The organism is Allosphingosinicella sp. (assembly GCF_059502505.1).
In genome coordinates this window covers 1-112,947 of the sequence record NZ_JCACEU010000015.1, presented here as the reverse complement: position 1 = coordinate 112,947, position 112,947 = coordinate 1, and the positions used below count along the sequence as shown (strand labels likewise).

Genomic DNA, 112,947 nt, shown 5'->3' with positions numbered 1-112,947 from the left:
GACCAGCAGGAAGCGGGCGTCCTGGTAGCAGGCGTAGTTGAGCGCATCGAGGCCGCGGGCGATGAACGGGTCGTAGACGGTGCCGATGGGAAACAGCCGCTCGCCGAACAGATCGCCGGCAAGGCCCAGCGCCGCGAGCATCAGGAACAGGTTGTTCTCGGCGATGCCGAGCTCGACATGCTGGCCCGCTTCGGTGGCGCCCCATTTCTGCGCCGACGGGATTTTCGCCGCGGCGAAGACGTCGGCCAGCTCCCGCCGGCGGAAGAGGCCGCGCTGGTTCACCCAGGCGCCGAGATTGGTGGAGACGGTGACGTCCGGAGAGGTTGTCACGATGCGGTCGGCCAAGCCGCCCCCGGCGCGGCTCAGGTCGAGCAGGATACGGCCAAAGGCGGCTTGGGTGGACTGCTCCTCCCCTGCGGGAGTGGCGATCGCCGGCACGTCCGCGACATTCCAGGGGCGATCCCGCTTCGCTCTCGCAATCCGGCTGTTCTCGACCATGGAGCGCAGCGCCTCCGCCGCATTGCCGCCGAGCCCCGCATAGGCCTCCCATTCCTCGCCCTCGCGAATCCCCATGCGCTCCCGCAAAGCGGCGAGCTGACCGGGATTCATGAGGCCAGCATGATTGTCCTTGTGACCGGCGAAGGGCAGTCCGAACCCCTTCACCGTATAGGCGATGAACAGGGTCGGCACGTCGTCCTGCGCTGCATCGAACGCCTCGACGAGCGAGGCCATGTCATGGCCCGCCAGATTGGTCATCAGCGCGGCCAGTGCTTCGTCGTCGCGCGCCTCCAGGATCGGCTTCACCGCCGGCGCATCCTTCAAGAGCCGCTCGCGCCAGGCGCCGCCGCCGAGATAGGTGAGCGCCGCATAATCGGCGTTGCCGACCTCGTCGATCCAAGCCTTGAGTTCCGGCCCGCCCGGCTCCGCAAAGGCGGCCTCCATCTGCTTGCCGTATTTCAGCGTGACGACGCGCCAGCCGCAGGCGGCGAAGATGTCGTCGAAGCGGCGGAACATCCGCTCGGCCGTCGTCGCGTCGAGCGACTGGCGATTATAGTCGACGATCCACCAGCAATTGCGGATGTCGTGCTTGTAGGCCTCGATCAGGCATTCGTAGATATTGCCCTCGTCGAGCTCGGCATCGCCCATCAGCGCAACCATCCGCCCCGCCTCTTCCGGCGGCATCAGGCCGTGGGCGAGGAGGTAGTCCTGCACCAGGCTGGCAAAGGCGGTGATCGCGACGCCGAGCCCGACCGAGCCCGTCGAGAAATCGACCGGGATCCTGTCCTTGGTGCGGCTGGGATAGGATTGCATTCCGCCGAAGCCGCGGAAATTCTCGAGTTGCTCACGGCTCTGCGTCCCCAGCAGATAGTGGATGGCGTGAAGCACCGGCCCGGCATGCGGCTTCACCGCCACCTTGTCGTTCGGCCCCAGCGCATGGAAATAGAGCGCGGCCATGATCGCCGTCATCGACGCGCAGCTCGCCTGATGGCCGCCCACCTTCAGCCCGTCGCTGCTTTCACGGAGATGGTTGGCGTGGTGGATCGTCCAGGCGCTCAGCCAGCGGAGGCGATCGTCGAGGAGCCGCAGCGCGTCGAGATCCGGCGAGGTCTTCTTGAGCATGACGCGCTCCTTAGCGGGAAACGAATGCAACCGACAGGGAGCCGGCAAGCCCCGCGAGAAGGATTGCCGTTTCGGCTCGGCCGTGAGACACTCCGGCTTCGTTCCAGCGTCGCACACGAACGGGCGAGACATGCCTCTTGTCGTCGACGAAGATGCGGCCCGCGGGGCCAGCCGGCTGACAGCCATCACCATGGCGCTGTTCACGATGCGCTGCATGGAAAACTGGAAGCAGGACGTCAGTGATTATGACGGCGCCATGATCCTGATCGCGGTGGTCGCGATCACGTCCGAGCGGCTGTTGCGCACCGAGCTCAAGCCCGAGGAGCGGGAGCTGGCGCGGGCGATCACGCCGGAGCGGCTGGCGCGGTGCAATGTCAGCTCCATCTCCAGCGCCACCGGCATCAACCGGGAAACAACCCGCCGCAAGGTCAAGGCCCTGATCGAGCAGGGGCTGCTGACAAGAGAGGAGGACGGCACCATCAATTTCGCGCCGGGCTTCGCTCAGCGCGATGTTTCGCTGACACTCGTGCGAAGGCAGTTAGACGGCGTCGTGCGGCTCGCCAACGAGCTGACGCGGATGGGCGTGCTGAAGTGGATGTGAGCGCGAGGCGCACATATTGTGCGCCGAGCCCCTTTTCGCGGATTCCCCTACGGCCCTAGCAGGGCAGCACGGCCGTCGCCTCCCTGTCGGCTCAGGGTCGGAGGCGCGACACCCCAATCAGCCTCCGGCCCGCCTCCGACAGATAGGCCGCAGCCACGATCATGGGTTTCTTCCGCTACGTCACTCCGGTCCTGAAAGGTCCCTGGCGGCGCAGCCGCGAGGAAGCGCTGGCCGACGCCCTCGCCGCGGGCCAAGCCTATTTGCGGTACGGCGACGTGTGCCCGTTCGAGTTCACCGAGGTGGAAGAGCGCAGCCCGTCCGCCTCGTCGAACCTGAGGGATCAGTCCGTGGCCTGAAGCAGGCTTTTCACGCTGTCGCGAGTCTGGTTGGCCTGCGCCACCATCGCCTGCGAAGCTTCCTTCAGTATCTCCGCCTTCGAGCGCGCCACCGTCTCATCGCTCACAGTCTCTTTTGGCGCCACCACTGGAAGATTGAGCCAGTCTGCGGAAGGAGCGGGCGATCGCGCGTCGATCACGGCCTGGCGAACCGCATCGCGCATGACAGTGATCTGCACTGCCGGCGGCGGCTCGCTCGGCACTGGCGGCGATGACGAGGCGGCCGGCGTTGCCGGCGCAGGCGTGCTTCCGATCGGCGTAGAGGGCGCGCTGGGCGAGGCCGGAGCGGGCGCCGGGGTAGGCGGCGTCGGAGCGGGCGTAGGTGTCGGTGTCGGAGCGGGCGTAGGCGTCGGAGTAGGCGACGGCGTCGGCGTCGGCGCGGGAGCCGGCGTGGGTGTCGGTGTCGGCGCGGGACTGGGCGTCGGGGTCGGACGCGGAGTTGGAGTCGGGGTCGGGCGCGGCCCGAATATGCTCGTGATAAGAGACATCCACTTACTCCGCTGATCCTGCCGAAGTCGGTGGAAAATCCTTCAGTAATCTTAAGGTGCGCTTGCCCGGCATGGTTGCCGCAAAGTTAAGGGCGAATTGCGGGTCTTCCCCGGGCGCAGGCTCAGAACCCTTCGAGAACTGCCAGCCAGAAGGCGATCGACAGCATGCAGATGCTCGAAGCCAGCGCCAGCATCACTATCCATTTGGCCGCGGTGGCGACGAGCTTGCGCAAGGCGCGCGCCGGGCGCTCCTGTGGCGCCACATGACCGAGCGCCGCCTGCTGGTAGACGCCGACAGGATGGAGCGAACCGTCTGGATAGAGGACGAGGTCCGGTCCGCTGCGATCATGATGCAGCAGAATGCCCTCGCCGATCGTGCGGCGCATGCCTTCGCTCCGATAGCCGGAGCGCAGCAGCGCCTCGAGCGTCTCGGTCGTCAGGTCCGCCCGCTCCATCAGCATACCGAACCGCTCGTCGGCACGGCCTTCAATGATCTCCGTGCTCATCCGGCCCCTCCCCGCAGTCATTTCAACAGCTGTGACTTACCCGAATAATACAGCTGCCGCCGCTTCTGGCAAGGGCGCTCGCATCATCCCATCGAGAGCAGCTTCAGCGGGCTCTCAATCACCTTCTTGAGATCCTGGAGGAAGTTGGCGGCGTCCCAGCCGTCGACGACGCGGTGATCGCAGGAGAGGGAGAGGTTCATCCGCTTCCTGATTTCGATCTTGCCGGCGACCACGACCGGCTTCTCCTCGACCTTGTTGACGGCGATGATAGCGACCTCGGGGCGGTTGATCACTGGCGTCGAGGTGATGCCGCCCATCGGGCCGAGGCTCGACAGGGTGATGGTCGAGCCTGAAAGCTCCTCGCGCGCGGCCTTGCCGGTGCGGGCGCCCTCGGCGAGGCGGAGGATTTCCGAGGCGATGTCCCAGACGCTGCGGCTCTCCGCGTCGCGGATCACCGGCACCATCAAACCGTTCGGCGTCTGCGTCGCCATGCCCATGTGGACCGCGCCCGAGCGAGTGATGACCTGCGCATCGTCATCGTAGCGCGCGTTGATCTGCGGATAATCCGGCAGCACACGGCACATGGCGGTGATCAGGAAGGGCAGCATGGTGAGCTTGGGATTGCCGCCGCGATCGGCGTTCATCATCGATCGGGTCTGTTCGAGCGCGGTGACGTCGAATTCCTCCACCAGCGTGAAATGCGGGATGCGGCGCTTCGCCTCCTGCATGTTCTCGGCGATCTTGCGTCGCAGGCCGACGACCTTGATCGTCTCGTCCTCCCGCCGGGCAGCGCCGGAACGAGGCACCGAGCCGCCGCTGTAGAGGAGGTACGCGTCGAGGTCCGAATGGCGGACACGATCGCCGGTCGTCTTCACGCCGGCGAGATCGATGCCGAGGTCACGCGCGCGCTGCCGAACGGCAGGCGACGCGAGAATTTGGCGATGCGCTTTGGCAGGTTCGGCACCAGCGTCTTCGTCGCGCCTCTCGCCGCCGCGGCGGCTCTCGCCGCGGCGATCGCCCTCGTCCCGTTCTTCCGAGCGGCGTTCGTCCACCACCCGCCGTTCGTCATCGCGCCTGTCGCCGCCGCGCGGGGCGTCGCCCTCAATCGGCGGACGGTCGCGGCGTTCACCCTGGCGGCGGTCGGGCTCATCGCGCTCCTCGGAGCGGCGGTCGAGCTGGCGGCGGTCCCCGTCGCGGCGCTCGCCCATGCTCGGCTCCGCTTCGCTGAGCTCGGGCCGCTCCTCGACAAGGCCGTCGGTGAAGGCGACGCTGTCGTGCCGCTCCGGCGCCGCCTCCCCAGCCGATGCATCGGCATCCGTGTCGATCACCACGAGCACCGATCCGATCGCGATCTGGTCGCCGACCTCGCCTGCCACTTCGAGCACGCGACCCGCTACCGGGCTCTCCATCTCGACAGTCGCCTTGTCCGTCATCATGTCGGCGAGTTGCTGGTCCTCCTTGACGGTGTCGCCGACCTTGACGTGCCAGGCGACGATCTCGGCCTCGGCAATGCCTTCGCCGATATCGGGCAGCTTGAATTCGTAGCGGGCCACCTAGTCCTCCAATGCTTTCTTGAGCGCCAGGCCGAGCCGGACGGGGCCGGGGAAATAAGCCCATTCGAGCGAGTGCGGATAAGGCGTGTCCCAGCCGGTGACGCGCTGCACGGGCGCTTCGAGATGATAGAAGCAACGTTCCTGGACGAGCGCCGACAGCTCGGCGCCATAGCCGGAGGTGCGGGTCGCCTCATGGAGGATGACGCAGCGGCCGGTCTTCTTCACCGACTCCTCGATCGTGTCGATGTCGACGGGCACGATGGTGCGCAGGTCGATCACTTCGGCGTCGATGCCCTCGGCCTCGGCAGTCGCAATCGCGACATGGACCATCGTGCCGTAGGCGAGGATGGTCACCGCCTCCCCTGCCCGTGCCACCGCCGCCTTGCCGATCGGCACGGTATAGTGACCATCCGGGACATCGGCCGCCGGATGCTTGGCCCAGGGCGTGACGGGGCGTTCGTAGAAGCCGTCGAAGGGCCCGTTGTAGATGCGCTTGGGCTCAAAGAAGACGACCGGATCGTCGTCCTCGATTGCCGAGATAAGCAGGCCCTTGGCGTCATAGGGGTTGGACGGGATCACCACCTTAAGACCGGCGACGTGCGCGAACAGCGCTTCCGGGCTCTGGCTGTGCGTCTGGCCGCCGAAGATGCCGCCGCCATAGGGCGAGCGGATGACGAGCGGCATCGGCCATTCGCCGACGGTGCGGTAGCGCATCCGCGCCACTTCGGAGACGATCTGGTCGTAGCCGGGATAGATGTAGTCGGCGAACTGGATCTCGGCGATCGGCCTCAGGCCATAAGCGGCCATGCCGACCGCCGTCGCGACGATGCCACTTTCGGCGATCGGAGCGTCGAAGACGCGGCTGCTGCCGAATTTCTTCTGGAGATGCTCGGTGACGCGGAAGACGCCGCCGAAATAAGCGACGTCCTCGCCGAACACGACGGTGTTCGGATCCTTCTCCATCATCACATGGTGCGCCGAGTTCAGCGCCTGGATCATGTTCATCGCAGTCATGCGCGCTTCGCCTCCGCCTCGGCCAGAGCCTGGGCCTGCTGCTCGCGAAGATGCCAAGGAAGTTCGGCGAAAACGTCCTCGAACATGCTCGAAATCTCGGAATAGGGGTCGGACTGGAGCGTGCCGTGCCGCTCCGCCTCCTTCTGCGCAGCCCGGACTTCGGCGTCCAACTGCTCGCTAAGCTGGCGGTCGCGCTCCTCGTCCCACTCGCCGAGGCCGACCAGATGCTGGCGAAGGCGCGCAACGGGATCGCCGAGCGGCCATTTCTCGCCGGCGCCCTTGGGACGGTAGGCGGTGGGGTCGTCGGAGGTCGAGTGGCCTTCGACGCGATAGGTGAAATGCTCGATCAGGGTCGGCCCCAAGTTGGAGCGCGCGCGGTCGGCGGCCCAGTGGGTGGCCGCGTAGACCGCGAGCGCATCATTGCCGTCGACCCGAAGACCGGGGATGCCGTAGCCGAGCGCGCGCGCCGCGAAGGTGGTGAGCTGGCCGCCGGCGATCCCGGAGAAGGTCGAGATCGCCCACTGATTGTTGACGACGTTGAGGATGACTGGCGCGCGGTAGACGCCGGCGAAGGTGACCGCATTGTGGAAGTCTCCCTCGGCCGTCGCGCCGTCGCCGATCCAGGCGGCGGAGATGCGGCTGTCGCCCTTGATCGCCGATCCCATCGCCCAGCCGACCGCCTGCGGATATTGGGTGGCGAGGTTGCCGGAGATTGAGAAGAAGCCGTATTCCTTGGTGGAATACATGATCGGCAGCTGGCGTCCTTTGAGCGGATCGCCCTTGTTCGAGTAGATCTGACACATCATGTCCGTCAGCGGATAATCGCGCGCGACGAGCAGGCCCTGCTGGCGATAGGTCGGGAAGCACATATCCTCCCGGTCAAGCGCATGGGCGGCGGCGACCGCGACCGCCTCCTCGCCGGTCGACTTCATGTAGAAGCTGGTCTTCCCCTGCCGCTGCGCCCGATACATGCGGTCGTCGAAAGCGCGCACCATCATCATGTCGCGCAGCATCCGCCTCAGCGTATCGGCGTCGAGCCGCGGATCCCAGGGGCCGGTCGCCCTCCCCTCCTCGTCGAGCACGCGGATGAGGGTGTAGGGAAGATCGCGGATCTCGGCGGGAGCGACGCTGATGTCGGGTCGGGCGACGCTGCCTGCGGGCGGGATCTGGATGTGACTGAAATCGACCTCGTCGCCGGGCCGCGCTTCGGGCTCCGGGACATGAAGTGCGAGCGCCGGTCGGTTGCGGCGCTCCGTATCGCTGGTCATCCTCTACCCTGTCCTTCTCGGTCACGCCCCGCCCCAGGCGCGCGCCGGTCTTGTCGTCGATGACGGCGCTCCTAATGGATTCTTTTGGCCATTGCACCCCTTGTGACATGCGGGTTGCAGACCTGTCCCGGATCGGCGAACAGCAGGAACCAAGTCACGCCGTCGGAGCCCTGAAATGCCGCTTTTCCGCCTGATCCTGCCGCTGATGCTGCTGCTCGTCGGGGCATGCATGCTGCCGCCCGTGCCGCAGCCGGGACCCGATTTCTACGTGATGCGGCACCTGCACACGCCCGAGGGGGCGGCAGACCCGGACCTGACGCCGGAGGGACAGCGGCATGCGCAATTGCTCGCCGACTGGTTCACCGGCGAGCCCCCGGCCGTGATCTTCGTCAGCGATACCAAGCGCGCCCGCCAGACCGCGGCGCCGCTCGCCGCCAAGCTCGGGCTCACGCCCGTCGTCTACGATCCGCGCAATACGCCCGGCCTGATCGCGGAGATCGTGAAATCGCCCAATCCCGCTCTCATCGTCGGCCACAGCAACACCGTGCCCGATATCGTGGCAGCGCTGGGTGGAGCACGGCCCGCGCCGCTCACGCATGGGGATTTCGGCGACATCTGGCATGTGTCCGGCCCGCGGCGGACGGTGACGAAAGGCAGGATCGCAGGCTGACCTACCTCAGTGAATGAAGGAGGTGCACCCCGGATCACCTCCGGGGTGATAAACCTCACAGATCGACGCAGGCGGCGATCGTTTCCAGTTTGCGGATACGCTCCTTCAGGTCCGCGATCTCGATCCGCTCCATCGCGGGGGAGCGCGACTGATGGGCCTGGGCGCCGCTGAGCTCGAGCCGCTTCAGGTCCAGCCAGCCCTGCCAGCCCTTAAGCCCGGCGAAGAGGGCGATGGTGAGGCCGATCAGGCCGAAGCTCGCCACTGTGATCATGGTCATGGGTTCGCTCATCTCTCGTCTCCTGGCGTTCGGGAGCCCGCGCTCAGCGCAGCTCCTCGATCTCACGGGCGAGCCGGCTATTCTGGCTCGTCACATAGGTCTCGACCTCAGCCATGCGGCGGTCGATGTCGCGCATCTGGCTGCGCACCTCGTGGGTGGAGAGGCGCGGCGCCGATGCCGGCACATGATAATCCTCGTCGAAGCGCTCGCTCTTCGGCTTGGCCAGCCAGGCCGCGGCGCCATAGGCGACCAAAGTCCACGGGAAGGCCCCGGCCAGCGTCACCACGACCACCGCGATGCGCACCAGCGTCACATCGATGCCGGTATGATTGGCGATGCCGGCGCAGACGCCCATCAGCTTGCCATTGCGCTTGTCGAGTTGGAAAACCTTCTTCATGTCCCTGCTCCCGTTCAAATTTTCCGCTTCACGCGTTCGCCAGATCCGAAAATTGCGAGGCGTGCGCATAGCCCACCACCGCGCAGTGGGTGGCCGCAGCCGCCGGCGCGACCGCCGCGCCCACACAAGCCGTCGCCAGAACCAGCGCGCCGAACATGGCCACCGCAATCCGCTGAAGCTCGATCTTGTCGAAACCGGTCATTGTCTTCGTCCCCTGAAATCTGAAACTTTTCCCAACTCACCGTCTCTGCGGGCGGTGTTGCCGGTAGATTTACAAGAGGCGTGCCAAGTCACGGGAGCGGCGGATTTTCGCGAAATATGAGGACAAAGACGGCACTGAAGAGGCTGCCGTGGCGCTCAGAATTGGCGAAATCCGCCAAGGTTGGGGAATTTGCCTAAGTGCCCTTGGCAGCGTTGCGCTGCTGCTCGATGAGCTGTGCTTCCACGAATTGCCGCATCAACGAGATCAGCCGATCGGCGGCCTTCGCTTCCTGGTTCGGGCTGCCTGCCTCGCCAAGCGCCAGGACGTGGCCGGCGACGAAGGTGGAGGGCCCGGCATAGGCCATCGCCCAGGTGGGAAAGCGCCGGGCGTGAAGCGGCTTCTCGAAGATGACCCGAACATCCGCGTGGCGTGGATCGCGGCGGATGCTGTCCATCAGCGTGTGGACCCCGTCGGCCGGACCCTCCAGATATTGCGCGAACTGCCTTTCGGTGAAGACCAATGCGCCGGTCACCCCCAAGGCCGGATTTCGCGAGAGGGAGGTGGCGACGATCGCGTCCACCGCGCCGGCTTCATCCGGAAGCCGGAGGTTGCTCCGGCTGAGATAGAGCAGTGAAACGTTCAACACTCACCCGTTCGGCCACCGCACCCCTTCGGGGGATTAGCCTGCAAACGTCGGCAGTTGAAGAGGGTCAGCCGGCCGAGGCTGGCGCGCGGCGGTCGCGGGCCGGATCGCGGCGCTCCTCGGACGCCTTGCGCGGCCGCTGGACGGAATCGAGGACCTTGCCGCCGGCCATGAACACCGCTGCACTGCAGGCGGCGAAGAACAGATAGCCCGCGAATCCCGGATAGACGTCCATATAATGAAAGCCGCGACCGACGGCGCCGACGGCCAGCGCGTAGATGACAGCGAACGCCTCCAGCCTGGTCTTGATCATGAACAATCGGGCGATTTTGCGGATCATGCGCGCCACGAGGCAAAAAGCGGGCCAACGACCGCAATTCGGGCGACACGAAGGTTAAGCTTTAAGACTTTGTAAACCACGCCGACAGGCCGCCTGTCACCGAGCCGGCGATGGCGTAAATGCTGGCTACACGGCGCCGCCATCCTTAAAGGAGCGCGGTCGTCATCAAACTGTCTCAATCCATGCAGCAGACTCTCGACCGGGAAAGCAAAGCAGGACGTGATGGCGGAGCATTGCTGCAATGGGGCGCGTCGCCGGTGAGGCGGGACCGCGAGATCGAACTCAAGCTGGTGCTCGACGACGGGGGCGCAGCGCTGCTCCGGACGCATCCTTCGCTGGACGCATTGCCGGTGAAGGTGGCCCGTCAGGTTTCCACTTATTTCGACACGCGCGACGGTGCCATCCGCGCCGCCGGCTTCTCGTTGCGAGTGCGGGAATCCAAGGGCCGTTTCATCCAGACCATCAAGCGGCAGGGTCACGAATCGGCCGGCATGTTCGACCGGCCGGAATGGGAGGAGGAAATTGAGGGGTCGGAGCCCGACCTCGATAAAGCCGCCGCGACGCCGCTCGGCGCCCGCCTCACCAAGAAGACGAGGAAGGGCCTGAAGCCGCTGATCCGCTCGGACATGGAACGCACCACCTGGCTGGCCACGGCGGACGGTGCCGACATCGAAGTGACGCTCGACGAGGGCGTGGTCACTGGAGGCAAGGCGAGCGAGCGGATCGCCGAACTGGAGCTCGAGCTGAAGGGCGGCACGCCCCATGCCCTGATCCGGTTTGCCCGGTCACTCGGTGAGAGCGCACCCATGCGCCTCGGCGTGCTCACCAAGGCAGAGCGGGGCTACAGGCTGCTCGACGGCATGGCGGGCAAAGTGGCCAAGGCCGAGCGGATCGAGCTTTCCCCCAAGATGGACGCGGCCGAGGGGTTTGCCGCAATCGCCGCTTCGTGCCTTAAGCAGTTCCGCTTGAACGAAGAGATCGTCATCGCGGCGCAGGACCCAGCCGCGTTGCACCAGGCACGCGTCGCGATGCGCCGGCTGAGGTCCGCCTTCACCTTCTTCCGTCCCGTGATCGCCGACCAGCATTTCAACGAGCTGCGCGAGGAGGTGCGTTGGTTCACCAACCAGCTCGGCGAGGCGCGCAATCTCGACGTCCTCCTGAAGCGGGTCCCGCACGGCAAGCATGCCGCTGCCGCCGACCGCGATCTGAGGCGCAGGCTGGAGGCGGCACGGCAACGGGCCTACACGACCTTGCTCGAGGCGCTCGCCTCGCTGCGCCTGCGCCGGCTCATGCTGGACCTGGTGGGTTGGATTGAGACCGGGGACTGGCGCAGCAGCGAACCGGCGCGCCAGTGGCTCGCCGCTTTCGGCCGCGCCCGGCTCGACAAGAGATGGAGCAAGGTGAAGAAGGGCGGCCGCCACCTCGCGACCCTGGATACCGAGCCGCTCCACAGCCTGCGCATCGAGGTGAAGAAGCTGCGCTATTCGGTCGAGTTCCTGGCATCACTGGAGACGCGGGAGGAGGCGACCACTCGGCGTAAGGCCTTCTCCGCCGCGCTCGAGGACGTGCAGGAGCATCTGGGCGAGCTTAACGACCTGGAGACAGCGCGCGATCTGCTCGGCTCGCTGCTCACCGGCCACCCCAACGGGAAGGCCTTGATGCGCAGTGCCGGCCGCTGGATCGACCGCAGCGGGGACGGCCAGGATCCGATCCCGGCATCGGAGGAAGCCTATCGCCGCCTCGTCGAAGCCGGCCCCTTCTGGCGTTAGCCGCGCCGGGCCGTGCGGTTCTTGAAAAAGATCGAGACCAGGATCAGCGAGAAGGCGGCGAGACGCAGGAGATAGAGCCAGCTCCGCTCCTCTACCGGGAAGTCCGACAGCGCGAGCAGCGCCTGGGTGAGGCCAAGCAACCAGAAGGCGAACGCGAAAGCGAGGAACAGACCGTCTCTGGTCCGCTTCCAGAAGCGGAGGAAGAACAGGCCCGCGACGATGAAGCCGGCCACGACCGTGCCCGACAGGAAGAGATAAAGGTCCGGCGATTCCGTCACTTATTCCTCCATGTCCCAGATGAAGCCGAACAGCAGCACGGCGACGGCGCCCAGCGACACCACGACCCGCGGCAATTGCAGCGTCACAACCTCCGTGAGCAGCACCAGATCGACGACGACGAGCAGGTTGTTGGCGGCGAGCAACAGGAAGCAGAGCGCGCTCCACATCAGCAGCCGCGCGCCGGTCCGCCGATAGTTGCGCCAGAGCAGGAACGCGCACGCGCTGCTCGTTGCAAAACAGAGCAGGTATACGACCGTCGGGAAGAATTCGTGCAGCATCAATCCTTCCTCAGCCTGAAGGCGTCGGCGAAGGCGGTGAGCCCTTCATTGGCCGACATGACGATCATCCGCCGCACGGCGTCGGGGCTCTTGGCATAGAAGGCCTCGGCTTCGGCCGCGCGCCGATCAAGATCCGGCGAGGCGGGGAGATATCGCGCCTTGCCTTCGTCCTCGGTCGCCACCAGCCCGGCCGCGACGAGCGAGTCCAGGCTTTGCGCCACGATCGAGTCACTCGCCCTCAGCCCCGCCACCATCTCATCGCGCGTCCACGAGCGATCGCCGTTGTTGCGAAGAAAAATCAGCAGCTCCAGCGACCAGACGGACCGGAAGGTGGAACGGATAAAACTTTGGACTTCCTGACTCAGGTCACCGCCTCGAACATTTCCTGCGGCGCGAAATGCGCCCCGATCTGCCCTTCCCCGCCGGGTCTTCTAGGCCGCTCACGCCAAAGGGCAACCCTCGCGGCCAAGGCCTTGGCAGAGTGAATTTTAAGCGAGCGGAAAGCATGGACTCTGCTATGGAGCGCTTTGGTCGGCGGGGGTCGGCAATTGGAAACGGGGCGGGGGGAAAGAGCCAGGAGCGGGAAGTGAACGTCGAAAATCCTCGGGAATTCCTTGACCGGCGGCAGCTGCTGAGCGCGCTTCGGAGGCTTCGTCGCGGCGATTTCTCGGTCAGGCTGGCCGAAGACCTGCCGGGCCTCGACAGCGAGATCGCGGCGGCGTTCAACGAGGTGGTCGGCCTCAACCAGCAGATGACGCAGGAGTTCGAGCGTCTCTCCATGGTGGTCGGCAAAGAGGGCAAGATCACCCAGCGCGGCCGCGTCAAGAACGCGACCGGCGGCTGGGAAACCGCGATCCGGTCCGTCAACGAGCTGATCGAGGACATGGTGCAGCCGACCGCAGAGGTCGCGCGCGTCATCGGCGCGGTGGCGAAGGGCGACCTCAGCCAGAGCATGACGGTTGAGATCGACGGGCGGCCGCTCCGGGGCGAGTTCCTGCGCATCGGCAAGGTCGTGAACACGATGGTGGAGCAGCTCGCCTCCTTCGCCTCGGAAGTGACGCGCGTCGCCCGCGAGGTCGGCACCGAAGGCAAGCTCGGCGGCCAGGCGACCGTGAAGGGCGTCGCCGGCACCTGGAAGGACCTCACCGACAACGTCAACGCGATGGCGACCAACCTCACGGGTCAGGTGCGCAACATCGCCGAGGTGACGACCGCGGTGGCCTCGGGCGACCTTTCCAAGAAGATCACCGTGGAGGTGAAGGGCGAGATCCTAGAGCTCAAGAACACTATCAACACCATGGTGGACCAGCTCAACTCCTTCGCCTCGGAAGTGACGCGCGTGGCCCGCGAGGTCGGCACCGAAGGCAAACTCGGCGGCCAGGCCAAGGTGGAAGGCGTCGCCGGCACCTGGAAGGACCTCACCGACAACGTCAACTCGATGGCCGAGAATCTGACCGGTCAGGTCCGCAACATCGCCGAGGTGACGACCGCGGTGGCCTCGGGCGATCTTTCCAAGAAGATCACCGTGGACGTGAAGGGCGAGATTCTCGAACTCAAGAACACCATCAACACGATGGTGGACCAGCTCAACTCGTTCGCATCGGAAGTGACGCGCGTCGCCCGCGAGGTCGGCACCGAAGGCAAGCTCGGCGGCCAGGCCAAGGTGGAAGGCGTCGGCGGCACCTGGAAAGATCTGACCGACAACGTCAACCTGATGGCCGACAACCTAACCGGCCAGGTCCGTAACATCGCCGAGGTGACGACGGCGGTGGCCTCGGGCGACCTTTCGAAGAAGATCACCGTCGACGTGAAGGGCGAGATCCTCGAGCTCAAGAACACCATCAACGTCATGGTCGACCAGCTCAACGGCTTCGCCTCGGAAGTGACCCGCGTCGCCCGCGAAGTCGGCACGGAAGGCAAGCTCGGCGGCCAGGCGCAGGTGCCGGGCGTCGCCGGAACCTGGGCCGACCTCACCGACAACGTGAACCTGATGGCCGCGAACCTGACCGGGCAGGTCCGCAACATCGCCGACGTGACGACGGCGGTGGCAAAGGGCGACCTTTCCAAGAAGATCACCGTGGACGTGAAGGGCGAGATTCTCGAGCTCAAGAACACCATCAACGTCATGGTGGACCAGCTCAACTCGTTCGCATCGGAAGTGACGCGCGTGGCCCGCGAGGTCGGCACCGAGGGCCGGCTGGGCGGCCAGGCGCAGGTGGAAGGCGTCGGCGGCACCTGGAAGGATCTGACCGACAACGTGAACGCCATGGCCGGCAACCTCACCGGTCAGGTCCGCAACATCGCCGAAGTGACGACCGCGGTGGCGAGAGGCGATCTTTCCAAGAAGATCACGGTCGACGTGAAGGGCGAGATCCTGGAGCTCAAGAACACCATCAACGTCATGGTGGACCAGCTCAACTCCTTCGCCTCCGAGGTGACCCGCGTGGCCCGCGAGGTCGGCACCGAAGGCCGGCTCGGCGGACAGGCGCAGGTGCCGGGCGTCGGCGGTACGTGGAAGGACCTTACTGATAACGTGAACGCCATGGCGGCGAACCTCACCGGCCAGGTCCGCAACATCGCCGAGGTGACGACCGCGGTGGCGCTGGGCGACCTTTCCAAGAAGATCACCGTCGACGTGAAGGGCGAGATCCTCGAGCTCAAGAACACCATCAACACGATGGTGGACCAGCTCAACTCCTTCGCCTCGGAAGTGACCCGCGTGGCGAGGGAGGTCGGCACCGAGGGCAAGCTCGGCGGCCAGGCGCAGGTGCGCGGCGTCGCCGGCACGTGGAAGGACCTCACCGATAACGTGAACCTGATGGCCGAGAACCTGACCGGCCAGGTCCGCAACATCGCCGACGTGACCACCGCCGTGGCGAGGGGCGACCTTTCCAAGAAGATCACCGTGGACGTGAAGGGCGAGATCCTCGCCCTGAAGGACACAATCAACGTCATGGTCGACCAGCTCAACGGCTTCGCGTCCGAAGTGACCCGCGTGGCCCGCGAAGTGGGCACCGAGGGCAAGCTCGGCGGCCAGGCGCAGGTGCCCGGCGTGGGCGGCACCTGGAAGGATCTCACGGACAACGTGAACCTGATGGCGACCAACCTTACCAACCAGGTGCGCGGCATCGCGGACGTGGTGACCGCGGTGGCGCAGGGCAACCTGAAGCGGAAGCTGCAGGTGGACGCGAAGGGCGAAATCGCCGCGCTGGCCGAGACGATCAACTTCATGATCGACACGCTCTCGACCTTCGGCGACCAGGTGACCAACATGGCCCGCGAGGTCGGTATCGAAGGCCGTCTCGGCGGTCAGGCCCGCGTGCCGGGCGCAGCCGGCCTGTGGCGCGACCTTACCGACAACGTGAACCAGCTCGCCGCCAACCTCACCAACCAGGTGCGCTCGATCGCCGACGTGGCGACCGCGGTGACCAAGGGCGACCTTACCCGCTCGATCGCGGTGGAAGCGTCGGGCGAGATGGCGGCGCTCAAGGACACGATCAACGAGATGATCCGCAACCTCAAGGATCAGACCCTCAAGAATGCGGAGCAGGATTGGCTCAAGACCAACCTCGCCCGCTTCAGCCGCATGCTGCAGGGCGAACGCGATCTCGCGACGGTGTCGAATCTGATCATGTCCGAGCTCGCGCCGCTGGTGAACGCGCAATATGGCGTCTTCTACGTCACCAAGCGCGAAGAAGAAGAGACGGTGATGGAGCTCGTCGCCAGCTACGGTGCCGAGAACCGCAACGAGCTGAAGCCCGTCTTCAAGCTGCGCGAGGGCCTGATCGGCCAGGCTGCAGCCGACAAGCGCGGCATGCTGCTCAATAACGTGCCGGGCGAGTTCATCCGCATCGGCTCCGGCCTCGGCCACGCGCCGCCAGCCAACATCAACATCATGCCGGCGCTCTTCGAGGACGACGTGAAGGCGGTGATCGAGCTGGCCTCGTTCAACGAGTTCAACGAGACCCACCAGAGCTTCCTCGACCAGCTGATGGAATCGGTCGGCATCGTGCTCAACACGATCGCCGCGACGATGCGCACCGAGGGCCTGCTCAAGCAGTCCCAGCTGCTGACGCAGGAGCTGCAGGCGCGCCAGACCGAGCTCACCACCAAGCAGGAGGAGCTGCACAACACCAACGAGGAGCTGCAGGAGAAGGCGCAGCTGCTCGAGAACGAGAAGAAGCAGGTCGAAGCCAAGAATATGGAAATCGACATGGCCCGCCGCGCGATCGAGGAGAAAGCCGAGCAGCTGGCGCTGACGTCTAAATACAAGTCCGAGTTCCTTGCGAACATGTCGCACGAGCTTCGGACGCCGCTCAATTCGCTGCTGATCCTGTCGAAGCTGCTCGCGGACAACCCGCAGGGCAACCTCAACGAGAAGCAGACGGAGTTCGCGCGCACCATCCACTCGGCCGGTTCGGACCTGCTCTCCCTCATCAACGACATTCTCGATTTGTCGAAGATCGAGTCGGGCACGGTGTCGATCGAGCTCGGCGACATGCCGATGTCGAGCCTGAGGCAGCATATGGAGCGGACCTTCCGCCAGCTCGCCGCCGACAAGGGCCTCGATTTCCAGGTCGAGTTCGACCCCAAGTTGCCGGGCTCGATCCGTACCGACGAGAAGCGGCTTCAGCAGGTCGTGCTCAACCTCCTCTCGAACGCCTTCAAGTTCACCTCGCATGGCGGCGTCACGCTGTCCGTGCAGGGCGCGACCAGCGGCTGGAGCACCAACCATCCGGTGCTGCGCAATGCCGAGCGGGCGATCGCGATTGCGGTCACCGACACCGGCATCGGCATCCCCGAAGACAAGCAGAAGCTGATCTTCGAGGCGTTCCAGCAGGCCGACGGCACCACCAGCCGCAAATATGGCGGCACCGGCCTCGGCCTCTCGATCAGCCGCGAGATCGCGCGCCTGCTCGGCGGCGAGCTGCAGGTGCGGTCGAAGCCCGGCGAAGGCTCGACCTTCACCCTGTTCGTGCCGCTCCAGGCCGCTCTGGCGCAGGCGGCGCTGCCGGCGACCGCCGGCACGCCCGCGCGCTACGACAATAGCGGGGCGATGGTCCCGGTCGCGCTGTCCGGTCCCGTCGAAGTGATCGATGATCGCGAAATGCTGGGCGACGACCCGTTCGTGCTGATCGTCGAGGACGACGTGACCTTCGCGTCGATCCTTCTCGACCTCGCCCGCGACGCGGGCCTCAAGGGCGTCGTCTCGACCGCGGGCGCCGGGACGCTGGCGCTGGCGCGCAAGCTCCAGCCCGATGCGATCACCCTCGATCTTGGTCTTTCGGACATTGACGGCTTCGTGCTGCTCGATCTCCTGAAGCACGACCCGCAGACGCGGCACCTCCCGATCCACGTCATCTCAGGCGCGGACGAGGCGGAATCGGTGATCGGCATGGGTGCGTTCAGCATCACCACCAAGCCGGCCGACCATGAGGAGCTCAGCCAGGTCTTCGCCAACATCCACCAGCATATCAGCCGCTCCGAGCGGCGGGTGCTGGTGGTGGGCGGTGACGCAGCCTTCCGCAAGAAGGCCGCGGCGGCCGTCGCCGATCCGCTGGTGCAGGTCGAGCTGGCGGCTGCCGTCGGCAAGGCAAAGGGCGAGCTCGGCACATTCGATGCCTTCCTCGTCGCCGCCACCGATGCCGACCGGCTGCGCAAGGAGCTGGAAGCCCTCGACGGAGCGGCAGCGGGCACGCCGGTGCTGATCCTGCCGGCAGGCGCGGACGTGGACGCCGTCCGCGCCATCTCCGACGCGACGGGCACGATGCGGGAGACGATGGTCGTCCACAGCCTGGAGAAGCTAAGCTCCAGGCTCGGGCCGGTCCTCCGCCGCGTGCGGCGGCCCACTCCGGACAATGACGTCGCGCCCACCACGCGTGCCGTCCCCGAGTTGGCCGGCACCAAAATCCTGATCGTCGACGACGACATCCGGAACATCTACTCGCTCACCAGCGTCCTGGAGAGCTACGACGTGGAAGTTCTCCACGCCGAGCGCGGCAAGGACGGCATCCTGATCCTCGAGCAGACCCCCGGAATCGACATCGCGCTCATCGACATCATGATGCCCGAGATGGACGGCTATGAGACGATGCGGCAGATCCGTTCCCGCAAGGCGCTGGCGGACGTGCCGCTGGTCGCGGTTACCGCCAAGGCGATGAAGGGCGACCGCCAGAAGTGCCTCGATGCCGGCGCGTCCGACTATATCGCCAAGCCGGTCGACATCGAGCTGATGCTCGCTCTGCTTCGGGTGTGGATTAGCCGCTCGCGCGACCGGGCCGCGTCGGCGGCGCGGCTGGCTCCCGCCGCGGAGTGACTGAGTGACGGCTGAACGACCGATGCCGCGAGGCGCGAAGTACCCCCTGCCCGGCTTCGACACGGACGAGGCTCCGGTGGATGCCGAGCCGATCGAGCGCGCCCGCGTCCTCGTGGTGGATGACGACGAACGCAACCTCCTCGCCATCCGCACGGTCGTCGAGGAGGTGGCGGACGTGGTCACCGCCTCCTCGGGCGAGGAGGCGCTGCGGCAGCTCCTCAAAGGCGAGTTCGCGGTGATCCTGCTCGATGTCTACATGCCGGGCCTGGACGGCTACGAGACCGCCCAGATCATCCGCAACCGCGAGCAGACCAAGCGCATCCCGATCGTCTTTCTGTCGGCCGTCAACAAGGAGACCGAGCACCTCATCAAGGGCTATTCGATGGGCGCGGTCGATTATGTATTCAAGCCGGTCGAGCCGGTGGTTCTCCAGTCGAAAGTGGCGGTGTTCGTCGACCTCTTCGTCATGCGCCGCGAGATCCAGCGCAAGGCGCGCCAGGAGCAGGCGCTGCTCGACGCGAACCTGCGCGCCAATGCCGAGCGCCTCCGCGCGGAGCAGGAACTGCGCATGGCGCAGCAGCGTCAAGCGGCGATCATCGAATCGCTGCCGATCGTGCTCTATCTGGAACCGCTCGAGGCCAGCCCTCGACGTCCCGCTTTCGTCAGCGGCAATTTCGAGGCGGTCACCGGCTTCACGTTCGACAGCGTCGAGACCAATCCGAACCTGTGGGCGGAGCGCCTGCACGACGAGGATCGGGAGCGGGTCCTCGTCGCCCTTGCCGAACGCACGCACAGCGGCAGCTTCGAGGTCGAATATCGCTGGCGCTGCGCCGGCGGCGAATACAAGCATTTCCTCGACCAGAGCGTGCTGCTGAAGGATGCGCAGGGCAATCCGATCGAGTTTGCCGGCACCTTGATGGACGTGACCGACCGCAAGAACCTGGAGACGCAGCTCGTCCATGCCCGCAAGATGGATGCGATCGGGCAGCTCACCGGCGGCATCGCCCACGATTTCAACAACCTGCTAGCCGCGGTGCTGGGCGGCCTCGGTCTCATCGAACGGCGGGTGAAGCTCGACGATGACCAGCAGAAGATCGTCGGCATGACCCGCCACGCTGCCGAACAGGGCTCGGAGTTGGTCGCTCGCCTGCTCGCCTTCGCCCGTCGCCAGAAGCTGGAGCCGGCGCGGATCGACGTCGCCGAGCTTTCGCAGACGGTGCGCGAGCTGCTCGCCCATACGCTCGGCGGGCTCGTCCAGCTCGACTGGGAACAGGACGAGAGCCTCTGGTGCCTGTACGCCGACGAGGCACAACTCGAACTCGCCTTGATGAACCTCATCATCAATGCGCGCGATGCCATGCCCGACGGCGGCATCGTGATTGTGAAGGGCGAGAACCGGACGCTGGAGAGCGATGCCGGCCTTGGGCTTAAGCCGGGAGAATATGTCGTCCTCACCGTCCGCGACAGCGGCTCCGGCATTCCCCCCGACATTCTGGAGCAGGTGATGGAGCCTTTCTTCACCACCAAGGATGTCGGCAAGGGCACCGGCCTTGGTCTGTCGATGGTCTATGGCTTCGCCAAGCAATCGGGCGGCGCGATCCGGATCGACAGCGAAGTCGGCAAGGGCACGCGTGTCGAGATCTGGCTGCCGAGGGCGCCGGAGATTGCCGGCGCCGCGACGGGCAAGGCGCCGGCGCTTCAGCGCGCCGGCAACGATCCCGCCAAAGTGCTCCGCATCCTGCTCGTAGACGATCATGAGGGCGTCAGGGCGACGACCGCGGCGATGCTGGAAGACCTCGGCCACAAGGTTCTTGAATCCTCAGACGGTCCTCAGATGCTTGCGCAATTTGCAAAGGATCCAGGTGCGAGCGACCTCATCATCACCGATTATGCGATGCCGGTCGTCTCGGGTACCGATGTGATTGTCCGAGCGCGGGAGATCCGCCCCGCCATGCCCGCGATCATCATCACCGGCTACGCCGACGTGAAGTCGATCGCCCGCCGCCCCGAAAACGTCCACGTTCTCGCCAAACCGTTCACCCCGGAGCAGCTTCGCGCGGCAATTGCGTCCGCGGTCGCGACCCGTGCCCAGCCGACCGAGGCAGTGCGGCAGGCCGGCTGAGCTTTCCCACGAGCGAGTGCCGGCTTATGCCCCGATCGTGACCGCGCCGGCCCTCCAGATCCGCCAGCTCGCGAAGAGCGTTCCGGGCGGGCGGCTGCTGTTCGAGGGGCTCGACCTGACAATAGAGGGCGGGGAGCAGGTCGCCGTCAGGGGCGAATCCGGGGTCGGCAAGTCGACCTTGCTAAACCTCGTGGCGGGGCTCGACGCGCCTGACGGCGGAAGCATCGAGATAGCCGGGGCGTCCATTGTCCCTCTGAACGAGAATGAGCGCAGCGATCTGCGCCGCGACGCGATCGGCTTCGTCTTCCAGGCGTTCCACATCCTGCCGCATCTGACGCTGGCGCAAAATGTCGCGCTGCCTCTGCTCCTCAAGAGGAAAAAGCGCGCGGAGGCGCTGGAGCGCGCCGGCGCCCTGCTGGACGCGGTGGGGCTCGGCGACAGGCGGCGGAGCTATCCGAAAGAGCTTTCGGGCGGCGAACTGCAGCGCGTGGCGATCGCCCGCGCGCTCGTCCACGCCCCTGCCCTGATCCTCGCCGACGAGCCGACCGGCAACCTCGATCCCGACACGGCCGCGCAAGTCATGGACCTGCTCGGACGTGCGGTGAAGGACGAGCGCGCGGCAATGCTGCTCGTCACCCACTCCCCCGCTGCCGCCGCGGTCGCTGACCGCCAGCTGCTGCTCACCCGCGCCGGGCTGGTGCCGGCATGAACGAGGCGTGGCGCTGGCTGATCGCCGGCGAGTGTCGCGCCCATCCGATGCGGTTCCTGCTGGCCGGCCTCGCCATCGCGGTCGGCGTGGCACTCGGCTTTGCGGTCCATGTCATCAATCGCTCCGCCGCCGACGCGTTCGGCGAGGCGGTGCGCAGCGTCTCGGGCGAGGCCGACCTGCAGGTACGCGCGACGACCTCGCTCGGCTTCGACGAGCGGCATTATCCCCGCATTTTCCGCCTCGCCCCGGTCGCCGATGCCAGTCCGGTCATCTACCTCAGCGCAAAAATCGGCGCGGCGGAGGAGCCGGTCACCTTGCTCGGCCTCGACGTGCTGCGGGCGCTCACGGTGACCCCCAGACTGCTCGGCCGCCGGCTCAACAAGCGCGACGAAGGCTTCCCGAGCACGCGCGCCGCCGGTGCGGATGCCGTGCTCGATCCGGATGCGATCTACCTGTCGCAGGCGGCCTTGGAGGCGACGGGACTGAAGCCCGGGGACGAAGCGACGGTGAGAGTCGGAACGCTGTCGCACAGATTCACTGTGGCTGGGGACATGCCGGGGGTGCCGACCGGCCAGCCCGTAGCGATGATCGACATCGCAGCGGCGCAGTGGCGCTTCGATCGGCTCGGCAGCCTTGACCGGCTCGACCTCAGGCTGGAGGAGGGCGTCGGACGGGAGGCGGCGCGGCAGGCGATCGAATGGGCGCTGCCGGCGGGAACCAGGCTCACCGACCCGGAGGGCGAGAGCCGCCGCGGCGACAGCCTGTCGCGCGCCTATCGAGTGAACCTCGACATGCTGGCGCTCGTGGCGCTGCTGACCGGCGGGTTCCTCGTCTATTCGGCGCAGTCTCTCTCGGTCGCCCGGCGGCTGCCGCACTTCGCCTTGCTGCGTACCCTGGGTATGCGGAAGGGCAGCATCGAGGGGCAGCTTCTTGCCGAGGGGCTTGTGCTCGGCCTCGCGGGTTCGATCGCGGGCCTGCTGCTCGGCTACGGCCTGGCGGCGCTCGGTCTGCGCTTCGTAGGCGGGGATCTCGGCGGCGGCTATTTCGGCGGCACCTCGCCTGAGCTTCAGTTCGCCCCCGCCGCCGCTTTGCTCTTCCTCACCTTGGGAGTCGCGACGGCCGTCGGCGGCAGCTACGCGCCGGCGCGAGCAGCCGGGCGGCTCGCGCCGGCCGTGGCCATCCGGCAGGCAGGCGACCTCATCGATCCTCGGGAGCGGCCGCGCTGGCGCCCTGCCCTGCTCCTGATCCTGATCGGCGCCGGCTGTGCATTGCTGCCCGCGATCGAGCGTTTGCCGCTGTTCGGATATCTTGCGGTGGAGCTGATCCTAGCGGGCGGGGTCGCGGCCATGCCGTGGCTGGCTCGAACCTTGCTGCGGCCGCTCGCTCGGATCGACAGCCGCCGCCCTGCCTTCGAGATGGCGCTGCGCCGCCTGCTCGGCGCGCCCTCGCAAGCTTCGACGGCGCTGAGCGGCATCGTCGCCAGCACCGGCCTCATGATCGCGATGGCGATCATGGTCACCAGCTTCCGCGGCTCGGTCGAGGACTGGCTCGACACCTTCCTCAGCGGCGACCTCTATCTGTCCGCGGGGCGGAGCGGCGCGAGCTTCGATCCGGCGACGCAGGTGCGCCTCGCGGGGACGCCCGGTGTCGCCGACATCGGCTTTGCCAAGACCGTCCCGCTGGCGCTCGATCCCGAATTGCCGTCGCTGCTCCTGCTCGTCCGCCCGATCGGCCGTCCGGGCGTGAGCCTGCCGCTGATCGAGCAGGCGGAGGCGCGCGGCCAGGGCGTTCCACTCTGGCTGTCGGAGCCGGCGGCGCGCCTCTACGGCAAGTCGGCGGGCGATCCAATGTCCCTCCCTCTCGGCCGCTCCCAATTGCAAGGCTGGGTGGCCGGCATCTGGCGCGATTATGCGCGGCAGCAAGGCGCCATCGTGATCGATGCCGCCGATTATGTGCGGCTCACCGGAGATCGAGCACGCGGAGAGGCTGCGGTCACGCTCGCGCCCGGCGCCACTGCCGCCGAAGTGCGATCTGCGATCGAGGCCCGGCTGCCCGCCCCCTTGAAAGGCCGCGTCGACATTGCTGAGCCGGCGACGCTTCGCCGCGAGGCGCTACGGCTGTTCGACCGCAGTTTCGCCATCACCTATGTGCTGGAGGCGATCGCCATCCTGATCGGCCTCGCCGGCGTCGCCGCTACCATATCGGCGCAGACGATCGCGCGGATGAAGGAGTTCGGCATGCTGCGGCACGTCGGCATGCGGCCGCGCGCCATCCTCGCGATGCTGGCCAGCGAGGGCGCCTTGCTCGGCCTGATCGGCCTCGCCGCCGGGGCGGTGCTCGGGCTCGGCATCAGCCAGATCCTGATCCACGTCATTAACCCGCAGTCATTCAACTGGACGATGGAGACGCGGCTGCCTTGGAGCCTGCTGCTGGCGGTGGCGGTGAGCCTCGTCGCCGCGGCCGCCGGGACGGCGATGCTCGCCGGCCGCCGCGCCCTTTCCCACAGCGCGATCCGAGCGGTGAGCGAAGATTGGTGATGCTGCGCCTGCTCCTCCCCTTGCTGCTCCTGCTCGGGGCCACCGGCTCGGCGCAGATAAGGGCGCCGGAGGTTCGTTACCCGGTCGTCTCCCCGGGCGTCGATTTCCGGTTTCCGCGCGATCATGGCGCGCATCCCGATCACCGGATCGAATGGTGGTATTTCACGGGTTGGCTGCGCACCCGCGACGGCGATCCGCTTGGCTTCCAGATCACCTTCTTCCGCTCCCGCCCGGCCATTGCGGAAGGCAATCCCAGCGTCTTCGCGCCGAAGCAGATCCTGTTCGCACACGCCGCTCTCTCCGATCCCGCCTCGGGTAAGCTGATCCACGACCAGCGCGTGGCGCGCACCGGCTTCGGCCTCGCGCAAGCGGGCACGGAAGATGCGGCGATCACCTTGCTCGACTGGACTATGGCCAGGCGTCCGGACGGCAGCTTCGCTGCCAAGGCCTTCGGCCTCGACCTCGTCTTCGCGCCGGTGCAGCCGGCTATGGCGAATGGCGACAGGGGCTATTCCCGCAAGGGCCCGCGTGCCGAGCAGGCGAGCTATTATTATTCGATTCCGCACCTCAGCGTCCGCGGTTCCGTGGAACGCAACGGCCGGCGCGAGCCGGTCACGGGCGAAGCTTGGCTCGACCGGGAATGGTCGTCGAGCCTGCTTCCCGAAGACGCCGTCGGCTGGGACTGGGCCGGCCTCAACCTCGACGACGGCAGCGCTTTGATGGCCTTCCAGGTGCGCGGGCGGGACGGCCGCGCACTCTATGCCGGCGGGACCTTCCGCCGCGCCGACGGCAGCCAGATTGCACTGAGTCCGGGCGACGTGCGCTTCGTCGCGAGGCGGCGGTGGCGCTCTCCCGCGACCGGCGCATCATATCCAGTGGAAGCCGACTTCCTGGTCCGCCTCCCGGATGGTGTCCGACGCTTCCGCCTGCGTCCTCTCTTCGACGCGCAGGAGCTGGACGGGCGCGCGGCGGGCATGCCGGCTTATTGGGAGGGCGCGGTCACGACGGAGGGTGGTCGCGGCTACCTGGAGCTCACCGGCTACGCCGCTGCGCTTCGCATGTAGCGATCAGCCGTTGGCAGCGCTCGGCAGCTCCGGCGTCTCGGCGGACGCACGCGTCAGCTTCTCGCGCACGTCATTGTTGAGCCGGAACTTGTGCAGATCCTCCAGCGGCATCGGCGCGCCGATATAGTAACCCTGCAGATAGTCGCAGTTGAGCAGCTGGAGCAGCCGCGCCTGCCAGTCATTCTCGATCCCTTCCGCGACCACCTTCAGCTCGAGGCTGTGGCCGAGGTCGATCACCGAGCGCATGATCTGCGTCGCGAGCTGGCGCCGGCCGAGATCCTTCATGAAGCTCTTGTCGATCTTCAAATAGTCGAAGTCGAGATTCTGCAGGTAGCTGAGGCTCGAATAGCCGGTGCCGAAATCGTCCAGCACGACCACGACACCCATCTGGCGGAGCTGCCGGATCGTGCTCTTGGCGGCGTCGAGATGCGAGATCAGCACGCCTTCCGTGATTTCGATGCGAAGCAGGTCCGGCGACACTCCGCTGGCCAGCAGCTTGTCGCTGACGATGGTCGCGAAGCCGTGGTGGCGAAACTGGATCGGCGAGACGTTGACCGCGATGGGAACGTTCTTAAGCTCGCGCACCGCGAGCAGAGCCTTGTCGAGGATCCACCCGCCCAGCGCGAGAATCTGCCCGCTCTCCTCGGCGAGCGGGATCAGGTCGCCCGGCGAAATCTCGCCTTGCGAGCTGTTCGGCCAGCGCAGCAGCGCCTCCACGCTGGTGAGCTCGCCAGTCCGTGAATCAACGATCGGCTGGTATTTGAGTGCAAGCTCGTCATTGCGGATCGCCCTCTCCAGCTCCAGGCGCATGCTGGAGCGAAGCGCGATCATGTTGCTCATCCGCTCGTCGAAGATGCGGAAGCTGTCGGTCTTCGAGAACTTCGCGTCGTACATGGCGATGTCCGCCTGCCGCAGCAGCTCGTCGGCCGAGGAGGTCGGGCGCATGCCCTTGGCGATGCCGACCGAGGCGCCGACATGGACGACATGATCGTCGATCAGGAACGGCTCGTAGACCGCCTCGACGATTGCGATGGCGAGGTCGTCGACCGGCCGCGTCGGATCGATGCGGACGATCGCCGCGAACTCGTCGCCGCCGATGCGCGCGAGCGTGTCGCCTTCCGGCAGCATCTCGCGCAGCCGCGTCGCGACGCCCTTTAGCAGGCCGTCGCCGACCTTGTGCCCGAGCGTGTCGTTGACTTCCTTGAAGCGATCCAGGTCGAGGAACAAAACCGCCACCTCGCCCTGCCCGCCACGGTCGAGCAGGGTCTCAAGGTCGCGGCTGAAGGCGATGCGGTTCTTGAGGCCCGTGACGGCGTCGGTCATCGCCGCCTTCTCGAGCTCAAGCTCGCGTTCGCCCATCTCGGCGAGCTTGCGGTCGACCAGTGAACGCAGCGTGATGCCGCGCGCAAGCGCGGCGGCGCAGATGACGCACACCACCGGCGCCACCCAATCGATGACGCGGAGCTCGGCAAGCAGGGACGCGAAGGACTGCAGGCTGGTCATCAGGGGATCTGCTTCTGCTCCGCGCTGCGCTGCTCGAAGAGGAGACGGGTGCGCTGGGCGAGCGTCTGCTCGAGGTCGGTGTTGATCGCGCCCAGAGCCTCGACCGCCGCCTTGCGGATCAGTTGCGAGGAGATGCGCGCGAGCAGCACCGGCATCCGGATGGGCTTCTGCACATAATCATTGGCGCCGGCCTCCATCGCGACGCCGATCGAGCTCTCCTCGTCGCGCGCGGTGCACATGATCACCGGCAGCTGGTTGCCGTCGAAATGCTCCCTGATGCCCTTAAGCGTGTCGAGGCCGGAGAGGTTCGGCATCATCCAGTCGAGGATGACGAGATCGGGAGGATTGGCCGACACCTCAGCGAGCGCGGCGATGCCGTCCTCGCAGAGCGTCGTCTCGAAGCCGCTGCGCTGCAGCTGGCGCTGAAGCACGATGCGATTGTCCTCGACATCGTCGACGACGAGGATGCGGGTCTTGCCCGGTGCGTGGAGCCCGTTCGCGATCATGCCGCCAGCACCGTCTTGAGGCTCTGCGCGATCTGGCGCGGCGAACATTCACCCTTCGCGTAGAAAGTGCAGCCGGATTGGGCAATCGCATTGTGCTCGGGCACCGTGATGGCACGGCCGGACACGATGATGATCGGAATGCTGCGCAGCTTCGGATCGAGCCGCAGCGTCTCCAGGATCTGGAAGCCGTCCATCCCCGGCAGCGTCAGGTCGAGCACGATCGCCGCTGGGGCGCTCTCCTCGATCATCTTGATGCCCTGGAGGCCGTCCGCGGCGCGGCGCGTCTTCAGCCCAAGCTGCCCCGCGGTTCGCGCGATCAGCTCTGCGGAATCCGGGTCGTCGTCGATCACCAGTATCTCGCCCTCAATCGGCTGATGGTAGACGTTGAGGATCTCCGCCAGCTTCTCCTGCGGGATCGGCTTCACCAGATATTCCGTGGCGCCGAGGCTGAGACCGCGGATGCGGTCGTCGTCGACCGTCGCGACGATCACCGGCGTGCCGCCGATCTCCTCGTCGGCGCGGATCGCCTCCAGCACCTCGTAGCCGCTCTTGCCTGGCAGGAAGATGTCGAGGACGATCAGGTCCGGCTTCTCCGCCCGCGCCATCTCGAGGCCCGCCTCTCCGGTGCCGGCGGCGATGACGCCGTAGCCGTAGCGCGACAGCCGGCGCCGCATCAGGTTCACGGCCGACTCATCGTCGTCGATGACGAGAGCGATCCGGTCGAACTCGCGTTCATCCGCAACCCCGGCGCTGCGCGCTTCGACCGCCTCATTATCGTCCTTGCGCGGCAGCTCGCGCGGCAGCTCGATGGCGAAGGTGGAGCCCTCGCCGAGGCGGCTCGACGCGCGCACTTCGCCCCCCATCATCCGCGCAAGCCGCCGGGTCACGGCAAGGCCGAGACCGGAGCCGCCGAACTGGCGAACCGCGGAACCGTCGCCTTGGGTGAAAGGCTCGAAAATGTGCGCCAGCTGCTCCTCGCTGATGCCGACGCCACTGTCGGCGATCGCGAACCGGATCTTCTCGATGCCGCCCTCGCTGAACCCGGAGACGGAAAGCGACACGCGCCCTTCCTTGGTGAACTTGAAGGCGTTGCTGAGCAGGTTCAGCAGGCACTGCCGGACCTTGGTCTCGTCGCCGATCATAATCCCTGCATCGGCAGCGATCTCGACATCGAAGCTGTTGCCCTGGCGCGCGCCGCCGTCGAACGTCGCGGCGGCGGACTGGACCAGCCCCCGCACGTCCACGATGGTGCGCTGGAAAGCCGTCTTGCCCGTCTCGATCTTGGAAAGGTCAAGCACGTCGTTGATCAGCTCGAGCAGCCTGCGGCTCGCGTCGAGGATGCGAGCCAGGTCGGCCTCGACCTCGCTTCGGCCTTCCGCCGTCGCATCTTCCTGGAGCAACGTCGCATAACCGACGATCGCGTTCAGCGGCGTCCTCAGCTCGTGACTCATATTGGCGAGGAACTGCGACTTCGCGACGTTCGCGCCCTGCGCCTGCTCCTTGGTGCGGACGAGCTCCGCGATGGTGGCCGAATAGGCTTCGACCCGGCCGGTCAGGGTGGCGCGAAGCGCAGCGAATTCCTTGCCGAGACGGCGGAGATCGCCCGGTGCATGATCGGACACGCCGACTTCGCGCGGCGAAAAGCGGCCGTCGCACAAGGTGACGTCGAGCAACGCCTCGACCGGTGCGGCGAGAGATCGGGACACGCGTGCGCCGATCGCCCACGCCATCGCGCCTGCGAGCAGCGCCCAGGCGACCGCCGCGACGCCGATCTCGGCACCCGAGAGAGCCTGCCGCTGCAAAAGAAAACTGACGAGCGCCGACGAGGCAAGCGCCAGCCCCACGACCGGCAGCAACACCGCCCGCGTGACCGCATTGCGAATCGCGCGGCGATAGTCCGGCCGGCGACCGGGATCAGGATCGGGTTTGAACTCGCTCATCTTCATTACGCTCTTCCCGGTCCGCGGCTGACGGCCATGCCCCACGCCCGCCGCAGCCGCGACGATGCTAGGCGCCAAAACATTAAGAATTCGACGAGGCGGCGAGCCTCGGCAGCTCGAGGCGAGTGGTCTCCGTCGCCTTGCGCGGGGCGGCGGGAATTTCGATCTTGAAGCTGGAGCCGACCCCGGGTTCGGATTCCACCTCGACCGTACCGCCCATCGACTGGCAGAAGCGGCGGGTCAGCGCGAGGCCGAGGCCGGTGCCGCCATAGCGGGACGAGGTGTTCGCCTCCGCCTGGCTGAAGCTCTGGAACAGCTTCTGCAGCCCTTCCTTGGAGATGCCGATGCCGGTGTCGCGCACCTCGACCAGGATGCGGTCGCCGCCCTTGCCCTGCATGCGCATGAGCGTGAGGGTGATCACGCCCTTGGAAGTGAACTTCGCCGCGTTGCTGAGGAGATTCAGCATCGACTGGCGAAGCTTCAGCGGGTCGGAGACGATCAGGCCCGGATTCGGGCAGATCTGCAGCTCCAGCCGATTGTCCTGCTTCTTGATGAGCGGCGCGACGGTGGCGACGACCTCCTCGACCAGCCCGGCCAGGTCGAACTCCTCATTGTGCACAGCCTGGTCCTCGGCCTCGATCCGCTCGAGGTCGAGCACGTCGTTGACGAGCGCGATCAGGTGGCGGCCGGCAGCATTGATACGGTCGAGATCGGCCGCCTTCTGCTCGGTATCGCAGCCCTCCTCCAGCTCGTCGCGGAGCATCTCGCTATAGCCGATCACCGCGTTGAGCGGCGTGCGCAGTTCGTGGCTCATCTTGGCGAGGAAGATCGACTTCTGGTGGCTCGCCTGGGCGGCCTTCAGCATCGCCTCGCGCAGCTCTTCAGCCCGCTTGCGCTGGACATCAGCCGCTTCCTGAAGCGCCGAGCTCTCGCGCATCACGTTCTCGTAATAGAGGGCGACCAGCGTCATGTAGATGAGCGCCGACACGATCGAGATGAGATTGACGATCCACAGGCTCTGGAGCGGGATCAGCATCGGGAAATTGCCATAGGCCTGGCGGGCGAGCAGGAAGAGGCAGAGCTGCACCGCGACCCCGATCAGCACCACGCGCGGTCGATCCGCGAGGAAGAAGAAGCCGAGCAGCAGGGCGATCAGCAGCCACGGCAGGAAGGGCGAGCTGATGCCGCCGTAGAAGAAGGAGCCGAACAGGCTCAAGGTCACCAGCGCCTGCACCGTCAGGGTCGCTGGCAGCGTCAGGCCGCCGGTCTTGCGGACCAGGAACGGCATCAGCCAGAAGAAGCAGAGGTTGATCTCCAGCGCCCAGAAGACCCAGCCGATCTCTTCCGACGCGCTGTAGAGGAAGAAGATGACCGAATGGCCGAGCAACGGGCCGAACAGGTGCAGGAAGACGAAGGTCCGCACCATCATGTAGCTCGACCATTCGTCGCGCGCCTGCGGCGGCACGAAATAGTCGACTACACGCTTGGCATAATCCCACATAGGGTCCCCGCTCCCACAGATCTGGTGGCGGACCTACGGCAAGCGGCTGAATTTCCGGTAAACGCGGAATTGGGCTTTACGCGCCCTTAACTCCCCTTCGCTAGGAAAAAGCTCCGGTGCAGGGCCTTCCACAGCCCGTCGACGCACCTTTGGGGACAAAGGGAAAGACAAGCAGCGATGGACGGAAAGGCCTTTCGCCAGCTGTTCGACATCGACGGATTCCTCGACTATTTCATCCCGGTCGAGATCCGCGTTCGTCCGGACTCGCATCGTCGCGCCCGCATGTTCATGCTGAGCCACGTCTTCGGCCCGTTTCTCGGCAACGTCATTCCGCTCTATCTCTACATTGTCGGCATGGAGCAGGATTACCGCTTCTGGGTGTTCGCGGGGTCGATCACCTGCTTCTGGGTCTATCCGTTCCTGCTGAAGTGGACTCGGCAATATAATGTGCTGGCGTTCGTGTCGGTGCAGAACCTGCTCTTCTGCGTGCTCTGGGCCTGCTATTCCTACGGCGGAATCTACTCGCCTTTCCTGCCCTGGCTGCTGATCACGCCGATCCTCGCCTTCTTCTACCTGCCTTCCACCGGCAAGGTGCGCGACGGGCTGCTCGCGATCATCATCGCCAACGTCTCCGTCTTCGCCGGCCTGGTGCTCAGCGGCTACGCCTTTCCGGCCGTCGACCTCGAAATGTTCCAGTTCATCGGCATCGTGTCGACGATGAGCGCGTCCGTCTACGTCGCGATGATGTCGCTCTATTTCGCGCGGGTCCTGAAGGAACAGCAGAAGTTCGAGCGGGAGATCGGCGACCTTATCGCCACCACAGAGAACCTGCAGAGCATCACCGCCGCCGCCCAGCAGGCGAGCGCCGCCAAGGCCGACTTCGTCGCCAGCATGAGCCATGAGCTCAGGACGCCGCTCAACGCGGTCATCGGCTACAGTCAGCTGCTGCTCGACGACGCCGAGGATCAGGGGGACGACAGCATGGCCAAGGATCTTGAAAGCATCCGCGGCGCCGGCACGCACCTTTTGAAGCTGGTCGACGACATTCTCGATTATTCCAAGATCGAGGCCGGCAAGCTCGATGTGAACATCAGCCGCGACAACGCCAAGATCCGCATCGAGGAGGTTGAGCGCCAGGTCCGCGACCCGCTCGAAGAGCGCGGCTACGTCTTCGAAGTGGAGTTGTCGGACGCCAGTATGCTCGCGGAAACCGACTGGGGCGCGTTTGCCAAGGCGGTTAAGCATATCCTGCTCGGCGCCGCGACCTCGCCCGAAGGTGGCCTGCTGCAGCTCGCCGCGTCGCGCCACGACGAGGACCACTGGATCGTGGAGATAACCGATCCCAAGGGTGCGCGCGACGGCCGCTCGATCGAATCCATCTTCGACATATTCACCGACGATCGCGACGTCAGCGCGACCAAATATGGCGGCGCGGGCATCGGCTTGGCGCTTGGTCAGAAATTCTTCAGCTTGCTCGGCGGCGAGATCGAGGTGTCGCACCACAGCTCCGGCGCCCGCCGCTTCACCATCACGCTTCCGGTGAGCGCCACGCGCGCTCCCGAGCTCGCCCTCGCCAGCTGAACCAGGCGCTCAGGACCAGAGAGAGACAGATGACCAAGATTCTCATCGTCGAAGACAATGAAATGAACCGCGACATGCTGCAGCGCCGGCTCGAGCGGAAGGGCTACGAGATCCTCTGCGCGGTCGATGGGCCCGAGGGCATCCGCATGGCCGACGCGCATCTGCCCGACCTCATCCTGATGGATGTGGCGCTGGGCGAAATGGACGGCTGGGAAGCCACCACCCAGATCCTCGCCAACCCGCGGACCAATGGCATCCCGGTCATCGCCCTCACCGCGCACGCTCTCGACAGCGACCGGAGGAAGAGCGTCGACGTCGGCTGCGTCGATTTCGAGACCAAGCCGATCTCGCTGCCGGACCTGATCGAGAAGATCGAAAGGCACGTCCGTTAAGCACGTTCGTGCACCGAAAACATAGCTTACCGCACGTAAACATTACCGTCGGGGCCACGAACGTCCTGACAGGGGGGACTTGTAAATGAGCGAAGTGAAAGATCAGGGCCTGGGCGGGCTCGGCGGCAGCATGCGTGATTTCCGCTATCTGCCGGGCACCAACATTCTCGACCGCCTCAGCGCCTTCTACGACTGGCAGCAGCTTCGCCGGAAGACCGGCCTGTGGCCGCTCGGCCGCTCGACCGAGACTGCGCCCCGCAGCAAGTGCGTCGCCCTAAACGACCAGGAGGGCGATCGCTTCGAGGGCATCAACTTCGCCTCCCAGGATTATCTCAGCCTCTCCTCCCACCCTGCGGTGGCCGAGGCCGCGATCAAGGTCATCAACGATTACGGCGTCCACAGCGCCGGCTCCCCTGCCCTGATCGGCAACACCTCGCATTCGCTCGCGCTCGAAAAGAAGATCGCCGAGTTCCTCGACATGGAGGAAGTGGTCCTGTTCCCGACCGGCTGGGCCGCGGGCTTCGGCGTGGTGAAGGGCCTGGTCCGCCCGTCCGACCATATCGTCATGGATGCACTGTCGCACGCCTGTCTCCAGGAAGGTGCGCAGGCCGCGACGCGCAACATCCACTATTTCCGCCACAACTCGATCGAGGCGGTGCGCCAGAAGCTGGCCGGCATCCGTGCCAAGGACAATGTCAACGGCATCCTGATCATCACCGAGAGCCTGTTCTCGATGGATTCGGACACGCCCGACATCGCCGCGCTCCAGGAGCTGGCGCATGAGTTCGGCGCCACTTTGGTGGTCGACGTCGCCCACGATCTCGGCAGCCTCGGCCCCAGGGGCCGCGGCCATATCGGCGCCCAGAACATGCTCGGCAAAGTTGACGTCGTCATGGGCAGCTTCTCCAAGACCTTCGCCTCGAACGGCGGCTTCGTCGCCTGCAATCGTCGCAGCGTTAAGGAATATCTGCGCTACTACGCCTCGCCCTGCACCTTCTCCAACGCGCTCTCGCCGGCCCAGGCCGGGCTGGTCCTCAAGGCGTTCGAGATCGTCGATTCTGCCGAAGGCGACACGCTGCGCGACAGCCTGATGACCAACATCCGGCTGCTGCGTGAATTGCTGCAGGGCACGTCATTCGAAACCTATGGCGATCCTTCCCCGATCGTCTGCGTCAAGATGGGCATCGAAGGCCTGGCGCGCCTGGTCAGCCGGCGGCTGCCGGAGCTCGGCCTGCTCGCGAACCTCGTGGAATTCCCGGCGGTGCCGAAGGGCCAAGCCCGATTCCGCATGCAGGTGATGGCGAGCCATAGCAGCCGCGACATCATCGACGCGGTCCATCGCCTCAGCGTCGCCCGCGCCGAAGCCACGCAGCAGCATGACGCGCTGCTGAGCGGCACCGTCGACTTCGACGGCATCGACGCGCTGGTGAAGAACCGGCCGGCGAGCCCGCTCCTGAAGGGAGTCGCCGAGCTGCGCCCCAATGCTTCGGTTGACGGAGCCGGCGAGCAACGCCGCGCGGCCGGCTGAACGGAACGGCCGCGAAACAGCATTAACCGGCGCTTTACCTTGTCCTGATATTCCCACTTTGAACCAAGAAGAGAACCGCCATGAGAATTCTTGCATCTCTGTCTGCGCTGGCTCTGGCGGCAACCGCCACGCCCGCTTTCGCACAGGACACGTTCGTGCGCGTGGGCGTCGCTCATATTGATCTGGCCGACAAGGGCCCTGTCTTCGTCAACGGCACCCAGGATCCGGGAGCCGACTACAAGACGGACAAGGATTGGATCGGCAGCTTCGAGATCGGCCATTATGTTCACCGCAACGTCGCGGTTCGCGTGATGGGAACGACTCCGGCGGAGACCTTCAATCTCCCCGCCGGCTCGCTGGCGGGAACGCCGAACCTGTTCAACGACACGTCGAGCAATTTCACGCTGACGGCGACCTGGCATCCGCTGCGCGGCCAGCGCTTCTCGCCCTATGTCGGCGGCGGCATCGGCCTCAATAAGATCTGGGAAACCGAAGAGCGGCTCGCCACGGACGTCAAGATCAGCGACGCGCACGGCCCGGTCCTTCAGGCCGGCGTCGAGCTCGACCTGAGCGAGCGCTTCGGCATCTATGCCGACGCGAAGAAAGCCTTCTGGAGCGCCGAAGCGTCCGGCTTCCTCGGTCCGCTTTTCATCGAAGCCGAGGCCGAGCTGGACCCGGTCATCCTGTCCGTCGGGGGAGTAATCCGGTTTTGAAACACGCAGCTGATCTCCGCCGGGCGATATTGGCCGCCGCGCTCGCGGGTGCGGCGATCGCTCCCGCTCCCGCCACGGCGCAGGACGGGGAGCCCAAGTGGTTCGGCCGTGCCGGCCTGATTGGGCTGGACCTCGCCGATGAGCTCGAGCTCGAGTTCGGCGGCGCACCGGTTCCGGGTGCGGGAATGAGCACCAAGACCCACTACACGCCGACTTTCCAGATCGGCCGGGTCATCGGCCGCAACTTCGCGGTCTCATTCACCGGCGGCATCCCGCCGCACATCGACATCCAGGGTAGAGGCGCGCTGGAGCCGTTCGGCAAGCTCGCCGAGACGACCTACGGGCCGGTCACCTTGACCGTCCAGTATCGGCCGCTGCGGCGCGGCGTGTTCCAGCCCTATGTCGGCGCCGGCGCGGCCTATATGCACGTTTTCGACACCACCGACGGCGCATTCAGAGACGTGGAAATCGACGACGATATCTCGCCCGCGCTGGAAGCCGGCACCGACATCATGTTCACCAAACGCTACGGCATCTATTTCGAAGCCAAGAAGGCGTTCCTGCGCACCGAGACGCGGGGTACGTTCGGTGGCGCGCCGGTGATCGGCCAGGTGAAGCTCGATCCCTGGGCCTTCAGCGCCGGCGGCGTCATCCGCTTCTGATCCGCTGCCACCGGGCCCTTCACCCATCCTTATTGGCCATTCCGCAAATCATCTTGCATCTGCGCCCAGCTATTTTAAGCTTAAAGCGACTGGGGACGTGGAGCGGATTGTCACCTGTTTGAAGCGCGAGACGCTTTACAATCCGCTCGACGCGTTCAAGGCAGGGATGTCGGCAACGGCTTCGGAGGTGCAGAAGTGGTGATCGCGCGCGCTCGGCTTGCGGAGTATCGAGCATGAAGACCCTACTCCCGCCAGGCTGGATGCGCCCGAAAGGCTATGCGAACGGCATCTCCGCGAGCGGCCGCATGGTCTTCACCGCCGGCCTGGTCGGTTGGGACGAGCATGGCCACTTCGTCTCCGAGGACATGGCAGGCCAATTCCGCCAAGTGCTTCTGAACACGCTCGCTGTGCTTGCAGAAGATGGCGCGGGGCCCGAACATGTCGTCCGCATGACCTGGTACGTCACCGACCGTGATGAATATGTCGGACGGCTGGCCGAGATCGGCGCGTCCTATCGCGAGCTGATGGGCAAGAACTATCCCGCCATGGCAGTCGTCGAGGTGAACCGGCTGGTCGAGCCGCTCGCGCGGATCGAGATCGAGACGATCGCGGTGGTGCCGGAGCGGTGAGCGGGCCGGTCGACACGTTCGTGCGTGATCGCCTGCCTCCCCTCGACCAGCAACCCAATTTCCTGTTCGAGCTTCCCGAGCTTCAATATCCCGAGCGGCTCAACGTGGCGGTAGAGCTGATCGACCGCGCCGTCGCCGACGGCGACGGCGAGTGCCCTGCCGTGATCAACGCGCAGGGCCGCTGGACCTATGCGGACCTCAAGGACCTCTCGGATCGCATCGCCCGCCTGCTGGTCGAGCAGGAGGGGCTGGTTCCCGGCAACCGCGTCTTCCTGCGCGGCCCCAATAGCGCGATGCTGTTCGCGGCTTGGGCAGGCATTTTGAAGGCCGGCGGCAGCGTCGTCGCCACTATGCCGATCCTCCGCCCCGGCGAGATCGCCACTATCCTGAAGCGCGCCGAGATCAGCCACGCGATTGTCGACAGCCGCTTCATCGGCGACTTCCGCCAAGGGGCGGAGGAGGCCGGAACTGTCCGCTCGCTGCTGCGCTACGACGGCGACCATGGCCGCGGCGAGCTCGAGACGCGCCTCCGGTCCGTGGCGCCCGGCTTCGCGCCGGTGGACACGTATCGCGACGACGTGGCCCTGATCGCCTTCACTTCCGGCACCACCGGCAAGCCCAAGGGCTGCGTTCACTATCATCGCGACGTGCTCGCCTCCGCCGACAGTTTCGCGCGATACGTGTTGAAGCCAAAGCGGGGTCAGCGCTGGGCCTGCTCGGCGCCGATCGCCTTCACCTTCGGTCTCGGCATGCTGCTCGTCTTCCCCTTCCGCTTCCGCGGCGCTGCGGTAACGATCGAGCAGCCGAGCCCCGCGGCGCTTTTGGAGGCGGTGGATGCTCACCAAGTCAACGTCCTTGCCACTGCCCCGACTGCATACAAGGCGATGCTGGCGCAGATGGAGGGACGCAACATTGCCAGCCTAGAGACCTGCGTCTCCGCCGGAGAGTATCTGCCGGCGTCGACCTGGCACGCCTGGCACGAGCGCGCCGGCCTCGGGATCGTCGACGGCATCGGCGCGACCGAGATGATGCACATCTTCATCTCGGCGAGCGGCGAGGACATTCGCCCCGGCTCTACCGGCAGGGCGGTGCCCGGCTATCGCGCCTGCGTGCTGGACGAGGACGGCACCCCGCTTCCGCACGGCACGGGTCGCCTCGCGGTCAAAGGCCCGACCGGCTGCCGCTATTTCGACGACGAGCGGCAGACCCATTACGTGCAGAATGGCTGGAACGTCACCGGCGACACCTATCGCGCGGATGAAGAAGGCTACTTCTGGTACCTCGCCCGCTCCGACGACATGATCATCTCGTCCGGTTACAATATCGCGGCGCCGGAGGTGGAGAACGCCCTCCTCTCTCACCCGGCAGTCCAGGAATGCGCCGTGATCGGTGCCCCCTGTGAAGAACGGGGACAGCGGGTGAAGGCCTTCATCGTCTGCGCGCCCGGCCATGAAGCCGGAGAGCCGCTCGCCGAGACGCTGAAGCAGCATGTGAAGGCGACGATCGCCCCCTACAAATATCCGCGCGACATCGAGTTCGTCGAAGCGCTCCCAAAGACCGCCACCGGCAAGCTCCAGCGCTTCGCGCTGAGGAAGCAGGATTAGGCGGCCTGCTGCTCCAGCGCCTCGCTTGCCTCCAGCCACTGGCTTTCGGCGAGTTCGAGCTTGCGCTCCACCTCGGCACGCCGCTTCATCAGGTCGGTCATGGTGAGGTTGGCCAGCCCCGCCTCGGCACCGGCGGGATCGAACATGGCGCGATCGATCGCGCTTCGCTGCGCCGTCAGCTTCGCGATTTCCGCCTCGGCCGTCTTCGCCCGCTGTCGGAGTGCCTGGCCCTGCTCGCGGGCCGCCGCGGCCAGCCGCCGTTCGTCCTTTCGGCTCGTCTTGGCCTGCGACTTTGCGGAGCCCGCGTCACGCGCGAGCACCAGCGCCGTGTAATCGTCGAGGCTGCCGTCGAAATCGCGTGCCGTGCCGCCGTCGACCAGCACCAGCCGGTCGGCAATCAGCTCCAGCATGTGCCGGTCGTGCGACACCACCACGACCGCGCCCGAATAATCGTTGAGCGCCTGCACCAGCGCCTCGCGGGCGTCCACGTCGAGGTGGTTCGTCGGCTCGTCGAGGATCAGCATGTGCGGCGCATCGCGAGTGATCAGCGCCAGCGCCAGCCGCGCCCGCTCGCCGCCTGAGAGCTTGCGCACCTCGGTCAGCGCCTTGTCGCCGGAAAAGCCGAACCGGCCGAGCTGCGAGCGCACTGCCGCGGGGGTGGCGCCCTTCATCAGTCGCGCCATGTGCTGGAAAGGCGTGTCGGCGCCGTCCAGCTCCTCGACCTGATATTGGGTGAAATAGCCCACCTTGAGCTTCTGGCTGCGCGTGACGCCACCCTCCATCGCCGGCAGCTGCGCGGCGAGCAGGCGGGCAAGCGTCGTCTTGCCGTTGCCGTTGCGGCCGAGGAGCGCGATCCGCTCGTCCGGATCTAGCCTGAGGTTCAGGCGGCTGAGGACGGGCGTTTCGCCATAGCCGACCGCGGCCATGTCGAGCGTGACCGACGGCGGCCGCAGCTCCTGCGGGTTCGGGAAGCCGAAGGAAAGCGAGGGATCGTCCGCCAGCTCCGCGATCGGCTGCATCTTCGCCAGCGCCTTGACCCGGCTCTGCGCCTGCTTGGCGGTCGACGCGCGGGCGCTGTTGCGGGCGATGAAGTCCTTCAGCTTCTCGCGCTGCGCTTCCTGGTTCGCCCGCGCCGCGGCGAGATGGGCCTGCCGCTCCGCCCGCTGCCGCTCGAACGCATCGTAGCCGCCCGGATAGAGCGTCAGCTTGCCACGATCGAGGTGGAGGATGTGGTCGACGACATTGTTGAGGAAATCGCGCTCGTGGCTGACGACCACGATCGTGGCCCGGTAGCTCTGCAGGAAATCCTCGAGCCACAGGACGGCCTCGAGATCGAGATGGTTGGACGGCTCGTCGAGCAGCAGCAGGTCGGGTGCAGAGAAGAGCAAGGCGGCGAGCGCCACCCGCATCCGCCAGCCGCCCGAGAAGCTGTCCAGCGGGCGCTGCTGCATCTCTTCGTCGAACCCGAGCCCGACCAGGATCCGCGCCGCGCGCGACGGCGCAGCATGCGCGTCGATCGCATTCAGCCGCTCGTGGATCTCGCCCAGCCGGTGCGGGTCGGAGCTATGCTCCGCTTCGTCGAGCAGCCGCGCCCGTTCGGTGTCCGCGGCCAGCACAGTCTCGAAGGGCGTCCCCGAACCGGCCGGCGCTTCCTGCGCGATATAGCCGAGTCTCGATCCGCGCGGCATTTCGGCTGCGCCTTCGTCGGGGTCGAGCAGCCCGGCGATGACCCGCACGAGTGTCGACTTTCCGGCACCGTTGCGGCCGACGAGGCCGACGCGGCTCCGCGGCGGCAATGCCGCGCTGGCGCCGTCGAGTATCGATCGCCCGCCAAGGCGAACCGTGATTCCATTGAGGGAAAGCATGGCGGCGCCCCTAACATGGCTCCGCCCAGTCCCCAAGCGGCGTCAAAAAATCGACGCGGGCGAGGGAGCGTTAGCGATTTGGAAACCACCGAAGTGTCAGTGATCACTCAAGATGAGTGGGGGAAACATTTTGTCCGAGGGACTGATCGTAGGCGAAAGCCCGGCCATGGCGGAGGTGCGTTACCTGATCCGCGCCGTGGCGCCGACTTCGGCGTCAGTGCTGGTCACCGGCCCCTCGGGCAGCGGCAAGGAAGTGGTCGCTCGCGCGATCCACGCCGCCAGCGACCGTTCGTCCGCCGCTTATGTCGCCGTCAATTGCGGCGCCATCCCGCGCGACCTGCTCGAATCCGAGCTGTTCGGCCATGAGAAGGGCTCCTTCACCGGTGCCGTCTCACAGCGGCGCGGCCGCTTTGAGGACGCCCATAACGGCTCGCTCTTCCTCGACGAGATCGGCGACATGCCGCACGACATGCAGGTGAAGCTGCTCCGCGTGCTCGAGGAACGCGCCGTGCAACGCGTCGGCGGCCGCGGCGAGATCGCCGTCGACACCCGGATCATTTCCGCGACGCACCGCAATCTCGACGAGGCGATCGAGCAGCAGCGCTTCCGCGAGGACCTGTTCTACCGCCTTTCGGTCTTCCCGATCGACCTGCCCTCACTCGGCGAACGCCGCGAGGACGTGCCCCTGCTCGTCAGGCACTTTCTCAAGGACGACAAGAGCGGCCTCGCCTTCACCCAGGGCGCGATGGACCGGCTGGTCGCCCACCCCTGGCCCGGCAACATCCGCGAGCTTCGCAACGTCATCGACCGCGCCACGATCCTGTTCGCCGGGCAAACGGTGACCGCCGAGCAGGTCGAGATCATCCTCCATCGCCGCGCTCGCCCGAGCAACGCGGAACGCCTCGCGCTGTGGGAAGCCACTGAGCAAAGCGCTCCCGCGCCTGTCGAAGCGCCAGCTCCGGCCGCTCCTGCGGCAGCTGACGATGCCCCCCTCGGCGAAGGCCCGGTCGACCTGCGCAAGATGATGGCGGACCTCGAATATCGCTACATCACCGAAGCGCTGAAGGCCTCCGAAGGCACGGTCGCCGACGCGGCGCGCCTGCTGTCGCTGCAGCGGACCACCCTCATCGAAAAGATGCGCAAGCACGGTCTCGCCAAGGCGGCCTAGCCACCTCTCGTCATCCCGGCGAAGGCCGGGATCTCAGCGAGAAGTTGCTCCTGCGTCTTCGCGTCTGAGGCCCCGGCCTCCGACGGGGTGACGTATTCGGCTCAGCCGATCGCCTGCCACGCGGAGGCGATTTCTCCCACCATCGTGCGTGCACGCAGCACCTGGTCCGGATCGTTGTCGCGCGCACCGGCGATGACGAGGCGGCGCCCTTCGGCATAGATACTTGCCAGGGACTCGGCGATCTCGCCGCCCTTGTCGAAATCGAGGCTCGATTCGAGGCCGTTGAGCATGTTGAGCGCCCGTGCCTGCGCGGCGCCGCGCTGCGAAAAATCGCGCCGGGCGCAGGCCGCGGCCATCGCCTCGAGCGCTTTCATCAGCTCGTCGAGCAGGATCGACACCAGGCCGTGCGGCGACGCGCCTTCGACCCGGCTGGCGAGATCGACATTCTGATAACGTGCCCGGACGGCGCCGAAGCGGGAATATGCGTTCATCATCTACTCTCCGGGATCAGTCGTCGCCGCCGTTCCAGGCCTTGATCTGCTGGTCGAGATAGGACTGGGTCGCCTTGAAGGCGGAGACCTGCCGTTCCATCGTCGTGAACTGCTCGAGCAGCCGATCGTAATAGGCCTTGGAGCGCGTCTCTAGCTTGAGGCGGTCGTCGGCAATGTCTTTGGCTTCCTCGCTGAGCCGCTCCTCGCTCTTGGCGATGGGGCCGGAGCGGGCACGGAGCGCATCGCGGATCGCCTGCAGCGCGCCGCCGAGACCGGGATCGATCGTGACGGTGACGCTGGCAGCCGCGCCCTTGATCTCGACCGCGAGACCCGCCGCATTGGAGCTGGGCGGGGCGATCAGGAAGGCGCCGGAGCCAAGCGCCGCGATGCCGTCGATGAGTCCGGAGGCGGCGACGCCGCCGGCTTCAGGGACAATGTTGGTGAAGGTGTAGGTGCCCGGCTTCACCCGCCCCATCGGGCTGGTGATCACGAGCGCGGGATCGCTGCTATACTGGGTCGGGTTGAACAAGGCCTCCACGCCCTGCGGGTCGTTCTGAAGCGCCTGCTGCAGCTGCGAGGCGTTGAGGCTCAGCGATCCGTCGCGATTGGTGCGGACGCCGACCTCGGCCAGCGTCTTGATGCTGCCGCGCGAGTTCAGCACCGTCGAGGTGAGCTGGCCAAGCTGGCGGCGCATGTCACGGATGCTGAGGTCGCCGCGCAGTGGACCGCCCTCCCCGTTCACGCCCGGCGCGGTCGCGTTGGCGAGCAGGCTGTTGAGCTCGTTATAGGCAGCAACGAAGTCACCGACCGCCTGCTCGATCGCGGCAGTCGGGCGGCTGATGCCGAGGTTGACGATCGATCCGGGCGCCGCACGCTTGAGGTCGAACTGGACGCCGTCCACCAGGTCGTTGAAGCTGTTCGAGTTGCGGCGGATCTCGACGCCGTCGAGCTTGACGATCGCGTCCTGCGCCGCCTGCGCCTCGGTCATGCCGCCGGTCACCGAGGGGCCGTATGCGAATCGCTCCAGACCGCTGGTCGTGCCGCCGGCGACGCTGAGGGTGAAGGCGTTGGCAGTGCCGGTCGCGCCCTTCAGAACCAGCTTGGCGGTGCCCTGGTCGGTGACGATGCTGGCGGTGACGCCGGCGTTCTTGCCGTTGATGGCGGCGACGAGGCCTTCGAGGCTGTTGTTGGTCGAATCGATCGTGATCACGACGCTGCCGCTGCCGGTGGTCAGCGTCAGATCGCCTTCCCCCACGGCGGCGGTCGACGAGGCCAGGCCGACCGACGAGACCGTCTGGGCCTTGGCGAGCTGCATCACTTCCATCTGCGCCGAGAGCGCGCCGATCTGCTTGCCCGTAACCGTGCTGGCCGAAAGGATGCTGGTGTCCGAAACGCTCGGCTGAGTGAAGAGTGAGCCGCCCGAGATCAGGGCGGACAGCGCGGAGGCGAAGCTGTCGATCGCGCCGGACGCTTCGGCCAGCGCCGAGATCTTCGCCGCATTGGCTTCCTCGCGGCGCGTCAGCAGCGCTTCCTTGGGCGCCTTCTCCGCTTCGGCGAGGCCATTGACTAGGCTCGTAATGTCGAGCCCTGAGCCGATGCCGAGGCTGTATCCGATCGAGCTGACCATGCGAGTCCCTTCCGTCCTTTAGAACGGCCGGTAGCAGCGAAACTTTAAGGTCCGGTGAGCCTGCTAGGGGCGGCGGATGAGATTGCGGATCACCTGCCGGTCGATCGGCCCGTGCGCGTTGCGGAAACGCTTGCGATCCTCGAGCATCCGCTCGGCCGCGGCCTTGAGAAGCTCCGCCTCGATGAGGGCGACTGCCTCCTCCTTGCTCAGCGGGGCGTCATCCTTGTTGCCGTCCGAATTCATCGCCTTCCCCGCGCACAGCTCTGGGTGAAGAACGGCAGCGATCGGCGAGACTTAAGCCTGTGGGCGTCCTGTCTCGTCGAAGCGTGCGGCAGGCGGCACGACAATGTCGGGCTGCGCGGCGTCGGCACCGGCTTCGGCATTCAGCTTGAACACGAAGGCAAGCACCGTCGCCACGGCGAGGTAGAGGTCCTCGCGGATGATGTGGCCGGTGCGGGTCGTGAAGTAGATGGCGCGGGCGAGCTGCGGATAGCTCAGCACCGGCACGGTGCCCTCCTCCGCCAGCTCGCGGATCGCCTGGGCGGTCGCGCCGCGGCCGCGGGCGACGACGATCGGCGCCATGTCCTCCCCGAGCTTGTAGCGCAGGGCGACCGCGAAATGGGTCGGATTGGTGAGCACCACGGTCGCTTCCGACACAGCCGAGCGGGCGGAGTTGCGCAGCACCTCGTGCTGGCGGCGGCGCACGGCGGCCTTGAGCTCGGGCGAGCCTTCGGTCTGCTTATGCTCGTCCTTCACCTCCTGCTTGCTCATCCGGAGGCGCCCGGCGCGCTGGAGGATCTGGGCGGGAACGTCGATCAAGGCGATGATCGCCAGTGCGAAGGCCATGACCAGCACCGCGATGTTGAATGTGTTGCCGACCTGTCCCAGTGCCGCCTTCACATCCTGGGAACCGAGGCCGAACAGGCCGCGCGTCTGGTCGAGCAGCAGCCACACACCGATGCCGCCGAGCAGCAGCACCTTGGCGATCGACTTGCCGAGCTCGATCAGTCCCTGCATGCCGAAAATGCGCTTCAGGCCGGAGAGCGGATTCATCTTGCCCGGATTGAACTTCAGCGCCTTCGAGCGGAAGCCGAGCGAGCCCAGCAAGGCCGGACCCCCGATCGCCGCCATCAGGGTGACTCCGAACAAGGCGAAGACCGGCAGCAGGATCATGCCGATCAGCCGCATCGCGACGCTGGCGGGATCGAAGTTGCGGATTGAATCGTGGTCGAACGACAGGCCCTCGACCAGCATGTCGGACATCGATCCGACCAGCATCGGCCCGGCGAGCGCCAGCCAGGCCGCGCCGGCGACGACCACCAGGGCCGTCCCGAGCTCCTTGGATTGGAGGACGTCACCCTTCTCCGAGGCTTCGCGCCGCCTCTTCTCGGTTGGCGCCTCTGTTTTTTGGTCCTTTTCGGGTGCTTCCGACATGGCCCTATCCAAGCGCCAGCCGGCGGGATTCCTCCAGCCCCTGCTGGATCACCGCGATGATGCCGTCGCCCATGATCGGCGCGGCCATGGCAAGGAGTACGATGCCCGCGAGCAGCGCAGCGGGCAGACCCACCGAAAAGAGGTTGAGCTGCGGCGCCGAACGGGCGAGCATGCCCATGACGAGCTGAACCAAGATGATTGCGAAGCCGACCGGCAGCGCGATCGACAGCCCGGCCGCGAACAGCACGCCGCCGAAGAATACGAGGCCGCGGATGCTGTCGGCGCTCATCCAGGCGTCGCCGGGAGGCAGAGCGCGATAGCTCTCGACGATCGTCGCCGCGAGCGCGAGATGGCCGCCGATGGCGAGGAACAGGAAGGTGGCCACGATCATCAGGAACTGGCTGAGCATGGGGTTCTGCTGGCCGCTCGCCGGATCGACCATGCCGGCGAAGCCGAGGCCCATCGCGTTGCTGATCGTCTCGCCCGCGAGCATCGCGGCCGAGAAGCCGATCTGGACGGCGAAACCGATGGCGAGCCCCGCCATCACCTCGCCCGCCACGAGCATGAAGCCTTCGATCGAGGCGAGGCCGTCAACCGGAAGCTGGAAGTTCGTCGCGGCGAGCGCAGGGATGCCGACGGCAAGCGCGATGATCAGGCGCAGCTGGACCGGCACGAAGGCGGCGCCGAACACGGGCGCAGCAAGAAAGGCCGCGCCCGGGCGGATCATCGCGACCATCCACAGCCAGAGCTGGGCCTCGACGCCGGCAAAGGCCGGAGGAATCATCGCGTGAGCTCGGGTATCCGGGCGAAGATCTCGATAGTAAAATCGACCATCAGCATGACGATGGCGGTGCCGAACAAAGCGAGGCAGACGCCCACCACGATCAGCTTGGGCACGAAGCTCAACGTCGCCTCGTTGATCGAGGTCGCCGCCTGCACCATGCCGAGCAGGATGCCGGTGACCAGCGCCGGGATCAGGATCGGCGCCGATGCGAGCGCCAGGATCCACAAGGCCTGCTGGGCGATCCCGATGAAATAGTCGGTGCCGTCCATTTCGCTATGTCCCGAACGAGGCTGCGAGGGAGCCCATCGTCAGCGCCCAGCCGTCCACCAGGACGAACAGCAGCAGCTTGAAGGGCATCGAGACGATGCTTGGACTGAGCATCATCATGCCGAGCGCCATCAGTGCGGAGGCAACGACCAGGTCGATGATCAGGAACGGCAGGAAGATCAGGAAGCCGATCTGGAATGCGGTCTTGAGCTCGCTGGTGACGAAGGCCGGCAGCAGGATCGAGAAAGGCACGTCGGCAGGCCGCGCGAACGGTTCGGCTTGGGCGAGATCGGCGAACAGCTTGAGATCGGTCTCGCGCGTCTGCTTGATCATGAAGCCGTGCAGCACCGTCCCCGAGCGGCTGATCCCTTCCTCGATGCTGATCTGGCCGTCGCCATAAGGCGTGTAGGCGATCTGGTTCACCTGATCGATCACAGGCCGCATCACAAACAGCGACAGGAACAGGGCGAGGCCGACGAGCACCTGGTTGGGCGGCGTCTGCTGGAGGCCCAGCGCCTGGCGCAGAATGGACAGGACGATGATGATGCGCGTGAAGCTGGTCATCATCAGGAGCAGCGACGGCAGCACCGTCAGCAGGCTCATCAGCAGCAGGATCTGCAGGGAAAGCGAGAGCGGACGCCCGTCGCCGGCGATGGTGCTCACGGCACGGTCGAGCGCGCCGGGCTGGCCACCCGCGGTCGGCGCCTGCGCGGCCGCCTGGGCGAAGGCCGGATCGACGATGACGAAGGTGAGCAACGCTCCAACGAACAGGAGCAGGATACGGTGTGCGCCGAGGCTAGGCATTGGGCACCGTGAAGCGCTCGATCGGGCTTTCCGTCAGCAGCTGGACGGTGCCGCGCGAGACGGCGAGGAGCAGGCGCTTGTCGCCGAACTCGACGACGGCGAGGCGGCCGGTGGTGCCGAGCGGAACGCCGTCCACCACGTTCACCAGCCGCTCGCGCTGGCCGAGCGCCATGCCCGGCTGCACCTTGCGCCATAGCCACAGGGCGCCGAAGGCCATGCCGCCGACGATGGGAACCATCAGCAGCAGCTTCAGGATATAGGCCGTCATCATTGGCGGCGATCGACCCCGGCAAGGCGCGCATCGGTCGCGACCACGTCGACGACGCGGATGCCGAAGCGGCCGTTGATCGTCACCACCTCGCCCTTGGCGACGAGGGTGCCGTTGACCATGATGTCGAGCAGCTCGTGCGCCTGTCGATCCAGTTCGACGACGCTGCCTTCAGCCAGGTCCATCAGGGCCGCCAGCTTCATCGCTGTGCTGCCCACTTCGACGGACACACGCAGCGGGATCTCCGCCAGCATCCGGTAATTGCGCGGCGACAGCTCCACGGCTGCCGACACGTCGATCGCTTGCGCTTCGCTCACGACAAAGCCCTCCCCATTTCAACTTTTTCAATCCTGAGCGCGGCGCGGCCGTCTTGTTCACCGATCTTGCCGAGGCCGATCTGGCGGCCGGCGACCAGCAGAGGGACGAGCGGCGGCAGATTGACCGGAATAACGTCACCCGGCTGCAGCGCGAGCAGCTCCTTAACCGACAAGGTCGGCCGGGCAAGCACGCTGCGCGCCTGGATGCGGACCTCGCCGAGCGCGGTCGCAATACGCTCCCGCCACTCGCTGCCGCTCATGCCGATATCGTCATGCACCTTGACCGAGAGCTGCCCCTCGATCGACCGAAGCGCGGCGACCGGATAAAGGATGTCGATCATCGACCCCTTGCCCTGGCCGATCGACACATGGAAGCGCGCCACCGCCACCGGCTCTTCGCCGGCGATGAGCGAGGCATAGGCCGTGCTCGTCTCGCGGGACATCAGCTGGGACTTCACGGGCATCACTTCGGACCACACCTCGGTCAGCGTTTCCATCAATGCTTCCGACAACCGCGTCAGGAGCCGCTCCTCGGTAGGCGTGAATTCCTTAACAACCCGTTCACCATGAACGCCAAGACCACCGTAATAAGCGTCGACCAGCCGGCGGACGAGCTCGGGGGCGACCGCGACCAGCACTTGGCCCTTCAGGGGCCGGAAGCGGTACATGCTGATGCTGATGAATTCCGGCTGCTCATCGCGCCAGGTGTCGAACTGGCGCACGATCACCGGATCAGCCGTGACGGTCGGCTTGATGCGTGAGATCGGCTCGATCTGCTGGCGGAGCCTGCGCGCCGACTTCTCGCTCATCCGGTCGAGCGCCGGCACCGCTGCGAGCGGACGCGCCTGCTCGGTGCAGAAGGCGAAAGGCTTGGCGGTCGCCGCCTCGCCCGCCTCATGCTCGCTGATGCCGTCGATCAGCGCTTCCATCTCATCGTCGGAAAGGCCGGGGTTTTTCTTGCTCATTGGATGACGAGGCTCGTGAAGTAGACGTCGTCGATGCCGCCGAAGCCTTCCTTCTTCTTGAGCACGTCGTTGACGGCCTTGCGGAGCGCCGTCTTCATCGCCTCCTTGCCCTGCGACGATCGAATGATGACCGGGTCCTGCTCGGAGATGGTCATCAGCACAGCAGAGCGGACCGCCATCTCGTGCAGCTTCACCGCATCGAGGACGCGCTGGTCGTAATAAGTGGAGACGCCGAGGCCGAGCTGCACGAAGCCGCTGCCGTCACGCAGATTGGCCGTGAACTGGTCCTCGATCGGATAATAGGTGGCCATGAACTTGGCCGGATCCGGACGCTTGTCGCCGGTCGGGTGATAATAGCGCGCCGCCTCGGAATCGGACACCCCTTCGCGAGGGACGAGGAGCGGCGTCTCGGGCTTGGGCGGGCCGGCATGGCCGCCGCCGATCAGACCCGCATAAAGCGCGGCCCCGGCGCCGCCGCCGCCCGCCAGCAGCAGGACCACGGTCAGGACCAGGATCTTCTTGCCCTTGCCGCCCTTCTTCTTCGGTGTCGGATTTTCGGCGTCGCTCATCTCATTTCCGTTCAGGCATAGCGTTCAGACTTGCTCGGCGTCGGTTTTCCGTCGCTCTCCTCCTGATCTGGCAAGAAGCGTGCCGTTCTGATCGGCGCCTCTTCGAACGCGGCGTTCTGGCGACGCGGATCGCCCGACGGATTCTGTCCGCCAAGGTCGACATGCGTCTCCGAGATGCGCACGCCATTGGCCTTGGCCTCCGCGACGAGCCGGGTCTGGGCGTCGGCGATGATCGTCCGTGCGGCATCGGTGTCGGCGGTCAGCCGCACCGCCGAGCCGTTGGCCTGCGGCGTGATCTCGACGCGCAAGGTGCCGAGATTCTCCGGGTTCAGCCTGAAGCGGAGCGTGCCCCCCTCCCCTGCCGTCCGGGCGATGTCGCGGGCGAGGCCATCCAGCCATTCGCCCTCGGCCGACATGTCGAGCTGGCGCTCGATCGCGAATTCGGAGGCGTCGAAGGCAGGCTCGACAGGAACCGCGTCGGGCAGCGGTTCCAGCATCCGCGCGGCTTCGAGGGACGGGTTGTTCGTCGAAATCGCGGAAGCAATGGCTGCCTGAAGCAAGCTGCGCGGTTCGGCAGCTCGCGGCACGGCCGGTTCGTCGTTGCGCGAAATCGGCTCCGCCGCGGGAGTGCTGGCGTTGGCCGTCGTGACTGGCTTGGTCACCGCCTTCAGCAGGTCGGCAATCTGCGTCGCGGCGACTGTCCTGGGCGCGGCCTCTTCGGCTTCGGTTTCCGCGATGGCCTCAGCCAGGTCTGGGATCTTCGGCTCGGCGTTGCTCTTCATCGGCACGACCTGCGGACTCGCCGGAGGAGTCGCAGCGCCGGGCTCTGGCGGCTTGGCCGAGACCACCTGCGGCTGGGCGGCAACCGAGGGCGGGGTCGCGATCGCCACCGCTCCGGGCAGATCCTCGCCGAGCGTCGGGACGAGCAGGTCGCATTCGCCCATCGGCTGGTCGTCGGCGACATCCGGCTCGACCTGCTCGCGCGCCTTGCCCTGCTGGCGCACGGTGAGCGCGAGGAGCTGGAGCACGCTCGCGGCCGCGTTCGCGTCGGAAGGCGAAGGCTCCGCCTGCTCTTCCGCAGAGTTTCCTTCGACCGCTTCGGTCGCAGTCGCCAAGGCCATGCCGGCGATGATCTCGCCGAACATATCCGCGCCCGCGCCGCATTCGCCCTGGGCTCCCGCCACCTTCTCGCCCGTTGCCGGAATGGCAGGCACGGCTGATCCGATCGTCATCACATCTCTTCCCCTTGGGTCTTGTTGCGCGGCCGCGGGCGGAACAGGGCGGCGCTACGTTTGTCCTGACGGCGCGCCGCGGCCGATGCCGCGCGCGATTCGAGCTGTTCCGCGCTTTCCTGGTCGCGGCGCGCGCCGATCCGTGCCTGCTCGCGCAGGTCCATCGCCTTCTTCGCCCCGACGATCGTCTTGGCGAGACCTTCTCGGGCGGCTTCGAGCCGCATCGCGAGCTCGGCCCTTCCGGCAAGATCGGCCCCGATGCAGGGGCCGGCGGCGCCGGCGAGCGCAAGGCGCATCTGCTTCAGCCGTTCCTCATTATGCTCGAGCGCCTGGACATGGTCCTGCGCCCGCGTCACGGCGAGCGCCGCGAGGCCGTGCTGGATGCGCCGCACCCGCGCGATCCGCGCCCTTTGCTTGACGTTGCTCATGCGCCGAACGCCTCGACGAGACCGGCGACGGACTCTTCGAAGCCGACGCGCTCGCTGGCGCCTTGCTTGAGGAAGGCGAGGAGCTCCGGCCGGCGGGCAATGGCCTCGTCGATTACCGGATCGGTGCCGGGCGAATAGGCGCCCATCAGGATGAGGTCGCGATTTTCCTCGAAGGCCGACCAGAGACGCCTCAGGCCCAGCGCGCCGGCGGCATGTTCCGGCGTCACGATGTCGGCCATGACGCGGCTCAGCGACCGCCCAACGTCGATCGCGGGATAGACGCCCTGCTCCGCGATCGAACGCGACAGCAGGATATGGCCGTCAACGATCGCGCGCGCAGCATCGACGATCGGATCGTCCGTGTCGTCGCCGTCGGCGAGCACCGTGTAGAGCGCGGTGATCGAACCGCCGGTGCGGCTGTCCGCACCCGCCCGCTCGACGATGCGCGGGATCAGGCCGAGCGCGGAAGGCGGATATCCCTTCACCGTCGGCGGCTCGCCGAGGGAGAGGCCGATCTCGCGCTGCGCATGGGCGACGCGCGTCAAACTGTCGAGCAGCAGCAGGACCTTGAGGCCCCGTGCCCTGAAATATTCCGCAATCGCAGTGGCGCGCATCGCCGCGCGGAGGCGCAGCAAAGGCGCGTGGTCCGCGGGCACGGCCACGACAACGGATTTCGCCCGCACCGGTCCGGAAAGCTTGGTGGCGAGGAAGTCGCTGACCTCGCGGCTGCGCTCTCCGATCAGGCCCACCACGACCACGTCGGCATCGGCGCCGGCGATCATCTGGCCCATCAGCACCGACTTGCCGACGCCGGAGCCGGCGACGATCGCGATGCGCTGGCCGACGCCCGCGGTCAGCAAGGCGTTGACGGCGCGCACGCCGATGTCGAACGGCTCCGTCACGCGCGCGCGGTCGAGCGGGTTGCCCGGCCGGCCGGCGAGCGGCCAGCGCTCAACTGTGGGAATGCTGCCGAGTCCGTCGAGCGGCGCCCCCATCGCGTCGATGACGCGGCCGAGCAGGGCCATGCCGACGTCGGCGCTGCCGCCGGCGGCATCCGGCTCCACTCGCGCGCCGTTGGCGTGCGCGGCATCGCCGTCCAGCGCCATCAGCAAGGTGCGCTGGCCGCGAAAGCCGACCACCTCCGCGCGTGCGGCGCGGCCGTCGGCGGTGATGACCCGCGCGCCCGACCCGACCGGGCGGTCGAAGCCCGTCGCCTCCAGCATCAGGCCGTCGTACGCAGCAAGGCGGCCGATCTTGCGCGGCCGATCCTCGCTTGCGTGAACCGTGCCGAGCATCGCTTGAGCGTCTCCGGCGAGGCTCATTGCGGCGCCCCCATGCGGTCGAGCTCGGCACGCAGCCGTTCCAGCCGCACCGCGGGACCGTCCTCGATCCAGCCTTGGGCAGTCTCCAGCACGAGATTGCCCCGCGGGATCGTATCGTCGCCGACGATCGGCACGCGAAGCCGCTTGGGATCCACCAGCGGCACATCTTCGGGATGCAGGCGCAGCCGCGCCGGACCCGTCTCCGCGCCAACGAGTGCGGCAGCCGCCTGGCAGCGCGTGCTCAGCAATTCGGCATCGATCTCCACCGTCCCGCAGATCTGGCGAACGAGCCGATCCACCGTCTCGGCAAGCAGCAGCGCCAGCGCATTGGTCGGCTCCGGCTGGAGCACCTCCAGCGCGTCCATCAGGTCGGCCATCGCGGCGCGGTCGGCAGCGAGCTCCAGCTCGGAGGTGCGGCGCCCTTCTTCAAAGCCTTGGGCATAAGCCTCGGCCTTGTCGCCCTCGGGATCATATTCCGGCTTGGGCTTGGGCGCGCGGCGCTCATTGTCGCCCCAGGGCGTGAAAGCGGCGGCGCGGCGGTCGATTGCGAAACTTCCGACCCGTGCCACCTCTTCCGCACGATCGTGCGGCCAGAGATTAGACATAATCGTCGCCCCGGCCCTTCAGCATGATCGTGCCGGCGTCGGCCAGGCGGCGAGCGATGGCGATGACTTCCTTCTGCGCCTCGAGCACCTCGGCAAGGCGCATCGGGCCCCTCTCCTCGATCTCGTCGCGGATCGAGTCCGCGGCCCGGCTCGACATGCAGCCGAGCATCTTCTCGCGCACCTTCTCCTCCGCGCCCTTGAGCGCGACGACCAGCACGTCGTTTTCGATGTTGCGCAGAAGGGTGCCGAGATTCTTCTCGTCGAGGTCGTAGAGATTGTCGAAGACGAACATCTCGTCCTCGATCGCCGAAGCGAGCTTCTTGTCGACCTTGGACAGCATGCGGATGATCCGCTGATCGGTGCCCGGCCGGGTGTTGTTCATGATCTTCGCGGCTTCCTGCGGGCCGCCCCGTGCGGTGGCCGGACGCGACGAGGTGCGGGTCACTTCGCGAACCAGCACATGCTCCAGTTCCTCCAGCGCCTCGGCCGTGACCGATTCCAACGTCGCGACGCGATACATCACGTCCGCCTGCAGGTCGGGCGCGAGCATCTGCAGTACGTCGGCCGCGGCCGGCGGCTCGAGGTGGGCAAGGACCAGGGCCGCGATCTGCGGATGCTCGTTCTCGACGAGGGCCGCGATGGTCGGTGCGTCCATCCAGCGCAGCGCGTCGAGCGCGCGGCTGTCGGTCGGCGGGGTGATGCGGGCGAGCATGCTCTCGGCGCGGTCGGTGCCGAGGGCCTGCTCCATGACGGTGCGAATGCGGGGTGCAGCGCCGAAGCCGATCGTGGTCCTCTGCTTCGCCCGGCTCATGAACAGATCGAGCACCCGCTCGACCTGGTCTTCGCTGACGTCGGCGACGTCGAACATGGCTGCACCGAGATGCTGAACCTCGCTCGGGTCGAGCCGCTTCAGCACGTCGGCGGCCTCGTCATCGCCGAGCAGCATCAGCAGGATGGCCGCCGCCTCGCTGCCGCTCGGCCCCGACGGCGCCGGAGCCGGCGCGACTACGGGTGCTTCAACTGCAGCTTCGGCCTCAGCCATTCTTGTCTCCATTGTTGCCGTCGGACTTGATCAGGTCGCGCACGACGAGTGCGGCACGGGCCGGATCCTGGCGGACGAAATTGCGAATAAGGGCGGCGCGGGTCTCGTAGCTGTTCGCCGTCTCGATCATCTCGAGCGTGATGCGCGTGTCAGGGCTGGTCCGCGCCTCATGAGCGATGGCAGCCGCGATTTCGCCGGGCACGCCGGCCTTGACTGCCGGGTTGGCGACGCGCTTGCCGAAGCCTCCGCCAAGCTTCTTCATCAGCGGCCGGCCGAAGCCGAACACGACCAAGGCGGCAATCAACAAGGCAGTGAGATTGCGGACGACGAGCATCACCCAGCCCGCTTCCCACCAATTCTCGACCGGCTCCTCGACGGCCGCGAAGCTCTTGGAGCTCAAGGCCACGACGTCGCCGCGGGTCTGGTCGTAGCCGACCGCGCCCTTCACCAAATTCTCGAACGTGGCGATCTCCTGCGCATTGCGCGGCTTGGCACCTTCCGGGTTCTTGAGGACAACGGCGACGGAGATGCGCTTGACGGTGCCGGTCTGCTGACGGGTCACGGAGACCTCGCGGCCGACCGCGAAGTTGCGCGAATAGCTCTCGTTGCGCTTGGCCGCATCGATCGCGGCGCTGTCCGTCGCGCCGGCAACCGGCGGCGTCACTGCTCCGCCCGGAGCGATCGCCACCTGGGCCGCGGGGGGCGGCTGGTTGGACAGCGCGCCGGGAATGCCTCCGACCCCGCGCTGACCCTCGCCGGCAAGTTCGAAGGCACCCTGCTCGGCGCGAAGCGTGCTCGCCTCCTTCGGGAAGCCCTCGCGGGTCGCCTGGGTTTCGGAAAAGTCGACGTCGGCGTGAACCTGGGCGGTGAAGTTGCCTGCGCCTAGGATCGGCGTCAGCAAGGTCTCGATCGATTGGCGGTAGCGCTCCTCGATCTTGGCCTGGATCGCGACCTGGCGCTCGGCTTCCGCGGAGGAGCCGCCCCCACCCTGCTGGGAGAGGAGGCGACCGTTCTGGTCGGCGACGGAGACCCCGTCCGGCGTCATGCCGGGCACCGAGGAGGCGACGAGATTGACGATCGCCTGGACCTGCTGGTCGCCAAGCGTGCGGCCGGCGGCGAGCGTCAGCAGCACCGAAGCGGCCGGTTTGGTGCGCTCGCGCAGGAAGGCGCTCGGCTGCTCGACGGCGAGATGGACGCGCGCCTTCTGCACGGCGTCGATCGCCTCGATGGTGCGGGCAAGGTCCAGTTCCCGCGCAGAGCGCAGGCGTTCGGTCTCGACCGCGCGGCTGGCGCCTAGTGGCAGCGAGCTGATCATCTCGGCGCCGTCGGGCGCGCTCTTCGGCAGCCCCTGGGCCGCGAGCAGCATCTTCGCCTCGTAATAGGAATCGCCGGGAACGGTGAGCGCGCCGCTGCCGGAATCGATCTCATAGTCGATGCCGGCGCCGCGCAACGCTTCGGTGACCGCAGCCTTGTCCTCGTCGGGCAGACCGCGGAACAGGTCGCGCGACGGCGCCGCCGTGAAGGTCATCCACAGCAAAGCGGCGACACCCGCCAGGGCGAGGAACGCCAAGGCGGGGAAGCTCTTCACCACGGCCGGCTGGGACGTGATGCCCTTGAGCTGCTGGAGGGCCGTGCCCATGCCGCCTTGGGGGGCAAGGGCCCGGGATTGGCCTGCTGTTATCTCTGTTGCCATCTCACTCATCTCAGACCGGCATGCTCATGATGTCCTTGTAGGCACTGAGCAGCTTGTTCCTGACCTGCATGGTCGCCTCGAAGCCGATCGATGCCTGCTGGCGCGACAGCATGACGGCGGCGATGTCGGTGACCTCGCCGCGCTCGTAAGCCTCCGTCATCGCCGTCGAATTCTGCTGCGCCTCGTTCACCTGGGCGAGCGCGGTCTTCATCGCCTCGCCGAAGCCGCCGCTCTTGCCGCTGTCGGCAATGCCGGGGCCGCCTTCGGCGCCGCCGAGGCCGGCAGCCCGCTGCAGGACGCTGTTCTTCTCCAGGATCTGCGCCCGCATCTGCATGAGGCGGCTGCTGTCGATCGAAGTCATCTCATCTGCTCCTTAGGCCGCGATGCTGCGCATTTCGGCGAGGCGGTAGCGCAGCGTCCGTTCGCTGATGCCGAGCCGCTCGGCGGCGCGGATGCGGTGACCGCCGGTTTCCTTCAGTGCCGAGCGGATCAGCTCGGCCTCGACGGCGCGCGAGGCGTCGCTGAGGCGGCCGGGCTGCATCATCGGCGCGGCAGGGATTTCGATGTCCAGGTCCGACGTCTCGATCCGGTCGCCCTCGCGCAGCAGCAGCGCGCGCTGGAGGACGTTGTCGAGCTCGCGGGCATTGCCGGGCCAGCTGTGCGCCATCAGCATTTCGAGCGCCGAGGCGGTCGGCCAGGCGACGGCTGCGCCGGCCGGCGTGTGGCGGACCAGCATCGCCGCAGCAATGGCGCGGATGTCGAGCCGGCGCGCCGCAAGCGGCTCCAGCTTTAGCGACAGGACGTTGAGCCGCCAGTAAAGGTCGGAGCGGAACCGCCCTTCGGCCACTTCGGCCGAAAGGTCGCGGTTGGCGCAGGCGATGACGCGCACGTCGATCGGTTCGGGCTTGACCGCGCCGACGGGGAGCACTTCCTTCTCCTGGAGCGCACGGAGCAATTTGGCCTGCAGCGCGACCGGCATCTCGGCGACTTCGTCGAGCAGCAGGGTCCCGCCATTGGCGGCGCGGAACAGGCCCTCGCCATCGCTGCTGGCGCCGGTGAAGCTGCCGCGGGCATGGCCGAACAGGATCGCCTCCAGCATCGTCTCGGGCAAAGCGGCGCAGTTGACTGCAACGAACGGCCCCTCCGCGCGCGGCGAGCAGCTGTGGAGATAGCGCGACAGGCCTTCCTTGCCGGTGCCGGTCTCGCCGAGGATCAGGACGGTGGCGTCGCTCGCGGCGATCCGCTCGGCAAAGGCGAGGAGGCGCGCGCTTTCCGGCTCGCCGCAGGCGGGGCGTGCCTGCGGGCGAACGAGTTCGGCGGCGAGCGCGTAGCCGAATGCCATGTCGTCGAAGCCGAAGCGGAGATGCGGAGCGCGGGCCTCGTCGCCGAGCACGGCCGAGGGGGCGCCTTCGGCCTGCTCGATGACGATGTCGCCGGGGCGGGCGAGCTCTGCTTCGCTGATGTCTAGGATGCGGGCGCCGCCGGCGGCGACAGGCAGGCCTGCGCCGCTCAGCCAGCGCGCCAGCGCGGGATGGGCCTCGGCCGCCGCCTTGCTCAATTCGATCGTCAAATCCGCCCCCGAACCCCGTAATATCACGGGGAACGGCAGCAAAGCCCGTGCCAAAGCCCGAAAAGCGCGGGATTCTAAGGAAAAACGCGTGCGCCTACGCGTGCGCGTCAAAGCCTTGACGTTTTTGGCCGTCGAAAGGCCGACGTGAAAAAAGAGGATTAAAGTCGGGAAAGCCCGTGCCGTTACTGGTTTCGTGGCAGCCACGGGAGGGACCGGGCCGCCTGTATTGAGCGGGAAAGGAACCTTCGAATGATCATCAACACCAACACTTCGGCGTTGCGTGCCCAGAATGGCGGCCGTGTCGCCAATCAGCAGCTGCAGACCGCCATGGAGCGCCTGTCGAGCGGCAAGCGCATCAACTCCGCGAAGGACGACGCCGCCGGCCTCGCCATCGCCTCTTCCATGACCGCGCAGATCCGCGGCATGAACCAGGCGGTTCGCAACGCCAATGACGGCATCAGCTTCGCCCAGACCGCCGAAGGCGCGCTCGGCGAGGTCTCCAACATGCTGCAGCGTATCCGCGAACTGGCGGTGCAGTCGAAGAGCGGCACCTATTCGGCCGCCGACCGCACCAACCTCAACGCGGAAGCTTCGGCCCTCCAGTCGCAGATTTCGGACATTCTCACCAACACCAAGTTCAATGGTGTCGCGGTGTTCGACTTCGCTGCCAGCGACACGGCCAGCGACGCGATCACCATCCAGGTCGGCGCCGGCACCGAGACGGTGGACGTCGCCAAGGCGTTCCTGGACAGCGACGATTTCGGTGCGACCGACTTCGCCGTGGATAGCGTTGCCAACGCCGGCACCACGATTACGCTGGTCGACACCAACCTGGCGGCGATCAACACCGCCCGCGCCGGTCTCGGTGCGAGCCAGAGCCGCCTGGACTCGGTGGTCAACAACCTGACCAACGTCGTCACCAACCTGTCGGATGCGCGTTCGCGGATCGAGGACGCCGATTTCTCGGCGGAGACGACCAAGCTCGCGAAGGCGCAGATCCTGAGCCAGGCTTCGACGGCGATGCTCGCCCAGGCGAACCAGAGCCAGCAGGGCGTCCTGAGCCTGCTCCGCTAAGAACAACTCACCTAGTAAGGCTTACCGGCCCCGGCGGGAAACCGCCGGGGCCTTTGTTTTGCGTCTTCGCTAGGCGAGCTCGGCGTCTCGTTCCCGCTGCTGCCGGGCGAGCCGCATCAGCCTTTCGGCGAGGAAATCCAGCACCGCGCGGACGCGGGGCGTATGGCGCAGGCGCTCGTGGGTCAGAAGCCATAGCCCACGATCATCATCAGTCGGCGGCAGGCAGCGGACGAGGTCCGGATCCATGTCGGCGACGAAGCAGGGCAGCACCGCGAGCCCCATGCCGGAGCGCACCGAGGCGAGCAGGCCCATCGCCGAGCCATGGTGCATTGCGACCGCGTCCTCGAGACCGTGCTCGCGCAACCAGGCGCCGTAGATCCGCCAGAGCATCTGACCGCCGCCGCCGATGATGGGATGGTTGCGAAGCTCCCTCCGGCCGGTCGGGACGCCGTGCGCATCGGCGTAGCTGCGGCTGCAATAGAAGGCCCAGCGGTCGTCGGCGATCCTGCGCCCGACTAGGCCGCCGCCTTCAAGCTTGCTGCAGGCCCTGAGCGCCACCTCGGCCTCGCCCGCGGCAAGATCGCGAACGTCTTCGCTCGTGTCGAGCTCGATGCGGATGTCCGGATAGGCGTCGTGCAGCTCGCGCAGGATCGGCGCGAGCAATGTCACGGCAAAGAACTCCTGCGTCGTCACCCTGACGATGCCGCTGATCTCCCGCGTCTTGGACGCCGCTGCCTCAATCAGCGCGTCGGCTGCCGCCTCGACCGCCTGCGCCTTGCCGAGCAGTTCCTCGCCCAGCGGCGTCAGCACATAGCCCGCCTGCCGCCGCTCGAAGAGGGTGAGGGCCAGCGCCTCCTCCAACGCAGTTACGCGGCGCGCGACGGTTGTCTGGCTGACCCGCAGCTTACGTCCGGCGGCAAGCGTGCTCCCCGTCTCTGCGACGGCGAGGAAGGCGCGCAGGTCGTTCCAGTCGAACATCATGTCCTTCTGCAGGTCGCCGGACCGGGATGCATTCTGCACTTTTGCAGAATGGTCGCGCAATATCGTTGTTCACGTTGCAATTCGCAACGGATGTATAAGGAGCTCACGCCGGCGAAGACGAAGCACCTCACATTGGGAGACACACAATGAAGACCATGCTGACGGTCGCCGCCCTGTTCGCGGCGTCAATCGCCACCCCTGCCCTCGCGCAGGATGTTTCGAGCCAAAGCGGGTTCAGTGTTCGCTACGCGGACCTGGATCTCACGAGGGACGCGGATGTCCGCACGCTCGACCGGCGCATCCACAATGCCGCGACTGCCGCCTGTGGCACGCCCTCTTCGGCAGATCCGCAGGGCCGCGAGAAGGTGAAGGCCTGCCGCGCCGAAGCCAAGGCCGCCGCCTACGCCCAGCGCAGCAAGGCCATCGCCTTCGCTCGCCAGCCGAGTTCGACCAGCCTCGCCGCGGCGCGCTAGCCGGGTGGGCCCGGAAAGCGAGAGGGCGGTGCCGAGGCGCCGCCCTCGCATTGCCCGGGGGCCTGTGCTAGGTGACTGGCATCACCTGATCGTTCCTGCAGGCGTCGCGTGACAGAGAGACCTCGTGTGCTCCCGCCTGCATCGCGAAAGGTCCGCGCGTGACGACCAGCTCCGACGAATATCTTCAAAAGGCCGCCGACGCGCTCAACCAGCTTGCAGAGGCGAAGACGGAGGCCGAGCGCAGCCGTCTTAGGCGTGCCCATGGCGCCTATCTGAAGCTGGCCAGCCACGGCTCCGAGGCGGCCGCGCGTGCCGCCGCCAAGCCGCCGAAGCGCATCGTGCCAGAAAAACAGCCGATGCCGAAAGTCGAACCGACCTTCCGCAGGTTCTGAGTGGCAACTGCATCCGCCGAAGCGCAGGATCTGCGGACGCGCGCCGAGCGCTGCCGCAGCTCGGCGCGCGAATATGCGTCAGAGATCGGCAACCTGCTGGTCCAGCTTGCTGCAGAGCTCGATCTCAGAGCTGATCAAATCGAGGCGATTGACCGCGGGCCAGGGGAGTGAAGCGCCTTCCCTTTTCCAGACAAAGCGCCCATATGAATCGAGCTACAGTCGCAAACTGACGGTCTTTGGCGCTTTGCGGCCCCTCTTTCCTTCTTTTGGCTCTCTGGCACCGGCCGCCCGGTTGGCGGGCCGCCACAAGGAAGGAAATGAATATGCCGATCGGCACCGTGAAATTCTTCAACATCGACAAGGGCTACGGCTTCATCCAGCCGGAAGGCGGCGGCAACGACGCCTTCGTCCACATCAGCGCGGTCGAGAAGGCCGGCATGGCCACGCTCAACAAGGAGCAGCGTGTCAGCTACGAGCTGGAGCAGGACCGCCGCGGCAAGACTAGCGCCGTCAATCTCCAGTCCGCATAATGATCGTCTCCCTCCCTTTGGGGAGGGAGATCTTCAGTCCCAGTCGGAGAGCAGCCCGCGCACCTTGTCGAGCGCGGCTTTCTTGATCTGGCAGACGCGGGCGGCGCCGATGCCGAGCGTCAGACCGATCTCCTCGAGGTTCATCTCCTCGACGAAATAGAGCTGGAGCACCATCGCCTCGCGCTCCGGCAGCTTGCCGATCGCGCCGGCGAGCGCCTCCTGGAGCTCCTCGCGCTCGAGCATGCCGTCGGCGCCTTCGTCAACATTGGCGAACCACATGGAATGCTCCGAGTAGACCTCGTCGATCGACTCGTGCCGGATGGATTGCGTCTCATCGGCCAGGCGGCGGAACTCGGACGGATCGAGCCCGAGCTCTACCGCCATCTCCGCCTCGCTCGCTTCCCGTCCCAGCCGTTGCTCCAGCTTCTCCTTCGCAGCGGCAAAGTCGCGCCGGCGCGCCATGGCGGAGCGGCAGATGGTCGCCTGACGGCGGAGATGATCGATCATCGCACCGCGGATACGGACCGTGGCGTAGGTGGCGAAGGCGTGGCCGCGATCCTCATAGCCGTTGGCGGCCTCGACGAGCGCGATCATGCCGATCTGGATCAGATCCTCGACCTCGATCGCAGTCGAGACGCGGCCGTGGACGTGCCAGGCGATCTTGCGGACCAGCGGCATGTGCGCACGCGCGACCGCTTCCGGAGACTGAAGCTCCGGCTTCCTCTTGTAGACCATGGCCCCTTGTGCGGGGTCAGTGAGCGCCATGCAGCGCCTCCATGCCGAAGAATCGATGGCCGCCTTCGGTGAGCGGAAGCGTCTCTTCGCACAGCTTTCGTGCAACTTTGGTAAAGGCCGCGCTCGCGCGACTCTCCGGGAATGCTTCCACGCAGCAGCGCTTCCTCAGCACCGCCTCGCGAACATGATTGTCGCGCGGGATCGAGCCGACATGGCTTAGCCGGGTCGGCAGGAACCGTTTCACCACCTCCTCGAAATGGCGGAAGAGCTGGCGCCCGGATTCCTCGCTGTCGACCATGTTGGTGACGACCGAGACTTCGGTGCGGCCATGCTCCAGCGCCAGCACCTTCACGAGCTGGTAGGCGTCCATGAAGGCGGTCGGCTCCGACGAGAGGACGAGCAGGATCACGTCGGACGTCGCGACCAGCTCCATCGCCTCGGGCGCGATGCCGCTGGCGGTGTCGACCAGCACATGGTCCATCAGCCCGGCATAGGGGCGGAACGCCTTGGCAAGGCGCCGCCGCCCGTCATCGGCGAGCCCCAGACCCGCGCCGCTATGACCCGGGACCAGCTTCATGCCGGCCGGTCCTTCCTGGACGACGTCGCTCATGCCGCAATCGCGGGCGATCAGGTCGGCGATGGTGGCGCCGGAATTGACGCCGAGCAGGATGTTGGCGTTGGCGAGGCCGACGTCGCCGTCGACCAGCATCGCCTGCTTGCCCATCCGCGCCAGCGCCACCGAAAGATTGACGCTCACGTTGGTCTTGCCGACGCCGCCCTTGCCGCTGGTGACGGCGATGACGCGGGCGTTGCGCTCCTGCGTGGCGATCATGCCTCGGCTCCCGAGCCGAGCAGCGACCTGTTCACGCCGCCGCCTACCACTGCGACCACTTCCACGGGCTTGCCATCGGGAATCTCCAGGAACGAGAGCACCGGCACGTCGGGAATGTGCGGCGCGATAAGGCGAGAGAGGGCGCGACGGGCCGCGGGCGAGGTGACGACCGCGATCTTCTGCGCATTCGAAAGGTAGGGGCCGGCAACCTCGCCGACCGCCTGCACGATGCGCTGGGCGAGGCCCGGCTCGATCGGGTGATTGGCATCCTTGCCGGCGCGCACCGCCTGGTTGAGCAGGCCCTCGAGCTCGGGATCGAGCGTAAGGACGGGCAGCGGCGTCTTCGCCGGCGCGATCGTCTGGGTGATCAGGCCGCCGATGCGCTGTCGTACGCCTTCGACGAGCTGCACCGGATCGGCCTCCTCGCGAGCGGCGTCGACAAGCGCCTCGGCGATGCGGCGGAAGTCCTTGAGCGGCACGCCCTCGGCCAAAAGCGAGCGGCAGAGCGCGGCGATCATCGACAGCGGCAGCGGGTTGGGCGTCAGGTTCTGGACGAGCTGCGGCGCGCTTTCCTTCAGCGCGTCGAGCAGCTTCTGCGCCTCGTCCATGCCGAACATCTCGGCCGAGGAGGACATGATGATCTGGTTGAGGTGGGTCGCGACCACCGTCGCGGGATCGACGACGGTATAGCCGGCGACGACCGCATCGGCGCGCTTGTCGGGCGCGATCCAGACGGCGTCGAGGCCGAAGGTCGGGTCCTTGGCCGCGCGGCCGGCGACCGGGTAGGAGATGTCCCCGCTGTCGAGCGCGAGCAGATCCTCCGGCCAAATCTCGTCCTCGGCATAGATGACGCCGGCGACGGTGATGCGGTAGCTGTTCGCGCCGAGCGCCAGATTGTCGCGCACGCGCACCAAAGGCACGACGAAGCCCAGGTCGCGGGAGAGCTGGCGGCGGATGCCGGTGATGCGGGCCATGAGCGGCGCGCCCTTGCGCTCGTCGACCAGGCCGATCAGCGCATAGCCGAGCTCCAGGCCGAGCACCGCATCGTCGCTGACTTCGTCCCAGCCGATCGCGCTCGGATTGGCGGTCGCGGCCACGATTTCCGGCTCGACCACCTCTTCCTTCTTCTTGCTCAGCTTCCAGGCGACATAGCCGGCAAGCCCTGCGGCCGGCAGGATGACGAGGTGCGGCATGCCCGGCATGATGCCGAGGATGGTGAGGATCGCAGCGACCGGCGTCCAAGCCCTGGCGGAGCCGAACTGGCTCACGATCTGGCCCGAAAGATCGAGCGGGGAGCTGACGCGGGTGACGATCGAAGCAGCGGCGATGGAGAGCAGCAGCGCCGGAACCTGCGCGACCAGCGCGTCGCCGATGGCGAGCAGGACGTAGGTCTCGGCGGCCTCGCCGATCGACAGGCCGTGGCTCAACGTGCCGAGGATAAGACCACCGACGATGTTGATGACCAGGATCAGCACGCCTGCGATGGCGTCGCCCTTCACGAACTTCGAGGCGCCGTCCATCGAGCCGAAGAAGTCGGCCTCGGTGGCCACTTCCTGGCGCCGGGCCTTCGCCTCTTCAGGGGTCAGCAGGCCGGCATTGAGATCGGCGTCGATCGCCATCTGCTTGCCGGGCATCGCGTCCAGGGTGAAGCGCGCGGACACTTCGGATACGCGCCCGGCGCCCTTGGTGATCACGACCAGGTTGATGATCATGAGGATCGCGAAGACGAAAATGCCGACGGCATAGTCGCCACCGATCAGGAAGTTACCGAACGCCTCGATGACGTGGCCGGCGGCGTCCGATCCTTCATGGCCGTTGACCAACACGACCCGGGTGGATGCGACGTTGAGCGCAAGCCGCAGCAGGGTCGCGAACAGCAGGACCGTCGGGAAGGAGGAGAAGTCGACCGGCTTGGCGACGTTGAGCGCCACCATCAGCACGGCGAGGCTGATCATGATGTTGGCGATGAAGCCGATATCGAGCAGGGTCGCCGGGATCGGCACCACCATCAGCGCGACGAGAATGAGCGTCGCGAGCGGGAGGACGGCGCCGCGTCCGGCGCTAAGCCAGACCTGGCGGTTGAGGGCTGTACTGGTCACTTAGCCTCCGAGCTGGGCGAGCATCAGATATGCGAGCCGCGCATATTGCGGCGTCGGGCCGGCGACCTTGGGCGCCGTCGTTTCCTGCAGCGCCATCTGCACCTGCGGGTAATCGCGAACGGCGGGTGCCGGCAGCGGCGCCGAGCTGCCGCCGAGCTTGGCGGCAAAGCGGTCACGGATTTCGGCAAAGCTGCGCGGCGCGCCGTTCTTCTCGTAGAAGATCGAGCGGTTGGCACGGGCGGCGGCGGGGAGAAGCCCCGCGGCCGGCGCATCAGGATTGGCATCGTGCGCGCTCAGAAACTGCGCGGCGCCGCCAGCGCCCAGGAAGTGGGCGAGGTAGAGATCGACCGACTCCATCGGCCGACCAAGGCGATTCTCGAGGTAGTTCTGGTTGTCGGCAGCGAATTCGGCCGCCATCGAGGAGGCGGCGGCCGGGTCCTTGCGCAGGTCTAGGACGGCACGGCGGGTCGTCGGATCGGAGACATGATAGCGGCCGTTTGGCCCCTGACTGATCGCCCCAGCGGCCCAGCCGAGACCGTGGTTGTCGCCATGCTGCTTGACCGTCGCGAGCCAGGTCTGCTCGATGAACTGGAACAGGCCGGTGGCGCTGGACGTGCGGGCGCGGGCGTTCGGATTGAAGCCGCTTTCGATGCGGGCCTGGCCCAGCAGATAGCCGAAATCGACGCCGGTGCGCGCCGCCGCCTGCTGGATCGCCGCGCCGACGCCGCTCTGCGCGGCCGCCTGCATATTGTCACGGATGCCCGTCGAAATCATGACGCCCCCTTCCCTTCGGGAGCATCTCTGCAACTGCCGTGCCACTTAGGCCCGGCGGCCCCTTACTTCGTCACCCCGGACTTGATCCGGGGTCCACCTTCTTGATGAGTGGCTCGAAACTGAAATCCTCGGCGAGATCACGCCAAACCGGATTATCTGTTTCCACCAGCGCTACCTTCCACTCGCGGCGCCAATTCTTGAGCTGTTTCTCGCGAGCGATGGCACTGTCCATGCTGCCGTGCATCTCGAACCAGACGAGGCGCTTCACCTCATATTGCGAGGTGAAGCCGCCGAGGGTTCCCGCTCGATGTTGCGCCACCCTCTGCAAGAGGTTCGATGTCACGCCAGTGTAGACTGTGCCGTGAAAGGCACTCGCCATGATGTAGACGGCCGGTTCGCGCTCCATCAGAATAGGCTAGAGGGGAACGACTGCAGGGAGAAGGTGGATGCCGGATCAAGTCCGGCATGACGAGGTGAGTAAGTTCAGCGTCCCGGGTGCGAATAGGCGCCGGTCAGCGCCTCGCCTCGGACGGCGGAAAGCAGCTCCAGCCGCTGGCGCGTCAGGTCCGTCAGAAAATTGACTCGGATGCGCGCCGCTTCGCCGAGCTGGGAGATGCGCTTCGCCCGCGTCTTCAGATCGGGAGATGCCCGCCAGCCGCCCATCGACCGGACCTCCGAGATCGCGGTGCGCAACTCCTCGAGCTTGCTCTCGATCGTCTCGACATCATCGCCGTCGAGGGCGCCGATCAGTTCTTCGTGCGCGGCCTCGAGCCGCTCCAGCGCGTTGGCGCTCATTCGCCACCCTTCAGCAGGTCGAGCTCGATCATCGAGCGGGCGATCTTTTCGGGATCGACCGGATAGCGGCCTTCGGCGATGGCGGCGCGAATGGCGGCCACCTTGTCGGCGTCGACCGGCGCGCCGGCCGCAGCCATCTCGCCGGCCGGGCTCGCCGGGCCGGAGACCGACCGCGATGCGCCGACGGCGGCGGATTTACCGGCCGCAGCCGGGCGCTCCACCGAGCCGCGCACCGTGTCGAGCCGCCCCGCCCCCGCCTTTCCGATTCCGTCGATCATGCTCTGGTCCTTTCGCGCGGCAATGCCGCTTCCATGGCTATAACGGCCGCAATCCGCATTACTTAAATCCCGGCAGCGTGACCCGTCCATCGGGCATGACCAGGCCGATAATCACGCCCTTCCTGGTCTCGGATCGAACGCGGATCCGGTCGCCCGGTGCGCCGTCCTGTTCGGCGATGGCGGGCGTGCTGACGCTGAAGCTACCAGTGAGAGCCGTCAGCTGCACCTGGTCGCCCTTGCGGATGATCGGCTCGGGCTTCTCGGCGGACGCTTGGGCGGTGCCGCCGGCGGGCCGGGTGAGCGCCACACGAATGCGCCAGCCGAGCGGCTCGCAGCGGACGATCACCGCACCCATTGCGGGCGGCTCCACGGTCGCAGCCTGCGGACAGGCAGCGAGCTTCAGCCGCTTGTCGATCGGCCGTGCAGGTCCGCCCGGGTCCCCAAAATCCGCTCCCAGCGTCGCGACCACCTTCCGGTCGAGCGCCGCCAGGTCCTCGAAACCCTCGGCATGAGCAGCCGTCCCGAGCAGCAGCAGCACGGGCACGAAGCGTCGGAAATTCGTCACCGGATACTCTCCAAACTATCTGGAGAGCCTCTGAAGCAACGGCCGTGCCAACTTCCTCAGCCGCCGTAGCGGACCACCAGCCTCTGCCCCTTCGCCTCCTCCTGCACCGTGCCGGGCATCACCACCAGCACCCTCTCCTCGGTCATGCCCGCTCCTACCAACGCGCGCGCGAGTGCGGCCGCGCGCGCGGCGGAGAGCTCCCACCCGTCGAAACGGCGTGCGCCCGCCTCGCGGCCGTGACTCTCGATGACCACCACCCGCTTTGCCTGGGCGGCCGCGGAGCCGATCCCGGCGAGCCGCTCCCGCGCAGCCGGCCGCAGCCGCGCCTCGCCCGGTTCGAACAGGCTTGCGGCTTGCGTGTCCAGCAGCGCCCGCGCCTCCGGCTCCATCGAGAAGGCAGCGCGCGCGCCGGCGGCGACGTCGGTGGCGTTCCCTGCCTGGAGCAGGACGAAGAAGCCGAGCAGCAGCATCATGATATCGGCCAGGCTGAGCGCCCAGCGCGGATAGGCTCGCGCCTTCATCTCTCGGCCTTGTTGCGCCGTCTCAGCCATTCATGCGTCGTCTGCGCCTCGCCACGGGCGAGCTTCTCGAGCCGGGCCAGCGCTGACCTCTGCCAGCGCAGTTCCGCCTCGGAGAGCCGCTCCAGCCGCGCCGCGGCGGGGCCGAAGAGGAGCGTGCCGAAAACGATGCCGTACAGCGTCGTCAGCAGCGCCAGCGCCATGGCGGGGCCGAGCGTGGCCGGATCGTCCATCGACGCGAACATGGCGATCAGGCCCAGCACGGTGCCCAGCATGCCGAGGCTCGGAGCGGCATCGGCGGCGGCGCGCCAGACGGCAACGGCATTTTCGTGGCGGACGGCGCGGGCGCCCAGATCGTCGGCAGCCCATTCCGCGAACGCCTCGGCGCTGGGAGCGTCGGCGAGCTTCAGGCCGGCGCGGCGGACGAACCTGCTCTCCTCGCCCACGCGGTCGGCGCAGGCGGTGCCGCGCTTCTCGGCGATCTGCTCGATCTCGCGCACCGCACGGCGGGCGGACAGCGCATCCCTTTCTGGATCACCGACGATGAGGATCTTGAGGGCAGCGATGGCTCGGAAGAGGTCCGCCCGTGTCGATCGCAGGGCGGCGGCCGCGAGGCTGCCTCCGGCGACCAGCGCCAGAGCGGCGGGATCGATCATTCGTGCGGCCAAATCGTACACTGCTCGAACCCCATTGCCGCACCGGCAAAAAATTGCCGCCTGACCGGCAAAGGCTTGCCGGCCGCACATGGCCCCTCACGCGGAGAACCGCGCAGAACCGTCATTTTTCCGTCTGGCACGCCCGTTGCATCCGGCACGCCGACAGCCTGTCCAATGCAATTAACGGCAGGATGGCACGGGATTTTAGGGGGGTTTGAGATGGCCGACGGCCAATCGATCTTCGGGATACACGGAACTGCGCTCGCCTTGCGTTCGCAGCGCCTGTCGATGCTCGCGTCCAACATCGCGAACGCCGCGACGCCGGGCTACAAGGCGCGCGACATCGATTTCGAGAAGGCGCTGAGCCTCGCCAGCGGCGGCCGCGGGATCGGCCAAGCGGCCGAGGACGCCGCCGCCTACCGCGTGCCGGTCACTCCTTCCCTCGACGGCAACACGGTCGAGCTCTCCACCGAGCAGACGCTCTTCGCCGAAAATGCGGTCCAGTATCGCACCACCCTCGCCTTCCTCGAGGGGCGCATCTCGACCCTCAAGCGCGCGCTGAAGGGGGAGTAAGATCATGGACAAGCCGATGAACGTCTTCGACATCGCCGGCCGCGCGATGTCCGCGCAGCTGGTGCGGCTCAACACGACCGCGTCGAACCTGGCCAATGCCGGCTCCATCTCCGCGACCAAGGAAAATGCCTTTCGCTCGCTGAAGCCGGTGTTCGAAAGCGTCACCGACCGCCCCGGCGTCGCCACCGTCGGCGTCTCCAAGGTTGTGCAGGCTGGCACGGAGCCCGTGAAGCGCCATTCGCCCGGCCACCCTCTCGCGGATGCCGAAGGCTATGTGTGGGAGGCCGGCGTCGACAGCTCGGCCGAGCTCATCGAGATGATCGAGAGCGCCCGCCAATATCAGAACAACGTCCAGGTCCTTCAGACCGCGAAGACGCTCACCCTCGACACCTTGAGGCTCGGCCAATGACCACGATCCCCAGCACGACCGGCACGTCGAACACCGGCGTTAAGACGGAGACCAAGCCGATCGGCTCGATGGACCAGACGGACTTCCTCCGGCTGATGACCACGCAGCTGACGACGCAGGACCCGTTCAATCCGGTCGACAACACGCAGATGGTCGCCCAGATGGCGCAGTTCAGCCAGGTCGCCGGCATCGCCGAGATGAACAAGAGCCTGTCCGGCATCGCCGCCGCGCTCGCTCCGGGCCGGCTCACCGACGCGGCGAGCTGGATCGGCCGCTCGATGCTGGTCGAAAGCGAATATGCGACGCCGCTGCAGGACGGCGCCTATGCCGGCGAGATCGATCTGCCCAAGGACGCCGACCAGCTGACGATCAGCTATGTCGACCAGAACGGCGCCGTCGTTCACACCCAGGACGTCGGCGCGCAGAAGGCCGGCAACTTCTCCTTCGGCTGGGACGGCAAGGACGCCGAGGGCAACGTCAAGGCCACCGGGCCGCTGCGCATGATCGTCAGCGCGTCCGGGAACGGCGAGGCGATCACCGCCACCACCTCCACCTGGACCGGCATCGCCGGCATCCAGTCGCCTGCCAATGGCGGCGTGACCAAGCTCGTCACCGGGCTCGGGCTGCTGACGCCCGAAGACGCCCTCAAGCTCTCCTGATCTCCAGCTCCAGATTCTAGCCAAGGAACCCAGCCATGTCCTTCTACACCTCGCTTTCCGGCCTCAAGGGCGCCCAGACCGACCTCGGCGTCGTGTCGAACAACATCGCGAACGTCGGCTCGTTCGGCTTCAAGAAGAGCCGCGCCCAGTTTGGCGACATCGTCGCGGCCTCGCGGACCACTGCCGGTCAGGGCACGCGCCTCAAGAAGATCGAGCAGCAGTTCAGCCAGGGCGGCTTCGAAGCCTCTTCCAAGGAGCTGGATCTCGCGATTGCCGGCAATGGCTTCTTCATGACCCGCGACGGCCTCACCGGCGGCAGCACCTACTTCTCGCGCAACGGTTCGTTCGCGATCGATGCCGAGCGCTACCTGGTCGACTCCAATGGCGGCTACGTGCAGGTCCTGCCCGTCGACACGGAAGGCAACGTGACGTCCGGCGGCATCGCGTCGGCGCGCAACCTGCAGCTGCCGCTGACCTCCGGCACGCCGCGCGCGACCAGCCTGATGGAGCTTTCGATCGGCTTCCCGTCGAGCGCCGATATCCCCGCGGATCGGGGCGCCTATACGTCGACGCCCTATGCGTTCGACCGGCTCGATCCGAACAGCTACAACCATTCCACCCAGACGGTCGTCTATGACAGCACCGGAAAGGCGCTGCCGGCGACCCTCTATTTCTCGCGCACCCAGTCGACCACGACCGGCGACCCGACCAACACCTGGGACGTCTACCTCTTCGTCGGCAACGAGCAGGCAAGTGCGGGCGGCACGCCGCCCACTCCGCTGACGCTGGAGTTCGACGCCGCCGGCGCGATCGTCTCGCCGACCACGCCGTCGGCGCTCAGCGCCGTCCAGCCGGCCGGCGCCTCGTCGCCGATCGCACTGACGCTCGACTTCGGCGCCGCGACCAACCAGGCGACCGGCACCTTCACCCTCGCCAGCCTGGAGCAGGACGGCTTTGCCGCGGGCAAGCTCGATGACGTCTCGATCAGCGAAGAGGGTCTCGTCACCGCGACCTTCTCCAACGGCGAGACGCAGGCGCTGGGCAAGCTGGTGCTGGCGAACTTCTCCAACCCCACCGGCCTCAAGCAGCGCGGCGACGCGCGCTGGTCGGTGACCGGCGACAGCGGCGATGCGCAGATCGGCGTCGCCGGCGAGGATGGCTTCGGCCGCGTCCAGTCGGGCGCTCTCGAGCGTGCCAACGTCGACATCACGGAAGAGCTGGTCGCGCTGATCGCCGCCCAGCGCAACTTCCAGGCCAATGCCAAGGCGATCGAGACGGCCAACACCATGACCCAGGCCATCTTCAACCTGAGGAGCTAAAAGCTAGATGGATCGGCTCGCTTATACTTCGCTGTCGGCGCTCCGGGGGGCGATGGCCCGCCAGACGGCGACGGCGAACAACCTCGCCAACGTCAACACGGTCGGGTTCCGCGGCGAAATGGCCGCGGCCCGGGCGCTGTGGGTGCGCGGCGACACGCACGAGGCGCGCGCCTTCTCCTCGAACGAGGTGAGCGGCGCCGACCTGCGTCCCGGCACGATCAACCAGACCGGGCGCGAGCTCGACGTTGCGATCGACGGCAGCGCTTTCTTCAGCGTGCAGGCGAGCGACGGCGAAGAGGCCTATACGCGACGCGGCGACCTGCAGCTCTCCGACACCGGCGTGCTGACGACCGGCGACGGCCATGTCGTGCTGGGCGAAGGCGGCCCGATCACTTTGCCGCCTGCCGACAAGATCGAGATCAAGCGCGACGGCTCCATCTACATCGTGCCGACCGGCGGCGATCCCAACCAGCCGCAGCTGGTCGACAAGCTGAAGGTCGCCTCCCCTGTCGGCTCCGACATCGTCAAGGGCCTGGACGGCCTGTTCCGCGTCCGCGGCGGCGGCGCCTTGCCCGGAGACACCAATCCCCGCGTTCTCGCCGGCAGCCTCGAAGGCTCGAACGTCGAGGCGACCAAGGCGCTCGTCGACATGATGGAAGCGAGCCGCGCCTGGGAGACCCAGCTGAAGCTCATCAACACCGCGCGCGAACTGGACGGCTCCGGCGCCGACCTGATGCGCCTGCCCGAATAAGCCCGAGGAACAAGAAGATGACCAACGCAGCCATGCACGTCGCCCGCACCGGGCTCGATTCACAATCCGCGCGGATGCGCGTGATCGCGAACAATCTCGCCAACGTGAACACGACCGGCTTCAAAAAAGACCGGGCCGAGTTCGAGACGCTCGCCTACCAGACCATGACGGTCCCGGGCGCGCCTTCATCGGCCGAGAACCGCTATGCGGTCGGCCTGGCGCTGGGCTCCGGCGTGCAGATGACCGGCACCGCCCGCGTCAACACCCAGGGCGCGATGTCGCAGACCGACAACCCGCTCGACATTGCGATCGAAGGCGACGGCTTCTTCCAGGTCGCACGCCCCGACGGCACCACCGGCTATACCCGCGCAGGCAATTTCAGCCTTTCCGCGGAAGGGCAGATCGTCACCTCCGACGGCATGCGCCTGCAACCGGAAATCTCCGTGCCGGAGGGCGCCACTTCAGTCACGATCGGCGCCGACGGCACCGTCTCCGCTCAGCTCCAGGGGCAGAGCGCCCCGACCGAGCTCGGCCGCATCGAGCTTGCCCGGTTCGTCAATCCCTCGGGTCTGCAGGCGCTGGGCGGCAACCTCTATGCCGAGAGCGCGGCCAGCGGCACACCGCAGGTCGGCACTCCCGGCCTCGATGGCCGCGGCTCGCTCCGCCAAGGCTCGCTCGAAGGCTCTAACGTCAACGTCGTGCAGGAGCTGGTCGACATGATCGAGACCCAGCGCGCCTATGAGGTGAACTCCAAGATGATCTCCGCCACTGACGAGATGCTGCGCAATGCCAACCAGCAGCTCTAAGCGCCTCGCACTGGTCGCGGTCGCCTTCCTGCTCATGGCGGGCAAGAAGCCGAACCCGTACGAGCCGAGCTACGCGCCGCCCGTCCAGGCCGCGCCCGCCAACGGCGCGATCTTCCAGGCGAGCCGCGGTTACGCCCCGCTCACCAGCGGCACCCGCGCCTCCATGGTCGGCGACCTGCTGACCATCGTCCTGGTGGAGCGCACCCAGGCCGCCAAGACTTCGGTTGCCAGCATCGGCCGCGACGGCAGCATCGGCCTGTCGCCGCCGGTTAGCGGGCCGTTATCCCTGTTCAAACCGGAAGAATTCAACATGGGCGGCGATACGTCCTTCGATGGGAAGGGCCAGGCCGCTCAGTCGAACACGCTCTCGGGCGAAGTCAGCGTGACCGTTGCGGAAGTCTATCCGAACGGCACCATGCTGGTGCGCGGCGAGAAGCTGATCAAATTGAACCGCGGCGACGAGTTCGTGCGCATCTCCGGCATCGTCCGCCAGGCCGACGTCACCGCCGACAATCGAGTGCCGTCCACGCGGGTCGCCGACGCCGACATCACCTACTCCGGCAAGGGCGAGATCGCGCGCGCCAGCCGACAGGGCTGGCTGCAGCGCTTCTTCACCCGCTTCAGCCCCTTCTGAGGATGCTTTTCATGAAACTCTTCCGCATCCTCGCTGCAGCCATGTGCGTGGCGTTCGCCGCTGCCCCCGCTCAGGCCGAACGCATCAAGGACCTCGGCACGTTCCAGGGCCTGCGCGCCAACCAGCTGACCGGTTACGGCATCATCGTCGGCCTCGCCGGCACCGGCGACGACAGCTTCGAATATGCGACGCAGGGCATGAAGGGCGTCGCTTCGCGCTTCGGCCTCAGCCTCCCCGCGGGCATCAATCCGGCGCTCAAGAATGCGGCCGCGGTGATGATCACCGCGGAGCTGCCGCCCTTCGCCAAGCCCGGCCAGCGTCTCGACATCACCGTCTCGGCGATGGGCAAGGCCAAGTCGATCCGCGGCGGCACCCTGCTGATGGCGCCGCTCCGCGGTGCCGACAACGAAATCTACGCGATGGCCCAGGGCAATGTCGCCGTCGGCGGTCTCGGCGTCGAAGGCGCCGACGGTTCCAAGGTGTCGGTCAACGTGCCCTCCGCCGGCCGCATCCCCGGCGGTGCGACCGTCGAACGCGCCGTGGACGCCGGCTTTGCGACCGCGCCGAGCCTGATGTTCAACCTTGCCGACGCTGACCTCACCACGGCCGCGCTCGTCTCCGAGGCGATCGCCCGCGACGTTCCCGGCGTTACAGCCCGCGCGCTCGATGCCGTTACTATTGCCATCGATGCCCCTCCTGGAGCGGAGCTGCGCACTTTGCTGATGAGCAAGATCGAGAATATCGAGGTCCAGCCCGCCGCCGCCCCGGCGCGCGTGATCGTCAACGCCCGCACCGGCACGGTCGTCATCAACGGCGCCGTCAGGATCACTCCGGCCGCGGTCAGCCACGGCAAGCTCACGGTCGCGATCAAGGAAAGTCCGACGGTGATCCAGCCCGAAGGCTTCTCGCGCGGCGAGACGGCGATCGAGGACGACAGCCAGATCCAGATCAAGGAGGAGGCGCGGCCGATGTTCGCCTTCGCTCCGGGCGCGTCGCTTTCGGAGATCGTCAAGGCGGTGAACGCCATCGGCGCCGCGCCCTCGGACCTCGTCGCCATCCTCGAGGCGCTGAAGCAGGCGGGAGCGATGAAGGCGGAGCTGGTGATCCTGTGATGGATCGGATCGCCTCGACCGACACGACGCCGAAGACGCAGACGGACGCGAAGCGCGAGCAGCTGAAGGCTGCCGCGACTGCGTTCGAGGCCGTGTTCCTGCGCCAGATGATCGGCTCGATGCGCCAGGCCAACCTCGGCGAAGACATTCTCGGCGGCTCATCCGCCGACACGTTCCGCGAAATGTCGGACGCGAAGCTCGCCGACAGCATGGCCGAAAAGAACAGCTTCGGCATCGCCGAGCTGCTGCTCAAGCAATTCGACGGGGTGGGGGTTAAGAAATGAGCGATCTTCTGGGCCTCGGCCTCTCCGCCGTCACTGCCTACCGAACCGCGTTGAGCGCGATCGGCGACAATGTCGCCAATGCCGAGACGCCCGGCTATGCGCGCCGCGACGTGCGCCTGCAGGAGGGCGTCAACATCGGCTCGCGCAGCCCGCTTTATCGCGAAGATCTGATCTTCAGCGGCGTCGAAGCCGCTTCGATCGGCCGCGCCTGGGATTCCTACCGCGCCGCCGATTCCCGCTACGCCGCCTCCGCTTCGGGCCGCGCGGACGTGCGCCAGCAGTGGCTCGGTGCCATCGAGACCAACTTGGGCGACGGGCCGACCGCGGTCGGATCGAGGATCGGAGCCTTCTTCAACGCGGGCGAGGCGCTGGCAGCAACACCGTCCGATCGGCTGGGCCGCACCGCGATGCTTTCGACGCTGGGCGATGCCGCCGGTTCGATCCGCGACACCGCGCAAGCCCTGGCACGGGTCTCCAACGGCATTGCCGGCGCCACCACGCAGGAAATCGACGCCCTCAATAGCGAGCTTAAGGCGCTTGCCGAGGTCAATACGGCGCTGCGCCAGGCGGCGCCCAACCAGACGACCTTCGCGTCGCTCCAGGACGAGCGCGACCGGCTGCTCGACTCGATCTCCGCGCGGATCGACATCACCGCCACGATCGGTGAAAAGGGCACGGTCACCGTCAGCCTCGGCGGCGTCAGCGGCGTCACCATCCTCAATGCTCAGCAGCGCGCGGAGATCAGCTCCGCGACCGCGACTGACGGGCGCATTCAGCTGCGCATGTTCTGGGACGGCACCACGTCCCCCCTGCCCGCGACCGGCGGCCGCCTCGCCGGCCTGGTCGACGTCGCCGCGTCCACCGCCGACAAGCGCGCGGAGGTCGAGGCGATCGCCCAGCAGTTCGTCACCGACGTCAACAACTGGAATGCCCAGGGCCGCACCGCGGCAGGCGTCGCCGGCGCACCTTTGCTATCCATGACGGCCGGCGCGATGTCGCTCGCTGTCGCGACCACGGATCCGGCCGCCATCGCCGCCGCCTCGGCGGACGGGACGGAAAACGGCAATCTCCTCTCCCTCTCCGCGCTTCGCGGACCGAATGGCGTCGAGAACCGCTGGGCCGCGCTCGTCGCCGCCCAGGCGCAGTCGCTCAACTCGGCCGCCGCCGAAGCGGCCGCTGCCGCAACCCGCCGCGACAACAGCTTCGCCGCTCGCGATGAAGTTTCCGGCGTCGACCTAGACCGCGAAGCCGCCGAACTGCTCCGCTACCAGCGCGCCTACGACGCATCGGCACGTATCATCCAGGTCGCTCGCGAGACGATGCAGACCATCCTCGACGTCCTCTAAGGATCGGCACCATGATCACCGGCACCCGTCATCGCCTTACTCTCGAGATCAACCGCCAGGCGAAGCTCGCGCAGGAAATTGCGCGCGGCCAGGCCGAGATCGCGACCACCAAGCGCATCCTTGCCCCGTCCGACGATCCGATCGGCGCCGCACGCGTCAGCGAGATTGCACGTGCGGAGGCAAACGAAGCGACCTGGATGCGCAACATCGACACCGCCTCCGCGCTTGCGGCGCGGTCCGACACGGTCCTCACCTCCACCGCCTTGAGCCTGGAGCGCGCGAACGAGCTGATGATCGCCGCCTCGACCGGCACCCTCTCGGATGCGAACCGGGCGACGATCGCCACCGAGCTTCGCGCGATCGCCGAGGAGCTGGCGGCCCTTCGGGACACGCGCGATCCGCGAGGCGAGCCTCTTTTCCGGGCCAATGGCGCCCTGGAAGTGCCGGTGAGCGCCGGCGTTCGGATCGCGCCCGTCGCGGACCGCGCCTCCATCTTCGACGCTCCGGTCGATATCGTCGCGAGCATAAACGCGGCGGTCGCGGCGGTGACGGAGCCCGACCCTGCCCTGCGGACCACCGCAAGCCAGGCGGCGCTGGCCAATATCAGCCTCGGCGTCACCCAGGTCGCGAATGCACGAGCCGATCAGGGCGTGCGCGCCAACCGCCTGGACGCGGTGCGCGAGGCGCTCGAGAATTCGGCGGTGCAGCTCGATGAGCAGCGCGGCGCCATCGAGGGAGCCAACATTCCCGAGATCATCGCCCGCCTGTCCTCGCGCCAGGTGAGCCTGGAGGCCGCCCAGGCGATCTTCGCGCGCCTCAACAAGAGCAGCCTGTTCGACATCATCCGCTGATCGGGCGTCTTAACCATCTTCCGCCGGGCTTAACCATAAAGAGCCCGCTTACCCTGCCGTAAATGTCTGTGAGGGCGGGCTTCTGGCCAGCCGGTAGCCGACGGGGTCTTGTTCATGTTTCCAGCAATCGGCGTCGTCGTCCTCCTCCTCATGGTCTTCGGCGGCTTCACCATCACGGGCGGCGCGCTCGGCCCCGTGATGCACGCTATTCCGCATGAGATGCTGATCATCGGCGGCGCCGCTCTCGGCGCGCTGATCGCCGGCAATTCGGGGAAGGAACTGAAGCAGCTGCTCGGCGGCTTCGGCAATGTCTTCAAGGGCCCGAAATACGCGAAGAAGGACTTCCTCGACACGATCTTCCTGGTGTCGCGCCTGATGAAGATGCTGCGCACCGACGGCCCCGTCGCGGTCGAGCCGCACATGGAGGATCCCAAGTCGAGCCCGATCTTCGCCGAGTATCCGAAGCTCCTGAAGGATGACACGCTCATCCACCTCATCACCGACACCCTGCGCTTGGTCGTCGTGTCGTCGGGCACGCTCGATCCGCATGCGGTCGAGGAGGTGATGGACAACAGCCTCAAGACCCACCATCACGATGCGATCCGCCCGGCGGACACGCTGCAGAACCTCGCGGACGCGCTGCCCGCCCTCGGCATCGTCGCGGCCGTGCTCGGCGTCGTGAAGACGATGGGTTCGATCGACCAGCCGCCGGCGATCCTCGGCGGCATGATCGGCTCGGCGCTGGTCGGCACCTTCCTCGGCGTGCTGCTCGCCTACGGCATCATCGGCCCGTTCGCGAACCGCGCGCGGCAGGTGATCGAGGGCGACGCCGCCATCTATCATGTCGTCAAGCAGATCATCGTCGCCTCGCTGCACGGCCACCCGCTGCCGCTGGTGATCGAGGCCGCGCGCTCCAGTATCAGCCACAACAACCAGCCCGCCTTCGCCGACGTCTTCGACGGCATGAGGGGCCGCTAAGATCATGGCAAGCGCTGCCAAGCCGCGGGGCAAGAACGAGCCCGAGCCGCGGCCGATCATCGTCAAGAAGATCATCGACGGGGGTCATGGCGGCCACCATGGCGGCGCCTGGAAGGTGGCCTATGCCGACTTCGTCACGGCGATGATGGCGTTCTTCCTGCTGATGTGGCTGCTCGGCATGACCGACGAGCAGAAGCGCCAGGGCATTGCCGACTATTTTACACCGACCCTGGTCGAGATGAAGCAGAACAGCGCCGGCTCCAATGGCCTGCTCGGCGGCGACTCTCTGATCTCCAAGGACAATTACCCGAACCGCGCCGCTCAGACCGGCAATCGCGCGATCGTCATCCCGGAGTCCGCCACCGGCGGGCCGAAGGAAGGCCATGAGCTGATGAAGGACCGTCAGGCCTTCCAGGAGCTGAAGCGCGCGCTCGACCAGCGCATGGAGCTGATCCCGGAGCTGAAGAAGCTCAAGGCCAACGTCCGCTATGTCGAGACGCGCGAGGGCCTGCGCATCGATCTCGTCGACGAGGCCAATTTCTCCATGTTCGCGCTCGCCACCGACCAGCTCGTGCCCCAGGCGCGGCGGCTGATCGGCGAGGTGGCGAAGGTGATCGAGGGCGTGCCGAACAAGATCATCGTCCGCGGCCACACCGACTCGCTCCCCTATGCCGCGGGCAAGTCGATGAACAACTGGATGTTGTCGACTTCACGTGCCGAGGCGACGCGGGAGGCACTCGCCAACTCAGGCCTGCCGGTGGATCGCTTCGCCCGGATCGAGGGCGTCGCCGACCGCGAACCCTATGTCGCTGCCGACCGCTACGACCCCCGCAACCGTCGCATGGCGATCATCCTCGCCTGGCGCGGCGACAGTCAGGCGCCCGCCACGGCTCCGCAGGGAGGCCGGTGATGCTGAAGTTCCTCGGCCGGGGCGGCGGGGACGCCGCTCAGGAGGCGACCGCCGCGGCGATCAAGGATCGCAAGGCCAAGCGCCACAATGTGACCGGTGCCAAGATCAACCTGCTGGTCGATTCGAACCTTTACATCCTGCACCTCAAGGACCTGAGCGCACTCGGGTTGTGCGGCATGACCGACGCGCCGCTGGCGGTGGAGCAGACCGTAATCGCCCACCTCGCGGAATATGATCAGCTGCCCATCCAGATCCGCTGGATCCGGCGGACGCTGATCGGCGCCGCCTTCTTCGAACGCCTTTCCGAAGAGAGGATGGAGCGTCTGCTCCGCGTTCACGCCCGGCGCCGCAGCACGGACTGACCCCCTCGCCCTGCCAGCGCGGCCGATTGACTTTGTCACTGAAAAGTAACAGGAAAATTATGTCTCGCTGTGGGACGGACAGGCGCTTGTAATTTCCCCGTCACACGGGGCAGTTAATGGCGGCGGGGCCGGCGGCGAGCCGGACGAATCATCGAATACCGCATGAGGGGCAGTCGCCACGACCGCTGGCCGTGACGCGTCGCTCTGCGCGGTGCTGCAGCGTGGGGACCTGAAACATGACGGCTACTTACTTTTCGCTCGCGACCGCCAATTTCTGGCAGGATTGGTCGGATCGAAACTCGATCACGGCCGACGACGACTGGTCGAACGTAGCCTCCATCGTCGGCTATCGCGGCGATAATCTGGTTCCCGGCGCGGGACGGAACCCGACCGGCGTCACGGGCACCAGCGACGTCGTCGACGTGATCGCCAACCCCAGCCCCAACGACCCCAACACCTTCAACACCGGCGGCGTCGTCGACTTTGACGACCTGCTCGACCCCGTCATCGCCTTGCAGGGCTCCGGCACCGCGGACGCGCCCTATCTCGTGATCCATCTCGACGCGACGGGACGGCAGGACGTCGTCTTCTCCACCCGCCTGCGCGACATCGACAGCGGCACCACCGCGACGCAGCCGATCGCCGTCCAGTACCGCATCGGCAATAGCGGCGACTGGCTCAATATCGAGGGCGGCTATATCGCCAACGCCAATACCGGCGGCGACACGATGCTCAGCGTCACCCTGCCCGCCGCGGTCAACGGCGAAGCTCAGGTGCAGGTGCGCGTGATCACCACCGATTCGACCGGTTCGGACGCCTTCATCGGCATCGACGATATCGGCGTCACCAGCACCCCCATCGAGGTCGAGGCGCCCGGCATCCTGTCCATCACCGACGCCGCCGCCGCCGAAGGCGATGCCGGCACCAGCGTGATCAGCTTCACCGTCAATCGCGACGGCGGCGCCAACGGTGCCGTCTCTGCGACATACATTGTGACCCTTCCGGGCGGCCCCGGCGGCGCGGACGGCTCCGACCTCGCCACCACCCAGCTGACCGGCACCGTGAACTTCGCCGATGGCGAGAACATTGCCACGATCACGCTCGAGATCGCCGGCGACACTGATTTCGAGCCGACGGAGACGTTCACCGTCGCCCTGTCCGGCCCGACCGGCGGCGCCACGCTCGGCGATGCCGAAGCGACCGGCACCATCACCAACGACGATGCCGCTCCTCCCAGCGACAGCGCCTTCATCAACGAAATCCATTATGACGACGCCAGCACCGACACCGGCGAGATGGTCGAGATCGCCGGCGTCGCCGGCACCGACCTCAGCGGCTGGAGCCTCGTCCTCTACAACGGCAATGGCGGCGTTCCCTACGCCACGATCCCGCTGTCCGGCGTGATCGATGACGAGGATGACGGCTATGGCGCGCTCGCCTTCGCGACGCCGAACATCCAGAATGGCAGCCCCGACGGCGTCGCCCTGGTCGACGCCAGCGGCCAGGTCGTGCAGTTCCTCTCCTACGAGGGCAGCTTCACTGCGACCGACGGTCCCGCCGCCGGCCTGACCAGCACCGACATCGGCGTCGCCGAGGAACCCGCGCCGGCCGACGGCTTCTCGCTGCAGCTCCGCGGCAGCGGCGGCAGCTATGAGGACTTCACCTGGGCGGACGCGAGCGAGCAGAGCTTCGGCAGCCTCAACGCCGGCCAGAACTTCATCGGCGCCAATGCCAATGGCGAAGTCAGCATCAGCGACGCCAGCGTCAGCGAAGGCGATGCGGGCACGCGCCAGCTCGTCTTCACCGTCACTCGCGCCGGCGGCGGCGCCGGCACCGGCACGGTCGCCTACACGATCAACCTGGACGGCACCGCCACCGCCGCCGATCTCGCCGCCGGCACGCAATATGGCGGCACCGTCACCTTCGCTCCCGGCGAGCGCACGCAGCAGATCGTCATCGACGTCGTCGGCGACGTGGTCGGCGAGCCGAACGAAACGCTGAGCGTGACCCTCGGTGCGACCACAGGCCCGGTCGTGGTCGTCGACGGCACCGCCACCGGCACCATCCTCAACGACGATCCGATCGCGCTGACCATCTACGAGATCCAGGGCGAGGCGCACCGCTCGGCCTATGTGAACCAGGTCGTCACCACCACCGGCATCGTGACGGCAGTCGACGACAACGGCTTCTACCTCCAGGACGCCGACGGCGACGGCAATGCCCGCACCTCCGACGCGGTGTTCGTCTTCACCGGCGCGCAGTCGAGCGTCCGCGTGGGCGACGCCGTCGAAGTGCGCGGCACGGTCACCGAGTTCCTGCCCGGCGGCGATGCGACCAACCTCACCGTCACGCAGCTCAACAGCAGCGCCGTCACCTTTATCTCCGAGAAGAACGACCTGCCCGACGCCGTGCTGATCGGCACTGGCGGCGTGCTGCCGCCGAGCGAGACGATCGACGATGACGGCTTCGCCACCTTCGATCCGGAGAATGACGGCATCGACTTCTATGAGTCGCTGGAAGGCATGCGCATCACCATCGATGCGCCGCTCGTCGTCACCAACACGAACGGCTTCGGCGAGACCGGCGTGGTCGCCTCGGGCGGGGTCGGCGCCACCGGCGTCAACAGCCGCGGCGGCATCACCATCTCGGAAGGCGACTATAATCCCGAGAAGATCCAGATCGACGACGATGCCGGACTGTTCGCCGGCTTCAACCCGGCCTTCACCCAGGGCGACCGCCTCAGCAACGTGACGGGCGTCGTCTCCTACAGCTTCAACAACTATGAGGTGCTGGTCACGGAGGCCGTGTCGGTTACGGAGGACGTAACCCTCGGCCGCGAGAGCACTTCGCTGGACGGCGACGCCGACAATTTGTCGATCGCATCGATGAACGTCGAGAATCTGAGCCCGGCGGACACGCCCGAGAAGTTCGACCTGCTCGCCGGCAACATCGTCTACAACCTCTCCGCTCCCGACATCATCGCCCTGCAGGAAGTGCAGGATGGCAATGGCGTCAATGGCACCGACCCGCTGTCGGGCGAGGCTTCGGCGCAGGGCCTGATCGACGCCATCGTGGAGGCCGGCGGCCCCCGCTATGTCTATGTCGAGGTGGCGCCGAGCCGTGCAGGCGAGACCGGCGGCGCGGCCGGCGGCAACATCCGCAACGGCTTCCTCTACAATCCTGACCGGGTGTCGCTGGTCGAGGGCGGGCTGTCGCTGATCGAGGCCCCTGCCTTCGAAGGCACCCGGCGGCCGCTGGTCGGCACGTTCGAGTTCAACGGCCAGCAGGTGAGCGTCGTCAACGTCCACTTCACCTCCCGCTTGGGCAGCGAGACCCTCTGGGGCAGCAGCCAGCCGCCGGAAAATGGCGGCGACGGCGCCCGCGAGGCGCAGGCGGACGCGGTCGCTGCTTATGTCAACGAACAGCTCGCGACCGATCCGTCGCTCCGCCTGCTCGTCGCCGGCGACTTCAACGGCTTCTATTTCGAGGAATCGCTCGCCTCGCTGCATGAGAACGGCGTGTTCACCAACCTCTACGGCCTGCTGCCGGAGGAGGAGCGCTACTCCTACATGTTCGAGGGCAATCTCCAGCCGCTCGACAATATGGTGGCGACCAACGGCCTGCTCGCCGGCGCCCGCTTCGACGTGGTCCACGTCAATTCCGAGCAGCCGGAGGAACTGCGCAGCTCCGACCACGATCAGCTGGTCGCGACCTTCTTCATCCCCGGCCAGAACGCCGCGCCCGTCGCGGCCGACGATGCAGTGGCGGTCAACGAGGACGCGAGCACCGGCAACCTCTGGGATCAGCTGCTCGGCAATGACAGCGATCCCGACGGCGACGCATTGTCGATCGAGTCGGTCGACGGGACGGGCACGCTCGGCAGCCTTGTCTTCGATGCGCAAAGCCAGACGCTCCGCTACGTCGCCGACAATGACAGCTTCGACGCGCTCGCGCCGGGCGAGACCGTCATCGATCGCTTCGACTACACCATCACCGACGAGGACGGCCTGACCAGCACCGCCACGGTGGAAGTCACCGTCACCGGCGTGAATGACGGCGAGATCCGGATCGGCACGCCCTTGGGCGACAGGATCGAGACCGGCGCCGGCGAGGACCAGCTCTACGGCGGCAAGGGCGATGACATCCTGATCGGGGGCGATGGTCACGACCTGCTCGACGGCGGCCGCGGCGGTGATCAATTGTTCGGCGGCAACGGCAACGACGCCCTGACGAGCGGGTTGGGCAACGACCAGCTCTGGGGCGGCGAGGGCGCCGACACGTTCGTGTTCGCGCGCGACGGCGGCGCCGACTTCGTTTACGACTTCAACGTCGACGAGGATCGCATCCGCCTGGAGAATCTGGAGATCCGCTACGTCCGCGTCCGCGACTTCGACGGTGACGGCACGCTGGATCTCAACATCGCCTTCGCCAACCCCGACGGCTCGCTCGGCGCCGGCGCCGTCAACCTCTACGGGGTCGACGACATCAGCAAGGTGCAGTTCGAGGGCATGGCGCAGTCCACCTTCGCAACCAGCCTGGCCGGCGCGGGAATCCACGACAGCATGTCCGACGCCCACGCCTTGCACTTCTTGAGCCAGCCGCTGATCTGATCATTTCGGCTACAAGCCCGCCGCAGCCGTTCCCCAACGTGCTGCTGCGGCGGGTGCCGGTCGGACGCGAGGTGCATTCTCGTTCAAGGCGAGGCGCACGCCAAGACTGGGCCCCCGCGGGCAAACATTCGCTTTCAACGCTGAGGGCAGCTACCCGGCGGCGGAGTCTTCGCGATCGCGCGACCGGCGGCGGCGCCGGTCGCGTCGCCGTTATCGACCGCCAGGACGCCGTTCACGAGGACGGTGCGGACGCCCGTAGCAAGCAGGGTCGGCTGCTCGTAGGTGGCGCGGGCAGAGAAGCGCTTCGGATCGAACACCACAACGTCGGCGAAGGCGCCGCGCTTCAGCCGGCCCCGGCCTTCGAGGCCAAACGTGTCCGCTGGAAGCGCGGTGCTGCGCTCGATGAAGTCGCGCAGGGTGATCACCTTCCGGGCCACCACATATTCCGAATATTTCCGTGGGAACGTGCCGTAGGCGCGCGGGTGGCCGGTGGAGGCGTCGGAGCCGGTCATCACCCAGGGGCGGCGCATGAAGGCGGCGATGTCGGCCTCGGTCTGGTTGAACGAGGCGACCGACGGGTCCGCCACCCGAATGACCACGATGGCGGCTGCGACCGGGCTGAGGCCCATGGCCTTGGCGACCTCGGCGAGCCTGCGGCCCTTCTGCTCACCCTCGGTGATGAGCAGGGACTCCGCGCCGCCGCGGCGGCGAAGGTTGTCGCCCATTTCGCTGCGCAGCCTCTCAATGACCAACGGGTCGTCGAAGCGCTTGAGCAATGCGGCGCGCCCGCCATCCTGCGCCCAGCGAGGCACCAGAGATGAGGCGAGGCTCGTGCCCGAGGCGGACCAGGGATATTGGTCGGCGGTGACCTTCTGGCCGGCGCGCTGGGCGGCCTCGATCCTGGCGATGATCGCGGGCGCCTGACCGTGCACGTCCACGCCGAGGGCCTTGATGTGCGAGATGTTGACGGGAAGTCGCGCCTCACGCCCGACCGTGATCGCTTCGTCCACGGCGGCGGCGAGGCCGATCGAGTAGCTGGATTCGTCGCGCAGATGGCTGTCGTAGGTGCCGCCGCGAAGGCCCGCCTCGCGCGCAAGCGCCACCACCTCGTCCGATTTCGAGAAACTTTGGGGCGCATAGAAGAGGCCGGTGGAGAAGCCGAGCGCGCCCTGGCACATGGCGCTGGCGACCAGCTGCTTCATGCGCGCGAGCTCGGCCGGCGTCGGCGCCCGGTCCACGTCGCCGATCACCTGCCGCCGTACCGGGCCAAGGCCGACATAAGCGGCATAGTTGATGCCGACAGGCTTGCTCTGCGCGCTGCCCAGCACCGCCGCCACCTCGGGATCGCCGCCGCCGTCATTGCCGATGAAGGCGGTGGTCACGCCCTGCATGAGGAAAGCCGGGATGAGACGCGTGCCGGCGTCGTCGGAGGCGAGCTGCTCGGCGGCATGAGTATGCGGATCGATGAAGCCGGGCGCGACGATCATGCCGCTCGCGTCGACGACACGCTTGGCCGGCAGGGACAGGCTCTTGCCCACGGCGCGGATGCGGTCGCCCGAGATCGCTACGTCGCCGACGAACGGCGCGTCGGTGCCGGTGTAGACGGTGCCGCCGCGGATCATGAGGTCGACCTGCTCGGGCGGCGCTGCGCCGAGTGAAAGGATGCTTGTCGCAAGCAACAAAGCGAGGCGGCGAACTCTCATGGCGTTCCCCAGAAGCAGGGTGCGGGCGGATGAAGGTAGCCGCCCTCGTCAGTGACACCGCCAGGCCGGTCCTCTTTCAGCCAGATCGGGCCGTCAAGGTCGACGAAATCGGACATGCGGGCGATGTGGAGAGCGGGCGCGATCGCGAGCGAGGAGCTGACCATGCAGCCGGTCATCAGGCCAAGGCCTGCCTCGCGAGCGGCGCGGGCGAGCGCGAGCGCCTCGGTGAGGCCGCCGGTCTTGTCGAGCTTCACGTTCACGACCTGATAGCGGCGGGCGATGACCGGTAGGTCGGCGGCAACGTGCAGCGCTTCGTCGGCGCAGATCGGGACAGACGGCGTGAAGCCCTCCAGCCATTCATCCTCCCCCGCAGGCACGGGCTGCTCGAGCAGATCGGCGCGGACTTCCACGAGCAGGGGCTGGAACGCCTCGACCAGCGCACGGTCCCAGCTCTCGTTCGGATCGACGATCAGCCGCGGCTCCGGCGCCGCCTCACGCACCGCCCGGATCTGCGCCTCGGGATCGTTCGCATCGACCTTCACCTTGATCAGCGGGACGTGGGCGATGGAGGCGGCGGCCCGGGCCATGGCCTCGGGCGTATCGATCACGATGGTCAGCGCGCTCGCCAGTCGTTCGGGCGATGGGGCGCCGATCCTGTCTGCGACGCTCCGGCCGGACCGACGGGCTTCGAGGTCCCACAAGGCGCAATCGACGGCGTTGCGCGCCGCGCCGGCCGGCATCTTCTTCAGGAGCTCTTCGCGACCGGCACCGCCTTCGATCAGCGGCCGCACCTCGGCGACCGCGGCGAGGGCGCTTTCGAGGCTCTCCCCGTAACGCGGATAGGGAACGCCCTCGCCGCGCCCGACCTTGTCCCCCTCCCTGATCGTCACGGTGACCACGTCCGCGGCGGTCTTGACGCCGCGCGCGATCCGGAACGGCTGCGTCAGCGCGAAGCGATCGTGCTGCGCGTCGAGGTGTCTAGGCATAGAAGCCGGTCGATGATGGTCTCCACCCCGAAGGCGATGGGATCGGTGCAGGGCAGGCCGAGCTGATCCTCGGTCCGCATGCAGAAGCCGAGAGCGGCATCGCGGTCCATCTCGGACGTATTCAGACAGATGCCGACCGCTCGCACGTCCGGGCTGGTCAGCCGCGCCGCCTCCAGATTGCGCTCCAGGCATTCGGCGAGGTCCGGCAGCGCCCGGCCCGGAATGCCGCGCATATGCGGGCGCTCCGGCTCGTGGCAGAGCACGAGCGCCTCCGGCTGCGCGCCGTGCAGGAGGCCCAGCGACACGCCGGCGAAGGATGGGTGGAAGAGCGACCCCTGCCCCTCGATCAGGTCCCAGCCGTCATCGTCGCGGGCCGGCGCGAGCTGCTCGATCGCGCCCGAGATGAAGTCGGCGACGACCGCATCCACCGGAACGCCGCCCCCTGCGATCAATATGCCGGTCTGGCCGGTGGCACGGAAATCGGCGGCAACACCGCGGTCGCGCAGCGCGCGGGTCAGGGCCAGCGTCGCATACATCTTGCCGACCGAGCAGTCGGTGCCGACGGTGAGAAGGCGGTGGCCCGGCCGGGCATAGCCTTTGCCGACCGACAAATTGGCCGGCGGATCGCGCACGTCGAAGAGCTGGAGCCCGTGCTCCCACGCCAGCGAAGCAAGCCGCGGCTGGTCACGCAGCCGCTCGTGGAGGCCCGCAGCGACGTTCATGCCGGCCTGCAGCGCCGCGGCTGCATCCTCGATCAGCTCTTCCGGCAGCTTGCCGCCGGCGCCGGCGATACCGAGCACCAGGGTGCGCGCCCCCTTCGCAACCGCTTCGGCCATGGTGAGGCGCGGCAGGCCGAGCGTCTGCGGGCAGTCGTCGTGGCGGAATTCGCCGACGCAATCCTCGGGGCGGAAGGTCGCCAGGCCGCGCGAGGTCTTGATCCCCAGCGCATCCGCGCTGCGGCCGAGATACAGAAGGAAGGGCGCAGGTATCATTTCGCTCTGAAACGTATCGGAGGCCCTTTCGCCGCACGCATAGCGAGTAGCGGGCTCACCATAGCTTGCCGTTATGGCGCGTCGATCACCTTCGCGAGGGTCTTGAGGAAGTCGGTGGCCAGCGCGCCCGGCGGCCGGTTGATCAGGAACATGGCGTGAATGTCGAAGGCGAGCTGGGGCTTCAGCGGCCGCATCGCGAGGCCGGGGCCAAGCGCGGCCTGGGCGGTGAAGCTGTCGACGACGGTCATGCCGACGCCCTGCCGGACGAGGGCGCTGGCGATGTAGAAGGTGCGGGCCGAAACCACCTCGTCCAGCTCCAGTTCGAGGCGCTGCAGCTCCTGCGTGAAGAGCTGGCCGATCGGCCCGCTCGCGGCGAGGCTGATGAAGCGCTGGCCTCGCAGCCGCTCGAGCTCGATCCGCGGCGGCGCGTCCGGCATGTCCTGCTCGCGATAGAGGACGACGAGCTCGCCTTCGCCCAGCCAGTGCTGCGCGATCGGGGCGGCCGGAGGCACCTGATAGGCGATCGCGATGTCGGTCTCGCGCTCGTAGAGCTTCCTCAGCAGATCGTCATGATGGACGGTCTGGAGGTCGAACTTCACGTTCTCGTGGCTCCGCATGAACCGCGCGACCGCGGTTGGGATCGCCTCTAGCGCGAGCGAGGGCAGGGCCGAGATCCGCAGCATGCCGCCGACGCCGCGCCGCAGGTTGCGCCCCGCCTCGCGCAGCGCATGGACGCGGTCCTGGATCTCGCTGACCTCGGTGAAGAGGGTGTGCGCATCCTGCGTCGGCACCAAGCCACCATTGGTGCGCTGGAAGAGCTGGAAGCCGAGCAGGCTTTCGGCATGGCGCAGCATCTTCGAGACGGACGGCTGCGAGACGTTGAGCGCGCGGGCGGCGGCGCTGACCGAACCGTTGACGTAGACCGCGTGGAAAATCTCGATGTGACGAAGGTTCATGATGCCAGGAACCTAGCGGCTCTCGCCCGCGCTGTCGCCGAAGAGCTTCATCGGGTTGAGCATGCCCTGCGGGTCGAGCGTATGCTTGAGGCGCCGCATCAGCAGGACCGCCTCGTCGCCATGCTCGAGGACCAGCGCCTTGCGTTTGCCGATGCCGATGCCGTGCTCGCCGGTGCAGGTGCCGCCGACCGACAAAGCATGGTCCACCATCGCTTCGTTGATCCGGCGCGCGCTGGCCCAGGCGCTTTCATCGCCGGGCGGAAGGACGAAGAAGACGTGGAAGTTGCCGTCGCCGACATGACCGAGGATCGGGGCCAGCAGGCCGGCTTGCTCGATTCCGGCCTGGGCGCGTCCAATGGCCTCGGCGAGGTGCGAGATCGGCACGCAAATGTCAGTCACCCAGGTGACCGCATTGGGGACCATTGCCCGTGCCGCCGGGAGCGCCTGGTGGCGGGCCTTCCAGAGCCGCGCTCGCGCCTCGGTCTCGACCGCGCGCGAGAGCTTACCGCCGCCGAACTCCGCGCCGATCGCCTGGATGATCTCGAACTGCTCATGTACCCCCGCCTCGGATCCGTGCAGCTCGATAAAGAGGGTCGGCTGTTCCGGCAGCGACAGGTTCGAGAAACGGTTGCAGGCGCGGATCGCCGCTGGATCGAGCAATTCCATCCGCGCGACGGGAATTCCCGACTGGATGGTGGCGATCACCGTCTGCACGGCGCCATCGAGCGTCTCGAACGGCCAGGTGCCGGCGAGCACGGTCTCGGGCAGCCCGTGCAGGCGCAGCGTCGCCTCGACGATGATGCCGAGCGTCCCCTCGGCGCCGGTGAAGAGATGGGTGAGGTCGTAGCCCGCGGACGACTTGCGGGCGCGGCTGCCGGTGCGGATGAGGGTGCCGTCGGCGAGCACGACCTTCAGCGCCATGAGGTTTTCCCGCATCGTGCCGTAGCGCACCGCATTGGTGCCGCTGGCGCGCGTCGAGATCATGCCTCCCAGCGTCGCATTGGCGCCCGGATCGACGGGGAAGAACAGCCCCGTCGCCCGCAGCTCCGCATTGAGCTGCTCACGGGTGACGCCGGGCTCGATCACGCAGAGCATATCCTCCACGCTGACCTCGACGACACGATCCATGCCGGAGAGGTCGAGGCAGAGCCCGCCGACGACCGCCGCGGCATTGCCTTCCAGCGAGGTGCCGGCGCCATAAGGGACCAGCGGCACCCTATGCTCCGCCGCCGCCCGGACGATGTGCTGCACCTCCTCCACGTTCGATGGGCGCGCGACGAGGTCGGGGAGGTGCTCGCCATGATGGCCTTCGCTGCGGGCATAGTGCCTGCGGGCGCTCTCGCTGGTCAGGAGCCTGTCGCCGAGCACCAGTATCAGTGCCGCTTCGAGCGACGTCTCGGCACGTTTCGCTTGCTGCATCGGCTCCGGAGCTTATCGAAGCGAGCGTGCAACGACCAGAGCAGACGCTGATGTATCGCGAGGCCGCGGAAGCGGCGGACGTGGCGCAGCGTCATCTCGCCGAATTGGCGGAGCCGATCCGGCGATTGGGCGAGAAGCTTCGCGCACTCGATCCGCATGTCGTGATCACCTGCGCGAGAGGCAGCTCCGACCACGCCGCCACTTTCGCCAAATATCTGATCGAGACGCGGGTGAGGACGCCGGTCGCCTCCTTCGCGCCCTCCACTTCCTCGATCTACGGCACCGCCTGGCGCAAGCTGAAGGGCGCCCTGTTCCTCGCCATCTCACAATCCGGACGGAGCCCCGACCTGCTCGTCTCGGCGCAGGCGGCACGTGAGGCAGGCGCCTTCGTCGTCGCGATCGTCAACGATGCCGATGCGCCGCTTGCCGGGCTGGCCGACCTCGCTGTCCCGATGCTGGCGGGGACGGAGCGAAGCGTCGCGGCGACCAAGTCGTTCATCGCCTCGCTGTTCGTCATCGCCCGGATTGTCGCCGAGTGGAGCGAGGATGAAGAGCTGGCAGGCGCGTTGGCGCAATCGCCTGAGCTTCTACGGCGGGCCTGGACGCTCGACTGGTCCCCTGCCCTGCCGCTGCTTGGCGACGCAAGGAATCTCTACGTGCTCGGTCGCGGGCTCAGCCTGGCGATTGCGCAGGAGGCCTCCCTGAAGCTCAAGGAGACGTGCGGGCTGCATGCCGAAGCCTATAGCGCCGCCGAGGTGAAGCATGGGCCGATGGCGATCGTCGGACGGGGTTTCCCCGTGCTGATGTTGCCCACCAATGACGAGGCCGGCGAAGCATTCGCAGCGCTCGCCGGCGACTTTGCAGAGCGCGGCGCTCATGTGATGATCGCGGGAGAGAGCGGCGGCACCCTTCTTCCGGTGCTGACCGACGCGCATCCTGCGCTGATGCCCGTCGCGACCATCCTCAGCTTCTATCGCCTGGCAAACCAGCTCAGCCTCGCCCGCGGGCTCGACCCGGACCGGCCGCCCCACCTCCAGAAGGTCACGCGCACCCGATGAGGCGGCAGGCACTTCTTCCCCGACGGGTGCTGACGCCCTCCGGCTTCGAGGAGGATCGCTGCGTCCTGATCGAGAAGGGCACGATCGCCGCCGTCACCGGTGCGGCCGAATGCCCCACCGATGCGGAACGGCTCGATCTGGACGGAGATCTCCTTCCGGGCTTCATCGACCTCCAGGTGAACGGCGGTGGCGGCGTGCTGCTCAACGATCAGCCGACCGTCGACGGCGTCGCCGCCATCGCGGCAGCCCACCGGCAATTCGGGACGACGGGACTGCTGCCCACCCTGATCAGCGATGATCTGGAGGTGGTGTCGCAAGCCATCGCGGCGGTCGACGCGGCCATCGAGCAAGGCGTCCCGGGGGTGCTCGGCATCCATATCGAAGGGCCGTTCCTGAATCCTGCCAGGAAAGGCATTCACGACGCCGCCAAGTTCAGGACCCTCGATGCCGCGGCGATCGGGCTCCTCTCCTCGCTGAAGCGCGGCCGCACCCTAGTCACCCTCGCTCCGGAACTGGCGCCGTCTGGTGCGATACGGGCGCTGGGGGAGCGCGGCGTCATCGTCGCCGCCGGCCACACCAACGGCTCCTACGAGGAGGTGCGGGCGGCGCTGGATGAGGGCCTCGCCGGCTTCACCCACCTCTACAACGCAATGACCCAGCTCGGCAGCCGTGCCCCCGGAGCGGTCGGCGCCGCGCTCGACGATCGCGACAGCTGGTGCGGCCTCATCGTCGACGGCCATCACGTGCACCCGGCGGCGCTCCGCGTGGCGCTTGCTGCCAAGGGCGCCGATCGCCTCCTGCTCGTCACCGACGCGATGCCGACCGTCGGCTCAGACGTGAAGGAGTTCGAGCTTGGCGGACATCGCATCGTCGCCGACGACGGCCGCTGCGTGGCGCCGGACGGCGCGCTCGCCGGCTCCGATCTCGACATGGCGACGGCAGTGCGCAACGCCGAGCGGCTGATGGGCATCGACTATGCGACAACAGTCAGGATGGCGAGCGCTTCTCCGGCAGCCGCGCTGCGCATGTCGAACCAACGAGGCGCGATCGCAGCCGGGATGGCTGCCGATCTCGTTCTGGTGAACGGGCGAAAAGAGGTGATCGAGACCTGGATCGGCGGCAACGCGCTCCCGGCCTAGGCCGCTTCCTTGGCCGCCGCCCGGGTCCTCGCCAGGAGGATGGCGCCATCGAGCGCGTCGCCGAGCGGATCGCTGAGGCGCTCGCGGATGCTCGCCGCCAGCCAGTCGCGCATCCGCGCCGCCACCCCGCCCATCAGGCAGCAACTGGGTGCGCCCCTGTCGAGAAGGACGCGGATGAGGCGATCCAGGCGCCGCGCGGCCGCCTGCACGATGACCTCGGCCACTGGATCGCCGGCCGAAGCATGGTCCATCACCATCGGCGCGAAGGCGGCGTAATCGGTCGGCGTCGCCCGCGCCGTCCAGTCGACGATCTCGCCGGCCGAGCCGTGGAAATAGTCCAGAACCTCCTCGGTCATGCCGCTATGCGGAATGCGTCCGTCGCGGGCCCAGAGCGCGTTGCGGATGGCGCGGAGGCCAAGGTCGGCGCCGCTGCCCTCGTCGGAGACCGGGAAGCCGTAGCCGCCGATCGTGTAGACCTCCTCGCCGACGCGCGCGAAGCCGATGCTGCCGGTGCCGACAATCACAATCGCGCCGTCGCCGCCGGCGTGGGCGCCGAGATTGGCAATGGCGGCGTCGCTCGCAAAGGCGATCGAGCGGAACGGGAAGTCATGCTCCTGAAGCCCGGGCAGAACGCCGCGGCGGTTGAGGCCGGCTATGCCCAGCCCCACACGCACCGAAGCCAGGTGCGCTTTGTCCAGTCCTGCCTCGGCCAGCGCCTGAAGATAGGAGTCCTCGACTGCGTCCAGTGCCTCCGGAAGCCCGATGCGCGTGTTGGCCGGGCCGGCCTCGCCGGTCCCGATGACGGCGCCGTCCGCCGTCACCAGCCGTGCCCGCGTATGGGTGCCGCCGGCATCTATGCCGAGATAGAGCTCCATCGCCCGCAATCTTACCCCCACCCCCGTGGCAAGCAGTCTTAGGATTGTATAGCAGCGCTGTGAATAAAGTTCATAGCAGCGCGCGGGACAGGAGATGCGGATTTGTCGACTGAGTTGATCAGCGCCCGATATGCCGGCCTCGATCTCTGGCCTACCCGCGACGCCGTGCAGGCAATGCTGGAAGGGCAGCTCGCCGCTGCCGCTGTTGTGCAGTCGCAGGCGGCGGCGATCGCGGCAACGGCGGACGCGGCGGCGGAGCGGCTGCGAGGCGGAACGGGGCGGCTCATCTATGTCGGCGCCGGCACATCCGGGCGCCTGGCGGTGCAGGATGGGGTGGAGCTGGGACCCACCTATGATTGGGGTGACGATCGCACGCTATACCTCCTGGCGGGCGGCATGGGTGCGATGCTGACCAGCGTCGAAGGCGCCGAGGATGACGAAGCCGCCGCCGCAGACGAAATCGGACGGGCCGCTCTCACCCCCTCCGACGTGGTGATCGGCGTCGCCGCCAGCGGGAGGACGCCTTACACCGTCGCCGCCATAACGGCGGCACGCGCGGCCGGCGCGCTCACCATCGGCATCGCCAGCAATGCCGGCACGCCGCTCATCAATGCGGCCGAACATCGGATCCTGATCGAGACCGGGCCGGAGATCGTCGCCGGATCCACACGCATGAAAGCAGGGACTGCGCAGAAGATCGTCCTCAACCTGCTCTCGACGGCGACGATGCTGCGCCTCGGCCGCGTTCATGACGGCCTGATGGTCGACATGCGGCTCTCCAACCGCAAGCTGCGGGGACGCGCGGCGCATATGGTGTCGCAGATCGCCGGCGTCGGGCGCGAGGCTGCTGAGGCCGCGCTCGAACGCTCCGGCCGCAGGATCAAGCAGGCGGTCCTGATCGCTCTCGGACTCGATCCCGAACAGGCGAGGCAAGCACTCGACGAGGCTGGCGGCAATCTCCGCGACGCCCTATCCGCGCACCATGGGCAAGGGTGACGCGATGAACTCCGGCGAGGGGCACAAGATGTGGGGCGGCCGCTTCGCCAGCGGCCCGGCCGCCTTGATGCGCGAGATCAACGCCTCGATCGGCGTCGACAAAAGACTGTCGCGGGAGGATCTGACGGGATCGAAAGCCCATGCCGCTATGCTCCGCGACCGAGGCATCCTTTCGGCCGGGGATGCGGAGGCCATCCTCGGGGGGCTGGACCGCATCGCGGAAGAATATGAGCGCGACGGCGTGCCCGAGGACCAGGCGCTCGAAGACATCCACATGCATGTCGAGCATCGCCTCGCCGAGCTGATCGGCCCCGCTGCGGGCCGGCTGCACACCGCCCGCTCGCGCAACGATCAGGTTGCGACCGACTTCCGGATGTGGGTGCGATCGGCGATGGCGGAGGCGGATCGCACGCTGCGATCCTTCCAGAGCATCCTCGTCGTCCGGGCGGAGGAGCATGCGAAGGCGGTGATGCCCGGCTTCACGCACCTCCAGCCGGCCCAGCCGGTGACGCTCGGTCACCATCTGCTCGCTTATTACGAGATGCTCCGCCGCGACCGCTCGCGCTTCGCCGACGCGTCTGCGCGGCTCGACGAGTGCCCGCTGGGCGCGGCCGCGCTGGCCGGCACGAGCTTCCCGATCGACCGCCACGCGACGGCCAAGGCACTCGGGTTCTCGCGTCCAACCGCCAATTCGCTGGACTCGGTGTCCGACCGCGACTTCGCGCTCGATTATCTGATGGCGGCGACGCAGTGCAGCCTGCACCTCTCCCGCCTCGCCGAAGAGCTGATCATCTGGTCGACCCCGATGTTCGGATTCGTCGCTCTTCCCGACGAGTTCTCGACCGGCTCCTCGATCATGCCCCAGAAGCGCAATCCCGACGCCGCCGAGCTGGTCCGCGGCCACTCCGGGCGGATCGCCGGCGCCATGACGTCGCTCATGGTGACGATGAAGGGCCTGCCGCTCGCTTATTCCAAGGATATGCAGGACGACAAGGCGCCGGTTTTTGAGGCCCACGATCTGCTGATGCTGTCGATCGAGGCGCTTGCGGGGATGGTCGAGAAGACGCGCTTCAACGTCGATCGAATGCGGGCCGCCGCCGAAGCCGGCTTCTCGACTGCCACCGACCTTGCCGACTGGCTGGTGCGCGAGGCGGACGTGCCCTTTCGGGAGGCGCACCACATCACCGGGCGCGCTGTCCGCCTTGCTGAGGAGCGCGGCGTCGGCCTCTCCGAGCTTGATATCGAGAGTCTGAAGGCCATCGATGCCCGCATCGACGAGCGCGTCTACGGCGTCCTCACCGTCGACGCCTCGGTCCAGAGCCGCACCAGCTACGGCGGCACTGCGCCCGATGGCGTCCGCGCCCGAATTGCAGACGCGCGGAAGGCGCTCGGCGATTAGCCCTTCGCCAGTCGCCGATCGCGCGCCGCCGCAATCCGCAGCCGAAGCGCATTCAGGCGGATGAACCCAGCGGCGTCGCGCTGGTCGTAGGAGCTAGAACCCTCCTCGAAAGTGACGAGGTCCTGGTCGTAGATGGCCGCGGGGCTCTCGCGTCCGATCACGGTGGCGTTGCCCTTATAGAGCTTCATCCGCACCTTGCCGCTGACATGCTCCTGACTCTTGTCGATCAGCGCCTGGAGCATCTCGCGCTCCGGCGAGAACCAGAAGCCGTTATAGATGAGCTTGGCGTAGCGCGGCATGATCTCGTCCTTGAGATGCATGGCGCCGCCGTCGAGCGTGATGCTCTCGATGCCGCGATGCGCAGCCAGCAGGATCGTGCCGCCGGGCGTCTCGTAGACGCCGCGCGACTTCATGCCGACGAAGCGGTTCTCGACCAGATCGAGGCGACCGATGCCGTTATCGTGGCCGAGCTGGTTGAGCTTCGTCAGCAGCGAAGCCGGCGACAGGCGCGCGCCGTCGATCGCGACAGGGTCACCGCGTTCGAACTCGATCTCGATAACGGTCGGCTTGTCCGGCGCGTCCTCGGGCGAGATCGTGCGCTGGTGGACATATTCCGGCGCCTCGATGGCCGGGTCCTCGAGCACCTTCCCCTCGGAGGAGGAGTGCAGGAGGTTGGCATCGATCGAGAATGGCGCTTCGCCCTTCTTGTCCTTCGAGATCGGGATCTGGTGCTTCTCGGCGAAGTCGATCAGCTGCTCGCGGCTGGCGAACTCCCATTCTCGCCAGGGAGCAATGACGCGGATGTCGGGCTCCAGCGCGTAATAACCGAGCTCGAAGCGGACCTGGTCGTTCCCCTTCCCCGTCGCGCCGTGGCAGACCGCGTCGGCGCCGACCTGACGCGCGATCTCGATCTGGCGCTTGGCGATCAGCGGCCGCGCGATCGAGGTGCCGAGTAGATATTGCCCCTCATAGACGGTGTTGGCGCGGAACATCGGGAAGACGAAGTCGCGGACGAACTCCTCCCGAAGATCGTCGATGAAGATGTTCTCCGGCTTGATGCCGAGCAGCTCAGCCTTGCGCCGCGCCGGCTCCACTTCTTCGCCCTGGCCGAGATCGGCGGTGAAGGTCACCACCTCCGCCCGATATTCGGTTTGCAGCCATTTCAGGATGATCGAAGTGTCGAGGCCGCCCGAATAAGCGAGCACGACCTTCTTGGGAGCGGGCTTGGTCATCGTCTTCTTTCTTCGTCAGAGGCCGCGCAGGCCCAACATCCATGCCATCGCGCCGCGGGCGCTGTGCATCCGGTTCTCGGCCTGGCGCCAGACCGCCGAGCGCGGACCGTCGATCACCTCGGCGGTCACTTCCTCGCCGCGCCGCGCGGGCAGGCAGTGCAGGAACCAGGCGTCGCTGCAGCGGGCCATCAAGGCGGCGTCGACCTGATAGTCGGCGAAGGCGGCCTGGCGCGCAGCAGTCTCGTCGTCCTGCCCCATCGAGACCCAGACGTCAGTATAGACGATCTGTGCGCCCTCCGCCGCTTCGGCGGGATCGGCGACCTGGCGCACGCCCGGAAGCGCCTCGACGAAGCCGTAGCCGTCGGGACTCGCCACGACCATCTCGGCGCCAAGCAAGGAACAGCCCTCGGCAAGCGAGCGTGCGACGTTGTTGGCATCGCCGATATAGGCGATGCGCGCGCCCTCGATTCGGCCGAGAAGCTGCTTCACCGTCAGCAGGTCGGCGAGCGCCTGGAGCGGGTGATCGCTGTCGGAGAGCATGTTCAGCACCGGCGTGTCCACCGCCGCCGCCATCTGCTCCAGCAGGCGATGGTCGTTCACCCGCGCCGCGATGATCGAGTGGTAGCAGGCCAAGGTGCGCGCCACGTCCTCGACGCTTTCGCGGGAGCCGAGGCCGACCTCATCCTTCTGGATGTAGACAGGATGGCCGCCGAGCTGGACCACCGCCATTTCCATCGAGTTGCGCGTCCGGGCGCTCGGCTTCTGGAAATAGAGGGCGACCCCCCTTCCTTCCAGCGGACGCGGCAGGTCCTGCCGCTCGGAGAGGGCGATGATCTGCTCCAGATCCTCGCGGCCGAGGTCGCGAATGGCGAGGAGGTCCCTCACCAGCTCGCCTCCCTTTTCACCATCGTGCCGATGCCCTCGTCGGTGAGGATTTCGACCAGCAGCGAATGCGGGACGCGGCCGTCGATGATATGCGCGGAGCCGACGCCGCCATCCACCGCATCGGCACAGGCCTTGAGCTTCGGGATCATGCCCGCGGAAACGCTTTCATGCTGGATGCGCTCGCGAAGCTCGGCCGAAGTCAGGCGCGGCACGAGCGAAGCTTCGTCGTTCACATCCTCCAGCAGCCCGGGCGCGGCAGTCAGATAGACGATCTTCTCGGCTGCCATCGCCACCGCGATCGCGCGCGCCGCCTCGTCGGCGTTGATATTATAGGGCTGGCCGTTGGTGTCGGCGCCGATGGTCGAGACCACCGGCGTCAGCCCCTCGTCGAGCAGCCGGTGGAGGACCGACGCGCGGACCATGCTGACGTCACCGACAAAGCCGAGGTTCGACTCGCGCGGTGTCACCGTGAGGAGCCCGCCATCCTCGCCGGACACGCCGACGGCGACCGGCTCTTCACTCGTCACGCGGTTGATCGTGCCGACGAGGTCCCGGTTGATCTTGCCGACCAGCACCATGCGAACGATCTCGAGCGTCTCCTCGTCGGTTACGCGCAGACCGTTCTCGAACTTCGGCTCCTTGCCGACCCGGCGCATCATCGCATCGACCTGCGGACCGCCGCCATGTACAAGCACGCACCGCACGCCGACGCTGCGCAGCAGCAGCACGTCCTGCGCGAGCGCACGGTCGAGCTCCGCGTCGATCGCCGCGCCGCCCAGCTTCACGACCACGGACTTGCCGCGAAAGCGCTCGATATAGGGCAACGCCTGGACGAGGACGCGCGCGGTTTCGTTCGGCTTCATCATGACGTCTTCGAATTTTCCTTGATGTAGCCGGGGCCGAGATCGATGCCGATCACCTGTGCGGTGCCGGAGCCGAGGCCGAGCGCGACCTCGATCTCGATCCGCTCGCCGGCCATGTGCTTCGCCACCGCCTTCTCGTCATGCTCGAAATTCGTGCCCGCGCGCGAGACGACGATGTCGCCATAAGCGACGCTCGTCTTCTCCGCCTCGAACGCGACGCCCGACGATCCGGCGGCAGCGAGGAGGCGGCCCCAATAAGGATCGCCGCCATACCAGGAGCATTTGACGAGATTGTTCTCGGCGATGTTCTTGGCCGCGATCCGCGCCTCGGCATCGCTCGCGGCGCCGGTGACGCGGAGCGCCACCATCTTGGTCATGCCCTCGGCATCGCGCGCCATCTGCAGCGTCAAATCCTCGCAGGCCTTGTGCACGGCGTCGGCGAACTCGGCCATGTCCGGCCGCCCGCGTCGTCCGGAGGCAAGCAGGATCGCGGTGTCGTTGGTGGATGTCGCGCCGTCGACGTTGAGGGTGTTGAAGCTGCGATCGGACGCGTCGCGCAGGATCTCCGTCATCTCCTCCGCAGACACGGCGGCGTCGCTGGTGAGGAAGGCGAGCATCGTCGCCATGTTCGGGGCGATCATGCCGCAGCCTTTGGCCATGCCGCCGAGCGTGAAGGTGGAGCCGCGAACGACCACTTCCTTGGTCTGGTGATCGGTGGTGAGGATGCCCTTGGCCGCATCGTGAGCGCCTTCGCGGGACAGCTTCTTCGCGAGCTTGGGTGTGGCGGCGATTATCTGCTCCATCGGCAGCTTCGTGCCGATGATGCCGGTCGAACAGACCAGCACGCCGTCCACCTCAATACCGAGCGCATCGGCCGCCGCGGCGCACATCGCCTCGGCATCGGCCTTGCCGGCCGGACCGGTGCCGGCATTGGCATTGCCCGAATTGACAATGATCGCTGCCGCGCTGCCGCCATTGCTCCGGAGGCGCGTGCGGCTCACATCGACCGGGGGGGCGAAGAACTTGTTCTGCGTGAAGACAGCGGCGCACGCCACCGGCCGCCCGTCCTGGGTCGCGAGCAGGGCCATGTCGTAGCGCCGCCGCTTGATCCCGGCATGGCAGCCGGACGCGACGAACCCTTCGGCCGCGGTGACGCTCATGGATAGACTCCGCAGATCGGGAGCCCGGCAGTCTCTTCGAAGCCGAGCATCAGATTGGCGCACTGGATCATCTGCCCGGCGGCTCCTTTCACGAGATTGTCGAGGGCGGCGATCGCCAGCACCCGGCCGGTCCGCTCGTCGTAACGCGCCGTCACCTGCGCCGTGTTCGATCCCAGCGTCCACTTGGTTGCGGGGGGCTGCTCCGTCACATGGACGAACGGCTCCGCGGCATAAGCGGCGCGGAGCACCCCCAGCGGCTCTCCAGCCGCCATCTTCCGCGTCGCGCGGCCGTAGCAGGTGGCGAGGATGCCGCGGTTCATCGGCGCCAGATGCGGCGTGAACAGCACGGATGCGCTCAGGCTTTCCTCCATCTCGGCGGTGTGGCGGTGCGACAGCAGGCCGTAGGCGGAGAGCGACTCCGCGACCGTGTTGAAGTGGGTGGAGTCTTTGAGGCCCTTGCCCGCGCCGCTGACGCCGGAGCTCGCATCGACAATGATCCCGTCGCGCTCGATGAGCCCCGCGTCGACGAGCGGCTTCAGCGCCAGGATGGCCGAAGTCGGGTAGCAGCCGGCCGCCGCCACGGCCTGTGCGTTCCGGATTGCCTCACGATGAAGCTCGGGGATGCCATAGGCAAAGCGGCCGAGCAGCTGCGGCGCATGATGCGCCTCGCCATACCATTGCTCATATGTAGCGGCATCGCGCAGCCGGAAATCGGCGCCGAGATCGACGAAAGGAATGCCGCGGTCTAGGATGCTCGGGGCGATGGCCTGTGACTGGCCGTGCGGCAGCGCCGCGAAGACGAGGTCCGCGTCGTCGAGCGCCTCGTCGGCAAACCGCTCGATCTCCATGTCGGGATAGGCAGGCGCGACATGCGGGTGGACGCTCGCCAGCGGTGCGCCGGCCTGACTGTCGCCGAACAGGCGCGCCGGGCGCAGGTGCGGGTGCAGGGCGCAGAGCCGCAACAGCTCACCACCGACAAAGCCCGAGGCTCCAAGAATCGCTACGCGTGTCATGAGGTGCGCGTATATGCGTACCGATGCATAATTATGCAAGACCGGGTCTGCATCAGCATGCTTCTCAGAAGGGGTAGCGCGGCGCCGCGTGCTTCATGGTGAGCCATTGCCAGTGGGTGAACTGGTCCCAGTTCGCGGGCCCGCCATGTGCGGCGCCATTGCCGGACGTGCCGGTCCCGCCGAACGGGGCGTAGGGCTCGTCGGCCACAGTCTGATCGTTGACATGGACGAGACCGACCTTGAGCTGCTCGGCAAGCTCCAGGCCCCGCGCGCTCGAGCCGGTGATGATCCCCGCAGACAGGCCATAATCGGTCATGTTGGCGAGGCGGATCGCATCTTCCTCGTCCCGGTAGACTGTGATCGGTGCCACGGGGGCGAAGATCTCCTGCTCGAAGGCGGGCATGCCCGGTCCGACCTCCTCGAGCACGGTCGGGCGGAAGAAGGGCCCCTCCGCATTGCCGCCGGCGCGCAGCTTAGCACCCGCATCGACGCTGTCGCGGACGATGCCGAGCGCACGCTCCACCTGCCGATTGTCGATCAGTGGGCCGAGCGCCACCTGCTCGCGGAACGGATCGCCGACCGGCAGACGGTTCGCCGTCTCGACGAGCTTGCCGATGAATGCGGAGGCGAGCTTCTCCGGCGCGAGCACGCGGCCCGTGGCCATGCAGATCTGGCCCTGGTGGAGGAAGGCACCCCAGGCGGTATTGGAGACGGCGAGATCGAGATCGGCATCGTCGAGGATGATCAGAGAATTCTTGCCGCCGAGTTCGAGGCTCGCCTTCTTGAGATGCTCGCCGGCGAGCGCGCCGATCCGGCGCCCGACACCGGTTGAGCCGGTGAAGGAGATCATCGCCACGTCGGGATCGGTGACGAGCGCCTGCCCTGCCTCGGCCCCGCCCGGGAGGACGTGGAGCAGGCCCGGCGGCAATCCCGCGTCCTCGAAGGCGCGGGCGAGGATGAGGCCGCCAGTGACCGGCGTCCGCGGGTCGGGTTTCAGCACCACCGCATTGCCGACAGCCAGCGCAGGCGCCAGCGCGCGGCTGGACAGGATCATCGGAAAGTTGAACGGCGAGATTACGCCCACCACTCCGTGCGGCAGCCGCCGCGCGAGGCTGGTGACATTATGCTCGCTCGGCAGGATCAGCCCACGCGGCTGCGTCACCATCGCTGCGGCCTCGTGCAGCTCGCCGATCGTCACCTTGAGCTCGACCGCCGCCTTGGCGGGAACGGCGCCGGTTTCCCGGACGATCCACTCCTTGATCGCCTCGGCATTGCTCTCGATGAATTGCGCCGCCTTGCGGAAGATCGGCGCGCGCGCGGCGAGCGGATGCGCCGCCCACTCCTTCTGCGCCGCGCTGGCCCTGGCCGCGGCGTGGCGGACATCGGCGGGCGAGGCGTTGCCGACCTCCCCCAGCACATTGCCGGTCGCCGGCTCCAGGATCTCGATCGTGCCGCCCTGCGCCTCAACCCAGCCGCCGCTGAACAGCCGGCGATCCCACAGATCGCGGCCCATCACCGGTGCATTCATCCGTCCCTCCTCCAGCGCGCCTGAGCAACCCGCGCCCTATGCGCGCGAACGGCTGCGGCGAACAGCGCCTGAGGATGGACTTACAGCGCCGGAGTGGGGTCCTTGCCGGCTTCAGCCCTCTGCTCGGTGGGAATGACGGCGGTCGAGCCGTCGCCGATGATGGCGAAGCCGGACCAGTAATAAGGGTGGGACGTGTCGGGCTGGTCCATCAGCGCGATCTGCGATGCGCGCAGCGCTCCGGCGGTGGAGGTTCCGGCCGGCGCCTGGAACAAGCCGGAGATCAGGCGCTTGGTCGCGTCATAATCGTCCGGCACCGGCCAGTGGCTGGCGATCACCGAACGCCCGCCGGCACCGACGAAGGCGCGCACCAGACCGTCCAGCGCATAGTCGCCGCCCGTGCGAACACCCGCCTCGCGCGTTGCCGCCACCGTCGCCTTGCCCGCCGTATCGCAAGCGGAAAGGATGATGAGATCGGCGTCGAGCTTCAGATCGAAAATCTCGGCGAAGGTCAGCAGCCCGTCCGATTCGCCTTCACCAAAGGACGTCATCAGCGCAGGCCGCGCAGGACATTCGGGCCGGGGCGCAGTGACGAGGCCGTGGGTGGCGAAGTGCATGATCCGGTAGCGCGACAGGTCCTCCCGCCGCTTGATAGCGGTGTCGGTGAATTGCGAGCCGGTAACGATCTCCGATTCCCCTTCCCCGACGAGGCGGCCGGCGAGGTAGAGCTCGTCGGGCGCAATCGGACGGGTCCATTCGGCGATCGACCAGGAGCAGGTGTCGGACCCTTCGCTGAGGCCGCGCGCGGCGCTCGCCGCCTGCACCTCGCCGCTGGGGACCGCATTCTGGCCGAAGCCGATATAGTCGAGCTTCGCCGCCGAGCGGGCGGCGCGGCGCACGTCGCGGAATGCGCGCGGCGAGACCGCCGTGCTGACGTCGCGGTCGCGGCCCAGCCATTGGACCCCGGTGAAGTCGAAGGCAGCCTCATCGGACGTTTTGGCCCGCTCCAGATAGGCACGCACGCCGGTCGCATCGGTGACCAGCAGGTTTGGCGGCAGGCGCAGCATCGCGCCGTCAGGCTCGAAGATCAGGTGGCGCACCGAGGCGAGATCCGCCGAGACCGGCTCGAACAACTGCAGGTAGATTTCGTGGGCGAGCGCAACATCGAAAGGTAAGGTCTGGATCTGGCCGTCCTGCACCTTGGTGATCGTGTCGCGCAGCGTGTCGACTTCCCGCTCGAGCGCACGCGGCCCCGCGCCGAGCTTCCATGCGCGCGCCGACGCCGGCGTCACCCACAAGGCGTAGGTGGCATCACCGGCGACGACCATCTTGTAATAGGCCTCGCCCTCGCGAAGCTCCTTCTGCAGATCGTCGAGCGTCAAGGCGGCGCTTGAGACCACGCGATAGCTCGGGAAATCGGCCAGCTTCGCCTGCGTCGCGACCTGTTCACGCTCGTTCGATGCGAGGCGTGTCTGCAGTTCCTGAAGCCGCGCGGCGTCCGAAGCCGAGGGTTCGGTGATTGCGGAGAGACGGCCGATCTCGACCCGGTTCCGCTCGATGTCGCGAGTGAGCGTCACTGCCTGGCGGAACAGGCGTGAGGCCTCGCCGCTGCCGCCGGAGAGCTCGCGCGCCAGGATCGCCTGCGTCTGGGCGACGCCCGGCCGCACCAGCACCTGGCTCGCTTGGAACATGTCGGCGACCGCCCCCGGCTCGGTGCCGCGTTCGGCGAGCAGAGCGAAATAGGGTGCGAGCCCCTCGCGCAGCGACGGGGAGCTGGTGGCACTGCCGCTGTTGGCCTCGACGATCTGCTTGAACAAAGCCAGCGCCGGCTCCCTCTGGCCGGTGCGGGCGTAGAAGGAGGCGAGCCGCGCCTGGGTGTTCCGCAGCGCGGCGGAGGTCGGATAATAGCTTTCGAGGAGGGCGATGGCGGCCTGGTGCTGGCGCTCCGCTTCGGCAGCATTGCCGCTTTCCTCGGCGAGCGAGGCGAGTTCGCCGAGCAGCTGCGCCCGCATCCACACGGTCGACGACACCCGCCCGCCGCGTACCGAAGCAAGCTCGTTCAGCGCGCGGTTGAGCGCAGCCGCCGCCTCGGCCGGCTTGTCCTGGAGCCGGTATGTGGTGCCGCGCAAATATTGCGCCTGCGCATCGAGGATCGCCGCCTTCTCCTCCGGGAGCAGGCCGGCGCCGGCCGAGCCGAGCTGCCGCGCCACGCCCGACGCGCCGCTGAGCTCCGCCGCCGTCGCCTTGTCGATCACCAGATCCTCGATCGATGCCGAGGCGCGCCCCGCCTGCACCGGCACCGGCCGGTCGAGCTCCGCCAGCGCCTGCGCCGTGCGCTTCTGGTTGAGGAGGTGCATCGTCCGGTAGTTGCGGAGCATCCGCGTCAGCACCGGATCGTTGTCGACCGCTTCGGCGGCGCGGGCGAAGCGGTTGTTCGCTTCCTTGAAATTGCCGAGGTTCGACTGCTGAAGGGCGTCGTTGACGAGCGCCTCGGCCTGATTGCCCGTGTCGGTCTCGCTTCGCAGGAGAGAGGCGAAGAATTCGGACGATTCCGCATAATTGCCGCTGTTGTTGCGGCGGTAGGCTTCGGCGAGGGCGCGGTCGGGATCGAGCGTGCCGGCCTGCACCCGAGCGAAGGAGGCCGCGTCCCCCGCCTCGGTCAGGGCAACCGAGATCTCGCCCTCCACCGGCGCGTCCGCCAGGATGGTGCGAAGGCCGAGCCTGAGCGCGCTGTCATAGCCCGCCAGCCCTTCCGCCACGTAGAGCGTGTTGCCCTCGCGCAGCAGGTAGACGCGATAGCCGACATCCATGTCCTTGAGCGTGCAGTTCAGCACCTCGACCGCGCCGAGCGCTTCCACCTGCTGGCTCTGCGCCGCCTGGCAATTGGCCTTGTCCGCGCGCTGCGAAGCAAGACGGGCGCGCGGGTCTTCGCGACGGAGCTTGAGCGCATAGAGCTGGCCGACCGGCACCGAGGCGTCGCGGCAGGTGACCGCATAGGCGCGGTCGAACATGTCGCTGATCGCCGCGTCCGCGCTCGCCAGCTGGGCCGAGCAGACGACGCCCGAGCCGCTGCCGATCCGGAAGCTGTCCTGAAGGCTGATCGGCGTCTCCGCCGCAGCGGCGGCCGGAAGGCTGATCAGCCCCGCGGCGAGGGCGGCGATCGAAACAGAGGTCCGCTTCATGGTTCGTTTCCTTGTTCGGCCGGCGCTTCGCCTTCCTCTTCTTCGTCTTCCTCGTCCTCGGCATCGCCCTCGCCGTCGGTCCAGAGCGTGCTGTCGCCGCCGCTGGCCACGGCTTCCTCGATCAGCGCCTCGTTCGAGATGGCGCCGGTATCGATCAGGCCGACGAAGCCGGAGCCGAAGCTGCCTCCCGGACCGCCGTCACCGTCGCCGTCATCCTGCGCAGCGGCGCCCTGATCGGAACCGCCGATCGGCCCGATCACGACCTCCGAACCCGACACCGGCGGCGGCGCGGCCGGAGGCGGGGGTGGCGGCGGCGGCGGCGGCGGTGGCGGCGGAGGTGGCGGCGGAGGCGGAGGTGGCGGAGGCGGAGGCGGAGGCGGAGGCGCCGCGGACGCGATCGAGCGCGTGTTGAACTGCGAGTCCGCGGTGTAGGTGGTCGACTCCTCCTCCGGGCTCTCCGGATCGGTGTTGAAGTTGACCTGCTCGAAGAAGGCGTCGCCGGTCGTGAAGCTGCCGTCGGCATTCTGCTTGCGGCCGAAGGCGACGACGCTGATCGGCTCTTCCGAGAATTCGGACCGGATGCTGAGCCCGCCCTCGCCCACCGTCAGGCCGGCGAAGTCGGTCGCGGTGCCGCTGTTCTGGATCAGGATCGGGCCGCCCCCGGATTCGAGGAAGATACCGCCCGCGCGGACATAGCCGGTCAGGTCCACCGGCCCATTGTTGGTCCGCAGCGCCTGGTTGCGGCCCTCGAAGTTCGGATTGGCCCGAATCTGCGCCGCGAGCGTCGAGTCGGCGACGACAATGCTGTTGGCATCCAGCAGCAGGGTGCCTGCGAGGATGCCGTCCGAGCCGACCATGGTGATGCCGCCGGTCGGCGTGATCACCTCGATCAGGCCCGGAGTGTTAAGGGAGAGGAAATCCGCCCCGCCGGCGCCGGAGACGAGCAGCTTGCCTTCGACGCGGATATCGCCGTCGGCGAACAGCTGGACGGAACCGCCCTCGGTGGCGCTGCCGCTGCCCTCGATCTCGAGGTCGCGGATCAACACGTCCGGCTGTCCCGTGGGCTCGTCGCTGACCCGATCCACCTCGATGGAATAATTCTGCGCGTCGAGGCGCGAAGCCTCCGTGCGGGTGAGCGTGTAGCCAGGTCCCTCCTCGTCGCCGCCGAACACGACCTGCTGCCCCTCCGCATTGGCGAAGATCGAGAGGATCTCGGTGATCTCGACGTCTCCAACCAGCGCAGTTTCCGCGATGTCGATATCGGTCGAGTCGAGGAACATGCTCGGCGCGGCGACCGTGACCCCGGTGCCGCTCGGGCTGTCGTGGGTAAACGAGAGGGTGCCGAAAACCTGGGCATCGATGCTCGACCCCGGACCGCCGAGGATCGTCCCGTCCCCGACCGCGGCGAAAGCAAAGTCGCTGTCGACCGATACGAAGGCGCTTCCCGTCACGTTCACCGTCGACTCGTTCGCGCGGATGAAGCTCGGATCGGCCGTCGGGCTCACCGCCGGGCTGGACAGGCCGAGCGCCGCGAGATCGCGACCCGATTGTCCGCCCGCGATCATCGAGAGCGTGCCTATCGTCGCCGTACTGCCGATCACTTCGACCGACACATCGCCATATTGATCGACCGCCAGCCCGTCGGTGGAAAGTTGGCCGGTCGCCGTCATGTTGAGGGTGCCGACCTCGACCGTCGCAGGGTCGCTGGTCTGGAAGAAAGTCGTGAGGAGCGCCCCCGCCGAGCCGCCCGCCGCCCGGCCTGTCGCGGCGGCAGTCGTCGTGCCGCCGTTCACACCGCCGAGGCCGGCTCTGGCATTGGCATTGAGTGTCACATTGGCCGCGGTGACGCGGCTGCCGCGCGCGAGCAGCGTCGATGAGCCGCCGACCGCATTGCCGCCGACGCCGCCCGCGCCGCCATTCTCCGCGGCCGATCCAGCCCCGCCTGCGCCGCCGGCGCCGCCGATCGAGAGAGAGGTGACGGTGAGGTTCTGGAAGGTCGCCGTGCCGTTCTTCGGCAGCGTGGGATCGGCCGGGCCGCTCGACGTGCCGACCTGCGCAAAGCCGCCGACAGCCGAGCCGCCGGCTCCACCCGCCCCGCCGGCGCCGGTCGTGCTGGCACTGCCCGCCCCGCCGGCGCCGCCGAGGGTGCCGACGTCGACGAAAACATTGTCGGCAGCGAGCGTCGTGTTGATCGCCTCCGCCACCAGAGTAACGAGGCCGCCCGCGGCCGCGCCGCCGCCAGCGCCGGCGCCGCCCGCGCCGCCGAGGCCGCGCGACAGCAGGGTCACGGTGTCGACGTCGACCACGCCGCCGCCCCCGAACGAGGCGGCCGCCATGTCGACGTCGCCACCGGTGCCCGGTCCGCCAACTCCGGCGGAGCCGTCGCCGCCGCGGCCGGTGGCGGTAGCGGTCAGGGTGGCGACACGCAGCCGGCCGCCGCTGGCCGCGGTGATGTCGACGCCGCCGTTCGAATTCTCGACCGTGGCCGTGTTGATGCCGCCGCTGCCCGCGCCGCCGGTCGTGCCGGCGCCGCCGACGCCCTCGGCACGAATGATCGCCCCAGCAAGCGTGATGTCGCCGCCGAAGGCATTGAGCGACGCCAGGCCGCCGGTGCCGTCGCCGCCCGCGATGGTGTCGGAATTGCCGCCGGTGCCGGTTGCGCTGACCAGGGTCTGGCCGACGACGTTGATCCTGCCGCTGGCGGCGGTGGTGAACAGGACGGCCCTGCCCCCGATCCCGTCGCCCCCCGCGACGGCCGAAGACGTGCCTCCGTCCGCCTCGACGGTAAGGGCACCGGACACGTCCAGCTGCCCCTGCGAATTGACAGTGGCGTTGCCGCCGGTGCCGGTCCCGGACACGAAGCTGGTGTTCGGCAAGTTGTCGATGGCGACGAAATCGCCGGCGGTGCCGCTGGCGCGGACCGTGAGGTCGCCGACGGTTAGCGAGGTCGTGCCGGCGCCCACGAACATCTGCGCAGTGCCGCCGAGCCCGTCGCCGCTCCGCTCGGTGCCGCCGTCGCGAAGCGCGCCCCCGAAGCCCTGGCTCGACAGCTCGATCGTCGGGGCGGTGATCGACGAGCCGGTGCCGGCGGTGCCGATGTCAAGCTGCGCGGTGCCGCCGCCGCCAGTGCCGCCGCGGATGCTGCCGATGCCGCCCGTATTGTCAGCCAAGACGGCGAGCGATCCGCCGCTGGCGACGTTGAGGGTGCCGCCGTTACGGACTGATACCGTTGCCGTGCCGCCGGTGGCGTCGCCGCCGAGCGCGCCGGTGCCGCCCAAATTGTTGGTGAAGACGAGGTTCGTGCCGGAAAGGTCGGCACGGCCGCCGTCGATGTCGACGCGCGACACGCCGCCGCTGGCAGCGCCGCCATTACCGGTCCCGGAGCCATCGCCGCCTTGACCGCCGGCGCTGCCGCCGCCGATCGAGGCGGTGAGCATGCCGCCATTGCCGACGAAGATCCTGCGAGTGCCGCCGACCGCGTTGCCACCGGTGATGCTGGCGGTCGGCGTCACCGACGATCCGGCCTGGGCGAATGCGCTCGGGAGAAGTGGGCCGCCGGTGATGGTGCCCCCGTTCGTGCCTACATCGACGATGCCGCCGGTCGCGTCGCCGCCGCGTCCGCCTTCGATAGAGGCGCCGCCGCCGGTGGCGCGGGCGAGGATGCGGATGAAGCCGCTTCTCGCGGCCGTGGCAGGCAGCGTTATGCTGCCGCCGGCGCCCGCGAAGATGGCCGCGCGGCCGCCGGTGGCGCTGCCGCCGACGAGATCGCCGCCGCCATTGTTCTGGCCGCCGAAAGCGTTGGCCGAGAGCAGGTCGGACCCGAGGGTCAGTTCGTCGAGCAGGTCGGATTCGATGTCCGTGGTGCTGAGATCGGCTTCGTTCTGGATCGTGATCGTGCTGCCGGCGCCGTTGGCGTTGATGTCCGCGGTACCGCCGAAGGCATCGCCGCCATAGAGGCCGATCTCCTCGCCGTCGCCATCGTCATAGGAGCCGCCGCCATAGCCGTCGGCCTTGAGGATCGCGGCACCGAGGCTGATGTCGCCGCCATTGGTTGCAAGGAGCAAAGCACGCCCGCCGGTGCCGGTGCCATCCGAGAGGCTCCCGAACCCGCCAACGCCGAACGCCCCGCCGACCAGTAACGTGCCGTTGATCTGGCCGCCGTCGGCGATCACCTCGACGCCACCGTTGAACAGAGTGTTGGCCGGATCGGCGAAGCCGCCGCGGCCTTCGCCGCCCGCCGCAGTAGCGTCATCCTCGTCTGCGCCGCCGCCCTCGCCGACCGCATTGAGCACGACGGTGTCGAAGCTGATGCTGCCGCCGGCAGACGCGGACAGCCTGGTCAATCCACCCTGGCCGAGGCCGCCGGTTGGACCGTCTCCTCCTTCGGCATTCGCCTCGATGTCGACTTCGGTGAGGATCAGCGTCCCGCCGGTCCCAGCGATCACTTCAGACCGGCCGCCGAGACCGGTGCCGCCGGATCCGCCGACGCCGCCGTCACCCCCAAATCCTTCGGCATCGACCTCAAGCCCGCCGGTGAGCTCGGTGGTGCCGTTGCGGGCAAAGACCTGCGATCTGCCTGCGGTGCCGTTGCCGCCGTTGGCCCCATCGCCGCCGCCGCCGTCCGCGAGCAGCGATACCCCGCCAAGGCTCATCGTGCCGCCGTCGTTGATCAGTTCGGCATTGCCGCCAACGCCGTTGCCGCCAATTCCTTGGCCGGGAGTGAAGGTCGCCAGGTCGAGGCTGCTTCCGCCCAGCCCCTCTGCGCTGAGATCTACGAAGGTACCGATGTCGACGCTGCCGCCGGCCTGGAAGATGTTGACGCGAGCCGTGCCGCCCTGGCCGTTGCCGCCATCGCTCTGAGCCACACCAGTCGCGGCAGCGTCGCCGCCAAGACCGTCGGCGCTGACATCGGCGGTATCGGTGACGTTGAGGGCGCCGCTGCCGGCGCCGACATTGGCCGTCCCACCAGCCCCGTCGCCGCCATTGCCGTCCGGCTGCCCGCCACCTGTGCCGCCCACACCATCGGCATTCGCGACGATCTGGAAGGCGCTGATCGTGCTGCCCGCCGTGACAGCAGCGATGTCCACATCGCCTCCCGTCGCTGCCCCGCCGGTGCCGCTTCCGTCACCGGCGCTTCCAATACCGCTGGCAGCCGCGCTTAGCACGCCCCCGACAATGATTTGGCCGCCGCCGGCGTTCGTCGCGACGCGGGCCGACCCGCCGGTGCCCGCGCCACCATTGCGGCTGCCCGACGCGCCCCCGCTCGCCCCGCCGCCCGTGCCGGAGGCGAACACTCCCACGTCGCCCGACACGTTGATGGTACCGCCGTCCACCAGCAGGGTCGCGTTTCCGCCTGTTCCCGCACCGGCGCCGGTGCTGGTGCTGGTGCGGTTCCCGCCAACACCGCCCGCGACGACGGTGACGCTGGACGCAACGATGTCGCCGCCGCTGTCGGCCGATACATTGGCCCCGCCGCCAAGGCCGGCGCCGCTGACGCCGCCGCCGGGATCGAGCTGTCCCCGGCCCTGCGCGATCACGAGCAGCGACCCGAGCGTGACCGAGCCGTTGTTGGACGCCGTTAGGCTGGCCTGCCCGCCCCTGCCTTCGGCGCTCACATCCCCCGGAGACGCCGAGAACTGGACGGTGCTGGCATCGACGGTCGTCGCGCCGTTCACCTGGATGGATGCGTTATTGGCAAAGATGCGGGCGCCACCTCCGTCCGCGATTGCGGGAACCGTATTCCCGGAGGTCCCCGCGATGGCGATTACGTCCGCATTCCCCTGGATCGTGAGCGATCCGCCTGCTTCCGCGTAGATTAGCGATTCGCCCGCCGTGACGTCGCCGGTTCCCATGATCTGCGTATCGACGCGGGCATTGCCGCCGATCGTGACGGTCTGCCCGTTGCGCGCGGCGATATGTGCGCGATCGCCCGCCCTCAGCGACACGTCGCCGGCGAACGACGTCGACGCGGTCATACTGGCCGAGAAGAAGTCGGTTCTCGCCTGGCCGGTGATATCCGACCCGAAAGTGCCCCCGTCGATGAGGAAGCTCGCGTCCGCGGGGTCGGGGTTGACCGGCTGGATCGACTGGCCCGCAACGTCGAAACCCGCCGACAGGATGATCTCGCCATTCTCGATGGTGGCGCTGGTGGCGGCGTCGAAACCGGCCGAACCGCGCAGGATCGCGGTGATCGCCTGGTTCTTGGGCACCGCGACCATATAGATCATGTGGTTGTCGGTGCCGCCCGTGCTGGCCGGACCGCCGGTGGCGCCGTCGTGCAGCAGCGGCGTGCCGCCCGCCGCGGTACCGCTGTTGATGGTGATGTCGAACAGGCCGTCATTGATGGTGAGATCAACCGACTCGCCGGCGACATAAGCGGCCGTTCCGTTGACGCGAACCGCGCCATTATGAACGACCTGGGGCGCGACCATCGCGATGTAGCTACCCTCGGCCAGTCCATTGATCTGGGCTCCGGCGGCAGTCGATACGGTCGAAATGCCATCGGTCGCGCCGCGCAGCTGGATGAGATTGCCGGCACCGATGAAATTCTCGTTCGCGTCGGCGATCGGGTCGAGCGTCGTCAGCAGCAGGCTGCCGACGTCGAACACGGCGGTGGACGAGATGAAGATGCCGCCGGGGCTGTAGAAGGCGACGGTGCCGCCGGGGCCGATGACGGTGCCGGCGGAGTCGCGCAGCTGGCTGATCACCTGGCCGTTGAAATCGACGCGCCGGCTCGTGTCGGCGGGGATGATGCGGTTCAGCACCGCGAAGTTGGTGATCGCGGTGTCGTTCTGGAACGTGGCGGTATTGCCTTGCGGCAGGAAATTGATCGGCCCGGCGCCGGTATTGTCCGTCGGCGTCCAGTTGATGATCGCCTGCGGCGCCGTGAGCGTGATCGTCTCGCTGTTCGGGCCGGTGACGCGGGTGACCTTGGCCGGATCGAAGCTGGGCGTGCCCTGGAAGGCCTGGGCCGAGGCACGGCTCGCGGGACCGGCCACGGCCAGCGCCGAGGCGAGGGCGCAGGAGACGAGCAGCTTGCTGCGCTGCCGCTGCAGGCGGAGGGTGCGCGAGGGCAGGTGATCGAGCTTTGTCATCAGAAGCTCCAGGGCAAAAGCCGGGTGGTCAGGGAGACGAGCAGCCGCGGGTCTGGCCGCCGGGTCTGGATGCCGGTGCGCTCGAGCGGCACCGCGATCGCAACGTCGATCGTCGCGCCCTTGAAGATGCTGCGCAGGCCGCCGCCGATGGAGGCGAGGCTGTTGTTCGCGTCGGAGGTCAGCCGGTCCTTGTTGCGGACCTTGGCGAGGTCGAAGAAGACATAGGGCTGCACCGACGCGCGATTGGCGGCGGTCGGCAGGATGCTGCCGAAGCGCATCTCGAGCTGCATGCCGACGCCGCTGTCGCCGAGCAGCGAGCCCGGATCGTAGCCGCGGCCGACCGTGTAATTGCCGGCCGAGAATTCCTCGAAGCTGAGCAGCGGATCGTCGCTCGCCTGCGCGCGGATGCCGGCGGCGATGGTGAGCTTGGGCGTGGGCCGCACTTCGCCGAAGAATTCACTGCGGATCACGGTGGCGGTGGGATCGCCTTCGAGCCGGCTCGGCGTGGTGAGCGAGGCCGCGTTGCAGCGGATGAGATTGGGTCCGCAGCCTTCGCTGGCCCCGAATATGTCGAGGCCGCGGCGGAGCGAGAGCGAACCGTTGACCCGCCAGCGCGGTTCGGCGGCGCTGTAGCCGCCCTGGCCGAGCAGGCTGGCCGGATCGGCGCTTTCCATGTTGACCCGGAGGAACGCCATGCGCAGCCGGTCGCGGGTCAGCGGATCGCCGTTCACGTTGACCCGCTGGTTGATGATGTCGAGCCCGGCGGCGCCGTAGACGCTGGCGCTCTGGCTGCGCAGGAACGGATAGCTCGCCTCGGCGGTGGCGAGCAGGGTCCGCGCCTTCACGTCGAAGCCGCTGTCGTCAACGTCGGGATCCGCCCAGGCGTAGGTGAACTGCCCGGAAAGGGCGAGGCCTTCGCTGCCGAGGCGGAAGTCGTGTCCGATCTGCAGCGTCTGCTGCTCGTCGAAATCTGCGGTCGAGAAGAAAGCGAGGCTGGTGCGGTCGCCGAGGCCCGTCAGCCCGTAGAATTGCCCACGCAGCAGCCCGCCGAAGCGGCCGAGGTCGCGCGAGCCGAAATTCTGGACGTTGAAGTCGACCTCGGCCGGCGTCCTGAGCACCGCCACCTCGCCGATCACCTCGCCGCGCCCGGCACCTGCAGAGCGGAGCGACAGGCGCACATCGTAACCCGGCATATCGCCCGCCAGCAGCAAATAGCGCTCGGCGTCGTAGCGGTTGAACACCTCCTGCTCGGTCAGCTGCTCGAGGTAGCCGGCGAGTGTCCGCTCCGCGCGGCCGGCATCGCCGCGCACGCGCACGGCGACCAGCTTCGCCATCAGCACCTGGAAGCGGATCGCGCCGTCGGCGATCCTCTGCTCGGGCACCTCGACCGCCGCGACATAGCCGGCATTGCGCAGGATCGTCGCGGCGCGATCCCGGATCTCGCAAATGATTGCGACCGGCTGCTCGGTACCGATATATTCGGCATAAGCAGGCGCGAGCGCGTCCGGCGCGAGCCCGCGCAGATCCTCGAAGGCGACCGAGTTGACGGTCAGGCGGATGCTGCGGAACTCCTCGCCCGCCAGCGCGCAGGGCGCGCGCTCGATACCGCCCTCGACCGACACGCGCGGCGCCCGCGCAACCCGCGTCCGGACAGGTGCGCGCTCGACTTCCTCGCGGGTCGGAGGGTTGGGAATGGCTGGAGGAGCGGGGCTCGTCTGCGCCTGGGCGAAGTCAGGTCCGATCATGGTCTGGCACAACAGGATCGCGCCGCCCGCTAGAAAGCCAGAAGCCCGCTTCATCAGTCCCCCATGATTGCCGCCCTCCCGGCTGGACCTCGACGGTCAAAGCCGGAACACCACGCAAACTGTAAGGTTTAGCGCGGGTCGCTGAGACTTTATGTGGGTGAAAGCCCCAAAGTAATATCCCATTTGGGATATACGTTCTGACTTAGTGCTTATTATAGTTCGGAAATCCGCCGCGTCCGCGCGATCTCCGTGAAAAGTCTTTTACTTTAGAAAGCCGCGATCCCCGTGATCGCCCGTCCCAGGATCAGGCCATGCACGTCGTGCGTGCCTTCATAGGTGTTGACGGTCTCGAGGTTGGCGG

106 protein-coding genes (1 of these 106 only partly in view) are annotated in these 112,947 nt (G+C 67.3%); 42 read left to right on the top strand and 64 right to left on the bottom strand.

The features are described 5' to 3' along the window. Window positions 1–1,620, bottom strand: the 5' portion of a protein-coding gene (locus AC5JBD_RS08230; protein WP_495721309.1) for a thiamine pyrophosphate-binding protein. 696 nt of this gene lie to the left of the window's left edge; the window shows 1,620 of its 2,316 coding nt (coding positions 1–1,620); its start codon is at window positions 1,618–1,620; the stop codon falls past the left edge of the window. 130 nt (window positions 1,621–1,750) lie between these two features. On the opposite strand from AC5JBD_RS08230, the gene AC5JBD_RS08225 reads away from it, so the two are divergent. Continuing rightward, on the top strand, window positions 1,751–2,221 hold the full coding sequence (locus AC5JBD_RS08225; RefSeq protein WP_495721308.1) for a hypothetical protein: 471 nt from the start codon (window positions 1,751–1,753) through the stop codon (window positions 2,219–2,221). A 161-nt stretch (window positions 2,222–2,382) separates the two neighbouring features. Further along, window positions 2,383–2,577 (top strand): hypothetical protein, encoded by a 195-nt coding sequence (locus tag AC5JBD_RS08220; RefSeq protein ID WP_495721307.1) that lies wholly within the window; start codon window positions 2,383–2,385, stop codon window positions 2,575–2,577. Here AC5JBD_RS08220 and AC5JBD_RS08215 read toward each other — a convergent pair. Then, complete coding sequence (locus AC5JBD_RS08215) at window positions 2,562–2,780, bottom strand: hypothetical protein (protein ID WP_495721306.1); 219 nt, start codon at window positions 2,778–2,780, stop codon at window positions 2,562–2,564. The genes AC5JBD_RS08220 and AC5JBD_RS08215 overlap by 16 nt on opposite strands. Between AC5JBD_RS08215 and AC5JBD_RS08210 the strand changes: the two genes are divergently transcribed. Continuing rightward, window positions 2,779–3,120 (top strand): hypothetical protein, encoded by a 342-nt coding sequence (locus AC5JBD_RS08210; RefSeq protein ID WP_495721305.1) that lies wholly within the window; start codon window positions 2,779–2,781, stop codon window positions 3,118–3,120. The genes AC5JBD_RS08215 and AC5JBD_RS08210 overlap by 2 nt on opposite strands. 106 nt (window positions 3,121–3,226) lie before the next feature. Here the strand turns inward: AC5JBD_RS08210 and AC5JBD_RS08205 are convergent, their stop codons facing one another. From AC5JBD_RS08205 to AC5JBD_RS08190, 4 genes are all read right to left on the bottom strand, one after another. Further along, window positions 3,227–3,610, bottom strand: coding sequence for a hypothetical protein (locus AC5JBD_RS08205; RefSeq protein ID WP_495721304.1), 384 nt, complete (start codon window positions 3,608–3,610; stop codon window positions 3,227–3,229). Window positions 3,611–3,693: 83 nt separating this feature from the next. Next, entirely contained in the window at window positions 3,694–5,163 is a 1,470-nt protein-coding gene (locus tag AC5JBD_RS08200) for a dihydrolipoamide acetyltransferase family protein (RefSeq protein ID WP_495721303.1), read from the bottom strand. Beyond that, window positions 5,164–6,168, bottom strand: coding sequence for an alpha-ketoacid dehydrogenase subunit beta (locus AC5JBD_RS08195; protein WP_495721318.1), 1,005 nt, complete (start codon window positions 6,166–6,168; stop codon window positions 5,164–5,166). Window positions 6,169–6,173: 5 nt separating this feature from the next. After that, entirely contained in the window at window positions 6,174–7,445 is a 1,272-nt protein-coding gene (locus tag AC5JBD_RS08190) for a 3-methyl-2-oxobutanoate dehydrogenase (2-methylpropanoyl-transferring) subunit alpha (RefSeq protein ID WP_495721302.1), read from the bottom strand. A gap of 175 nt (window positions 7,446–7,620) precedes the next feature. Between AC5JBD_RS08190 and AC5JBD_RS08185 the strand changes: the two genes are divergently transcribed. Then, on the top strand, window positions 7,621–8,115 hold the full coding sequence (locus tag AC5JBD_RS08185; RefSeq protein ID WP_495721301.1) for a phosphoglycerate mutase family protein: 495 nt from the start codon (window positions 7,621–7,623) through the stop codon (window positions 8,113–8,115). Window positions 8,116–8,170: 55 nt separating this feature from the next. Here the strand turns inward: AC5JBD_RS08185 and AC5JBD_RS08180 are convergent, their stop codons facing one another. From AC5JBD_RS08180 to AC5JBD_RS08160, 5 genes are all read right to left on the bottom strand, one after another. Continuing rightward, the gene (locus tag AC5JBD_RS08180; protein ID WP_495721300.1) at window positions 8,171–8,404 is read right to left on the bottom strand and encodes a hypothetical protein; all 234 of its coding nucleotides are present in this window, start codon (window positions 8,402–8,404) and stop codon (window positions 8,171–8,173) included. A gap of 31 nt (window positions 8,405–8,435) precedes the next feature. After that, on the bottom strand, window positions 8,436–8,789 hold the full coding sequence (locus AC5JBD_RS08175; protein WP_495721299.1) for a PspC domain-containing protein: 354 nt from the start codon (window positions 8,787–8,789) through the stop codon (window positions 8,436–8,438). A gap of 28 nt (window positions 8,790–8,817) precedes the next feature. Further along, entirely contained in the window at window positions 8,818–8,991 is a 174-nt protein-coding gene (locus AC5JBD_RS08170; RefSeq protein WP_495721298.1) for a hypothetical protein, read from the bottom strand. 193 nt (window positions 8,992–9,184) lie between these two features. Then, on the bottom strand, window positions 9,185–9,634 hold the full coding sequence (locus AC5JBD_RS08165) for a BLUF domain-containing protein (RefSeq protein WP_495721297.1): 450 nt from the start codon (window positions 9,632–9,634) through the stop codon (window positions 9,185–9,187). Window positions 9,635–9,701: 67 nt separating this feature from the next. Further along, window positions 9,702–9,974 carry a hypothetical protein gene (locus AC5JBD_RS08160; protein WP_495721296.1) on the bottom strand — a complete coding sequence of 91 codons (273 nt, stop codon included), beginning with the start codon at window positions 9,972–9,974 and terminating at the stop codon, window positions 9,702–9,704. A gap of 182 nt (window positions 9,975–10,156) precedes the next feature. Between AC5JBD_RS08160 and AC5JBD_RS08155 the strand changes: the two genes are divergently transcribed. Continuing rightward, the gene (locus AC5JBD_RS08155; protein WP_495721295.1) at window positions 10,157–11,743 is read left to right on the top strand and encodes a CYTH and CHAD domain-containing protein; all 1,587 of its coding nucleotides are present in this window, start codon (window positions 10,157–10,159) and stop codon (window positions 11,741–11,743) included. On the opposite strand, the gene AC5JBD_RS08150 is transcribed toward AC5JBD_RS08155, so the two are convergent. From AC5JBD_RS08150 to AC5JBD_RS08140, 3 genes are read right to left on the bottom strand one after another with little or no spacing between them, the layout of a single operon-like run. Next, on the bottom strand, window positions 11,740–12,021 hold the full coding sequence (locus AC5JBD_RS08150) for a DUF5985 family protein (protein ID WP_495721294.1): 282 nt from the start codon (window positions 12,019–12,021) through the stop codon (window positions 11,740–11,742). The genes AC5JBD_RS08155 and AC5JBD_RS08150 overlap by 4 nt on opposite strands. Then, window positions 12,022–12,300 (bottom strand): DUF5985 family protein, encoded by a 279-nt coding sequence (locus AC5JBD_RS08145; RefSeq protein ID WP_495721293.1) that lies wholly within the window; start codon window positions 12,298–12,300, stop codon window positions 12,022–12,024. Continuing rightward, complete coding sequence (locus AC5JBD_RS08140) at window positions 12,300–12,521, bottom strand: hypothetical protein (RefSeq protein WP_495721292.1); 222 nt, start codon at window positions 12,519–12,521, stop codon at window positions 12,300–12,302. Before AC5JBD_RS08140 ends, AC5JBD_RS08145 begins: the two co-directional genes overlap by 1 nt. Window positions 12,522–12,886: 365 nt before the next feature. Between AC5JBD_RS08140 and AC5JBD_RS08135 the strand changes: the two genes are divergently transcribed. From AC5JBD_RS08135 to AC5JBD_RS08115, 5 genes are read left to right on the top strand one after another with little or no spacing between them, the layout of a single operon-like run. Beyond that, window positions 12,887–18,616 (top strand): HAMP domain-containing protein, encoded by a 5,730-nt coding sequence (locus AC5JBD_RS08135; protein WP_495721291.1) that lies wholly within the window; start codon window positions 12,887–12,889, stop codon window positions 18,614–18,616. Window positions 18,617–18,620: 4 nt separating this feature from the next. Further along, on the top strand, window positions 18,621–20,738 hold the full coding sequence (locus tag AC5JBD_RS08130) for a response regulator (RefSeq protein WP_495721290.1): 2,118 nt from the start codon (window positions 18,621–18,623) through the stop codon (window positions 20,736–20,738). Between the two features lie 37 nt (window positions 20,739–20,775). Continuing rightward, the gene (locus AC5JBD_RS08125) at window positions 20,776–21,447 is read left to right on the top strand and encodes an ABC transporter ATP-binding protein (protein WP_495721289.1); all 672 of its coding nucleotides are present in this window, start codon (window positions 20,776–20,778) and stop codon (window positions 21,445–21,447) included. Beyond that, on the top strand, window positions 21,444–23,984 hold the full coding sequence (locus AC5JBD_RS08120; protein WP_495721288.1) for an FtsX-like permease family protein: 2,541 nt from the start codon (window positions 21,444–21,446) through the stop codon (window positions 23,982–23,984). Before AC5JBD_RS08125 ends, AC5JBD_RS08120 begins: the two co-directional genes overlap by 4 nt. Further along, window positions 23,984–25,048, top strand: coding sequence for a lipocalin-like domain-containing protein (locus tag AC5JBD_RS08115; RefSeq protein ID WP_495721287.1), 1,065 nt, complete (start codon window positions 23,984–23,986; stop codon window positions 25,046–25,048). The genes AC5JBD_RS08120 and AC5JBD_RS08115 overlap by 1 nt, the downstream gene beginning before the upstream one ends. Before the next feature lie 3 nt (window positions 25,049–25,051). Here the strand turns inward: AC5JBD_RS08115 and AC5JBD_RS08110 are convergent, their stop codons facing one another. The 4 genes from AC5JBD_RS08110 to AC5JBD_RS08095 form a co-directional block, all read right to left on the bottom strand. Further along, window positions 25,052–26,551: a putative bifunctional diguanylate cyclase/phosphodiesterase gene (locus AC5JBD_RS08110; protein ID WP_495721286.1), complete on the bottom strand. Its 1,500-nt coding sequence runs from the start codon at window positions 26,549–26,551 to the stop codon at window positions 25,052–25,054. Continuing rightward, on the bottom strand, window positions 26,551–27,057 hold the full coding sequence (locus AC5JBD_RS08105; RefSeq protein WP_495721285.1) for a response regulator transcription factor: 507 nt from the start codon (window positions 27,055–27,057) through the stop codon (window positions 26,551–26,553). Before AC5JBD_RS08105 ends, AC5JBD_RS08110 begins: the two co-directional genes overlap by 1 nt. Then, window positions 27,054–28,997 (bottom strand): ATP-binding response regulator, encoded by a 1,944-nt coding sequence (locus AC5JBD_RS08100; protein WP_495721284.1) that lies wholly within the window; start codon window positions 28,995–28,997, stop codon window positions 27,054–27,056. Before AC5JBD_RS08100 ends, AC5JBD_RS08105 begins: the two co-directional genes overlap by 4 nt. Window positions 28,998–29,079: 82 nt before the next feature. Beyond that, entirely contained in the window at window positions 29,080–30,498 is a 1,419-nt protein-coding gene (locus tag AC5JBD_RS08095; RefSeq protein WP_495721283.1) for a sensor histidine kinase, read from the bottom strand. A 177-nt stretch (window positions 30,499–30,675) separates the two neighbouring features. Between AC5JBD_RS08095 and AC5JBD_RS08090 the strand changes: the two genes are divergently transcribed. The 7 genes from AC5JBD_RS08090 (at window position 30,676) to AC5JBD_RS08060 (ending at window position 37,607) form a co-directional block, all read left to right on the top strand. Continuing rightward, a complete protein-coding gene (locus tag AC5JBD_RS08090) occupies window positions 30,676–32,079 on the top strand; it encodes a sensor histidine kinase (protein ID WP_495721282.1) in 1,404 nt (467 codons plus the stop codon). A gap of 29 nt (window positions 32,080–32,108) precedes the next feature. Then, complete coding sequence (locus AC5JBD_RS08085; RefSeq protein WP_495721281.1) at window positions 32,109–32,471, top strand: response regulator; 363 nt, start codon at window positions 32,109–32,111, stop codon at window positions 32,469–32,471. 85 nt (window positions 32,472–32,556) lie between these two features. After that, on the top strand, window positions 32,557–33,999 hold the full coding sequence (locus AC5JBD_RS08080; protein ID WP_495721280.1) for an aminotransferase class I/II-fold pyridoxal phosphate-dependent enzyme: 1,443 nt from the start codon (window positions 32,557–32,559) through the stop codon (window positions 33,997–33,999). An 80-nt stretch (window positions 34,000–34,079) separates the two neighbouring features. Then, on the top strand, window positions 34,080–34,712 hold the full coding sequence (locus AC5JBD_RS08075) for an OmpW/AlkL family protein (RefSeq protein WP_495721279.1): 633 nt from the start codon (window positions 34,080–34,082) through the stop codon (window positions 34,710–34,712). Between the two features lie 29 nt (window positions 34,713–34,741). After that, the gene (locus tag AC5JBD_RS08070) at window positions 34,742–35,374 is read left to right on the top strand and encodes an OmpW/AlkL family protein (RefSeq protein ID WP_495721278.1); all 633 of its coding nucleotides are present in this window, start codon (window positions 34,742–34,744) and stop codon (window positions 35,372–35,374) included. Window positions 35,375–35,607: 233 nt separating this feature from the next. After that, entirely contained in the window at window positions 35,608–36,003 is a 396-nt protein-coding gene (locus tag AC5JBD_RS08065; protein WP_495721277.1) for a RidA family protein, read from the top strand. Beyond that, on the top strand, window positions 36,000–37,607 hold the full coding sequence (locus AC5JBD_RS08060; RefSeq protein ID WP_495721276.1) for an AMP-binding protein: 1,608 nt from the start codon (window positions 36,000–36,002) through the stop codon (window positions 37,605–37,607). The genes AC5JBD_RS08065 and AC5JBD_RS08060 overlap by 4 nt, the downstream gene beginning before the upstream one ends. Here AC5JBD_RS08060 and AC5JBD_RS08055 read toward each other — a convergent pair. Further along, window positions 37,604–39,472: an ABC-F family ATP-binding cassette domain-containing protein gene (locus AC5JBD_RS08055; RefSeq protein ID WP_495721275.1), complete on the bottom strand. Its 1,869-nt coding sequence runs from the start codon at window positions 39,470–39,472 to the stop codon at window positions 37,604–37,606. The genes AC5JBD_RS08060 and AC5JBD_RS08055 overlap by 4 nt on opposite strands. 112 nt (window positions 39,473–39,584) lie before the next feature. Here AC5JBD_RS08055 and AC5JBD_RS08050 point away from each other — a divergent pair, with 112 nt between their 5' ends. Further along, entirely contained in the window at window positions 39,585–40,640 is a 1,056-nt protein-coding gene (locus tag AC5JBD_RS08050) for a sigma-54 interaction domain-containing protein (protein WP_495721274.1), read from the top strand. A 101-nt stretch (window positions 40,641–40,741) separates the two neighbouring features. Here AC5JBD_RS08050 and AC5JBD_RS08045 read toward each other — a convergent pair whose 3' ends face one another. The 19 genes from AC5JBD_RS08045 to AC5JBD_RS07955 all read right to left on the bottom strand — a co-directional run bounded on the left by AC5JBD_RS08045 (window position 40,742) and on the right by AC5JBD_RS07955 (window position 56,058). Continuing rightward, window positions 40,742–41,131: a flagellar export chaperone FliS gene (locus tag AC5JBD_RS08045; protein ID WP_495721273.1), complete on the bottom strand. Its 390-nt coding sequence runs from the start codon at window positions 41,129–41,131 to the stop codon at window positions 40,742–40,744. Window positions 41,132–41,147: 16 nt separating this feature from the next. Next, window positions 41,148–42,758, bottom strand: a complete 1,611-nt coding sequence (fliD, locus tag AC5JBD_RS08040) for a flagellar filament capping protein FliD (protein ID WP_495721272.1) — start codon at window positions 42,756–42,758, stop codon at window positions 41,148–41,150. A 63-nt stretch (window positions 42,759–42,821) separates the two neighbouring features. Then, entirely contained in the window at window positions 42,822–43,001 is a 180-nt protein-coding gene (locus tag AC5JBD_RS08035; RefSeq protein WP_495721271.1) for a hypothetical protein, read from the bottom strand. Window positions 43,002–43,052: 51 nt separating this feature from the next. Further along, window positions 43,053–44,192 (bottom strand): flagellar type III secretion system protein FlhB, encoded by a 1,140-nt coding sequence (gene flhB, locus AC5JBD_RS08030; protein ID WP_495721270.1) that lies wholly within the window; start codon window positions 44,190–44,192, stop codon window positions 43,053–43,055. A 4-nt stretch (window positions 44,193–44,196) separates the two neighbouring features. After that, complete coding sequence (gene fliR / locus AC5JBD_RS08025) at window positions 44,197–44,976, bottom strand: flagellar biosynthetic protein FliR (RefSeq protein ID WP_495721269.1); 780 nt, start codon at window positions 44,974–44,976, stop codon at window positions 44,197–44,199. Beyond that, window positions 44,973–45,245: a flagellar biosynthetic protein FliQ gene (locus AC5JBD_RS08020; RefSeq protein ID WP_495721268.1), complete on the bottom strand. Its 273-nt coding sequence runs from the start codon at window positions 45,243–45,245 to the stop codon at window positions 44,973–44,975. Before AC5JBD_RS08020 ends, fliR begins: the two co-directional genes overlap by 4 nt. A gap of 4 nt (window positions 45,246–45,249) precedes the next feature. Beyond that, entirely contained in the window at window positions 45,250–46,047 is a 798-nt protein-coding gene (fliP, locus tag AC5JBD_RS08015; RefSeq protein WP_495721267.1) for a flagellar type III secretion system pore protein FliP, read from the bottom strand. After that, window positions 46,040–46,318 (bottom strand): FliO/MopB family protein, encoded by a 279-nt coding sequence (locus AC5JBD_RS08010; protein WP_495721266.1) that lies wholly within the window; start codon window positions 46,316–46,318, stop codon window positions 46,040–46,042. Before AC5JBD_RS08010 ends, fliP begins: the two co-directional genes overlap by 8 nt. Next, window positions 46,315–46,614, bottom strand: a complete 300-nt coding sequence (fliN, locus tag AC5JBD_RS08005; RefSeq protein ID WP_495721317.1) for a flagellar motor switch protein FliN — start codon at window positions 46,612–46,614, stop codon at window positions 46,315–46,317. Before fliN ends, AC5JBD_RS08010 begins: the two co-directional genes overlap by 4 nt. A gap of 14 nt (window positions 46,615–46,628) precedes the next feature. Then, a complete protein-coding gene (locus AC5JBD_RS08000) occupies window positions 46,629–47,597 on the bottom strand; it encodes a flagellar motor switch protein FliM (RefSeq protein ID WP_495721265.1) in 969 nt (322 codons plus the stop codon). Then, entirely contained in the window at window positions 47,594–48,166 is a 573-nt protein-coding gene (locus AC5JBD_RS07995; protein WP_495721264.1) for a flagellar basal body-associated FliL family protein, read from the bottom strand. Before AC5JBD_RS07995 ends, AC5JBD_RS08000 begins: the two co-directional genes overlap by 4 nt. An 11-nt stretch (window positions 48,167–48,177) precedes the next feature. Beyond that, window positions 48,178–49,398 carry a flagellar hook-length control protein FliK gene (locus AC5JBD_RS07990; protein WP_495721263.1) on the bottom strand — a complete coding sequence of 407 codons (1,221 nt, stop codon included), beginning with the start codon at window positions 49,396–49,398 and terminating at the stop codon, window positions 48,178–48,180. Continuing rightward, window positions 49,398–49,826: a hypothetical protein gene (locus tag AC5JBD_RS07985; protein ID WP_495721262.1), complete on the bottom strand. Its 429-nt coding sequence runs from the start codon at window positions 49,824–49,826 to the stop codon at window positions 49,398–49,400. The genes AC5JBD_RS07990 and AC5JBD_RS07985 overlap by 1 nt, the downstream gene beginning before the upstream one ends. Further along, entirely contained in the window at window positions 49,823–51,148 is a 1,326-nt protein-coding gene (locus tag AC5JBD_RS07980; protein ID WP_495721261.1) for a FliI/YscN family ATPase, read from the bottom strand. The genes AC5JBD_RS07985 and AC5JBD_RS07980 overlap by 4 nt, the downstream gene beginning before the upstream one ends. Next, complete coding sequence (locus AC5JBD_RS07975; protein WP_495721260.1) at window positions 51,145–51,753, bottom strand: FliH/SctL family protein; 609 nt, start codon at window positions 51,751–51,753, stop codon at window positions 51,145–51,147. Before AC5JBD_RS07975 ends, AC5JBD_RS07980 begins: the two co-directional genes overlap by 4 nt. Beyond that, a complete protein-coding gene (fliG, locus tag AC5JBD_RS07970) occupies window positions 51,746–52,795 on the bottom strand; it encodes a flagellar motor switch protein FliG (RefSeq protein ID WP_495721259.1) in 1,050 nt (349 codons plus the stop codon). The genes AC5JBD_RS07975 and fliG overlap by 8 nt, the downstream gene beginning before the upstream one ends. Then, complete coding sequence (gene fliF, locus AC5JBD_RS07965) at window positions 52,788–54,497, bottom strand: flagellar basal-body MS-ring/collar protein FliF (protein WP_495721258.1); 1,710 nt, start codon at window positions 54,495–54,497, stop codon at window positions 52,788–52,790. Before fliF ends, fliG begins: the two co-directional genes overlap by 8 nt. A 1-nt stretch (window position 54,498) precedes the next feature. Next, window positions 54,499–54,849 (bottom strand): flagellar hook-basal body complex protein FliE, encoded by a 351-nt coding sequence (fliE, locus tag AC5JBD_RS07960; protein WP_495721257.1) that lies wholly within the window; start codon window positions 54,847–54,849, stop codon window positions 54,499–54,501. A 12-nt stretch (window positions 54,850–54,861) separates the two neighbouring features. Beyond that, window positions 54,862–56,058: a sigma-54 interaction domain-containing protein gene (locus AC5JBD_RS07955; protein WP_495721256.1), complete on the bottom strand. Its 1,197-nt coding sequence runs from the start codon at window positions 56,056–56,058 to the stop codon at window positions 54,862–54,864. 249 nt (window positions 56,059–56,307) lie between these two features. On the opposite strand from AC5JBD_RS07955, the gene AC5JBD_RS07950 reads away from it, so the two are divergent. Beyond that, entirely contained in the window at window positions 56,308–57,132 is an 825-nt protein-coding gene (locus AC5JBD_RS07950; protein WP_495721255.1) for a flagellin N-terminal helical domain-containing protein, read from the top strand. A 69-nt stretch (window positions 57,133–57,201) separates the two neighbouring features. Here the strand turns inward: AC5JBD_RS07950 and AC5JBD_RS07945 are convergent, their stop codons facing one another. Then, the gene (locus AC5JBD_RS07945; protein ID WP_495721254.1) at window positions 57,202–58,152 is read right to left on the bottom strand and encodes a LysR family transcriptional regulator; all 951 of its coding nucleotides are present in this window, start codon (window positions 58,150–58,152) and stop codon (window positions 57,202–57,204) included. Window positions 58,153–58,259: 107 nt separating this feature from the next. Here AC5JBD_RS07945 and AC5JBD_RS07940 point away from each other — a divergent pair, with 107 nt between their 5' ends. The 4 genes from AC5JBD_RS07940 (at window position 58,260) to AC5JBD_RS07925 (ending at window position 59,508) form a co-directional block, all read left to right on the top strand. After that, on the top strand, window positions 58,260–58,586 hold the full coding sequence (locus tag AC5JBD_RS07940) for a UrcA family protein (RefSeq protein ID WP_495721253.1): 327 nt from the start codon (window positions 58,260–58,262) through the stop codon (window positions 58,584–58,586). Window positions 58,587–58,744: 158 nt separating this feature from the next. Continuing rightward, window positions 58,745–58,978 carry a hypothetical protein gene (locus AC5JBD_RS07935; RefSeq protein WP_495721252.1) on the top strand — a complete coding sequence of 78 codons (234 nt, stop codon included), beginning with the start codon at window positions 58,745–58,747 and terminating at the stop codon, window positions 58,976–58,978. Next, window positions 58,979–59,149 carry a hypothetical protein gene (locus AC5JBD_RS07930; protein ID WP_495721251.1) on the top strand — a complete coding sequence of 57 codons (171 nt, stop codon included), beginning with the start codon at window positions 58,979–58,981 and terminating at the stop codon, window positions 59,147–59,149. A 152-nt stretch (window positions 59,150–59,301) separates the two neighbouring features. After that, window positions 59,302–59,508, top strand: a complete 207-nt coding sequence (locus tag AC5JBD_RS07925; protein ID WP_495721250.1) for a cold-shock protein — start codon at window positions 59,302–59,304, stop codon at window positions 59,506–59,508. A 33-nt stretch (window positions 59,509–59,541) separates the two neighbouring features. Here AC5JBD_RS07925 and AC5JBD_RS07920 read toward each other — a convergent pair whose 3' ends face one another. The 10 genes from AC5JBD_RS07920 to AC5JBD_RS07875 form a co-directional block, all read right to left on the bottom strand. Continuing rightward, window positions 59,542–60,273: a sigma-70 family RNA polymerase sigma factor gene (locus tag AC5JBD_RS07920; protein WP_495721249.1), complete on the bottom strand. Its 732-nt coding sequence runs from the start codon at window positions 60,271–60,273 to the stop codon at window positions 59,542–59,544. Further along, window positions 60,260–61,075: a nucleotide-binding protein gene (locus AC5JBD_RS07915; RefSeq protein WP_495721248.1), complete on the bottom strand. Its 816-nt coding sequence runs from the start codon at window positions 61,073–61,075 to the stop codon at window positions 60,260–60,262. Before AC5JBD_RS07915 ends, AC5JBD_RS07920 begins: the two co-directional genes overlap by 14 nt. Continuing rightward, entirely contained in the window at window positions 61,072–63,174 is a 2,103-nt protein-coding gene (gene flhA, locus AC5JBD_RS07910; protein WP_495721247.1) for a flagellar biosynthesis protein FlhA, read from the bottom strand. The genes AC5JBD_RS07915 and flhA overlap by 4 nt, the downstream gene beginning before the upstream one ends. After that, window positions 63,175–63,948 carry a transglycosylase SLT domain-containing protein gene (locus tag AC5JBD_RS07905; RefSeq protein WP_495721246.1) on the bottom strand — a complete coding sequence of 258 codons (774 nt, stop codon included), beginning with the start codon at window positions 63,946–63,948 and terminating at the stop codon, window positions 63,175–63,177. It lies immediately after the preceding gene. A gap of 70 nt (window positions 63,949–64,018) precedes the next feature. Beyond that, window positions 64,019–64,354 (bottom strand): GIY-YIG nuclease family protein, encoded by a 336-nt coding sequence (locus AC5JBD_RS07900; RefSeq protein WP_495721245.1) that lies wholly within the window; start codon window positions 64,352–64,354, stop codon window positions 64,019–64,021. Between the two features lie 77 nt (window positions 64,355–64,431). After that, a complete protein-coding gene (locus tag AC5JBD_RS07895) occupies window positions 64,432–64,743 on the bottom strand; it encodes a hypothetical protein (RefSeq protein WP_495721244.1) in 312 nt (103 codons plus the stop codon). Further along, complete coding sequence (flgM, locus tag AC5JBD_RS07890; protein WP_495721243.1) at window positions 64,740–65,021, bottom strand: flagellar biosynthesis anti-sigma factor FlgM; 282 nt, start codon at window positions 65,019–65,021, stop codon at window positions 64,740–64,742. The genes AC5JBD_RS07895 and flgM overlap by 4 nt, the downstream gene beginning before the upstream one ends. 58 nt (window positions 65,022–65,079) lie before the next feature. After that, window positions 65,080–65,586, bottom strand: a complete 507-nt coding sequence (locus AC5JBD_RS07885; RefSeq protein ID WP_495721242.1) for a flagella basal body P-ring formation protein FlgA — start codon at window positions 65,584–65,586, stop codon at window positions 65,080–65,082. Window positions 65,587–65,642: 56 nt separating this feature from the next. After that, the gene (locus tag AC5JBD_RS07880) at window positions 65,643–66,107 is read right to left on the bottom strand and encodes an OmpA/MotB family protein (RefSeq protein WP_495721241.1); all 465 of its coding nucleotides are present in this window, start codon (window positions 66,105–66,107) and stop codon (window positions 65,643–65,645) included. Beyond that, window positions 66,104–66,781 (bottom strand): MotA/TolQ/ExbB proton channel family protein, encoded by a 678-nt coding sequence (locus AC5JBD_RS07875; RefSeq protein ID WP_495721240.1) that lies wholly within the window; start codon window positions 66,779–66,781, stop codon window positions 66,104–66,106. The genes AC5JBD_RS07880 and AC5JBD_RS07875 overlap by 4 nt, the downstream gene beginning before the upstream one ends. A 198-nt stretch (window positions 66,782–66,979) precedes the next feature. On the opposite strand from AC5JBD_RS07875, the gene flgB reads away from it, so the two are divergent. From flgB to AC5JBD_RS07800, 15 genes are all read left to right on the top strand, one after another. Continuing rightward, the gene (gene flgB, locus AC5JBD_RS07870) at window positions 66,980–67,333 is read left to right on the top strand and encodes a flagellar basal body rod protein FlgB (RefSeq protein WP_495721239.1); all 354 of its coding nucleotides are present in this window, start codon (window positions 66,980–66,982) and stop codon (window positions 67,331–67,333) included. A 4-nt stretch (window positions 67,334–67,337) separates the two neighbouring features. Beyond that, on the top strand, window positions 67,338–67,742 hold the full coding sequence (flgC, locus tag AC5JBD_RS07865) for a flagellar basal body rod protein FlgC (protein WP_495721238.1): 405 nt from the start codon (window positions 67,338–67,340) through the stop codon (window positions 67,740–67,742). Next, entirely contained in the window at window positions 67,739–68,401 is a 663-nt protein-coding gene (locus AC5JBD_RS07860) for a flagellar hook assembly protein FlgD (protein ID WP_495721237.1), read from the top strand. Before flgC ends, AC5JBD_RS07860 begins: the two co-directional genes overlap by 4 nt. A gap of 35 nt (window positions 68,402–68,436) precedes the next feature. After that, on the top strand, window positions 68,437–69,720 hold the full coding sequence (locus AC5JBD_RS07855; protein ID WP_495721236.1) for a flagellar hook protein FlgE: 1,284 nt from the start codon (window positions 68,437–68,439) through the stop codon (window positions 69,718–69,720). A 7-nt stretch (window positions 69,721–69,727) separates the two neighbouring features. Then, entirely contained in the window at window positions 69,728–70,471 is a 744-nt protein-coding gene (gene flgF, locus AC5JBD_RS07850) for a flagellar basal-body rod protein FlgF (protein WP_495721235.1), read from the top strand. A 17-nt stretch (window positions 70,472–70,488) separates the two neighbouring features. Then, a complete protein-coding gene (flgG, locus tag AC5JBD_RS07845) occupies window positions 70,489–71,277 on the top strand; it encodes a flagellar basal-body rod protein FlgG (protein WP_495721234.1) in 789 nt (262 codons plus the stop codon). Then, window positions 71,258–71,911 (top strand): flagellar basal body L-ring protein FlgH, encoded by a 654-nt coding sequence (locus tag AC5JBD_RS07840; protein WP_495721233.1) that lies wholly within the window; start codon window positions 71,258–71,260, stop codon window positions 71,909–71,911. The genes flgG and AC5JBD_RS07840 overlap by 20 nt, the downstream gene beginning before the upstream one ends. Before the next feature lie 11 nt (window positions 71,912–71,922). Further along, entirely contained in the window at window positions 71,923–73,023 is a 1,101-nt protein-coding gene (locus AC5JBD_RS07835; protein ID WP_495721232.1) for a flagellar basal body P-ring protein FlgI, read from the top strand. Next, window positions 73,023–73,307: a rod-binding protein gene (locus tag AC5JBD_RS07830; RefSeq protein ID WP_495721231.1), complete on the top strand. Its 285-nt coding sequence runs from the start codon at window positions 73,023–73,025 to the stop codon at window positions 73,305–73,307. The genes AC5JBD_RS07835 and AC5JBD_RS07830 overlap by 1 nt, the downstream gene beginning before the upstream one ends. Next, entirely contained in the window at window positions 73,304–74,653 is a 1,350-nt protein-coding gene (gene flgK / locus AC5JBD_RS07825; protein WP_495721230.1) for a flagellar hook-associated protein FlgK, read from the top strand. The genes AC5JBD_RS07830 and flgK overlap by 4 nt, the downstream gene beginning before the upstream one ends. A gap of 11 nt (window positions 74,654–74,664) precedes the next feature. Then, a complete protein-coding gene (locus AC5JBD_RS07820) occupies window positions 74,665–75,504 on the top strand; it encodes a flagellin N-terminal helical domain-containing protein (protein ID WP_495721229.1) in 840 nt (279 codons plus the stop codon). Between the two features lie 114 nt (window positions 75,505–75,618). Continuing rightward, window positions 75,619–76,482: a flagellar motor stator protein MotA gene (gene motA, locus AC5JBD_RS07815; RefSeq protein ID WP_495721228.1), complete on the top strand. Its 864-nt coding sequence runs from the start codon at window positions 75,619–75,621 to the stop codon at window positions 76,480–76,482. A gap of 4 nt (window positions 76,483–76,486) precedes the next feature. After that, window positions 76,487–77,392 (top strand): flagellar motor protein MotB, encoded by a 906-nt coding sequence (locus AC5JBD_RS07810; protein WP_495721227.1) that lies wholly within the window; start codon window positions 76,487–76,489, stop codon window positions 77,390–77,392. Then, complete coding sequence (locus AC5JBD_RS07805; RefSeq protein ID WP_495721226.1) at window positions 77,392–77,754, top strand: PilZ domain-containing protein; 363 nt, start codon at window positions 77,392–77,394, stop codon at window positions 77,752–77,754. Before AC5JBD_RS07810 ends, AC5JBD_RS07805 begins: the two co-directional genes overlap by 1 nt. 236 nt (window positions 77,755–77,990) lie before the next feature. After that, entirely contained in the window at window positions 77,991–82,364 is a 4,374-nt protein-coding gene (locus tag AC5JBD_RS07800; RefSeq protein WP_495721225.1) for a DUF8508 domain-containing protein, read from the top strand. A gap of 134 nt (window positions 82,365–82,498) precedes the next feature. Here the strand turns inward: AC5JBD_RS07800 and AC5JBD_RS07795 are convergent, their stop codons facing one another. From AC5JBD_RS07795 to AC5JBD_RS07775, 5 genes are all read right to left on the bottom strand, one after another. Further along, entirely contained in the window at window positions 82,499–84,067 is a 1,569-nt protein-coding gene (locus AC5JBD_RS07795) for an N-acyl-D-amino-acid deacylase family protein (protein WP_495721224.1), read from the bottom strand. Beyond that, window positions 84,064–85,053 (bottom strand): N-acetyl-D-Glu racemase DgcA, encoded by a 990-nt coding sequence (gene dgcA / locus AC5JBD_RS07790; RefSeq protein ID WP_495721223.1) that lies wholly within the window; start codon window positions 85,051–85,053, stop codon window positions 84,064–84,066. The genes AC5JBD_RS07795 and dgcA overlap by 4 nt, the downstream gene beginning before the upstream one ends. Further along, complete coding sequence (dgcN, locus tag AC5JBD_RS07785) at window positions 85,011–86,045, bottom strand: N-acetyltransferase DgcN (protein WP_495721222.1); 1,035 nt, start codon at window positions 86,043–86,045, stop codon at window positions 85,011–85,013. Before dgcN ends, dgcA begins: the two co-directional genes overlap by 43 nt. Before the next feature lie 71 nt (window positions 86,046–86,116). Next, window positions 86,117–87,001 carry a LysR family transcriptional regulator gene (locus AC5JBD_RS07780; RefSeq protein ID WP_495721221.1) on the bottom strand — a complete coding sequence of 295 codons (885 nt, stop codon included), beginning with the start codon at window positions 86,999–87,001 and terminating at the stop codon, window positions 86,117–86,119. Between the two features lie 12 nt (window positions 87,002–87,013). Next, window positions 87,014–88,420: an FAD-binding oxidoreductase gene (locus tag AC5JBD_RS07775; RefSeq protein WP_495721220.1), complete on the bottom strand. Its 1,407-nt coding sequence runs from the start codon at window positions 88,418–88,420 to the stop codon at window positions 87,014–87,016. A 26-nt stretch (window positions 88,421–88,446) separates the two neighbouring features. On the opposite strand from AC5JBD_RS07775, the gene AC5JBD_RS07770 reads away from it, so the two are divergent. Further along, window positions 88,447–89,478 (top strand): SIS domain-containing protein, encoded by a 1,032-nt coding sequence (locus AC5JBD_RS07770; protein ID WP_495721219.1) that lies wholly within the window; start codon window positions 88,447–88,449, stop codon window positions 89,476–89,478. Beyond that, a complete protein-coding gene (gene nagA, locus AC5JBD_RS07765; RefSeq protein ID WP_495721218.1) occupies window positions 89,475–90,617 on the top strand; it encodes an N-acetylglucosamine-6-phosphate deacetylase in 1,143 nt (380 codons plus the stop codon). The genes AC5JBD_RS07770 and nagA overlap by 4 nt, the downstream gene beginning before the upstream one ends. Here nagA and AC5JBD_RS07760 read toward each other — a convergent pair. Further along, complete coding sequence (locus AC5JBD_RS07760; RefSeq protein WP_495721217.1) at window positions 90,614–91,492, bottom strand: glucosamine kinase nucleotide-binding domain-containing protein; 879 nt, start codon at window positions 91,490–91,492, stop codon at window positions 90,614–90,616. The genes nagA and AC5JBD_RS07760 overlap by 4 nt on opposite strands. Before the next feature lie 102 nt (window positions 91,493–91,594). Between AC5JBD_RS07760 and AC5JBD_RS07755 the strand changes: the two genes are divergently transcribed. Next, the gene (locus AC5JBD_RS07755) at window positions 91,595–92,488 is read left to right on the top strand and encodes an N-acetylmuramic acid 6-phosphate etherase (RefSeq protein ID WP_495721216.1); all 894 of its coding nucleotides are present in this window, start codon (window positions 91,595–91,597) and stop codon (window positions 92,486–92,488) included. A 28-nt stretch (window positions 92,489–92,516) separates the two neighbouring features. Further along, window positions 92,517–93,887 (top strand): argininosuccinate lyase, encoded by a 1,371-nt coding sequence (gene argH, locus AC5JBD_RS07750; RefSeq protein WP_495721316.1) that lies wholly within the window; start codon window positions 92,517–92,519, stop codon window positions 93,885–93,887. Here the strand turns inward: argH and AC5JBD_RS07745 are convergent. The 9 genes from AC5JBD_RS07745 to AC5JBD_RS07705 all read right to left on the bottom strand — a co-directional run bounded on the left by AC5JBD_RS07745 (window position 93,884) and on the right by AC5JBD_RS07705 (window position 112,640). Continuing rightward, a complete protein-coding gene (locus tag AC5JBD_RS07745; RefSeq protein ID WP_495721215.1) occupies window positions 93,884–95,119 on the bottom strand; it encodes an argininosuccinate synthase in 1,236 nt (411 codons plus the stop codon). The genes argH and AC5JBD_RS07745 overlap by 4 nt on opposite strands. A gap of 15 nt (window positions 95,120–95,134) precedes the next feature. Next, a complete protein-coding gene (gene argF, locus AC5JBD_RS07740) occupies window positions 95,135–96,004 on the bottom strand; it encodes an ornithine carbamoyltransferase (RefSeq protein WP_495721214.1) in 870 nt (289 codons plus the stop codon). Continuing rightward, window positions 96,001–96,867, bottom strand: a complete 867-nt coding sequence (gene argB, locus AC5JBD_RS07735) for an acetylglutamate kinase (RefSeq protein WP_495721213.1) — start codon at window positions 96,865–96,867, stop codon at window positions 96,001–96,003. Before argB ends, argF begins: the two co-directional genes overlap by 4 nt. Next, window positions 96,867–98,027 (bottom strand): bifunctional glutamate N-acetyltransferase/amino-acid acetyltransferase ArgJ, encoded by a 1,161-nt coding sequence (argJ, locus tag AC5JBD_RS07730; RefSeq protein WP_495721212.1) that lies wholly within the window; start codon window positions 98,025–98,027, stop codon window positions 96,867–96,869. Before argJ ends, argB begins: the two co-directional genes overlap by 1 nt. Beyond that, window positions 98,024–99,040: an N-acetyl-gamma-glutamyl-phosphate reductase gene (gene argC / locus AC5JBD_RS07725; RefSeq protein WP_495721211.1), complete on the bottom strand. Its 1,017-nt coding sequence runs from the start codon at window positions 99,038–99,040 to the stop codon at window positions 98,024–98,026. Before argC ends, argJ begins: the two co-directional genes overlap by 4 nt. A gap of 64 nt (window positions 99,041–99,104) precedes the next feature. After that, a complete protein-coding gene (locus AC5JBD_RS07720) occupies window positions 99,105–100,568 on the bottom strand; it encodes a benzaldehyde dehydrogenase (RefSeq protein WP_495721210.1) in 1,464 nt (487 codons plus the stop codon). An 80-nt stretch (window positions 100,569–100,648) separates the two neighbouring features. Continuing rightward, on the bottom strand, window positions 100,649–103,747 hold the full coding sequence (locus AC5JBD_RS07715; RefSeq protein WP_495721209.1) for a CHAT domain-containing protein: 3,099 nt from the start codon (window positions 103,745–103,747) through the stop codon (window positions 100,649–100,651). Further along, window positions 103,744–110,841 (bottom strand): beta strand repeat-containing protein, encoded by a 7,098-nt coding sequence (locus AC5JBD_RS07710; protein ID WP_495721208.1) that lies wholly within the window; start codon window positions 110,839–110,841, stop codon window positions 103,744–103,746. The genes AC5JBD_RS07715 and AC5JBD_RS07710 overlap by 4 nt, the downstream gene beginning before the upstream one ends. After that, complete coding sequence (locus AC5JBD_RS07705) at window positions 110,841–112,640, bottom strand: ShlB/FhaC/HecB family hemolysin secretion/activation protein (RefSeq protein ID WP_495721207.1); 1,800 nt, start codon at window positions 112,638–112,640, stop codon at window positions 110,841–110,843. Before AC5JBD_RS07705 ends, AC5JBD_RS07710 begins: the two co-directional genes overlap by 1 nt. Window positions 112,641–112,947: the final 307 nt, after the last annotated feature.

Excerpts from the sequence above, each read along its gene's own strand:
- AC5JBD_RS07840 (WP_495721233.1), top strand. The coding sequence starts at position 71,258 with ATGCCAACCAGCAGCTCTAAGCGCCTCGCACTGGTCGCGGTCGCCTTC.
- AC5JBD_RS07835 (WP_495721232.1), top strand. The coding sequence starts at position 71,923 with ATGAAACTCTTCCGCATCCTCGCTGCAGCCATGTGCGTGGCGTTCGCC.
- AC5JBD_RS08215 (WP_495721306.1), bottom strand. The coding sequence starts at position 2,780 with ATGCGCGATGCGGTTCGCCAGGCCGTGATCGACGCGCGATCGCCCGCT.
- AC5JBD_RS07810 (WP_495721227.1), top strand. The coding sequence starts at position 76,487 with ATGGCAAGCGCTGCCAAGCCGCGGGGCAAGAACGAGCCCGAGCCGCGG.
- AC5JBD_RS08010 (WP_495721266.1), bottom strand. The coding sequence starts at position 46,318 with ATGATGACGGCCTATATCCTGAAGCTGCTGCTGATGGTTCCCATCGTC.
- AC5JBD_RS08000 (WP_495721265.1), bottom strand. The coding sequence starts at position 47,597 with ATGAGCAAGAAAAACCCCGGCCTTTCCGACGATGAGATGGAAGCGCTG.
- argC (WP_495721211.1), bottom strand. The coding sequence starts at position 99,040 with ATGACACGCGTAGCGATTCTTGGAGCCTCGGGCTTTGTCGGTGGTGAG.
- AC5JBD_RS08210 (WP_495721305.1), top strand. The coding sequence starts at position 2,779 with ATGACAGTGATCTGCACTGCCGGCGGCGGCTCGCTCGGCACTGGCGGC.
- AC5JBD_RS07830 (WP_495721231.1), top strand. The coding sequence starts at position 73,023 with ATGGATCGGATCGCCTCGACCGACACGACGCCGAAGACGCAGACGGAC.
- fliP (WP_495721267.1), bottom strand. The coding sequence starts at position 46,047 with ATGCCTAGCCTCGGCGCACACCGTATCCTGCTCCTGTTCGTTGGAGCG.
- AC5JBD_RS07760 (WP_495721217.1), bottom strand. The coding sequence starts at position 91,492 with ATGGAGCTCTATCTCGGCATAGATGCCGGCGGCACCCATACGCGGGCA.
- nagA (WP_495721218.1), top strand. The coding sequence starts at position 89,475 with ATGAGGCGGCAGGCACTTCTTCCCCGACGGGTGCTGACGCCCTCCGGC.
- AC5JBD_RS07975 (WP_495721260.1), bottom strand. The coding sequence starts at position 51,753 with ATGTCTAATCTCTGGCCGCACGATCGTGCGGAAGAGGTGGCACGGGTC.
- AC5JBD_RS08080 (WP_495721280.1), top strand. The coding sequence starts at position 32,557 with ATGAGCGAAGTGAAAGATCAGGGCCTGGGCGGGCTCGGCGGCAGCATG.
- AC5JBD_RS07905 (WP_495721246.1), bottom strand. The coding sequence starts at position 63,948 with ATGATTTCGACGGGCATCCGTGACAATATGCAGGCGGCCGCGCAGAGC.
- AC5JBD_RS07895 (WP_495721244.1), bottom strand. The coding sequence starts at position 64,743 with ATGAGCGCCAACGCGCTGGAGCGGCTCGAGGCCGCGCACGAAGAACTG.
- AC5JBD_RS08050 (WP_495721274.1), top strand. The coding sequence starts at position 39,585 with ATGAGTGGGGGAAACATTTTGTCCGAGGGACTGATCGTAGGCGAAAGC.
- AC5JBD_RS07800 (WP_495721225.1), top strand. The coding sequence starts at position 77,991 with ATGACGGCTACTTACTTTTCGCTCGCGACCGCCAATTTCTGGCAGGAT.
- AC5JBD_RS08185 (WP_495721301.1), top strand. The coding sequence starts at position 7,621 with ATGCCGCTTTTCCGCCTGATCCTGCCGCTGATGCTGCTGCTCGTCGGG.
- AC5JBD_RS07720 (WP_495721210.1), bottom strand. The coding sequence starts at position 100,568 with ATGAATGCACCGGTGATGGGCCGCGATCTGTGGGATCGCCGGCTGTTC.
- fliR (WP_495721269.1), bottom strand. The coding sequence starts at position 44,976 with ATGATTCCTCCGGCCTTTGCCGGCGTCGAGGCCCAGCTCTGGCTGTGG.
- AC5JBD_RS08190 (WP_495721302.1), bottom strand. The coding sequence starts at position 7,445 with ATGACCAGCGATACGGAGCGCCGCAACCGACCGGCGCTCGCACTTCAT.
- AC5JBD_RS07820 (WP_495721229.1), top strand. The coding sequence starts at position 74,665 with ATGATCACCGGCACCCGTCATCGCCTTACTCTCGAGATCAACCGCCAG.
- argJ (WP_495721212.1), bottom strand. The coding sequence starts at position 98,027 with ATGAGCGTCACCGCGGCCGAAGGGTTCGTCGCGTCCGGCTGCCATGCC.
- dgcN (WP_495721222.1), bottom strand. The coding sequence starts at position 86,045 with ATGATACCTGCGCCCTTCCTTCTGTATCTCGGCCGCAGCGCGGATGCG.
- AC5JBD_RS07915 (WP_495721248.1), bottom strand. The coding sequence starts at position 61,075 with ATGATCGCCACGCAGGAGCGCAACGCCCGCGTCATCGCCGTCACCAGC.
- AC5JBD_RS07880 (WP_495721241.1), bottom strand. The coding sequence starts at position 66,107 with ATGAAGGCGCGAGCCTATCCGCGCTGGGCGCTCAGCCTGGCCGATATC.
- argH (WP_495721316.1), top strand. The coding sequence starts at position 92,517 with ATGTGGGGCGGCCGCTTCGCCAGCGGCCCGGCCGCCTTGATGCGCGAG.
- AC5JBD_RS08155 (WP_495721295.1), top strand. The coding sequence starts at position 10,157 with ATGCAGCAGACTCTCGACCGGGAAAGCAAAGCAGGACGTGATGGCGGA.
- AC5JBD_RS07705 (WP_495721207.1), bottom strand. The coding sequence starts at position 112,640 with ATGAAGCGGGCTTCTGGCTTTCTAGCGGGCGGCGCGATCCTGTTGTGC.
- AC5JBD_RS07950 (WP_495721255.1), top strand. The coding sequence starts at position 56,308 with ATGATCATCAACACCAACACTTCGGCGTTGCGTGCCCAGAATGGCGGC.
- AC5JBD_RS07795 (WP_495721224.1), bottom strand. The coding sequence starts at position 84,067 with ATGAGAGTTCGCCGCCTCGCTTTGTTGCTTGCGACAAGCATCCTTTCA.
- AC5JBD_RS08020 (WP_495721268.1), bottom strand. The coding sequence starts at position 45,245 with ATGGACGGCACCGACTATTTCATCGGGATCGCCCAGCAGGCCTTGTGG.
- AC5JBD_RS08120 (WP_495721288.1), top strand. The coding sequence starts at position 21,444 with ATGAACGAGGCGTGGCGCTGGCTGATCGCCGGCGAGTGTCGCGCCCAT.
- flgK (WP_495721230.1), top strand. The coding sequence starts at position 73,304 with ATGAGCGATCTTCTGGGCCTCGGCCTCTCCGCCGTCACTGCCTACCGA.
- AC5JBD_RS08055 (WP_495721275.1), bottom strand. The coding sequence starts at position 39,472 with ATGCTTTCCCTCAATGGAATCACGGTTCGCCTTGGCGGGCGATCGATA.
- AC5JBD_RS08170 (WP_495721298.1), bottom strand. The coding sequence starts at position 8,991 with ATGACCGGTTTCGACAAGATCGAGCTTCAGCGGATTGCGGTGGCCATG.
- AC5JBD_RS07710 (WP_495721208.1), bottom strand. The coding sequence starts at position 110,841 with ATGACAAAGCTCGATCACCTGCCCTCGCGCACCCTCCGCCTGCAGCGG.
- AC5JBD_RS07990 (WP_495721263.1), bottom strand. The coding sequence starts at position 49,398 with ATGACGATCGGATCAGCCGTGCCTGCCATTCCGGCAACGGGCGAGAAG.
- AC5JBD_RS08195 (WP_495721318.1), bottom strand. The coding sequence starts at position 6,168 with ATGAACATGATCCAGGCGCTGAACTCGGCGCACCATGTGATGATGGAG.
- AC5JBD_RS08205 (WP_495721304.1), bottom strand. The coding sequence starts at position 3,610 with ATGAGCACGGAGATCATTGAAGGCCGTGCCGACGAGCGGTTCGGTATG.
- AC5JBD_RS08035 (WP_495721271.1), bottom strand. The coding sequence starts at position 43,001 with ATGAATTCGGACGGCAACAAGGATGACGCCCCGCTGAGCAAGGAGGAG.
- AC5JBD_RS08220 (WP_495721307.1), top strand. The coding sequence starts at position 2,383 with ATGGGTTTCTTCCGCTACGTCACTCCGGTCCTGAAAGGTCCCTGGCGG.
- AC5JBD_RS07780 (WP_495721221.1), bottom strand. The coding sequence starts at position 87,001 with ATGAACCTTCGTCACATCGAGATTTTCCACGCGGTCTACGTCAACGGT.
- fliF (WP_495721258.1), bottom strand. The coding sequence starts at position 54,497 with ATGAGTGAGATGGCAACAGAGATAACAGCAGGCCAATCCCGGGCCCTT.
- flgF (WP_495721235.1), top strand. The coding sequence starts at position 69,728 with ATGGATCGGCTCGCTTATACTTCGCTGTCGGCGCTCCGGGGGGCGATG.
- AC5JBD_RS07995 (WP_495721264.1), bottom strand. The coding sequence starts at position 48,166 with ATGAGCGACGCCGAAAATCCGACACCGAAGAAGAAGGGCGGCAAGGGC.
- AC5JBD_RS08100 (WP_495721284.1), bottom strand. The coding sequence starts at position 28,997 with ATGAGCGAGTTCAAACCCGATCCTGATCCCGGTCGCCGGCCGGACTAT.
- AC5JBD_RS07745 (WP_495721215.1), bottom strand. The coding sequence starts at position 95,119 with ATGACCAAGCCCGCTCCCAAGAAGGTCGTGCTCGCTTATTCGGGCGGC.
- flgG (WP_495721234.1), top strand. The coding sequence starts at position 70,489 with ATGACCAACGCAGCCATGCACGTCGCCCGCACCGGGCTCGATTCACAA.
- fliG (WP_495721259.1), bottom strand. The coding sequence starts at position 52,795 with ATGGCTGAGGCCGAAGCTGCAGTTGAAGCACCCGTAGTCGCGCCGGCT.
- argB (WP_495721213.1), bottom strand. The coding sequence starts at position 96,867 with ATGAAGCCGAACGAAACCGCGCGCGTCCTCGTCCAGGCGTTGCCCTAT.
- flgB (WP_495721239.1), top strand. The coding sequence starts at position 66,980 with ATGGCCGACGGCCAATCGATCTTCGGGATACACGGAACTGCGCTCGCC.
- AC5JBD_RS07715 (WP_495721209.1), bottom strand. The coding sequence starts at position 103,747 with ATGAAGCGGACCTCTGTTTCGATCGCCGCCCTCGCCGCGGGGCTGATC.
- AC5JBD_RS08225 (WP_495721308.1), top strand. The coding sequence starts at position 1,751 with ATGCCTCTTGTCGTCGACGAAGATGCGGCCCGCGGGGCCAGCCGGCTG.
- AC5JBD_RS08175 (WP_495721299.1), bottom strand. The coding sequence starts at position 8,789 with ATGAAGAAGGTTTTCCAACTCGACAAGCGCAATGGCAAGCTGATGGGC.
- fliD (WP_495721272.1), bottom strand. The coding sequence starts at position 42,758 with ATGGTCAGCTCGATCGGATACAGCCTCGGCATCGGCTCAGGGCTCGAC.
- AC5JBD_RS08160 (WP_495721296.1), bottom strand. The coding sequence starts at position 9,974 with ATGATCCGCAAAATCGCCCGATTGTTCATGATCAAGACCAGGCTGGAG.
- AC5JBD_RS08090 (WP_495721282.1), top strand. The coding sequence starts at position 30,676 with ATGGACGGAAAGGCCTTTCGCCAGCTGTTCGACATCGACGGATTCCTC.
- AC5JBD_RS08180 (WP_495721300.1), bottom strand. The coding sequence starts at position 8,404 with ATGAGCGAACCCATGACCATGATCACAGTGGCGAGCTTCGGCCTGATC.
- AC5JBD_RS07980 (WP_495721261.1), bottom strand. The coding sequence starts at position 51,148 with ATGAGCCTCGCCGGAGACGCTCAAGCGATGCTCGGCACGGTTCACGCA.
- AC5JBD_RS08085 (WP_495721281.1), top strand. The coding sequence starts at position 32,109 with ATGACCAAGATTCTCATCGTCGAAGACAATGAAATGAACCGCGACATG.
- fliE (WP_495721257.1), bottom strand. The coding sequence starts at position 54,849 with ATGACTTCGATCGACAGCAGCCGCCTCATGCAGATGCGGGCGCAGATC.
- AC5JBD_RS07920 (WP_495721249.1), bottom strand. The coding sequence starts at position 60,273 with ATGGCGCTCACTGACCCCGCACAAGGGGCCATGGTCTACAAGAGGAAG.
- AC5JBD_RS07855 (WP_495721236.1), top strand. The coding sequence starts at position 68,437 with ATGTCCTTCTACACCTCGCTTTCCGGCCTCAAGGGCGCCCAGACCGAC.
- AC5JBD_RS07940 (WP_495721253.1), top strand. The coding sequence starts at position 58,260 with ATGAAGACCATGCTGACGGTCGCCGCCCTGTTCGCGGCGTCAATCGCC.
- AC5JBD_RS08075 (WP_495721279.1), top strand. The coding sequence starts at position 34,080 with ATGAGAATTCTTGCATCTCTGTCTGCGCTGGCTCTGGCGGCAACCGCC.
- motA (WP_495721228.1), top strand. The coding sequence starts at position 75,619 with ATGTTTCCAGCAATCGGCGTCGTCGTCCTCCTCCTCATGGTCTTCGGC.
- flgC (WP_495721238.1), top strand. The coding sequence starts at position 67,338 with ATGGACAAGCCGATGAACGTCTTCGACATCGCCGGCCGCGCGATGTCC.
- AC5JBD_RS08045 (WP_495721273.1), bottom strand. The coding sequence starts at position 41,131 with ATGAACGCATATTCCCGCTTCGGCGCCGTCCGGGCACGTTATCAGAAT.
- AC5JBD_RS08110 (WP_495721286.1), bottom strand. The coding sequence starts at position 26,551 with ATGACCAGCCTGCAGTCCTTCGCGTCCCTGCTTGCCGAGCTCCGCGTC.
- AC5JBD_RS08145 (WP_495721293.1), bottom strand. The coding sequence starts at position 12,300 with ATGCTGCACGAATTCTTCCCGACGGTCGTATACCTGCTCTGTTTTGCA.
- AC5JBD_RS08115 (WP_495721287.1), top strand. The coding sequence starts at position 23,984 with ATGCTGCGCCTGCTCCTCCCCTTGCTGCTCCTGCTCGGGGCCACCGGC.
- AC5JBD_RS08095 (WP_495721283.1), bottom strand. The coding sequence starts at position 30,498 with ATGTGGGATTATGCCAAGCGTGTAGTCGACTATTTCGTGCCGCCGCAG.
- dgcA (WP_495721223.1), bottom strand. The coding sequence starts at position 85,053 with ATGCCTAGACACCTCGACGCGCAGCACGATCGCTTCGCGCTGACGCAG.
- AC5JBD_RS07925 (WP_495721250.1), top strand. The coding sequence starts at position 59,302 with ATGCCGATCGGCACCGTGAAATTCTTCAACATCGACAAGGGCTACGGC.
- flgM (WP_495721243.1), bottom strand. The coding sequence starts at position 65,021 with ATGATCGACGGAATCGGAAAGGCGGGGGCGGGGCGGCTCGACACGGTG.
- AC5JBD_RS08065 (WP_495721277.1), top strand. The coding sequence starts at position 35,608 with ATGAAGACCCTACTCCCGCCAGGCTGGATGCGCCCGAAAGGCTATGCG.
- AC5JBD_RS07775 (WP_495721220.1), bottom strand. The coding sequence starts at position 88,420 with ATGCAGCAAGCGAAACGTGCCGAGACGTCGCTCGAAGCGGCACTGATA.
- AC5JBD_RS07860 (WP_495721237.1), top strand. The coding sequence starts at position 67,739 with ATGACCACGATCCCCAGCACGACCGGCACGTCGAACACCGGCGTTAAG.
- AC5JBD_RS08105 (WP_495721285.1), bottom strand. The coding sequence starts at position 27,057 with ATGATCGCGAACGGGCTCCACGCACCGGGCAAGACCCGCATCCTCGTC.
- AC5JBD_RS07985 (WP_495721262.1), bottom strand. The coding sequence starts at position 49,826 with ATGAGCAACGTCAAGCAAAGGGCGCGGATCGCGCGGGTGCGGCGCATC.
- AC5JBD_RS07900 (WP_495721245.1), bottom strand. The coding sequence starts at position 64,354 with ATGGAGCGCGAACCGGCCGTCTACATCATGGCGAGTGCCTTTCACGGC.
- flhB (WP_495721270.1), bottom strand. The coding sequence starts at position 44,192 with ATGTCGGAAGCACCCGAAAAGGACCAAAAAACAGAGGCGCCAACCGAG.
- AC5JBD_RS07805 (WP_495721226.1), top strand. The coding sequence starts at position 77,392 with ATGCTGAAGTTCCTCGGCCGGGGCGGCGGGGACGCCGCTCAGGAGGCG.